This is a genomic window from Paracidovorax cattleyae (assembly GCF_900104515.1).
In the GTDB taxonomy this organism is placed as follows: Bacteria; Pseudomonadota; Gammaproteobacteria; order Burkholderiales; family Burkholderiaceae_C; genus Paracidovorax; species Paracidovorax cattleyae.
The window spans coordinates 169,455-257,627 of the sequence record NZ_FNJL01000003.1; the positions used below are offsets into that span (position 1 = coordinate 169,455).

Sequence of the window (88,173 nt, forward strand, 5' to 3'; positions counted from 1 at the left end):
GCAGCTGACCTTTGTCGATGTGGGGAATCCGGCGTTGTTGAGCCCCAATACCTGGAAGCAACGGTCCGTGCCCAGCGGAAGGTTGAGGTACTCGAATTGCTGGGCACCCGAGGGATGGATCCACAAGTAAAGCCTGCCATTGGCATGGCCATCGCCCAGTATTCCCAATACGTGCTGCTTCCGTATGTTTTGTCGGTTTCTTCCCGGTGATATACCTTCACTCCGTTACCAGCCGCCAGATCCGCAAAGACAGACCACCTCTAGCCGCTCTGGCCGGATGATGAAACCTTGACGTAATGCTTGGTCTGCCCAGCTCCACAATTCACTGCATAGGCATTTCCGGACATGAGCGCCACCAGCATGCCGAGTCCGACGAGATGTCTTTTACCGATCATTTGGTTTCCCTGTATCGATTTTTCGAGAATTGAGGCATGCGCACATGGCGCACTGCCCTGGAAAATATCTCCGCCGAGACATGGAATCGTTCATGAGAAAAATATCACGCACCACACAAAAAATTATCTGGCGCATAAAGACAGCTGGGCCCTGTATCGGCATCAATGCCGGGCACGCCAAAAAAACGGCCCCATGAGGGAGCCGCTGTCTGACTACACCGCGGCGCGAAGCCGCTGCTGCCGGGGCGCGTCAGTCGCGCACGACCAGCACCGGCACGTGGACCACGCCCAGCACGCGCTGGGTGACGCTGCCCAGCACCAGTTTCTCCAGGCCGCGGCGGCCATGGGAGCCCATGACGATCAGGTCGGCACCGGTACTCTCCAGCGCCTGCAGGATGCCGTCGTGCACGGCATGGCCCTCGCCGATCACGGTGTTCACGGCCACGCCGGCTTCTTCCAGGGCCTTGCGCGTGGCGTCGAGCGCGGTGTTGGCCTCGGAGGTGGCCGCATTCATGTACTGCGACTGGCCGTAGGCGAAATCCGCGCCCACGCCGGTGAAGGGATAGGGATCGACCACATAGACGGCGGTGACCTGGGAGCCGAAGGTCTTGGCGAGGCCGGCTGCCTTGGTGACGGCCATCATGGAAGTGGGCGAACCGTCCACGGGAATCAGGATGTGCTTGAACATGAACTTCTCCTTCGTCGATGGTGGTGTGGAACCGATGGAACCAGTGTGCCGCAATGCGGCGGACACGGGTTGATTCGCATCAAGCGGCAGGGGCTGTTGCGGCCTTTTCCCCGCCCTTGTCCCCGGCCTCCTCCTGGAACCCGCCCCGCCGGCAGGTCACCACCAGCGTGTCGCGGAAGCCCGGAGCATCCCCCAGGGGCTGGATCGGCGTGGTCTCGTGGATCATGCGGGCGTCGTCCAGCAGCATGAGCGACCAGGGTTCGCTGAGGGTGAAGCGGTGGCCGCTGGGGCCGGCTGCCTCGAAGATGCGGGTCTCGCCACCCTTCACGCCCTCGCGGCCGACCAGGAACACGGCCACGAGGTCCACGCCGTCGCGGTGCGCGCCCTCGGGCGTGGGCCGGCCGATGCCGTCGGTGGTGTCGATGCGGAACTGGTGGGCCTCCAGGAACCAGCGCTCCGGGGCGTCCGCCAGCGCCTGCTGCGAGAGGCCGGCCAGCGCGGCCAGCAATTGCTGCCAGGCCGGCTGCGCCACGGTCGCATCCTGCATGGGCGCGAACCAGCGCTGCATGCCGCCGTGCAGCGCGTTGTAGTCCAGCGGCTGCCAGTGGGCGCGGTGCGGCACCTGCCGCAGTCCGGATTCGTCCGCCACGAAGCACGAATGCCGCCGCCGGCGGTAGCGCCCGCCGTCCTTCAGGAATTCATCGGGCGGCAGCGAGGGCCAGTCCGCATGCAGCGCCTGCAGCGCCGCGAGCGGCACGCCGATCCAGGCGGCGGTGTCTTCGGGCCGGAGCACGGCATAGCCCGTGCTGCGCAGGTGGCCGGCGACCTGGTCGGGCCGCAGGCAGGGAGGGGGAAACGTGATGTGCGCCATGTGGCGCGAGCTTAACTCCGCCCGGCATGCCGTGCGAGCACACCGCGGGCGCAGCGCCGGAATTTCAGCGCCAGGTTGCGCCACCGCAAGCGCGGCTGCAGTAGCATGCGTGGCGCCGCGCCGGCAGTGGCGCCCGCTCCAGGAGAACACCATGGCCCATGAACGACGCCACTATGTCCGAGTCGCCTTCGAGGCGCCCGCGCGCCTCGCCGTGAGCGGCCACGGCACCTTCGACGTGCAGGTGCTGGACGTGTCGCTGCGCGGCGCGCTGCTGGAGCTGCCCGCGGGCCAGGCCCTGCCGCCCGGCGCGCCCTGCGCGCTCTCCATCCCCCTGATGGCGGGCGAGGAGCAGATCGCGATGTCCGGCGAGCTGGTGCACGTGGAAGGCCACTGCGCGGGCCTGCAGGGCCACACCATGGACCTCGACAGCGCCACCCACCTGCGCCGCGTGATCGAGCTGCAGCTCGGCGACCCGGCACTGCTGGAGCGCGACCTGCAGACGCTGGTGTCGGCGCACCGCGGCCGGGGCGTGCCAGGGCAGCCGGCGACCGGGCACTGAGCCTCCCGCCCTGCCCGGTCCATCCTTCGCCCTCCGCGCGGCGTCAGGCCGCAGGCGCTTCCGCGGCGGCCGGGGCCGCGGCCCGTTCCGCCTCCTGCAGCTGTCGCCACATCACCTTGCCGCTGCCGCTCTTGGGCAGTGCATCGGCGAACTGCACGATGCGCGGCACCTTGTACACGGCCATGTTCTCGCGGCACCAGGCAATGATGTCGGCCTCGGACACCTGCCCACGGTGCGCGGGCCGCAGAACCACCACGGCCTTCACCGTCTCGCCGCGGTAGCTGTCGCGCGCGGCGATCACGCAGGCCTCCTGCACGGCGGGGTGTCGGAACATGAGCGCCTCCACCTCGGCCGGCCAGACCTTGAAGCCGCTCGCGTTGATCATGCGCTTGAGGCGGTCGGTGATGAAGAAATAGCCCTCCTCGTCCACGCGGCCGAGGTCGCCCGAACGGAAGAAGCGCTTGCCGTCGATCTCGATGAAGGCCGCCTCCGTCGCGGCAGGCTGCTTCCAGTACCCGCTGAACACGCCCGGGCCGTGGATCACGATCTCGCCCTGCTCGCCCACGGGCACTTCACGCAGGGTGTCCGGGTCGATCACGCGCGAATCGGTGCTGATGAACGGCACGCCCAGGCACTGCTGCTTGGGGTGGTCCGGCGGGTTGGTGTGCGAGGGCGCGGCCGTCTCGGTCAGGCCATAGCCTTCGCAGAAGCGCAGGCCGAACTGCTCCAGCAGCCGCTGCGCAACGGCCTGCGGCATGGCGGCCCCGCCGCCGCCGATATAGACCAGGCTGGAGAGGTCGTACTCCGAGAAGCGCGGGCTCGCCATCAGGTCGATCACCATCGTCGGGATGTTGGTCCAGTTGGTCACGCGGTAGCGGGAGATGAGGCGGCCGGCGAGGTCCCGGTCCCAGCGCGGCATCATGACCAGCGTGGCGCCGGCATAGATGGACGAATGCATCAGGCTCACCATGCCGGTGATGTGGAACATGGGTACCACGGCCAGCGTCACGCTCTCGGAAGTGGCCGTGCCCCAGAGTGCGCTGGCGACGGCGTTGTGCATGATGCTGCGGTGCGGGTGCATGCACCCCTTGGGCAGGCCGGTGGTGCCGCTGGTGTAGGGCAGCACGGCAAGGTCCTCCGTGCCCGCCTCGCAGGTCGGCGGCTCTGCGGCGCAGGCCACGGCCTCGCTCCAGGCATGCACCGCGCCGCCTTCGAGCGCGGGCAGCGGGCGCACCGGGCAGAGCCAGTCGCGCCAGGCCTCGGGCATGGCCTGGGCCTCGGGCGATGCTGCATCGAAGGCATCGGTGAACTGCGAGACCACGAGGTGCCGCAGGCGGCGGTCCGCCGGCAGCGCATGGCTGGCGGCGGCCAGCTCGGGCGCCAGGTCGGCGGTGGTGATGGCCACGCGCGCGTCCGGATCGGTGATGTAGTGCTTGAGCTCCTCGGCGCGGTTCATCGGGTTCACGGGCACCACGACGGCATTGGCGCGCAGGATGGCGAAATGGGCGGCGACGAGCTGCGGGCAGTTCTGCATGCACAGCAGCACGCGGTCGCCCCGGCGCACGCCCATTGCGTGCAGGTGCGCGGCCAGTCGCTCGGCCGTGCGCGCCAGTTCCCGGTAGCCCAGCGCCGTACCGAAGAACACCATCGCCGGCTTGTCCGGGTAGCGCTGCGCGCTGACGGCGAGGTTGTTCCAGAGGGAGGTGGCGGGTGGCGTGAGGGCGTGGGGCAGGCGCTTGGGCCAGAATGCGTGGTGTGCAGGCATGGGGGGCGGGAGTTTCCGTGGATCGGTACGAACCCGCATCCTGCGGCCGGTGGGCCGCGCACGTATTGGGGATGGCCCCAATCACCCGTCACCCAGGCGACGCCGCGCCGGCCCTGGAATGCCTCCTTCCCGGGGCACGGGCAGCGGCCCGGGATTTTGTAACGGCTTGTCCCTGCAGGGGGCCTTTGGGGGACCGGCGCGCGGCAGCGGCGCCACCATGAACGACAATGGCGGCTACGCCTGCGCGCCGCCCGGGCCTTGCGCTCCCTGTCGAGCTGTCCGGCCGGCGCAGCACTTCCCTTTCCGCACATTCATCGCTTTTTCGTGCCGGCCGCGCGGCGCCCGTCCGCGGCCCATGGACTCCATGAACATTGTCATCCTCGACGACTACCAGGACGCCGTCCGCAAGCTCCATTGCGCCACGCGTCTCGATGCCTACTCCGCCAAGGTCTACACCAACACCGTCAAGGGCCTCGGCCAGCTCTCCGTGCGGCTGCGGGATGCCGACATCATCGTGCTGATCCGCGAGCGCACCCAGATCACGCGCCAGCTCGTGGAGAAGCTGCCGCGGCTGAAGCTCATCGCCCAGACCGGCAAGGTGGGTCCGCACGTGGACGTGGCGGCCTGCACCGAACGCGGCATCGCGGTGGCCGAGGGCGTGGGCTCGCCCGTCGCCCCGGCCGAACTGACCTGGGCGCTGATCATGGCGGCCATGCGGCGCCTGCCGCAGTACATCTCCAACCTCAAGCACGGCGCCTGGCAGCAATCGGGCCTGCGTGCGGCCTCCATGCCGGCCAATTTCGGCATCGGCACGGTGCTGCGCGGCAAGACGCTGGGCATCTGGGGTTACGGGCGCATCGGCCAGATCGTGGCGGGCTACGGCCGCGCCTTCGGCATGAACGTGCGCGTCTGGGGCCGCGAGGCCTCGCGCGCCCAGGCACTGAGCGACGGCCTGCAGGTGGCGACAACGCGCGAGGAGTTCTTCTCGCAGTGCGACGTGGTGTCGCTGCACCTGCGGCTCAACGACGAGACGCGCGGCATCGTGCGCCTGGAAGACCTCTCCGGCATGAAGCCCAATGCGCTGCTGGTGAACACCTCCCGCGCGGAACTGATCGAGCCGGACGCACTGATCGCCGCGCTGAACCGCGGGCGCCCCGGCATGGCCGCAGTGGACGTGTTCGAGAGCGAGCCCATCCTGCAGGGCCATGCGCTGCTGCGCCTGGAAAACTGCATCTGCACCCCCCACATCGGCTACGTGGAACAGGACAGCTACGAGCTGTACTTCGGGGCCGCGTTCGACAACGTGATCAACTACATCCGCGGCACGCCCACGAACATCGTGAACCCGGGTGCGCTGCAGGTGCGGCGCTGACTCGTCGGGGCCCTCCTCCCGCTCACAGTTCCTCATTCGAAGACAGCCATTCGGGCGCATGGGAGCCCAGGGCACGCGCCGGGTAGAACCATGCGAGCGGTGCCCCCTCGATCTCCAGCGGAGGAAGCAGCCGGGCTGCGGGCCCCCAGGAGGTTGGCTCGACGTGCCCGGCGCGATCGTCCGGCGTATCCGCCGCGACCCCGACCAGCTCGCTGATCCGCTCCGGACGCCATTGCAGAACCGCAGCGGTGCGCGCCAGTGACGCGCGCACCTCGGTTCCGGCCCCTTGCGCCATCCTCGCCGTCAATCCGCGCACCGCTGCCGCCGCCATGAGGTAGCCCGTCGCATGGTCGATCGCCTGGACCGGCAGGTTGACCGGTTCATCGCCGTCCATCGCGCGCATGCCTGCCTCGGCGATGCCGGTGCTCATCTGGATGAGGCTGTCGAAACCGCGCCGGCAGCGCCACGCGCCCGACCAGCCATACGCATCGAGCGACACGTCGATCAGCGCGGGATTGAGCGCGCGCCGCCGGGCGGCGTCGAGCCCCAGGCGGGCGAGCGCATCGGCCCTGTAGCCGTGGACAACGATGTCCGCGCTGCGCAACAGCCGCCGGAGCGTGTCGAGATCCGCGGCATCCTTCAGGTTCAGCCGCGCACAGCGTTTGCCCAGGACGACTTCCGGCACCGTGCCCGGCTCTTCCCAGCCGTACGGATCGATGCGCAGCACCTCGGCGCCCAGGCCTGCGAGGAATCGCGTCGCAACGGGCCCCGCGAGAATGCGCGTCAGATCGAGCACGCGGATGCCGCGCAACGGGCGGTCCGGCGACGGCTGCCATTCACGCGCCGCGACACGGCTCTCCATGTGGACGTGCAACAAGGGCTCGGATGCGACAGCCTTGCCTTGCGGGTGCCCGGCCCATTCCTGCCGCGAGTACATGGCAGCGGCACAGCCGCCGTGCGCGACCACGGCGTCTTCGAGCGCACCGGCCTCCCAGCGGCTCACCGCGTGCGCGACCGATTGCGCATCGGCGGCGCAGCGGAGGACGGAGAGCGCTGCATCGCGATGGTGCGGCGCGTTGGTGTGCAACCGGATCCAGCGATCGCGCGCCCGGTAATTGCCGGCGACCGGGTCCCATAGCGGTGGCAGCGTCCATCCCAGCGGGCGCAGCGAGGCGCCGAACCACAACGACGCCATGCGCCGGTCGACCCGGACGGCCGGCAACCTGCCGGTCGAGGCCTGCAGCAATTCGGCGACAGCGGTGCCCGCCGCGCCGATGGCCGCAGTTGCCAGGTCGGTCACGCGAAACGGGGACATCAGGTCTCCCGATCCACTGAAGCCGCACGCACCGAGAGACTGGGAGGAGCCACCCAGCGCCGCCCAGAACTCCTGCAAATGGTCCGATGCCGGACGCTCATCGTCCATGACGGTACTCGGTGACACTTGATCGATGCGCATGTTCGTCTCGAATGGTTCAGGTGCGACAACGATCGGCGAGCTCGCATGGACTGTCAATGTTGATTATCTTCATCAACTGATCGAACGACTCTGCTCCCACAATGGCGAACTATCTCAATTCCACCGAAGCGGCAGCAAGGCTCGGGGTGTCGCGGCAGACGCTCTACGCGTACGTCAGCCGCGGCCTGCTGCATGCCGAGCCCGGCGGCCATCCACGCGAAAGCCGTTATTTCGCGGCCGATATCGACAGGTTCGCGGCACAGCGCGCACGCGGCCGCAAGCCGAAGGAAGTGGCCAAGGCTGCGCTGAACTGGGGCGCGCCCGTGCTCGAATCGGGCATCACGCTGATCGATGGCGGGCGGCTCTTCTATCGCGGTGTGGACGCACTGGAGCTCGCCGTGCATGCGAGCCTCGAGGACGTCGCCGCACTGCTCTGGCAATGCGACAGGCAGGTGGCCTTCGGTCCCCGGGCTGCCGCCGCCCCTGCCGTCTTGCGACCGCTCTTCAGGCACTACCAGGATCAGCGTGCGGAGGAAGCCCTCCTGCCGCTTTTCGCCGTCGCGAGCGAAGATGCGCCCACGGCCTTCTGGCAGAAAGCGGCGGGGCGACAGGTGCAAGGCTGCGGACACCTCGTGCGGATCCTGGGCGCATGCCTGTTGCGCACACGTCCCGGCACGGCACCGATCCACGCGCAATGCGCGCGGGCATGGGGTGTGGATCCTGCGGGAGCGGAACTGATCAGGATGGCCCTCGTGCTGGCCGCGGACCACGAACTCAACGCATCCACCTTCACGGGCCGGTGCGTGGCCTCGACCGACGCGAGCCTGCGGGCCGTCGTGATCGGCGGCCTGGCCTGCCTGTCCGGCGGACGGCATGGCGCGACCACTGCGCGCGTCGAGGCGTTGTGGGATGAACTCGGTACGCGGGATATCGAGCGAAAAATGCAGGACCGGCTTTCGAGGGGCGACGATTTGCCGGGCTTCGGGCATTCGCTGTATCCCGACGGCGATGCGCGCGCGGCGTATCTGTTGGCGCACGTTCTGCCGCGCCATCCCTCATGGGCACGCATGATCGACGCCGGGACGGCGCTGGTGGGCCAGAAGCCGTCCATGGACCTCGCACTGGTGGCATTGCGCAGGCATTTGCGGCTCCCCATGGGTGCCGCATTTGGTCTGTTCGCGCTGGGCCGCTCGACAGGGTGGATTGCACACGGGTTGGAGCAGCGCGGGCAACCCGGCCTGATCAGGCCCCGCGCAGTGTATGTCGGGCCCCCTGTCGAGCTGGCGAAGCATCGATCCCATGGACGGCCCACCCGGCGGCCAGCGCCGCAGCATGCAGTGCCAGGCAACGCCCTGGCTGCCGCTTTCTTCAAAAGCCGATAGCCCGCATCGGCGAAGACATGCCATTCAAGGCCGCGGCTGCGAACGGCCCACCAGCAATCGTCCCCCGGCCCACGCGCACAGCACGGCAGTGCTCCACACCAGAGCCCAGCCCTGCAGGGCCAGCAGATGCGGAATGGCGAGCGGCACCGCGAAGCACACGACGAAGACGCTGGTGTTCGCCATGCCCAGCGCCGTACCGGCATGGGCGGCACCGACACGCACCGCGAGCTCGGTATAGGCCACACCATGCCATGCGGAAACGCAGATGCCGCAGGCTGCCAGCAGTACCATCAGGAACAGTTGGAGAGGCAAGCCACCCGAATGCGCGACCGCGCCCCGGAGGCTGGCCACCGCCAGGCCGGCGAACAACAGCACGCTCAGGCTGCAGCAGGCCCGCAGGTAGGCGGGACGGTTGCGCTTCCGGTCGGTCCAGCGGCCGCTCCAGACGCGCATCACCATGGCGCCGGCCTGGACCAGCGCCAGCGCCACGGAGATGGACGCCAGCTGCGCATGCGCGAAGTCGTGCAGGAACACCGTGCCGAAGGACAGCACTGCGAACTGCGGGGCGCACAGGATCCCGATGCCCGCCGCCGCGCGCCACGCACGCGCGTCCCGCAATGGTCCCGTGCCGTCCGCCGCGGTGGCGGCAGGCCACCGGGAGCAGGTCTGCGTCCGTGGCAGCTCCCGGACCCACGCCCATGCCAGTCCGGCGGCTGCCAGGCTCAGCGCCGAGAGCACGCCATAGACGGCCGCGAAGCCGCCGCGCACCGCCAGCAGCGGCAGCAGCAGCGCCCCGATGGCCCCGCCGAGCGGCACGGCGGTCTGGCGGATGCTCATGGCGAGTCCGCGCTCACCGTCCGCAAACCACAGCATGATGGCCCGCCCGCTGGCGCCATTGACACTCCCGCCCGTCAGGCCGACCAGCATCAATCCGCAGCCCAGCAAGGCGGGTGCGGGCACGTGGCCGGCCGACGGCACCGCCCGGAGCGCCATGGCGGCCAATGCCAGCGCAGTCCCCAGAAGGCCGGCCAACAGCACCGGCCTGTCGCCCCAGCGGTCGGTCAGCATCCCCCAGGGCAACTCGCTGACGGCGATGCCCAGGCCCAGCATGCCGAGCATCAACCCCAGTGTCGCGTTGTCGAGCTGGTAGCTGGTGCGCATCAGCACCGCGGTCATCGGAATGCCGCTGAAGGCGACCGAGAACGCGGCATTGGCGAAGACGCCGGCGGCCAGTACCTTCCAGCGGTGCCGGGGACGGATCGCAAGGGAAGGATCCACGAGGTCGGGCAGGGAGCAGGCGCTTGTCATGACCGGCAGTGTGCGTGCCATGAATTATGGTGAATATCAGAAAATATTTGATCGATCGTCCTGTTTTTTGGGACGATTCACGTTGCACACTGCATGCGCCATGACCCGTGTCCTGTATGACCTCGACGTTTTGCGTACCTTTGCCACGGGGGTGGCGCTCGGCAGTTTCGCCAGCGCGGCGGACCGCCTGGGCCGCTCGACGTCGGCGGTGAGCGCCCAGCTCAAGAAGCTGGAGGCCCAATCGGGTACCCCGTTGCTGCGCAAGTCCGGCCGCGGGCTGGTGCTGACCGATGCCGGCGAAACCCTGCTGGCTTACGCCCACCGGCTCCTGGCGCTGAACGACGAAGCCGTCGCCGCTGTCGGCGGCAGCCAGCTGCGCGGCCTGGTCCGCCTGGGACTGCAGGAAGACTTGGGCGAGACGCTCCTGCCGGCGGTGCTGGGCCGCTTCGCCCGGGCGCATCCGCACGTCCGGATCGAGGTCTGCGTCGCGCGCAGCGCCGAACTGCGCGAGCGGTTCGCGCTGGGCCGGCTCGATCTGGCGCTGCTGTGGGATGCGGGCATCGACCTGTCGTGCGTACGGGCAGAGCCCATCATGCGCCTGCCGCTGCACTGGATCGGACCCGCCGCCCCCGACACGCTGGACGCGCCCTGGTGGCTGGGGCTCTCCGGACCGGACGGGGCGGAGCGGCATCCGCTGCCGCTGGTGCTGCTCGATGCGCCCTGCCCGCTGCGCCAGATCGTGACGGCAGCCCTGGAGCGCGCCGGCATTCCCTGGCGGCATGCCTTCAACAGCGCCAGCCTGGCCGCACTCTGGGCCGCGACCTCGGCCGGCCTGGGCCTGTCGGTGCGCACGGCGTTCGGCCTGCCGGCGCACGTGCGCCTGCTCGATCCGCTCGCCTGCGGCCTGCCTGAACTTCCGCCCATGGACCTGGTGCTCGGCCGCGCCAGCAGCCCGCTGGATACCGCCTCCGAGCGCCTGGCCTCCCTGCTGCGGGAAGCCGTGCGGGAACACCTGGGGCTGACGCTCGGCACGCTGCCGACGAAGGACCCATGAAAAAAGGCCTCCGCACGCGGAGGCCTTGGTACTGGAGCGGGCGTGCCGGATCAGTTCAGGGGCGTCTTCTTGCCGTCCTTGTACGTGTACAGAGTGATGGCGGGATTCTTCAGCTCGCCGTTCGGCTCGAAGGCGATGTTGGCCGTCACGCCCTTGTAGTTGGACTTGGCCAGCTCGGGGATGTACACCTTCGGATCCCACGAATTGGCACGCTTCATGGCATCGACCAGCAGCATGGTGGCGTCGTAGGTGTAGGGGCTGTACACCTGGAACTGGCCAGGGTACTTGGCGTCGTACTTGGCCTTCCAGGCGGTACCGCCGGGCATCTTGGCCAGCGAGGCGCCGCCTTCGGCGCAGATCACGTTCGCCAGGGTCTTGGCACCGGCGGCCAGCTTGGCCACTTCGGCCGTGCAGATGCCGTCGCCGCCGAAGTACTTCACGTTGGCCATGCCCAGCTGTTCCATCTGGCGCAGCATGGGGCCGGCCTGCGGGTCCATGCCGCCGTAGAAGATGGCGTCGGGGTTCTTGGACTTGATGGCCGTCAGGATGGCCATGAAGTCGGTGGCCTTGTCGGTCGTGAACTGCTCGTCCACCACCTTGATGCCCTTGGTGGCGGCGGTCTTCTTGAAGACGTCGGCCACGCCCTGGCCGTAGGCCGTGCGGTCGTCGATGATGGCGACGGTCTTGAGCTTCAGCGTGTCGGAAGCGTAGGCGGCCAGGCCGGCGCCCAGGGCGTTGTCGTTCGCGATGATGCGGAACGTGGTCTTGTAGCCGGGCTTGGTCAGGTTGGGGTTGGTGGCGGCGCCGGTGACATGCGGGATGCCGCAGTCGTTGTACACCTTCGATGCGGGGATTGTGGTGCCGGAGTTCAGGTGGCCCACCACGCCGGCGACCTTGGCGTCGCACAGCTTCTGGGCAGCGGCCGTGCCCTGCTTCGGATCTGCGGCGTCGTCTTCCGCCTGCAATTCGAACTTGATCTTCTTGCCGCCGATCGTGACCCCCTGGGCATTCAGTTCCTCGACGGCCATGCGGGCGCCGTTTTCGTTGTCCTTGCCGTAGTGAGCCTGAGGGCCAGAAACCGGTCCCACGTGGCCGATCTTCACCACCTGTTCTTGTGCAGAGGCGACACCGGCAAACGCCGCGATAGCGGCAACCACGGTCAGTTTCAACTTCAATTGCATATGAATCTCCATAAAGGGTGATCGCTGAGAACCTTTGTTTTTTCCCCCAGCGCCGGAAACATATCGCAATTTATGGGCCAGGGCACCCCCAGATGCGAGGGAAAGTGACCGAAAACCACAGGGGCTTACCCTAGGGGTGCGCCCGCGGGTGGCTGGCGTCAGCGCTGCGCGGGTCCGCCGGGCGACGCCAGTTCATCCGCGACAGCCTCGTACACGGCGTGGCGCACGACGGATTCCACCTCTTCCCGCAGACGCGGCACCATGGAGCGCGTTTGCTCCTGAACCACCGTGGCGATGGCCTCGCGCAGGCGCTGGTCCAGCACCACGTCCACGCGCTGGATGATGCGGTGGATCACCACTTCCTCGATGCCCGAGAAATCGGGGGCCGGCGCGGGCTGTGAAGACGGCAACGAAGGCGAAGGTGCAGCAGGCACCGGCACGGCGGGTGCCGGGCCGGGGGCGCCGGCCAGCGCGGCGGCAGGAAAGTGGCTTGGGGCCGCGGCGGGAACCGGCTCGCCCACTGGAGGCACCGCCGGCCACGGCGCCATGGCAGGCACGGCCCCTCCAGGCGAAGCCGCAGGGACCGGATTCGGGACCGGGGTCTGCGCACCCGGCAGCGGACTGCCCCCGGGCACGGCGGCTTCGGTCACCTGCACCACATCGGTGAGCGTCGGCACGAATCTGGGGGGCTGCTTCGGCGGCACGGGCATGGCTCAGCCCCCCTTCAGCACCAGGTCGTGGCGGACGATGCCGTAGCCCCGCTGCGCGTAGTGGCGCCACCGCTCGCGCGCGCCGGCGCGGTCGGCATCGTCGTGCGCGCTCACCACCTCGACGAGCCGCGCGAAGCGCTCGAACCCCTCGGGCACGGAGGCGCCCAGGTTCAGCAGGACGTCCGGGCGCGCGACGGTCCGCGGGTCGGCCGCCAGCAGCACGGGCGAGGCCTCGCGCAGTTCGGGCTCGTCCTCCTGGCGGCAGTGCGCCAGGAAGTCCTGCGGGCTCAGGGCCCACAGCGCGCGGTCCATCGCGTCGAGCACGGGCACGGGCCCGGTGATGACCAGGAGCGCGTCGTTGCGCAGGGCCTTGCGTGCGAACCGGCACGCATAGGCCAGCTTGTCGGGCGCGTTGAAGTGGAAGGCGATCTCGGTCATGCCGGGATCCACGGACACTGCGGCATCCGGTGCTCAGGCGGCGCGGGCCGCGCGGCGGGCCCGGCCTGCGCCGGAAGCAGGCGCCGCGGCCGCGCCGGAGCGCGCACGCGGCGCCGGGGCCGGCGCGGAGTCGAGCAGGAACTGCACCAGCAGGCCCACGGGACGGCCGGTGGCACCCTTGGCGCCGCCGCTCTTCCACGCGGTGCCCGCGATGTCCAGATGGGCCCAGGGCTTGCCGTCCACGAATTTCTGCAGGAACTTGGCGGCCGTGACGGCCCCGGCCGCGCGCCCGGCCACATTGCCCATGTCGGCGAAGTTGCTCTTCAGGCCTTCGGCGTACTCGTCGTCCAGCGGCATGCGCCAGCACGGGTCCAGCGCCGCCTCGCCCGCGGACTGCAGCCGGGCCGCCAGGGCCTCGTCGTTGGCGAACAGGCCGCTGCGCACCCCGCCGAGCGCCACCACGCAGGCGCCGGTCAGCGTGGCGATGTCCACCATGGCCGAGGGCTTGAAGCGGGCGGCGTAGGCGATGGCGTCGCACAGCACCAGGCGCCCCTCGGCGTCGGTGTTGAGCACCTCGATGGTCTGGCCGCTCAGGCTGGTGACCACGTCGCCGGGCTTGACGGCGCGGCCGTCGGGCATGTTCTCGCAGGCGGGGATGAGGCCGACCACGTTGATGGCGGGCCGCAGTTCGGCCAGCGCGCGGAACACGCCCAGCACGCTGGCGGCGCCACCCATGTCGAACTTCATCTCGTCCATTTCGCCGGCGGGCTTGATGGAGATGCCGCCGGTATCGAAGGTGATGCCCTTGCCGATGAGCGCCACGGGCGCCTCGGAGCGGCCTGCGCCCTGGTAGCGCAATTCGATGAAGCGCAGCGGCTCCTCGGAGCCCTTGGCCACCGCCACGAAGGCGCCCATGCCGAGCTTCTGCACTTCCGCGGGGCCCATCACCTTGACCTGGATGGGGCCATGCTTGGCCAGCGCCTTGGCGGCGCCGGCGAGCAGGGTGGGCGTGGCGTGGTTGCCGGGGCGGTTGGCCCATTCGCGGGCGTATTCGATGCCCAGCGCCAGCGCCGTGCCGCGGGCGAAGCCGGCCTTGGCCGCTGCGGCATCGGCCACGCCGACCACCACGCGGGACAGGGCCCGCGGCTCGGCCTGCGACCTGGTGGCCGTATAGACGTAGCTGGCTTCCGCCACGGCCTGCACGGCCGTGCAGGCCGCCGCGCCGCCGTCGGCCAGGGCCGCGAGGCACACGGCCGCGCGCCTGACCTGGGACGCCTTCCAGTGTGCCGCGGCACCGGCCAGCGCCTGGCGCACTGCGCGCGCGCCGCCGTCGCCGGCGCCCAGCAGCAGCACGCGCCGCGCCGCCACGGCGGGCGCCTGGTAGAGCGCGAGGCTCTTGCCGGGCTTGGTTTCGAAGTCCCCCTGGCGGATCGCCAGCGCCACCAGGGCGGAGAGTGGGTCGCCACCGGGCTTGAAGCCTTCGGGCACCAGCACGGCGAGCAGGTCGCATTTCTCGGCGGCGGCGGAGGCCAGGGACAGGGTCTTCAGATCGAAGTTCATAATCGGCGTTTTCCTTCGAGCCAATGTTATTCGATTCATCCATTCGCAAGGAACTGGCCCGCAGCTTCGGAGCGACGCTGGTGGTGCTGGTCACCGTGGTCATGACCATGATGCTGATCCGCACGCTCGGCCAGGCGTCGCGCGGCAGCGTGAACCCCTCGGACGTGATGCTCGTGATGGGCTTCACCGTGCTCGGCCAGTTGCCCACCATCCTCACCCTCAGCCTGTTCGTGGCCGTGGTCGGCGCCCTGGCGCGCATGTACCGCGAAAGCGAGATGGTCATCTGGTTCTCGAGCGGGCGCGGCATGCTGCACCTGCTGCCGCCGCTGCTGCGCTTCGCCTGGCCGGTGATCCTGGCGATCGCCACGCTGGCACTGCTGATCTGGCCCTGGGCCAACCAGCAGATCCAGGAGCTCAAGGTGCAGTACGAGCAGCGCAGCGACGTGGACCGCATCGCCCCGGGCGAGTTCCAGGAGTCGGCCAACGGCGCCCGCGTGTTCTTCATCGACCGCGAGACGCCTGACAACCAGCAGGCCACCAACGTGTTCATCGCCTCCAGCGAGCACGGCCGCGAGACCGTGACCTCGGCCCGCAGCGCCCGGCTGGAAACGCAGGGCGACCAGCGCATGGCCCTGCTGAGCGACGGGCAGCGCCTGGAAACCACGGTGGACAAGCCGGGGCTGAAGGTGAGCGAGTTTTCCGAATACGGCACGCGGATCGGCTCCGCCGCCAGTTCCTCCTCCGACGACGCCGCGGTCAAGACCCGCAGCACGGCGCAGCTGTTCGCCTCCAGCGATCCGGTGTTCCGCGCCGAGCTCGGGTGGCGCTTCGGCCTGGCGCTCGCCGCGCTCAACTTCGTGGTGCTGGGGCTGGCCGTGGCCAGCGCCAATCCGCGCGCCGCGCGCAGCACCAGCCTGGTGTTCGCGCTCTTCGCCTTCGTGGTTTATTACAACCTCATGACCTTCGGACAGAACTGGGTGGGTGCGGGCCGCCTGAGCCTGGGCGCCTTCATGGTCGCGCTGCACGGCGGGACGCTGGCGCTGGCGATGCTGCTGCTCGTGGCACGCCACAACCGCTGGTCGCCGCGGCTGCCGTCCCTGCGCGCACGGAGGCCCGCATGAAGACGATCCGCGGGCTCATCTACCGCGAGGCCCTGGCCGCCGTGGGCTTCGTCACCCTGGGCTTCCTGGCGCTGTTCTTCTTCTTCGACATGGTGGACGAGCTGCGCTACGTGGGCCGCGTCCAGGCCTACCAGATGTCGCACGCGCTGCTGTACGTGTCGCTCGGCATCCCGAGCCACCTGTACGAGCTGCTGCCGATCACCGTGCTGATCGGCACGATCTTCGTGATGGCGCGCTTCGCGCAGAGCTCCGAGTTCACCATCATGCGCACCAGCGGGCTGGGGCCGTGGCGCGCCCTGCGCACGCTGCTCGTACTGGGACTGGGTTTCGTGATGCTCACCTTCACCGTGGGCGATTACCTCGCGCCCGCGACGGACCGGCTCGCGCAGCTCGTGCGGGCCCGCTACCTGGGCCAGATCACCACCGGCGCGACCGGGGCCTGGCTGAAGGAGCGCCAGGGCGACCGCTCGGTGGCGGTGAACGTGCGCGCTCTGCGGCACGACGGCGGCATGAGCAACGTGCGGATCTTCGAGTTCGACAGCGACGGCCGCCTGGCCTCCACCCTGCAGGCAGCAGCGGGCGAGTTCGGCCCGGACGCCTGGGAGCTGAGCGATGTCAGGCGCAGCGTCTTCCACCGCCGCGGCCAGGCCGAGGCACACGTGGAGCGGCTGCAGGAAGCCCGCTTCCGCTGGACCACCCACATCAGCAGCGACATGGTGGCGGCCTCGCTGCTCAAGCCCGACCGCATGGCGACGATCGACCTGTTCCAGTACATCCGCCACCTGGAATCGAACGGCCAGGCCGCGCAGAAGTACGAGATCGAGTTCTGGCGCAAGGTCTTCTATCCCCTGAGCTGCCTGGTGATGGTGGTGCTGTCGCTGCCCTTCGCCTACCTGCACTTCCGCTCCGGCGGCATCGCCGGCTACGTGTTCGGCGGGGTGATGGCGGGAATCAGCTTCTTCCTGCTCAACAACGTGTTCGGCTATGCGGGCAACCTGCAGAACTGGTCGCCCTGGCTCACCGCGGCGGCGCCGGGCATCATCTATTCGCTGCTGTCGCTCGGGGCGTTCGGCTGGCTGGTGCTGAGGCGATGAACATGGCGAACGACACGTCCCGGGCCGACGGCCCCCGCGGCGTGGTGCTGTTCGCCCACGGCTCGCGCGACCCGCTGTGGCGTGCACCGATCGAGGCCGTGGAGGCCCGCATGCGGCAGCAGGCGCCCGGCCTGGAGGTGCGCTGTGCCTACCTGGAACTCGCCGAGCCCGACCTGCCCTCCGCAGTGCGCGAGCTGGCGGCGCGCGGCGTGGACCGGCTCACGGTGGTGCCGATGTTTCTGGGCACCGGCAAGCATGCGCGCGAGGATCTGCCGCAGCTCGTGCAGGCGCTGCGGGCGGAGCATCCGGACATGGCCATCACCGTGCAGGGCGCCATCGGCGAGGATGCGCGCATGACGGCGCTGATGGCGGAGATCGCCGCGCAGCAGTGACGGTGGCCGACAGGCGTTCCGCGGGCGCGGCGGCAATGCATTTTTTGAGTGCGGGTCACGCCGTTGGCTTAGACGATTGCCGCATAATCAAGGGACTCCTTAGCAGCAATCAGATATGAACCTGCACCAGTTCCGCTTCGTCCAGGAAGCCGCCCGCCGCAACCTCAACCTGACGGAGGCCGCGAAGGCGCTCCACACCTCGCAGCCCGGGGTGTCCAAGGCCATCATCGAACTGGAAGACGAGCTGGGCGTGGACATCTTCGCGCGCCACGGCAAGCGGCTCAAGCGCATCACCGAACCGGGTCAGCACGTGCTCAAGAGCATCGAGCTGATCATGCGCGAGGTGGGCAACCTCAAGCGCATCGGCGAGCAGTTCAGCGCGCAGGACAGCGGCACGCTGAGCATCGCCACCACCCACACGCAGGCGCGCTACGTGCTGCCGGTGCCCGTGGCGAAGCTGCGCGAGGCCTATCCCAAGGTGAACGTGAGCCTGCACCAGGCCACGCCGCACGAGGTGGCGCGCATGGTGATCGACGAGGTGGCGGAGATCGGCATGGCCACCGAATCGCTCGCGGACTATCCCGACCTCGTCACCCTGCCCTGCTACGAGTGGCAGCACGTGCTGGTGATGCCCTCGGGCCATCCACTCGCGCAGCAGGAGCGCATCAGCGTGGACGACATCGCCCACGAGGCCCTCATCACCTACCACCCGTCCTTCACGGGGCGCGGCAAGATCGACCAGGCCTTCGCCGCGCGCAAGCTGCAGCCGCGCATCGTGCTGGAGGCCATCGATTCGGACGTGATCAAGACCTATGTGCGCCTAGGCCTGGGCGTGGGCATCGTGGCCGAGATGGCCATGCGCGACGACCCGCTCGGCGACCTGGTGGTGCGGCCGGTGGGCCACCTGTTCGGCCAGAGCGTGGCGCGCGTGGCATTCAAGCGCGGCGCCTACCTGCGCAACTTCGTCTATAAATTCGCGGAGCTGCTCAGCGACCGGCTGAACCGCGAACTCGTGGCCCGCGCGATGACCGGGCACGTGAACGACTACGAGCTTTGATTCTTCCTCACCCCAAGCACATGACCACCACCGCTGCCGCGCGCACGCCGACCCTTCCGAGCAAGCTGCCCCAGGTGGGCACGACGATCTTTGCCGTGATGTCCGCCCTGGCGGCCGAGCACGGCGCCGTGAACCTGGGCCAGGGCTTCCCCGATTTCGACTGCGATCCGGCCCTGGTCGATGCGGTGGCGGGCGCCATGCGCGCAGGCCACAACCAGTACCCGCCCATGCCGGGCGTGCCGGCGCTGCGCCAGGCCGTGTCGCGCAAGATCGAGGCGCTGCACGGCCGCGCCTATTCGCCGGATACCGAGATCACCGTGACGGCCGGTGCGACGCAGGGCATCCTGACGGCGATCCTGGCGGTGGTGCAGGCGGGCGACGAGGTGATCGTGCTCGATCCCTGCTACGACAGCTACGTGCCCAACGTGGAGCTGGCGGGCGGCACGGCGGTGCGCGTGCCCCTCGCGCCCGGCACCTTCCGGCCGGATTTCGGGCGCATCGCTGCCGCGCTCACGCCGCGCGCGCGCGCGATCATCATCAACACGCCGCACAACCCGTCCGCCACCGTGTGGACGGACGAGGACATGCGGGCGCTGGAGGCGCTGCTGGCGCCCACCGGCGTGGTCGTGGTCAGCGACGAGGTGTACGAGCACATGGTGTTCGACGGCGCGCAGCACCAGAGCGTCGCGCGCTTCCCCGGGCTGGCCGCACGGGCGTTCATCGTGTCGAGCTTCGGCAAGACCTTCCACGTCACGGGCTGGAAGGTGGGCACGGTGGTGGCGCCCGCGCCGCTCATGGCCGAGTTCCGCAAGGTGCACCAGTTCAACGTGTTCACGGTGAACACGCCGATGCAGCACGCGCTGGCGGCGTACCTCGCCGATCCGGCGCCCTACCTGCAGCTGCCGGCCTTCTACCAGGCCAAGCGCGACCTGTTCCGCCAGGGGCTGGAAGGCTCGCGCCTGAAGCTGCTTCCCAGCACGGGCAGCTACTTCCAGTGCGTGGACATCTCGCAGGTGAGCGACCTGGGCGACGTGGAGTTCTGCCAGTGGCTCACGCGCGAGATCGGCGTGGCCGCCATACCGCTGTCGCCGTTCTACGGCGACGGGTTCGACCAGCGCGTGGTGCGTTTTTGCTTCGCCAAGCGCGACGAGACGCTGCGCGAGGCACTGCAGCGGCTGCGCCGGCTCTGAGCGGGGTATCCGCAAGCTCTGCTAGACCACCAGATCGATTTCCCGGTCGGTGAAGCCGAAGCGCCCCAGCATCCTCCGGTGTTCCGGACTACCGAGGTAACGGTCCAGGACGGCATCCACCCGTTGCCGCAAATCGCCGTCATTCCGGGCGAAGGCGAAGGCACCGAACGCCGGCGGCTTTTCCGCCGCGGCGACCACCACCGTTTGCACTCTGGCTGCAGGGTTCTGCAGGGCGAAGGCAGCATGGGCACGGGCAACGCTGGCATACGCGTCGGCCCGGCCATTCGATACCGCCCCGGCGGCTTCGGCATAGCTGTCGTAGAGCTGGATCCGGGCGGCCGGTATGGCGAAGTCTTCGTGGGCCGTCCGGTGCTGGATCTGGTCACGCACCACGGCCAGGCGGCAGTCGGGATCCAGGGCGACGGACCGGTAGCCGTCCAGGGCCAGCGGATTGCCTTGGGCGACCAGCAGGCCATCGGCCAGCGCCCAGATCGGGCGGCTGAAACTCACCTGGCGCTGCCTTTGCTCGGTAACGAATAGTCCGGTGGTCATCCGCCAGCGCCCCGCCGCGAGACCCGGCAGAAGTTCGGCAAAGGTGGTTTCAACGGGTTGGAAGGGCGGTAGTCCGGCAACCTGCAGCACAGTCCGGGCCACTTCCACATCGCAGCCGGTCAGGCTGCCGTCGGCCGCAAGGTCATTGAAGGGCGGTTCGATGATGTAGGCGAAGAGGGTCATCCGTGCTCCTGTTCTACCCGCCCGCCATGCGCACCAGGGCGCGGCACGGCAGGCTGGCCGGGTCCTCGAACGCCTGCACGGCGTCGAAGTGGTCGGCTCCCGGCATCGGATGCAGTTCGGCCGCGTTGCCGGCCGCACGCCATGCGGCATGGAAGCTCCGGGACTGCTGCGCGAAGGCCTCCTGCTCGGCCCCGCCCCAGCAGAGCGTGACGGGCGTGGCGCTGGGCCGCGCATGCAGCACGGGCGAATTGCGGCGCACCATGCCCTCGTCCAGCTGGATTGCGGGCTGCAGGTAGCTGTAGCGCAGCGGCGCGATATCGTAGAGGCCGCTCACCAGCACCGCTCCCGCGAAGGGATCGGCCGGCAGGCCGTAATCCTCTTCCCAGCGCGTGCACAGCAGCATCGCGCCCAGGTGCCCGCCCGCGGAATGCCCGCCGACGACGATGCGCGCCGGGTCACCGCCATGCTCGCCGATGTGGCGGACCACCCACGCTGCCGCGGCGCGCACCTGCCGCACGATCTCGTCGATCGTGACAGTCGGGCACAGCGCGTAATCCACCGCCACGGTGGTGAAGCCCAGCGCATGCGGGCCCTGCGCCACGCAGCTGAAATCGCGCGCGCTGCGGGCCCGCCAGTAGCCGCCGTGGATGAAGAAGAACACCGGCGCGCCGGGCCGGTCGGCCGGGAAGATGTCCAGCGTTTCCGCCAGCGTGGGGCCGTAGGGCACGGCGGGCAGGTAGGGCAGCGCCTGGCGCGTGGCCTCGCTGTGTTCGGCGAAGTGCCGGTTCGAGGCGGCCGCATCATGCGCGCGCTTCAGGGTGTCGTAGGCTTCGTCGATCGCCTGCTGGCTATCGAAACCGTGGGGGAACGCCATCGCCATCGGGGCACCCCGGGGTTCAGTCCGGCACCACGGCCGTGACCTCGATCTCGACCTTGGCGCGGTCCTCGATCAGTGCGGAGACTTCCACCGCCGTCATCGCCGCGTTGAAGCTGCCGATGATCTCGCGGAAGTCCTGGCCGATCTGGCGCAGTGAGGCCACGTAGTCTTTTTTGTCCGTCACATACCAGGTCATGCGCACGATGTGCTCGGGGCGGGCGCCGCCTTCCCGGAGCACCTCGACGATGTTCTGCAGCGCCTGCCGCACCTGGCCGCACAGCGTGTCGGTATGGAAGACACCCTGCGCGTCCCAGCCGATCATGCCGGCCACGAAGACCATGCGGCCACGCGCCGCGACGCCGTTGGAATAGCCCTTGGGACGGGGCCACCCGGGAGGAAGAAGGACTTGCATGCGAATCTCCTGTCCGTTCGGTTCTCGAAAATCGTTATCGTTCTTGCGCGGGGGTCACACGCCCACGTAGCGCTGCCACAACGCCGGGTCGGCCGCGAGCGCGCCCGAGTCGCCCTGCCACACCACGCGGCCACGTTCGATGATGGTGTGGCGGTCTGCTAGCCGGACGAGGCGGCGCACGTATTTGTCGATGACCAGAATGGTCTGGCCCTGCGCTCGCAGGGCGTCCAGGCAGCGCCAGATCTCCTCGCGGATCAGCGGCGCCAGCCCTTCCGTGGCTTCGTCGAGCACGAGCAGGTGCGGGTTGGTCATGAGCGCACGGCCGATGGCCAGCATCTGCTGCTCGCCACCCGAGAGCTGCCCGCCCATGTGCGAGGCCCGCTCGGCCAGGCGCGGGAACAGCGCATGCACGCGCTCGAGCGTCCAGGGATCGGCGGCGGCGTTGCGGCGGGCCGCGAACGCGACGAGGTTCTCGCGCACCGACAGGTTGGGAAAGATCTGCCGGCCCTCGGGCACCACGGCCAGCCCCATGCGGGCGATACGGTCCGGCGCGAGCCGCTCGATGCGCTCGCCGCGAAAGCGCACCGATCCGGCCTTCGCGCGCGTGAGCCCGAGCAGTGCACGCACGGTGGTCGTCTTGCCCATGCCGTTGCGGCCCAGCAGTGTGGCGACCTCGCCGGCGCGGATGTCGAACGCGATGCCGAACAGCACCTGGCTGCTGCCATAGGCGGCCTCCAGCCCCTCGACTTCGAGCAATGCGCTCATGCGGCGCCCTCCTCCAGTTCATCGCCCAGGTAAGCGCGGCGCACCCCGGGATCGTCGCGGATGGCCTGCGGCGTGCCGGTGGCGATCACGCGGCCGGACACCAGCGCGGAAATGCGGTCGGCGAGGCGGAAGACGGCATCCATGTCGTGCTCGACCAGCAGCAGCGTGACCTCGCCGCGCAGCCCCTGCAGCACGCCGACCATGCGCTCGGATTCCTCCGGCCCCATGCCGGCCATGGGCTCGTCGAGCAGCAGCAGCCGGGGGCGCAGCGCCAGCGCCAGCCCGACCTCGAGCTGCCGCTGCTGGCCATGGGAGAGCGCTCCCGCCACCTGGGCGAGCTGCCCGTCCAGGCCCACGCGCCGCGCCACCTCGGCCGCCTCGGCATAGCGCTCGCGCTCGGCGCGGGCCGGCCGCCAGACACCGCCGCTGACGCCGGTGCGAGCCTGCACGGCGAGCGCGAGGTTGTCCAGCACCGGCAGCCGGGGGAACACGCTGGTGATCTGGTAGGAGCGCACCAGCCCGCGGTGCACGCGCACGTGGATGGGCAGGTGGGTGACGTCCTGCCCGTCGAAGTGGATGTGGCCGCTGGTGGGCGCGAGCGTGCCGGAGAGCTGGTGGATGAGCGTGGTCTTGCCGGCGCCGTTGGGGCCGATGAGGGCATGCACCTCGCCCTCGAGCACGGACAGCTCCGCATGGTCGGTGGCGAGCAGGCCGCCGAAACGGCGCACCAATTGCTCGGTCCGCAGCAGCACGCGCGCACTCATGGACGGTCCTTCCGTGGGCGTCCGAGGCTCAGCAGGCCGTTGGGCGCCACCAGCACCACCGCCAGCAGCACGGCGCCCAGGCCGAACTGCCAATGCAGGGTGTGGGCCGCGAGCACCTCCTCGATCAGCAGGAACACCACCGCGCCCGCGAAACCGCCGTAGAGCCGCCCCACGCCGCCCAGGATCACCATCACCATGAGCATGCCCGACTGGCTCCACTGCAGCGCAGCGGGGCTCACAAAGCCCGCCTGGTTGGCCAGCAGCACGCCTGCCAGGCCGGCGATGGCGCCCGCGAGCGTGAAAGCCGCCAGCTTGTGGCGATAGACCGGAAAGCCGAGCGCGGCCATGCGCGTCCCGTTCTCGCGGATGCCCTGCAGCGCATGGCCGAAGCGGGCATTGAGCAGCCGCGCCAGGCCCACGAAGACCAGCACGCACAGGGCCAGCACACAGTAGTAAAAGCGTGCATCGTCGGCCAGGTCGAGCCAGGAGCCAACCTGCGAACGCGACGCGAGCGAGAGGCCGTCCTCGCCGCCATAGGCCTTGAACGACACCATGAGGTAGTACAGCATCTGCGCAAACGCGAGGGTGATCATGATGAAGTACACCCCCTGCGTGCGCAGGCTCACCAAGCCGATCACGAAGGCGAACAGCGCTCCCGCGGCGATGGCCGCGGGCCACGCGATCCAGGCCGAGGCGATGCCCTCCTGCATCAGGATGCCCACCGCATAGGCGCCCACGCCCACGAAGGCCGCATGCCCGAAGCTGACCATGCCGCCAAAGCCGAGGATCAGGTTCAGGCTGGTGGCCGCCAGCGCGAAGATCAGGATGCGGCTCGCCACGCCGATGTAGAAGCCCTCGCCCAGCGCCTGCGCGGCGGTGGGCAGCAGCGCCAGCAGCACGAGCAGAGGCACGCTCCAGCGCGGGTGCAGGCCGTGGTCCAGCAGGCTCGGCGCTGGGTCTTCTGAGGGGTGCATCGTGGGTTCAGCCATGGGAGGGGAAAAGCCCGCGCGGCTTCCAGAACAGCACTGCCGCCATGAGCACGTAGATCAGGATGGAGGCCACGGCCGGACCGGCACCCGCGGCGGCCGCGGGCCCCAGCAGGCGCTCGGCGAGCAGCGGCACGAGCGTGCGGCCGGCCGTGTCCACCAGTCCCACGAGCAGCGCGCCCACCAGGGCACCGCGGATGGAGCCGATGCCGCCGATCACGATGACCACGAAGGCCAGGATCAGGATGCTCTCGCCCATGCCGACCTGCACGGCCAGCAGCGGGCCCAGCATGCCCCCGGCGATGGCACAGAGCGCCGCGCCCAGCGCGAAGATGCCGGTGAACAGCCGGCGCACATTGGTGCCCATGGCCATCGCCATCTCGCGGTTGGAAGCGCCGGCGCGCACCTGCATGCCGACGCGCGTGCGCGTGACCAGCAGGTAGAGCAGCAGCGCCACCGCCAGCCCCACGCCGATGATGAACAGCCGGTAGGCCGGATACTGGAAGCCCGGCAGCAGTTCCACCGGGCCCGCCAGCGCGGGCGGTGGATTGAGCGGCACCGGCTGCGAGCCCCAGACCATGCGCACGGCCTCGTTGGCCATCAGCAGGATCGCGAAGGTGCCCAGCACCTGCGAGAGGTGGTCGCGCCGATAGAGGCGCCGCAGCACGGACACCTCCAGCAGCACGCCGATCGCCGCCGTGGCGAGCGTGCCGCCCGCCAGTCCGATCCAGAACGAGCCCGACGCCGTGGCGATGGCCGCGATCAGGTAGGCGCCCACCATGTAGAGCGAGCCGTGTGCCAGGTTGATCATGTCCATGATGCCGAACACCAGCGTGAGGCCGGCGGCCAGCAGGAACAGCATCAGCCCGAACTGCAGGCCGTTGAGCGATTGCTCGAGAAGCAGGAGCCTCGTCATGCGCGCGACCGGCCCACGGTCTCAGGAAGGCATGCGGCATTCGCCGACGTAGGCGTCGGCATGCGCCTCGAACACGCGGCCGACGGTCTTGTTGGTGATACGGCCCCGCCCGTCCTTCACCACCTCGCGCAGGTAGTAGTCCTGCACGGGGTAGTGGTTGGTATTGAAGCGGAACGGCCCGCGCACCGATTCGAACGGCGCGGCCTCCAGCGCCTTGCGCAGTGCGGCCTTGTCCTCCAGCTTGCCGCCCACGCGGCGCACGGCGCCGTCGATGAGCCGGGCGGCGTCGTAGCCCTGCGCGGCGTAGAGCGTCGGCAGGCGGCCGTATTCCTTCTGGAAGTCGGCCACGAAGCGCTTGTTGGCCGCGTTGTCCATGTCGTGCGCCCACTGCGAGCTGTTGAAGATGCCCACCATGGCATCGCCCACAGCGCGGATCACGTCCTCGTCGGCCGAGAAGCCCGGGGCGAAGAGCTTCATCTCCTTGCCCAGGCCAGCGCCGGTGAACTGCTTGACGAAGTTCACGCCCAGGCCGCCTGGCAGGAACACGAACACCGCGTCGGCGCCCGAGGCGCGGATCTTGGACAGCTCCGCGCCGTAGTCGAGCTGGCTCAGCGGCGTGTAGGCCTCCATCACCACCTCGCCCTTGTAGAAGCGCTTGAAGCCGGCCAGCGCATCCTTGCCCGCCGGGTAGTTGGGCGCGAGCAGCGCCACCTTCTTGAACCCGCGGTCCTGCACGGTCTTGCCGACGGCCTCGTGCATGTTGTCGTTCTGGTAGGAGGCGCTGAAGAAGTACGGGTTGCACTGCGCCCCCACGTACTGCGACGGCCCGGCGTTGGCGCTGATGTAGAACGTGCGCGACTGGAACACCGGCTGCCCGACGGCCAGCATCACGTTGGAGAACACGATGCCGGTCATGAAATCCACGCGCTCGCGCTTGAGCAGCCGGTCGGCCGTCTGCTTGGCCGCGTCGGGGCTCTGCTGGTCGTCCGCCACGGTCACTTCGGCCGGCAGGCCGCCGAGCTTGCCCGCGCCCTGCTTCACCGCGAGCTGAAAGCCGTCGCGGATGTCGATCCCGAGGCCCGATCCGGGGCCGGACAGCGTGGTCAGCAGGCCGACCTTGACCTTGTCCGCGGCCTGGGCGCCACCGGCCAGCAGGGCGATGGAGGCGCCGATGGCTGCGGCAAATGTCGAGGGCCGGTGCACGCGGGGCGGGAAAAATGGCATCGAAGGCTCCTTGGCAGTGAGCGGGAGGCGGTGGATGGAAGGGATGGATGGCGCGGGACGGCAGCCCCGCGTGCCCGCATCATGCCGGGGCATGTAGCTTAAAGCGCTGCAGCTTCCCCGTTTGCGTGCGCGGCAGCCGATCGGTGAATTCCACGGCGCGGGGGTATTTGTACGGAGCGACCGTGCGCTTGACGAAATCCTGCAGCAGCTGCACGGTGGCCTCGTCCGCCGCGGTGCCGGGGCGCAGCACCACGAAGGCCTTGACGATCTGGCCGCGCTGCGCGTCCGGCACGCCGATCACGGCGCATTCCGCCACCGCGGGATGGGCCAGCAGCGCCTCCTCCACCTCGGGCGCCGCGATGTTGTAGCCGGCCGAGACGATCATGTCATCGGTGCGCGCCTGGTAGAAGAAGTAGCCGTCCGCATCCATCAGGTAGGCGTCGCCGGTCAGGTTCCAGCCGTCCCGCACGTAGGCCCGCTGCCGCGCGTCCGCGAGGTAGCGGCAGCCCGTCGGCCCCTGCACCGCCAGCCGGCCGATGGTGCCCGGCGGCACCTCGCGGCCCGCGTCGTCCACCACGCGGGCCCGGTAGCCCGGCACGGGCCTGCCCGTGGCACCCGGCCGCGCGCCCGCCTCGTCATGGGAGATGAAGATGTGCAGCATCTCCGTGGCGCCGATGCCATCGATCAGCTCGATGCCCGTGGCCTGCTTCCACAGCACGCGCGCTGAGGCGGGCAGCGCCTCGCCGGCGGACACGCACTTGCGCAGCGGCGTGCCGCGCAGCAGCGCGCCATCGGCCGCCAGCGCGCGGTAGGAGGTGGGCGCCGTGAACAGCACCGTCGCGCCGAACTGCTGGATGGCCTCCAGCAACTGCGGCGGCCCGGCCTTTTCGAGCAGCACCGTGGAGGCGCCGATGTGCAGCGGAAAGAGCAGCAGCCCGCCCAGCCCGAAGGTGAAGGCCAGCGGCGGGCTGCCGATGAAGACGTCGTCCGCGCGCGGGCGCAGCACATGCGGCGGCCAGCAGTGGCAGATCGCCATCACGTCCCGGTGGTAATGCATCGTCGCCTTGGGCACCCCCGTGGTGCCGGAGGTGAAGCCCAGCAGGCAGCAGTCGTCGGACGCGGTATCGACGTTCGTGAATTCGGCGGAGGCTCCGGCCATCAGCGCCTCCAGCCCCTCCGGCCCGGCATCGTGGAAATGCCGCACCGCGCGCAGCGGCGAGCCGGGCTCCTGCGCGGCCAGCGCCAGCTCCTCGGCCAGCGACGCGTCGCACAGCGCATGCGTCACCTGGGCGATGTCGATGATCGCCTTCAACTCCTTGGCCCGCAGCAGCGGCATGGTGGCCACGGCGATGCCGCCGGCCTTCATCACCGCGAACCAGCAGGCCGCGAGCATGGGGTTGTTGGGCGCGCGCAGCAGCACGCGGTTGCCGGGCTGCAGGCCCATGCGGTGCACCAGCACGTTGGCGATGCGGTGGGCCTTGTCCTGCAGGTCGGCATAGGTCCAGGCGACGCCGCCCAGTGCCCGGATGCACAACCGCCCGCCCCGCCCTTCGCGCACATGCACGTCCAGCAGCGGATCGGCGCAGTTCAGGCGCTCGGGGAACTGCAATTGCGGGAGGTCGAACAGGTACTCGGGCTGCTGCGCGGCCGGCGGAAGGCGGTCGCGCGCGAAGGTATCGGCGTGGGCACTGGCATGCATGGCGTCTTCCTTGTCCTTTCCGGGGTCCGGATCGATGGGCCGTCGTGCGAACAGGGACTGCGTCAGCCGGCGGCGGCCCCGGCAGCCGCTGCGGACTTGAGCAGGTCGCGGCCGATGATGAGCTGCTGCACCTCGGTCGCCCCTTCGTAGATGCGCAGCGCGCGGATCTCGCGGTAGAGCCGCTCCACCGGTTGCCCGCTCACCACGCCCAGCCCGCCGAAGAGTTGCACCGCTCCATCGATCACCTGCTGCGCGTTCTCGGTGGCCGTCATCTTGGCCATGGCGGCCTCGCGCGTGACCACCGCGCCGCGGTCGCGCAGCCAGGCGGCGCGGTAGGTGAGCAGCGCCGCGCTGTCGATAGCCGTGGCCATCTGCGCGAGCTTCGCCTGGGTGAGCTGGAAGTCGGCCAGCACGCTGCCAAACATGCGGCGCGTGGTGGCGCGCGACAGCGCCTCGTCCATCGCCCGGCGTGCGAAGCCCAGCGCCGCCGCGGCCACGGAGGTGCGGAACACGTCCAGCGTGCGCATGGCCACCTTGAAGCCCTCGCCGGGCGCGCCCAGGCGCTGCGCGGCCGGCACCCGGCAGCCATCGAAGCGCAGCCGCGCGAGCGGATGCGGCGCGATCACTTCGATGCGCTCGGCGATCGAAAAGCCCGGCGTATCGGCATCGACGATGAAGGCACTGATGCCGCGTGGCCCGGGCGCCTCGCCGGTGCGCGCGAACACCACGTAGAAGTCGGCGATGCCGCCGTTGGAAATCCAGGTCTTCTCGCCGTCGAGCACGTAGCCGTCGCCTTCGGCGCGGGCCGTGCAGCCCATGGCCGCAACATCGGAGCCAGCCTCGGGCTCGGACAGCGCAAAGGCGGCGATCGCCTCGCCGCGCGCCACGCGCTCCAGGTAGCGCGCACGCTGCTCCGGCATGCCGTGCAGGCTGATCGCACCGCTGCCCAGGCCCTGCATGGCGAACGCGAAATCCGCGAGCCCCGAATGGCGCGCCAGCGTCTCGCGGATCAGGCAGAGCGCGCGCGTATCGATGGCGGCGCCGGATTCGCCCACGGCATGGCGCAGCCAGCCGCCCTCGCCGAGCGCACGAACCAGCGCGCGGCATTCGGCGTCCACGTCGGGGCCGTGCTGAGCATGCAGATGCGCCAGTGCCCAGGCATCCAGGTCGCGCGCCAGTTGCGCGTGCCGCGGCTCGAAGAACGGCCAGTCGAGGTAGGTGGTATCGGCCATCTCAATTCCCCTCGAAGCGCGGTTTCTGCTTGGCGACGAAGGCGTGGTAGGCGCGCGAGAAGTCCTCGGTGAGCATGCAGATCGCCTGCGCCTGCGCCTCGGCCTCGATGGCCTGGTCGATGGTCATGGTCCACTCCTGGTGCAGCATGGTCTTGGTGATGCCGTTGGCGAAGGCCGGGCCCTCGGCCAGTTGCACGGCGAGCGCCTGCGCCTCGGCCACCAGGTCGTCGGGCGTACATACCCGGTTGAAGAAGCCCCAGCGCTCGCCCTCCTCCCCGCCCAGGCTGCGGCCGGTGTAGAGCAACTCGCTGGCCCGGCCCTGGCCGACGATGCGCGGCAACATGGCGCAGGCGCCCATGTCGCAGCCCGCCAGCCCCACGCGGTTGAAGAGGAAGGTCGTCTTGCTGCGTGCGGTGCCCAGGCGCAGGTCGGACGCCATCGCCATGATCGCGCCCGCGCCGGCGCACACGCCGTCCACCGCCGCCACGACGGGCTGCGGGCAGGCGCGCATCGCCTTGACGAGGTCACCCGTCATGCGGGTGAACATCAGCAGTTCCGGCGCCCGCAGGGCGACCAGCGGGCCGATGATCTCGTGCACGTCGCCGCCCGAGCAGAAATTGCCGCCCGCACCGGCCACCACCACCGCGCGCACGTCGTCCGCCAGCCGCAGTTGCTGGAACAGGTCGCGCAGCTCGGCATAGCTGTCGAAGGTCAGCGGGTTCTTGCGCTCGGGCCGGTTCAGCGTGATGGTGGCCACGCCGGCCTGCACGTCCCAGAGGAAGTGCTCGGCCTGGTAGCCGGCGAGCGGCCGGCGGTTGCCGGCCAGCAGCCGGGGGTCGATGCGGGATTCGGTCATGGAAGGGGTTTCCTGCTGCGTTTCGGGACAAGTTTCGGGGTGTCTGCCTCGGGCGTCGGCGCGCCGGCCGCGATCTGGTGCTGCACCAAGTGCACGCGCAACTGGCCGAGGTGCTCGTAGAGCGCATCCTTGCTGGCTGCGGGCAGGCCGTCGAACAGGCCGGAGAGCCAGCGCTCGTGCTCTGCCGCCATGCCCGCGAAATCCGCACGGCCCTTGTCGGTCAGGCGCACGCGCCAGGAGCGGCGGTCTTCCGGGTCTTCGGTGCGCTCGACCAGCCCTTCCTTCACGAGCTGGTCCGTCAGGCCCGTGACGTTGCCGCCCGTGACCATGAGATAGCGCGAGAGCACGTTCATGCGCAGCCCGTCGGGATGCCGGTCCAACTGGGCGAGGTAGTCGAAGCGGGGCAGCGTGGTGTCGAAGCGGGCGCGCAGCCACTGCCGCACCTGCTGCTCGATCTGCGTGCTGCAGGCGAGCAGCCGCAGCCAGATCTTGATATCGAGGTGGTCGCCGGCCTGGGCGCGCGCCTCCAGGCCGATGTGCTCGTCGCCCAATGCCTGCACGAGGCGGAAGCTCTGCTTGCGGGTGACCATGGGGTGCTTCGTTCTTTCCGGCCCGCGGCTCACATGACCTCGCCACCGCTGACCGAGACGGACTGCCCGTTCACCGACCGCGCGGCATCGGTGCACAGCCAGGCCACCGCATCGGCCACCTCTTCGGGTGCCACCAGCCGGCCCTGCGGATTGGCGCGCACGAAGCCTTCGCGCGCGGCCTCGGCGCTGCGGCCGGTCTTGGCCACGATGCGGTCGATGCTCTCGCGCACGATGTCGGTATCGGTGTAGCCGGGGCACACGGCGTTCACGGTGACGCCCTTCGCGGCCAGTTCCAGCGCCAGCGCCCGCGTGAGGCCGATGACGCCGTGCTTGGCCGCACAGTAGGCCGCCACGTAGGCATAGCCCACCTGCCCCGCCGTGCTTGCCACGTTGACGACGCGGCCCCAGCCGGCCTCCAGCATGTCGGGCAGCGCGGCCTGGGTGCAGACCATGGTGCCGGTCAGGTTCACGTCCAGCATGCGCTGCCACAACCCCGCGTCGGTCTTGAGGAACGGCGCGCTCTCGGCCTGCCCGGCGTTGTTGACCAGCACCTGTACCGGACCGAACCGCTCCCGGGCGGACGCCAGCGCCTGCGCCACCTGCCGCGCATCGGCCACGTCGGCCGCCACGCCGTGCAGGTGCGCCGCATCGGTGGCGGCGAAAGCCTGCGCGGCCCCGGCATCGCGGCCGAGCACCGTCACGTGCAGACCATCGGCCACGAACCGCCGGGCGATGGCGGCCCCGACGCCGCGCGTGCCGCCCGTCACCAGGGCATGCCTTATGGATTGTTCCATCATCACCCCTTCCCGCCCGCGGCCGCCGCCATCGACTTCTCGCGCTCGAAGTGCGCCTCCAGCTGCTGCTTGCCGGAGCGGTACTGCCGCGGCCATTCCACGGCGGTGTAGCCGATGCGCGCGGCTTCGGTGAGGGTCCAGGCCGGGTTGGCCAGGTGCGGCCGCGCGACCGCGCACAGGTCGGCCCGGCCCGCGGCCAGGATGCTGTTGGCGTGGTCCGCCTCGCTGATCGCGCCGACGGCGATGGTGGCGATGCCCGCCTCCTGCCGGATGCGGTCGGCGAACGGCGTCTGGAACATGCGGCCATACACCGGCTTCTCGCGCTTGCTCACCTGGCCCGACGAGCAATCGATCATGTCCGCGCCCACCGCCTTGAACGCCCGGGCGATCTCTACCGCATCCTGCGGCGTGGTGCCGCCCTCCACCCAGTCGTGGGCCGAGATGCGCACCGACAGCGGCTTGTCCTGCGGCCACTCTGCGCGCACGGCGGTGAAGACCTCCAGCGGGTAGCGCAGGAGGTTCTCCAGCGGGCCGCCATATTCGTCATCGCGCTGGTTGGTGAGCGGCGAAAGAAAGCCCGACAGCAGGTAGCCGTGGGCGCAGTGCAACTCCAGCCAGTCCGCGCCCGCGGCATCTGCGGCGCGAGCGGCCTGGGCGAACTGCTCGCGCACGGCATCCATGTCGGCGCGGGTCATCTGCCGCGCGCGCTGGCTCACGCCTTCGAGGTACTGCTGCGGCGATGCGGACACAACGGGCCAGTTGCCTTCGGGCAGCGGCTGGTCGATGCCCTCCCAGGCCCGGCGTGTGGAGGCCTTGGCGCCCGCATGGCCGATCTGGATGCCGAACTTCGCGTCGCTGTTCGCATGGATCCAGTCGGCGATGCGGCGAAAGGCCGCCGTGTGTTCGGGCCGGTACAGGCCCGGGCAGCCCGGGGTGATGCGGCCCTCGGCGCTCACGCAGGCCATCTCGGCGAAGACGAGCCCGGCACCGCCCATGGCGCGCGCGCCCAGGTGCACCAGGTGGTAGTCGCCCACCAGGCCGTCCTCCGCCGAATACTGCGCCATGGGCGAGACCACGATGCGGTTCTTGAGCGCCACCCCGCGCACGGTGAGCGGCGTGAACATGGGCGGCGGAGGCCGGCTGCCGGCCGGCACGTCGATGCCCGCGCGGTGCGCGAACCAGCGCTCGTAGCCCTCCAGCCAGCCCGCATCGCGCAGGCGCAGGTTCTCGTGGCTGATGCGCTGGCTGCGCGTGAGCATGGAGTACATGAACTGCTCGGGTTCCAGCTGGTCGCAGTAGCGGTCGCCACACACCTCGAACCATTCCATCGCGTTCCAGGCAGCGTTCTGGATGCGCAGCGTCTCCACCCGGCGCGCCTCCTGGTAGGCCGCGAGCACGGCAGGGATGTCGTCGCGGCCGCCGCCCAGGCGGCCGAACTGCCGCGCGAGTTCGATCGCATCCTCGATGGCGAGCTTGGTGCCCGAGCCGATCGCGAAATGCGCCGTGTGCACCGCGTCTCCCATCAGCACCACATGGCTGCCGCGGGGGTTGCGCAGCCACCATTGCGCGCAGACCACGCGCTGGAAGTTCAGCCAGGCCGAGCCGCGCAGGTGGCGCGCATTGCTCATCAGGGGCGCACCGCCCAGCGTGTCGGCGAACACGCGCTCGCAGAAGGCGATGGACTCGTCCTGGCCGGCCTCATCCAGCCCGTGGGCCTTCCACACCGCCTCGGGGCACTCCACGATGAAGGTGGTCGTGCGGTCGTCGAACTTGTAGATGTGCGCCTGGAACCAGCCGTGCTCCGTGCGCTGGAAGTCGAACGTGAAGGCATCGAACAGCTTGTGCGTGCCCAGCCAGATGTAGCGGTTGGGCCGCGTGACGATGTCGGGCTGGAACACGTTGGCGTAGCGGCCGCGGATGCGGGAGTTCACCCCGTCGCAGGCCACCACGAGGTCGGCATTGGGATACTCCTCGTCGGAGGCGGCCTCGGTCTCGAACACCAGCTTGACGCCCAGGCGCTCGCAGCGCGCCTGCAGGATGTTGAGCAGCTTCTTGCGCCCGATGCCCACGAAGCCGTGCCCCCCCGAGCGGATCGTGCGGCCCTTGAAGCGCAGCTCGATGTCGTCCCAGTGGTTGAAGGCCTCCTGGATCTCGTCGGCCGTCTCGCGGTCCCAGGCGCGCATGTGGTCCATGGTGGCGTCGGAAAACACCACGCCCCAGCCGAAGGTGTCGTAGGGCTTGTTGCGCTCCACCACGGTGACGTCGTGGGCGGGGTCCTGCTGCTTCATGAGCAGCGCGAAATACAGGCCCGCCGGGCCGCCACCGATGCAAACGATCTTCATGCGCAGGTCTCCAGGGCCGTCCGGGCCTGCAGCAACTTTAGGAACAGATGATTTAGATGTCAACTAATTATGCAGCCATCCCTCCTGGGGAAAACGCGCAGGCCCAGGTCCATGGCCCAGCCCGCGCGCCACCCGCCCTACCGGGGCCGGCCCGCTTCCAGGTCCGGCTCCGCAGCGCCGAAACGGGCCTGTGCCCAGGCCACCAGGCCGGAGGACGACTGCTGCAGGCCCTGGTGGATCGCGCGCGCCACGTAGGCTCCGCCCCGAGCGGCATAGGGAGCGCCCAGCTCGATCGTGCCGGACATCAGCCCCATGATGAGGACCGAGGATGCCCGCTTGCCCGAGAGCATGCCGGCATCCGCCCGGTCCGCCGGGAGCCCCGGGGGCGATCCGGCGCGGTCGATGGATGCATTGGCCGCGAACAGCTCGGAAATGAAGCATCCCACCGTGGCCACCACCGCCACCGGAACGGGAGAAGCCGCGAGCGATTTCACGCCCTCCAGCGCCGCGGAGCCGACGCCCTGCAGCGACTCCTTCCACGGACGCCGGGTCTGGTCGATGACCTCGCCCAGATCCTCGCGCAGCAGCATGCGCGTGTCGTAGGGCACCGCCTGCGAGAGCCTCTGCACGCCGCGCGCTCCGGCGGCCAGCATGCCGCCGAAGCCGTCGAGCAGCGACGCATCGATGCGGTCCGCCCACAGGCGATCCACACTGTGGTCGCCCCGGCCCTCGGCCGCGGCCTGCACGAAAGGCGCCACCACCCGGGGCAGGTTCTTCGCGACGCTGAAACCCGCGGACAGGCCGGCATTGCGGATCTGCTCGGCATGCGGGTCCGGCCTCAGCACGGCGGGCAGGCGCTCCAGCCCGGAAGGGCCGTTGTAGATGCGCGGCGCGATCACCGCATTGCCGACCGCGCTCACCAGCACATCCAGCGCGCCCACGCCCAAGCCGACCACGAACCCCAGCCGCGGCGGGCTCCGCAGCAGGTCCGTGGGCAGCAGCGACACCAGCTTCTCGTTGGCGGCCGTGATCCCGGCCATGTACCCCGCCCCGTTGCTGAACCCGAGCCCCGCGAAGCCGAGCACGGCGTCATGGCGCCAGGCGGTGGAGAGAAAGCGCTGCAGCTTCTCCGGCGTGTCGATGCCCTTGTCCAGCAGGACCCGGGTATTGCGCCGCAGCCGCTGCACGACCTGCGCGTCGCTCGCCCGGGCAGGTTCCAGCTGGGCGTGGACGAGTCCTTCCGCGGCGCGCAGCACGGGCAGGGCCTGCGCCGGCAGCGCGACGGCATCGCTGCCGGCGGCGCGCGCCGGCAGCGCCACCCGCGGCAGGCTGCCGGCGGCAGCCTGCGATGGCGGGAAGGAGTTGACGCGCCGCAGGCGGCGGGTGGGCCCGGCCTCCGGGGCCGGCAGGGAGCCCCGGGGGGCCTCCGGCCCGGGCCCGGCCGCACCGCCGGCCCGATCGAGCGCGGCGGCGGAGGCTGCGGCAGAAGAAGATGAAGGAGGTGCAATGCGCAGGGATGGGGTCTGCATGGTGGGCGAATGAGGGAATGGAGTGCGAAGAACGGCCTCCCGCGCTGTCACGGGATACCTCGGATCGCCCCAATCTACGAACCCCTTCGGGCACTGCGGGCCGCGCCCGCGAAGCAGCGTGGACCGGCGCGAATACCGCCCCACCCGGTTCACCCACGGCAGCGCTGGTCATGCCCCCGGGGGCAACCGGACAGATGTCCCATAATGGTCGCGTCGTACCGAGGCTGGCATCGCCCGGGCATTAACAGGAGTGTGCATGTCGGTCGGGCGCAGAAACAACGTGAAGCTCCAGGGCCAGGGCGCCGGCTGCCTCGTGTTCGCGCACGGCTTCGGCTGCGACCAGAACATGTGGCGCCTGCTGGCGCCGCGCTATGCCTCGCGCTGCCGCACCATCACCTTCGACATGGTGGGCAGCGGCCTGTCCGACCTCGGCGCCTACGATCCCGGCAAATACGCCTCGCTCCACGGCTACGCGGAGGACGTGCTGGAGATCATCGACGAATTCGCGCACGGCCCGGTCGTCTTCGTGGGGCACTCGGTCGGCGCCATGATCGGCCTGCTGGCCGGCATCCACCGCCCCGGAAGGATCGCCGGCCACGTCATGGTCGGCCCGTCCCCCTGCTACATCGACGACGGCGACTACGTGGGCGGTTTCTCCCGCGGGGACATCGACTCCCTGCTCGACACCCTCGACTCCAACTACCTGGGCTGGGCCAGCCAGATGGCCCCCGCCATCATGGGCGCGCCCGACCAACCCGAACTGCGCGAAGAACTCACGGCCAGCTTCTGCCGTACCGATCCGGACATCGCCCGGCAATTCGCGCGCGTCACCTTCCTCTCCGACAACCGGGCCGACCTGCACCGGCTGAAGGAGCCGGCGCTGGTCATCCAGTCCAGCGAGGACATCATCGCACCCCGCCCGGTGGGCGACTACGTGCTCCGCCACCTGCCCCGTGGCACGCTGCGGGTGATCGAGAACGTCGGCCACTGCCCGCACCTCAGCGCACCCGGTGCCTGCAGCGTCGTGATGGACGAATTCCTCGGCTCGATCGGATGGTAGACGCGGAAGACCTCTTCGACCGCATGCCCTGCGGGCTGCTGGTGACCAGCACCTCGGGCCTGATCCTCAAGGTCAACAGGACCCTCTGCGAATGGATGGGCATACCGTCGCACGAACTCGTCAAGCAGAGAAAACTGCAGGAGCTTTTCACCGTCGGCGGCCGCATCTTCCACCAGACCCACTGGCAGCCCATGCTGGAAATGCAGGGGGCCATTTCGGAGGTCAAGCTCGACATCCGCCGCGGCGATGGCAGCACCTTTCCCGCCCTGCTCAACGTCGTCCGCCGCACCACGGGCGAGGATCCCTTCGACGAGGTCGCCGTGATGGTGGCCGAGGAACGCCACAGGTACGAGCACGAACTGCTGGCGGCCCGCAAGCGCGCGGACGAGATGGTGGCCAAGGAGCGGCAGGCCCAGCAGGCCCTGCAGGCGTCCCGTTCGCGCCTTCGGCAGGCCATGCAGTCCGGTGCCATCCACGTCTGGGATCTGGACCCCGCCACCGGCCGGCGGCGCTTCGGCGCCGACGTGGGCGTCCTGCTCGGGCTGAACCCGGACCGGCCCGTGGACGAGGAAGACTTCGTCGCACACGTGGTGCCCGAGGACCGCGCCGCGGAGCGGGCCGCCCTGGAACGCGCACTGCGCACCGGCGAGCCCTACCAGTTCAAGCACCGCATCAACGATGCCAAGGGACACCGCCGCGTGCTAGTCTCCTCCGGCCAGGGATTCCGGGGCGATGACGGCATGCTGACGGAATTCGTGGGCATCTTCAGCGACATCACCGAAGCCGAGCAAGGCCGCGCGCTCGCTGAAGACCGCGCCGTGTTCGCCGAACAGATGATCGGCATCGTCAGCCACGACCTGCGCAACCCGCTCACCACCATCCTCCTGGCCGCCGACCTGCTCACCCGCCAGGCGGCTTCGCCCACGCCCACCCCGCCGGAGACGGCCGCGCGCATGCTCGGCAACATCACCCGCGCCGGGCAGCGCGCCAAGCGCCTCATCTCCGACCTGCTCGATTTCACGGTCGTGCGTCTCGGCGCGGGCCTGAGCGTCTCCCGCCGCCCCGTGGACCTCCACCAGCTCGCGGCCCGGATCATCGAGGAACTCTCGGTGGCTTTCCCCGGCCGCACGATCGAGCATGCCGCCACGGGCGGCGGAGAAATCAGCGCCGACCCGGACCGCATCGCCCAGCTCCTGGGCAACCTCGTGGGCAACGCCATGGCCTACGGCACGCCGGGCAGCACGGTCACCGTCACCACCGCGGTGGAAGGGGGCACCGCCCGCCTAGGCGTGCACAACCACGGCGACCCCATCCCCCGGCATACGCTGGGCCGCCTCTTTCAGCCCATGGTGCGCGGCGTCACCGCGGAAGACAGCTCCGCACGCAGCGTCGGGCTCGGCCTGTTCATCGTGCGTGCGATCGCGCAGGCGCATGGCGGGCAGGTGGTGGTGCAGTCCAGCCACGAGCGCGGCACCGAATTCGCGTTCTCGTTCCCGGCACGGGCCACGGACCCCTAGCCAGCCGGCCGTGCGCCATGGCGCTCTTCCAGGGTTCACGCCAATCTGCTGCACCACGCCCACATCGTGCAGATCAGCGGCGAAACCTACCGATTGAAGGACAACCGCAAGGCCGGACAGACGGCCAGGAGGGTGGCGGCGGGGCATGACCAGCACAAGCCAAAGCAGAAAAGCCCACTTCAAGCAGCTCGTGTGGCTGGAGATTCAGAGCGAAAAGCTCTTTGGTATCGAAGCTCCGCAAGGTCAATCAGAGCCCCCCGGTAGCGCAGAGTCAGCGGCGGACGAAGCAGCAGGAGTCTCAGCCTTTGCTGTTGCCGAAGCAGCAGGTCCCTTGAAGCGGATGTAGTTTCCCTGTCCGTTCGCCTCGGCCCAGTCCTTAATCTGGGTGCTAAGCCAAGTCAGGTAGTCGCCGACGCTCAGTGCGCCGTCAGGAAACGGCTCGTGCTGGTCTGAGCCTCGCAAGTCCGTCATCAGGGTCTGAACGCGCAGCGCCATTGCATCATCTTTGGCCACCGTGAGGTAGGTATTCAGTGGTTTGTCCTTGGACTCCTCCTGACCGCCGAGGAAGCGCTCGAAGTCAGGCACGCTGATCCTGTGCCGGACATTCAGGCCAGCCTCTCTGGCCTTGAGCACGGCCTCACGGATCTTGCCGTTCTCGGTCCACATGCCGTTACGGTGACCGTTCAATTTGTACGGCGGGTCGACATCGTGAACGATTCCGAAGTCGATTTTGAAGTGCGTCATAACCTTAATAAGCGGCACTAGGATGGCCTTTCCCCTGGCGCGGATGACCGTCACCTCGTCCATGAGTCCGTGCCCACGCTCTATGATGGACGACATGAAGGCGGCATGCTCCGTGTCACCCTCGACAAGCACAGGATAGGAGCCGAAGAACACTTCGGAGAAGCTCGGATCAATGTGCTGGAGCGCCTGCAAACGCTGCTTGTCGTCTTCTTGGAACTCAAATTCGATCTCGTCCGAGCGGTAGGTCTTAGGCGCCATCGGCGCGTCGTCGTCTTCGCTCTCGCGTTCGAGGCGAACGATGGTCGTGTGATCCTCGAACGGATTGACGAAGTGCGGCGAATGGGTGGTCATGATGACTTGCCAGTCAGGAAGCTTCGCCAGTTCGTACAGATGGCGCTGCGCGGCCCGTGCGGCCATCGGATGCAGTGCATTCTCCGGCTCATCGATCAGCAACAGGTAACCCGGAAATGCTGGGTCGTCCTCGCTGTCTGGAATGCTGCCATCTTCGTCGTGAGCCTTTAAGCGAGATGTCAGTTCCGCGACGAGTTTGTCGTAGTGCTGCAAATCAGCTTCCTTGGATTTCCCCGCCCCCTTGTCTGACTCCTTCTTGAGCTTCCCCTTGGCCACTTCCAGGTCCTTCTCCAGCCGCCTTCTGTAATCCTGCCGAACCTCGGTGTAACGTGAAAACTCGTTGTGAACCTGGAGCATGGACCAGAAGAGTGCGCGCCGTGCGCCTGTTCCCTGCTGGTGTAGCGACGTCTGCGTCTTTCCATCTTGAACTTTGAGACTTGAGCCCGACTTGAGGAGTTCGGCGAGCTTGGGCACGATCGGACTGGCTGCGACGTTCAGCTTTACGTCCAACCGCGGGAACACTCGCTTGAACCCTTTTGCAACGCGGCCCGAGATTCCGTTGAAGTGCTCTTCGTGTAGGCCGCTGAGTGATTTAACTCGCGTCGTGACGCCTGCAAGGGCCATGGAAAGAGCAGATGCCGGATCTATCCGCTCCTTTTCGAGCCCGGCCAACAGTGGACCAAGCGCTAGGGTAAGAAGCATCTCCTCGGTTTTCGCCGCGTCATCCAGTGAACCGATGCGAAGCGGACGAGGGAGCCTGGAGTTGAACACCGGATCCGCGCCTCCCGCCTTGCCGTCCTCAGCCCAGGCGCCATTGCCATCAGCACCTCCAGACGGATCCCAGGTGGTGCGGATTTTCTGAAACTTGCCGGGTGCCCATTGCCAACGGCTCTTGACGATGAGCAACCCATCCTTAGCCTCCTTCCAACGAGAGTCGACATTGCCAATGCCGTCGGGGATGTGAACCTCCAAAGGCACTTCGGAGGGTTTGTCCGACGGCGCACGTAAGCAGCGGTCCTTGTTCTCGTCAAATTGGACTGAGCCCTTGGCCAGTTCGTAGGCACGCAGGATGGTGGACTTGCCTGCATTATTCTTACCGACCAAGCATACGACGTTGTCCAAAGCAATCGCCACACCGTCTTCACCGATGCATCCGATATTGCGCACTGTGATGCGAACTAACTTGGATCGATTTACCCCCTTCATTTCATCCCCTATTATGTTACTGATGCACAAGCCTAGCAGCAGTGACGGACAAAGACGATAACCACCAGACTACTACCGAGCGTTTTTCCGCCAATTCAGCGGCAATCGCTAGGCCGTGTTTTCGAGAGCTGTTGCTCCGGCTAAAAATTATGGGCGCCTCAGATTAGCCTAAACCCGCTAAGCAATCTACATTGCACAATATGAGCAGAAAATATATGCACTGGCAGCCTCAATTGCATGAGAACAATCGTGCTGTGGATATCTATTGCGGACTAAAGTCCACAGATGTCCTCATTCTCGGCACAGGCACATAAGGCCCCGCATCCGCCTCCACCAGCCGATCCCTCGGCTCGAAAACGCAGTCGAAAAAAGCCCCGGCTTCCACCCAGCTCCTCTTTTCATTCCACATCGTCAGGAACGTCCGGCTCACATCCACCGCGCTGGGACTGATCTGCATGCTGTGCAGGCTCAGCGCATCGGGCGTGTCCGCCTCGTCGTGCAACGCGCTCGACTGCTTCGCATAGCTGCGGAACCGCTCGATCCGGCCAGGCTTGTCGAAACCGGTGTTGCCGCACTGGGCGCCGGTCTCCTGTCCGCGTTCCGCATGGGCCTGCGAAAAGCTGTCCTGCACCATGTGCAGCAAGGCGCCCATGGCGACCTTGTCCAGGTCCTTGCGCACCTCGACGATGCCGGTGGCGAACAGGTTCATGGCCGTGATGTCGCCCGGGAAGTAGCTGGCCAGTTCGGGATGACCGAGATCCCGGATGAAGACGCCTGTCGGCGTCGTCCCGGAAGCCACGCCCCACAGGAACTCGGCCCACATCTTCATGCGGTCCACCGTTTCGCCGGCGGTCTCTCCGTCGTAGGCACCCATCGCATGCATGAACTGCAGGTCTCCGTAGTGGGAGCGGTACAGCAGATAGTCGCCCGGCCCGAAGGCCGGCGCCCTGGTCTGGGACTTGGTCCTGGCCTGCACCCCGGCATCCTGGAACAGGCCCCACCAGCACAGGGGCTGCGATGTGGACCGCAGCGTGACGCGGACATCGCAGCCCTTGAGGCGGGGCGGCGACTTGGCATTCAGCAGGAACGGCGGGTCGTCCGGCCAGCGGACCCCATATAGGAGGATGCGGTGCTCCCGGACCGCATCGATGGTCACGCAATCGTATTCCGATCCCCTGTCGGCACGGCACCCGATGGCCGCCAGGGTGATGGACTCGTGCACCGGAGATTTCATGATGGGGATGGCCGTCCCCACGAACCAATGCCCGACGTAGTCCAGCACCGGGTTACTTCCCAGCGACGAGATCTTGCGGTCCACGTCGCTCACTTTGGGCAGCACCTGGAATGCCGCCGCGCTGGAAGCTGCGAAAAGCGCGGACAGAGCCACGGCCATGGCGCCGTGGCGGCAGCGCGCCCATGCCTTGAACTGGTTCATCGGGACCCCTCCCATTGGTTTTCTTATGACGGGCTGAGTAGCCCTTTGTGAAAACTATTGCCGTATTCGCGGCGATTTGCAACCCCGTTTTTACGCGTACGGTGAAAAAAACCTGGTTGGGCGGCGATCCAGCAGGTGACGAACCTTGGCTGCACGCACGGGGCCGCAGACCGCAGTGGTGCGCCGCCCCATCCCTGCGGGGGGCGACGTAGGTCAGCGCGGCAGTTGCGCTTGGTAACCATACCGCAACCCCACTTTTGTGGCACCCGCAGATGTTTGCCTCCAGAATCCGGCCCGAAGAAAAACAGCAGAGGGAAGGGACATATGAACGGCATCGTCCATGTCGATACAGAGCGCCTGTGCGCGGATTTGGAAGACAAGCTGCCACCGAAGGTGCGGCGGTTCCGGCTGGATGACATTCCAGGCGTGATGCGCTCGCGCCTGGGGTGGCCGGTGGCGGCGGCATTGATGGAGCGGTGGTTCAGGGGCCCGGCGTTCGAGATGCCAGACACCATCAAAAGTAGACAGCGCCAACTAGTCAATTTGAATTCCGCGCAATTGGACGAAGACACCGTCACCATGCAGTGGGCATTGGGCTTTGCCCGGGTGCAGGCTGCGATGGCGCTGTTGCAGGCGCAATGGAATAGCCCTGCCGGAATCGCGCAGTTACAAGAGCGGATCAAACAGCAGTCGATGCGGCAGGCCGAGCCTTGGCGGTTTGGAAACCTGAACCAGCCAGCCAAAGCCTTGGACGAAAACTACCAAGTGAATTTCTTGAATGTTGGCCGACTTGGCGATCCCATGGATGACTTCTACGGCGCCATGGGCGAGGCGACGCTCAAGATCGCGGTGTCGGGCGTGGTGACGCCCAAGGAGGCTGGAAAGGCCATCATCTCAGTCGATGAGTTGGCCTTCTACCTGCGCGATTCCTATGATTTCAACGATGATTCCTTCCTGTCGCAGCCGCTGGGCTTCTGGGGACCCGGTGGTGTGAAGCGGACACCCAGGTCCACCTTGGCTATCCCTCTCTCGGAACAATGGATGCATGCCAAAGCGCCCGAAGCGGACCGCCAGAGCTATCTGGTGCAGAACCAGCATTTCAGGCAATGGCGCGCTCTGTACGGGCGAGGTGGGGATTTCATGATCGTCTCCGACGTGCACCGCGTGCGCCTTCCCTTTCCGATCAAGCTGGAGTGGTAATGAAGCTTTCCGCCCTCAAGAAAGTGCCCTGCATCGTCTGGTGCCTCGGCCTGAATGCGTTGTTCCTGGCGGGTTGGGCTCTGGCGACGCCGACATTCGTCGATGCGGAAAACAGCCCTCATCGGGTGTACCGCCTGGAGTTCCACAAAGCCTCTTTCCTGCAGCGCATCACCCATCCGCGCTTCAAAATGCCTTATGTGGTCCGGCTGTATCGCATCGAGCCCAAGACCTTGCTGGGCCAGAGTGAAGTGGTCGATCTCTGGCTGAACGGCGAAATCCACTGGTACTTGGACCCGCCGGTTGACATGAACCGCGTACGTGTCGGTCGCGATGTGCTCTTCGAAAGCATCCCGCCGGAATGCACGAAAGAGGCGCAGATACCGAGTTGCCCCAATACCAAGCCTTGAAGATTGCTCCCCATATGCGCCACCTGCGCTGTCCCCTCACGATCCCACTGGGCTGGCAATGAAGCTGCCCGATCTCAAGAACGTGCCCTGCATCGTCTGGTGTCTCGCGTTGAATGCTTGCGTGGTACTGGGCTGGTATGTGACCAAGCCGACGCTCTTCAACAGCTACAACAGCCCCCATTATGTTTATCGACTGGAGCTCTACCACGCCTCTCTGTGGCAGCGCATCACGCATTACGACCAGAAGGCACCTTTCATCGTCCGGCTGCATCGGGTCGATCCCAAGGAGCTGCTGGGAGAAAGCCAGGTGGTCGATCTTTGGAGCGGGATCGATATCGATTGGCAACTCGATCCGCCCGTACAAGCCAACAAGGTCTATGTGGGCAGGGATGTCATCTTCAAAAACATCCCGTCGGAATGCACGGAAGCGGCACAGATACCAGGTTGCCCCAGGCCCTGAAGATCGCTCCCGACGGCACTACATCGCACGCACCGGCAATGAAACTTTCCAATCTCAAGAACGTGCCCTGCATCGTCTGGTGCCTCGGCCTGAACGCGTTGTTACTAGCGGGATGGGCTCTGGCAACGCCGACCTTCGCAGATGCCGAAAACAGCCCGCACCGGGTGTATCGCCTGGAGTTCCACAAAGCCTCTTTCCTGCAGCGCATCACGCACCCGAGCTTCAAGATGCCCTATGTGGTGCGGTTGTATCGCATCGAGCCCAAGACCTTGCTGGGCCAGAGTGAAGTGGTCGATCTCTGGCTGAACGGCGAAATCCAGTGGTACTTGGATCCGCCCGTAGAACTGAACCGAGTACACGTAGGCCAGGATGTCACCTTCGAGAACATTCCACCGGAATGCACGAAAGAGGCGCAGATACCAGGCTGCCCTGATACCAAGCCCTGAATATTGCGCCCAGGTATGCACCACGTGAGCTATCCACTCCTGATCCCAGTGCAGTGGCGATGAAACTGTCCAACCTCAAGAAAGTGCCCTGCATCGTCTGGTGCCTGGCGTTGAATGCCTGCGTGGTACTGGGCTGGCATGCGACCACGCCAACGCTTTTCATGGCCTACAACAGTCCCCATTCCGTCTATCGACTGGAAGTTCACCGTGCATCGCCATGGCAGCGCATCGTGCATCAAGACCAGTAGGCCCCGGCCATCGTCCGCCTGTACCGGGTTGATTCCAAGGAACTGCTGGGTGAAAGCAAGGGGGTCGATTGAAGTCGGCCAGCAAGTCCGCCATCTGCTCGAGACCGCGCTCGAGCTCCTGGAACGACACTCCGCCGGCGCCAAGCCGTATATGCTGCGGACAAGCATAGGCCGAGCCCGACATGACGAACGTGTTGTACGGTGGCGCAAGAAGCTTCGCAGCGAAGGCGTCTGCCGACATCGGCAGATCGAGGTACGCCAGCCCGAGCAGCCCCGCAGCGGGCCGATGCCAACGGAGCTCGGGTCGGCCCTGCACGAATCGGTCGAGCAACTCGATACGTTGCATGCCAGTGGCGCGGGAACGTTCGACCGCTGGGGCGAACCGCTCGGGCCGCAGGGCGATATCCGCGATGTGTTCCCCCATCACGTTCATGATCTCGCTCGTGTTCTCCCTCAGGGCCATGGCTTTCGAGATGAGTAGCCGGTCCCGCGTCACCATCCACCCAGTGCGCAGGCCCTGCAGGCCCAGCAGCTTCGAGACGCTGCCCGTGCTCACGCCCCGCTCATACAAGGTGGCCATGCGCGGCGTTTCCATTCCCGTCCACTCGAGGCCGCGATAGACCTCGTCGGACACGATGTACGCCCCCACGTGATCGGCTGCCGCGATGATCCGGTCGAGGGTCTCGCCGCTTTCCACACGGCCCGTGGGATTGTTCGGGTTGCAAAGGAAGATGACCTTGGTCCGGGGTGTCACCAGTTCTTCGAGCCGCTCGATGTCAAGCGCCCAACCTGCGGCCTCCGATCGTGGAAGGGGCTTCACCACTGCGCCGATCTGCGCAGCGAGAACGAGCGGCTGCTGCCATCCCGGAACGTCGATGACGAGTTCATCCCCCGGGCCCAGCAATTGGGTGAGAGCAAGATAGTTGGCCTCCTGCGCTCCTGCCGTGATCAGAACGTCGTCCACGCCGCAGGCGGACCGATAGCCATAGCGGTCGAGGACCTTCTCGCGCAGGCACGGCAGCCCCTGGTAGTCCTGGGCAGACCAGTCGAGCGGCAGGGAGGGATCGAGGTCGGGCAGGAAATCCTGCAGGGATGGAGAGGGAGACAGGGAGAACGTGACGCACGCTTGCGGCTTGGCGCGGTGCGCCGTGAGCCATTGCTCCCAGAAACTGTTGGATGGTACGGGCATGCCGGTGTTGACTTTCGTTTTTTCTTTTATGCCATGACGGTCGGGCAGACGCCCAGACCGAGGGATGCGTCGATGACGGCGCCGCGCAGGATACGGGCCTCGTCCCGACAGAGGTAGAAGCAGAGTTCAGCGATCTCGCGCGGCTCGATGAGCCGGCGTCCCGGAAGGGAAGCCTCCAGTGCCTTGCGTTGCTCGGGCGAAAGCCCCTGCAGGGTACTGGCCTGGAACATGGGCGTGTCGGTCGCCCCAGGACACACGGTGAAGACGTCGATTCCTGTGCAGGCGAGCGTGGCGGCGAATTGCCGGCCCAGGAACGCCACGGCGGCCTTGCTCATGCCGTCCGCCGCCCGGAAGCGGGGGAAATGGGTGATGCCCCCATCCACCGAACTCATGAACAGTATCTTTCCCCATCCCCGGGCCTGCATGCCCGCCAGGAGATCGTCGGTCAACCACAGCGGCCCCAGCGCATTGACCCGAAAAAACGCTTCATCCTGCCCTTTGTATGTCGCGGCGGCGCGCTCCACCGTCTTCGTTCCGACGCCGGCGTTGTGGATCACGATGTCCACGGGGCCGTCGAGCGACAGCATGAACTGCTCATGGCTGCGGGGATCTCCGACGTCCAGCGCAAGCGCCTGCACCATGCGGTCGCTGAACTGTTCCTTGAGCTCCTGCGCGCGCCGATGGCTGTCCTCTCCGGGCCGGTAGGTGAACGTCACATGGTCGGAGGCAGCGGAAAAGGTTCGGATCAGTTCGATACCGATCCCCCCGCAGCCCCCCGTGATGAGGACGCGTCGAGAGTCTTCTCGGCTTGGTGTCATGGTTTTTTGCTCCCTGTGTTGGCGGTGCCCGTCGCCTCCGCGATCGGCGATGGCGAGGCCATGGTGCTTCGCAGCGCAGCAACCAATTGATTGAAATCGTCGGTGGTGTTGTAGATCTGTGCCGAGGCACGGAGCACCCGGCCGCGGTCTGCCGGCCAGGCCGTCACGGCGACGTCCACGCCATGCAGATCGCAGAGCTGCCGCTGCAGCGAGGCGGCCGCATCGGACCCCGCCGCCTCCAGGGCATCCGGGAGCTGGTAGGCCACCATGCTGCCGAGCATGGCATCGGGCGCCAGACGCTTGATCGGCAGGCCCGCCATGGCAAGGTGTGATGCTCCCTTCAGGGCAAGGCGACGGTTCCGGTCCATGAGGGCAGGCATGCCTCCACGCATCAAGCCGTCCAGAAAGCGGATGGCATCGGGAATGCAGAGCAGCGCCGTGGGATCGTTGGTGCCGAGCCAGTCGAATTCCCAATGGAGGCGCGGCCGGCTGGCATCGGCCATGCCGTAGCCGCGGCTAATCACGGGTGGGTGCAGGTCGGCCTGGCGGTCCCTACGCACATGGAGAAAGCCCGCGCCCCGGGGACTGCACAGCCATTTGTGGCAGTTCCCCGCGTAGTACGCTGCGCCGATGGCCTGGACATCGAGCGGCAGCATGCCGGGCGTGTGGGCGCCATCGACGAGCGTATCGATGCCTCGGACGGCCAGCCGCTCGACCAGTGCCTCGATCGGGAACACGATTCCGGTCGGGCTGGTGACATGGTCCAGCACGGCAAGCCGCGTGAGTGGAGTAGCCCGGCCGACCACCGCGTCCACGACGGCATCCGGGCCCGACACCGGCACTTCGACGGACGCGACGACGATGCGTGCGCCCGTCTTGCGCGCCACGAAGTCAAGCAGATTCATGCACGAGAGGTACGCATGATCGGTGGTGAGAATCTCGTCGCCCGGAGCGAGCGGTATGGACAGCAGTACCGCGCTCAGCGCCGTCGTGACGTTGGGCAGCAGCACCAAGTCCGCCGGATCGGCCGATACAAACTGCGCCAGCGCCTGCCGCGCCGCATCGAGCAGGCCCTGGAATTCACGAAGGATGAATGCCGATGGCAGGCGCTCCATGCGCTCCCGGAGTTCGGACTGGCGCTCCAGCACCTCGCGAGGGCAGGCGCCGAGCATTCCATGATTGAGACAGACCACATCGGGATCGAGCAAGAAGCGCTCGCGATGGCCATCCTCACGGACAGGGAGATCCTTCCGTGGCAAAGGCTTGCTGTCGACCATCACGAAACACCTCCCCAACTCGTCGCTTGCGCAGGCGCGCCCGGACGCCGGGCGACCAGCGCCAGCAGATCGTTCCTGGAGGGGCCGGCCTGCGGACCGGACGGCCGCTGTGCCAGCGCACGGCGTGCTCGATCGAGCACGTCGGCGCGGGTAAAAACCGCATCGGGCGCGTCCAGCATTCCGGACCGTCTGGCCAGCGCGTGCCAAACCACGTCGTCGTGCGCTGCAGCGGCCGTGAGCTGCTGCAGCGTGGGGCCATCGCCCGGCCGGGAGTGGCCGGCAACGCCAGCCCACTGGGCGTTACGCACACGGTCCTGCGCGACGCTGTCCTCGAACCATGGGCGCAGCACGGCTTCGCCGATGGCGTCTGCGCCCATGGCAAGGCGGTACAGATCGCCCGTACCCTGAGCGCACACCATGTCCGCCACGGCGAAGGCGTGGCGAGCCGCCAGCGACATTCCACGGGTGTAAGTCGGATTGGTGGCACACACCGCATCCCCGGCACCGATCACGCCCAGTGCCACGGGCCTGCCGTCCACGACGTAGCGACGGTAATGGTTCTCGCATCCGGGCCATCGCAGGACTGGAGACAGCGGCACGCATACGCCCGGCTCGAGCCAGGGCGACATGCCCGGGTGCAGCCCCGCGGCGGCCGTGAAGGCCGCTTCGTCGAGCAGCGCATGCTGCAGCGCATCGCCCTGGGGAACCATCAGCGTGACCGACAGATAGCCATTGTCTGCAGGACAGGCGATGCATCCGCTGGCCGCTCCATAGCCCCCTGCGGAAAAACCTGCATTGAGACGGATGCCCGGACGGCGTGCCAAGCGGTACCAGCGCGTCAAATAGGCAAGCCCGCAGCTCTCGGCCGCTCCTTGCGGCCCCGGGGACCCGAGGCCTTCCAGCCATGTCCCGAAATGGGAGGCACGGCCGAGGGCATCGATGGTCAGGTCGGCCCGGACATCGCCATGCGCAGTCCGAACGCCTTCCACCACGGGTATCCCGTTCGGTGCGCCGATCAGCCCGGTCACTGCGCCGGATGGCCGAACCTGAATGCGCCGCTCGGAAAGTGCCACATCCCGCAGGATGCTCTCAAAGAGGGAGCGACGCACCGCAAGGCCGAACAGCTCGGCATCGTCGTGCCGGGGCGTGGCGCCGTCCTGCAGGAGCCGACCGCCGAAAGGCATCTCGATGGCGCCTGCGGCCAGGAGCGACTCCCAGAGATCCGGGACATGCTCCCGCAGCACCCTGCGACCGAGGGCCGCGCAGGCGTGGGTATGGCGTGCCTGGGGCGTACCCTTGCGCCATTCCTCCCCGAACGGCGTGTCCCCGGCCGGCGAATCGTGGTGCGAAACCTCGAGGGCTCCAGCGTCACGGTCCAGGATGACGACGTCCGCCCCCCTGCGCGCGAAAGCCAGGGCGCTCAAGAGTCCGGCAACGCCCGCGCCCACCACCGCCACCCGCGTGCCTTCCAGCGGCGATCCGCTAACCGCCTCGGCGTGCGCAGGCCCCCTCATGGCGACATCTCCTCCGCGGAGACGCCGTGGTCGGCGAATGCCTCGAGGTCCGGCAGGCCCGACGGGCGCAGCAGCAGGGACCGGACCGTCCACAGGTCGGAAAACACGCGATAGCGCAACGCAGTCTGGTCCAGATAGTCCACCCCCGAGGAGCCTCCCGTACCGGGACGCCTGCCGATCATCCGCTCGACCATCCGCGCGTGGCGCTGCCGCCAGACGAGCATGGCCTGCTCCACTTCGATGGTGCTTTCGAGCAGCTGCCATGCCCACATGCAGTGCGGCAACTGCTCCCGGTAGCTCTCGATGAAGACCATGGCTGCCCGTGCGGAGCGCCGCTCCCGCCGGGTGAGCGCACTGGCCAGCGGGTCATCCTCCGCCAGCAGGAAAGCCTCTGTCTGGGCGCATTCCGACGCGAACTTGCTCTTCAGCCGCTCCTCCAGGGCCGGAGCCCTGTCGATCGCTGCCTGCAATCTGCGCCGGCTCTCGTTGCGCCACTTCTCCATATAGGCGTGGAGAAACCGGTCCGCCGCGCCAGGCCCGGCCGCACCGTCAAACGGCATACCCGCCAGCCACCCTTGCAAACAATGCCTGACGCTGAGGATGATCTTGAACCAGAGTTCGTGAACCTGATGAACGACAATAAAAAAATATCTCGTCATTGGCCAGACCTTCATCCCTTTCGTCAAGGCCACCCTGCAATGCGAGCAATTCCTCAACCTTGATGTAATCCCAATAATTGACTTGCACCATGGATTCTCCAATACAAGCAGCCGTTGATTGATCCAGCAAGAAGTCGGTTATCGCGCCTCAACGCGGGCAGGTGTATTTGCTTCCTGGAGCTCTTTCTTCATTTCGATCCACTTGGCTAGATTGGCTGGTGCCGCTTCCTCCCACTGCTGCCAGGCCGCCGTCTGGGGCACCTCCGGCTTGACGAGCAGTTCCATGCGGTGGCCGCTGGGATCGTTGAAGTACCACGAACGCGCCAGTTCCCCATGGACCACCGGCCCCTCAACCTGCACGCCGAGAGCGCGGAGCCGTGCGCTGATCTCTTCCGCCCGGGCTTCGTCGCGCACCTCGAGCGCCAGGTGTTGCGCCCAGTCCCGCTCCACGGGGACCACGGGATCCGAGCTTCCGAGCACCTCGAAAAAGCAGATATAGCTGCCATCCTCCATCTCGAAGAAAACATTGTTGTTTCTTGCCTTGAGACCTGTGGATGGCACGTGATCGATGAGCGAGGCGGCGAATTTCATTCCGAGCCCCCGGGTATAGAAATCGACCGTCTCCCCCGCGTCCCTGCAGCGGTATGCGGCATGGTGAAGTTTTTTCAGCATGGTTTTTTCCGAATTGTGTAGATCAGACACATCAAAAATCACTCGCATGCGCTCATAATGATTAAAATCCAGCGGTCTCAAACCTGAAGTGCAGCACCTCGATTGAGATGGATTTCCCGTCTCAGTAAATGGTGGCGTCCTGCTGCTGCGCAATGGCTTGCATGCACTGCTGAAACGCTTGATAGAAAGATCGCCATCCCAGGGTCTCGCGAGGGCGGTTGTTCATGAGGTCGGCAATCGAATCGAACGCAGCCTGATCGTGGATGCCCAAGTCGGCCCCCTTGGGCAGGAACTGGCGCAGCAGCGCGTTGGTGTTCTCGCAGCTGCCGCGCTGCCATGGGCTGTGTGGATCGCAGAAGTACACGCGCACGCCCGTGGCCTGCGCGAGTTCGCGATGGCGGGCCATCTCCTTGCCCTGATCGTAGGTGAGCGCCTGGCGCAGGGGCCGGGCCATCTGGTTGAGCTTGGCCGTGAAGGCCGCCAGGGCCGATCCTGCGGTGGCATCGGGCATGCGGCACAGCAGCACCAGACGCGTGCTGCGCTCGACCAGTACGGCGCCCTTGATGAGGTCGCCCTCCCAGTGCCCGGGCATGAGCCGGTCGTCGGCCTGGGGGGTACATGAATGCTGACCATGTCGGGGATCTGTCCGCGCCGGTCCTGGCCGGCGGAGCGGGGGCGGCGCCCGCTGCGGCCCTGGCGCAGCAAGGCGAGCAACTGCTTCTTCAGCTCCCCGCGGGGATAGGCGTAGATGGCGTTGTAGATCGTTTCGTGGGACACGCTCTGGCGTGGGTCATCGGGATGCATGCGCTGCAGTGTGCGGGCGATCTGCTGGGGAGACCAGCGCCAGAGCAGAAGATCGCAGACCGTGCGCCAGAGGCGGCCGTGCGGATGCACCTTGGGGGCAGAACGCACTGCGTCGCGGCGGGCCTGGCAGGCTGCCTGGGCGGACCGCAAGGCATCGCCATCGCGAGGGGTGCTGTTGCGTTCCAAGTCCCGGCACACGGTGCTGGGGCTGCGCCCGAGCAGACGAGCGATGGATCGCCTGCCCCATCCTTGCTGGACCAGCGAGGCCAGTGTGAGGCGTTCTTCGGGCTGCAAGTGCGTGTATCGCGAAGTCATCTGTGCAAGTTCCCTGAGGTTCGGATGTTGCACTTCAGGTTTGAGACCGCCTCACCAAGGCATGCGCATTACGGCCCGAATTATCCACTTCAGCCAGAGTTCGACAGGAGAAAAGATAGTTATGCATCGCTGCATAAATAATGCGGTGCGGCAATGCAGCCTTTTGCGGGATTGGCGCACGCATGGTCTGGCAACGCGGGCATCGGGCCCGATCGGCGGCCCATGACCCCTCAGGTTGCGCCACCTGTGCCCGCAGAGGGCTTGGTCCGGGGCGCTGCGCGCCGCCCGAACCAGCGACGGCGGCCTGCATGCCGCGCTCGGCGAGATTCCGACACGGCGGCAGAGGTGCGGTTACAGGCGACGTCTCGGGCGCCTTGGCACCTTCAGCGCCGAAGACCGATTTCCAGGAAGGACTGCTTCCAGGTCGGCCTGGTTCGTGTTCATGGGTTCGAGAAGACGGAATGAACGTCTTGTCGCTCCTGGCGGCGAACCAGGCCGTAGCCTTTGCCAGGATGTCGCGCTCCATCTGCACTTGCCGCAACTGTCGGCGCAGCCTTGCCAGTTCCTCGCGTTCGCTGCCTGTGAGCGCGCCCGCCGCCGCCTGGCCCCGCGACGCTTGACCGCCAGCGGCACCGACCCAGTTGGCGATGGTTTGCGCGGTCACCCGAACTCGCGCGCCAGCTCTGCTGGCGTCCTGCCCGATCGCACCAGCTCCACCATCTGCTCTCGGAACTCCGCCGGATACGGCGGCCTTGTCCTGCCCATTTCAAACTCCTTGCTCTACAGCGCAAGGTGTCCATCAAACCGGGGCAACTTCAGTGGTCGATCTCTGGCTGAGCGGCGATATCGAATGGCAACTCGATCCGCCGGTACAAGCCAAAAAGGTCTATGTGGGCAGGGATGTCATCTTCAAAGACATTCCACCGGAATGCACAGGGGCCGCCCAGACTCCCGGTTGCCCCAACACCAAGCCCTGACCCTCACAACAGCACGATGTCGTATCGTTCTGCTTGTAAAATTTCTATCCTATAAATCAATAACTTAGCTGCACTTCTTTTTTCGTGAATTGCCTACCCACCCAGCTAGTCACCCATCCTCGATGAGACGCTATGGACCTGCAAGGTGCACGTCAGCAACTAGCTGCATCTCGATTCTCGTCCAAGTTTTGGTGGCGTCTAGCTGTGATGTCTCAATAGGTTGTTCATCCAGGCCCGAGCTGGGAAGCTGTGGTTACCAGGCCCCAGCAACTCAGGACAGGACACCGGATGAACAGCCATAAGCATGCGCGATTGACCCGCGCAGGTCGAGCCCTCTTGGTCGATAGAGTGCTCGAACAGAACTGGACCATGAAGCAGGCAAGCCTTGCCGCAGGCGTTAGCCTGCGCACCGGCTACAAGTGGCTGGCCCGCTTCCGAGCCGAAGGCCCTACGGGCTTGCTTGACCGCACGTCCCGCCCGCACCGCAGTCCCCTGGCCTGCGCACCCGAGCAACTCCAGCACTTCGAGCAGCAGCGCCGCTTGCGCCTGCCCCTGTGGCGTATCGCCCGCCAGGCAGGGCGCAGCCTGGCGACCGTGGCGCGGTACATGGGGCGTCTCGGCCTGAGCCGGCTTGTCTCGCTGGAGCCACCGCAACCGGTACTGCGCTATGAGCGCGCCAGCCCGGGTGAGCTGCTGCACATCGACACCAAGCGGCTCGGCCGCATTCAGGGCGTGGGCCACCGCATCACCGGCGACCGCACAAAGAACCGCAATCGCGGCATCGGCTGGGACGCGGTGCACCTGGCCATCGACGACCACTCCCGCGTGTCCTTCGGCAAGGTCTTGCACGACGAGACCGCTCTGAGCTGCGTGCAGTTCCTGCGGGATGCCGTGGACTACTACGCCAGCATTGGCGTGCACATCGAACGCGTCATGACCGACAACGGCGCTGGCTACAAAAACGCCTTCCGTGCAGCCTGTCAGGAGCTCGGCATCCGCCACATCCGCACGCGACCCTATACGCCCAAGACCAGCGGCAAGGCCGAGCGCTTCGTACAGACCAGCCTGCGAGAGTGGGCCTATGCCAGACCGTACGAAAGCTCAGCCCAACGCACAGCGGCTTTGCAGCCCTTCATTGACGCCTACAACTGGTGCCGACCACACTCCGCCCTCGTCGGCCATCACCTCACCGCACCCATGCGTTCTTTGCTGGGACATACCCGCCTCACTCCACCAATCCGGGCCCGAAGACCTGGTTGGTCACCGCCGCGGGCGTTGTCGTCGCCCCGCTGCGATCCTTCGTGAGCGTGGACGTCGCCCCGGACAGCGAGAAAACCCCGTGCTGGGCAAGCAGTCCGTCGTACGCAAGCACGCGCATCCGCCTGGAGCAGGCCGATGAGCGCTGGTGGGCCACCGCGTTCACCGAGAGCGAGCTCAAGGGCGTGCAGGACGCGACGCAATCGATCCCGGAAGTCGAGTGCATCGAAATCGGCTCGAGCTCGGCGTGGCGGGGGATCTGGATGGTCGAGGCGCCAGGCAAGCAACCCAGTATCCAGCCAGCGCGCTTCCCCGTCCCACGCGGCACCTTGGTCATGACATCGGGCAGCGCGGCCCTCCTCTGGCTCGCAGGCAACGCACCGTCGGCTGTCGGTGGCAGGGACTACTTCCAGGGCGGCAAGAGCATTCCCAAGCCGATCGTTCTCCGCCGTCACATGGGACGGGGCCCCTTCGAGCTCTTGGCGTCCGAAGCCATGGCGCTCGCCAAGATGGACTGGAACAACGATGCGCTGTACGACCCGTTGCCAGTGACGATCATGTACTCGCAACGGCTTTCGCGCACCATTTCGAACGTGCCCAGCCTGCCCGCGCACAGCTACCCGTATCGGCTGTTCATTTAGGTAACTACAATCTTGCGCAAGGCGCCCGCCGTACTTGCACGCGAGTAGAACCAGGCTCCAATCATTCATCGTCATGAATTTTCCCTTCCGGGCCTCGTCGTCGGGGACTTAAACGCGTGCGTCCGCCCCGACTCGGCGAGGCACACCGAAAGGAAGACGCATGACCTTGAAAGCACTGGCGCATTCCGCGCACCAATCCCTGCAAGAAACAGCGGGCCACAACGCCCGCCACAGCCACGTCTACGAACTGCTGGCCGCAGCGTTCGGCTACAGGAGTTGGGCCTCGCTGCGCGCAGACGCACTACTGGCAGACCAGGATGTCGGTCAGGGCCCCGAAGCCACCGCAGTCCCGCAGATCGCCGGACGTGCGCTGCAATTGCAGTACGGACAAACCGAGGCGCTGGCCATGGCGGACGCCTTGGGCCAGTTCATCGCCGACTGGCGGCTTGGCCTGGTTCGCTGGGCCGCTCTGGCACCGCTGCTGCCCATGTCCCCGAGTTCCGCGGACCGTGGCGGTGATGCAGGGGACGAAGAGCACGACGAGGGCTCGGATGACTGGGACGATGCACCCCGCCCCTCGTCCCGTGGCGCGGTGCACCCGCCGCGCGAGCACTACCTGGCCTCCGGCCTGCTGCTGGACAGTCTGGAGCACGCTGCGACGACGGACCCGCGCGCGCACCTGATGCTGGCGGCTCTGCACCGCTGCAGCAAACCCAACCCCTATCTCTACGAAGAATCGCTCATGGGCCGACAGCTCAGCGCCAGCGAGCGCGGGTGGGTGGAGGACTACCTGAGGCTCGCGCCCCGGCACCAGCGCTACGAAATGCACCTCAAGGCCGCCGCCGAGGCCGGCGTGCGGGCGGCCGCGCTGGAATACGGAACGGTGTTCGAGCGGCCCGAGTTTATCGCTTTGGCGGAGCGCCTGGACGGCGAGGTCGACCCCGAGCAGATGGCGCGCGTGGCCACGAGCCTCGAACTGCGTGCCCGTTGGCTGCGCTAGGCTGCCGAGGCGGGTTCTCGCAGGGCGTTGGAAGACCTGGCCGATCTGGGTGACCCTTGGGCGGAAGACCGAATGGCCCCCAGCGCTAGCATGCACTGGCTGCAAGCGACGGCAGAACGCGCCCTTGGCGAGGGCGATCCGGTGCGGGCCTGGGTCTGGCAGTACGTCGCGCTGGCACGCGGCGACGATCTGACCCACTCCACGCTGGCCGCCCGCCACGATGGCGGCTCGAACGACGGCGAGTTCTACGACAGCGACTTCGGCGGACCACTGTACGTGGACGGGAACGAAGGCTTGGTGCTTCCCGAGCTGGATAGCCTCCAGCATAAAGTGGCGAAGGCGACGGCCCGAGACATCCTGCGTCACTGATCGGACTGCAAACGGGCGTAATGGCTCCCCGCATGGCACTGGGCAACCGCCCTCCTCGTGCATAGCGTTGCCCGTTGCCGCGCCCGCTGATCGGCGAAGCCCCTTCCCGCGGGTGGGAGGCGGCAACGCGGATCGCCGCATTGATCAAATAGGCACGACCTTGAACCTGCGCATGACGGATTGCGCTTCGCGCGACGTCGCGGGATCGATGCTTCTGGGGTTCGCCACGGCCAGTCCGCGCGGAGCCACGGCACGATCGAACAGGGCGATGCAGAACTGGCCCGAGTTGAAGCGTGAGCGGTACCGAATCCCATCGACTGCCGGGTTCTTGTGCGCATGCAACAGTTGCGACCAGCGCCTGGTGCGCAGGTAGGAGTCGCCCATGATGTTCGACGCGCAATCGCCCAAGTCGATGAGGGGCTCATCGGCGAAATGCGCCAGCACCAGCGAACCCGTGGCCGTGACCTCGCACGCCCAGCGGTGGGTCATGCTGGTGAGCGGGATCTGGATGTCCGTGCCTGCGGTGCGGACCATGTTGGTCCGCACGATGGTCTCCATCCAGCAGGTCGGCAGGTCGTAGGCGAGATAGAGCACGCCGAACTGCTTGGCCGCCGCCAGCCGGGGCGGGCAGTCGTAGCGGTTCTTGCGGCCGATGCTCGCTGCGAGCGGGTTCTGTCCGGACCAGTAGACCCGGTGCAGCGTCGTGCGCGTGAGCCGTTCGGTGGCCAGATCGAAGCCGGGGTCGAGCACGGGTCGGGGCTGGCTCATGCCGCCCGGCCTTCCCGGGCCTCGGCCTTCAGTTCGTCTTCGACGACTGCGAGCAGGGAGGCGCCAGCGCCCAGCTCCAGTTCGGACACCAGTTCGTCCCGGGCGGCCCGCAGGGACGGCGTCAGGGTGGCACTGGACAGCAGGCACTCGAAGGGCCGCAGTCCGTTGAGATTCCCGTTGGGCGTCGACAGGAAATGGTAGAGCTGCCATTCGTCCATGCCCGGAACGCTCGCATACAGCGAGGCCGCGGCCGCACCGGCCACGCCGGGGTCCAGCGCCCAGGCGGGGATGCGGTGCTCGCCGTCGCCCGGCACCTTCAGCGCAAAAAGCTTCTGCTCCCGAATGCGCTTGCGCACTGCCGGCTCGCCGATGCCCAGCAGTTCGCTGGCCTGCGTGGTCGACTTGAACGGGCCGGACTTCAGCATGGCCACCTTGCTCCTGAGACCGCGCTCGAGCAGTTCCTGCCAGCCCTCCTCCACGGAGGTGGCGGACACCGATACCTTGTCGGCCAGGGTCTCGCCGACTTCGCGGATCAGCTCGTCCTCGGTCAGACCTCCCGCATGGCGCCCCTGGATCTCCTTGAAGGACGCCAGGGTTTTTTCGAGCAACGAACGAAGCAGGGACTCCCTGGCCCCTTCCTTGTGGGAAACGGCGTCGAGGTCGATCGCCAGGCCCTCGTCCGCCAGGGCACGGGCCGCATCGACCGCGCGCTCTCGCTTGCCGTGCAGGAGCACCACGTAGCGCACGGGAGCACCGCCGGCGGCCTGCAGTTCGTAGTACAGCAGCTCGTGCCCTTGGGTCGTCGCCCCGGAGCCGGACTTGGCGGTGCGTCCGGCGTTCGCCGCCCTCAGGGGTGCCACGTGCAGAATGCTGCCGCTGTGGGCATCCACGATGAGTGGCAGGAAGCCGGATTGCGGCGGTGCCGATGCCTGCGCGCTGCGCGGCCGCTTTGCCGGAGTGGATGTGCCTGCCATTCGATGTTCTTCCTTGAAGGTCGGGCGTCGAAGGCACCCGGTTCCGGTAGTTTCCCAGGTTACGTCAGTTACGTCAAACCACCCCTTCCGCTGCCCGGGCATCGGGCCGCCAGGATTCCGTTGGCGCGCGGGATCAGCCGCATTCGGCGAGCGCCGCGATGTCGCCGTCGGCCGTGTCGCTCTCCAGGGACTCGAACAGATCGGCCTGCCGCTCGAATGCGACCGTGAGCCGCTGGCGCAGCTCCGCGAGATCCTGCTCCCCGTGCAGCCGGTGGCGCTGGCACCACTGCGAGCGCCGCAGGATGCTGTCGATCAGGTGCGATTGCCCTTTGCCGGTCTGCAGCAGGCCATAGCGCAGGTAGGTGCGGTAACCCGCTGTCCAGTCGTCCTTGAATTCGTGGCGCCCATCGAGCATGCGGTCGGCCTCGAAGTCCAAGAACATCCCGCCGCATCCTCGTCCACCTCCGCCGTCGCCTCGACGTCGATCCAGTCGCAATGCGTGCTCTTTCACGCCTGGTGTGCCGAATTCGTTGCTCTGGCTGCCCACAGCAAACACCAGCGTGTCGTAACCGAACTTGCGGGCCGGGGTCACCTGCTCGCCGTCCAAGTCGACATAGGGTGCGACTGAGACCTCTCGCGCCTCCCGGTCCAGACCAATCATCTCGCCCATGCGGAATTTGAACCCATGGCTGCGAGCGTGTGCCAGGAAGCCGACCTCATGCCGACCGATGTCCATCGTGCCCGCCGCAATCTCGTGGAGCTTGGGCTTCCAAACGTGCGTACGAACCTTGTCGATGAGTGTGACGGAAAAGTCCCTGTGCTTCCCCATCTGCGTGGCCAGTTCCAGCCCAGCGGCACCGCCGCCGACGATAACCAGTCGGTGTGGCGTCGCAGCGTCTCGGGGCCCGGAATGACGAAGACTCAGACATACATGTGCTTCGCTTAGCTCAGTTGTAGCCAAGAACCGCGACGTGGTGAAGCGAGGCTTCTCGGTCATCTGCCGGCGTTTGCACCGCGCCGTAAACCGGAGAACACGTCGAGCCGTGAGTGCCCTTGGTGCCTTGGCCGGCAGTATTTGGCACCTTAGGCTGCGTGAGGAGTCGGCGTTGGACCTCAGCGCGCAGGGCTGGAGAGAAATGCGTGGTCATGGAAGTTCAACTACGGAGCTTTCGCTCCAGGTAGCTCGCAAGCAAGGTTAGGGGATAACAAATGAGGAAGAACAGGAGCAGGACGCCCATATAGATGGGTACCGCGTACGGTTCAGGGCTGACGTAGGCTAGGCGTTCAATCATCTGGCGAGCGGCTCCTAGCAGGTCGGCGACGCCGACGACCGATGTCAGCGCGCTGGCCTGAATGAGCACCGTCAGTTGCCCGATGTAGGGAGGCAAGAACCGTCGAATAGCCTGCGGCATCACCGCGAAGACGAGCGCCTGCAGCTTGCCAAGGCCCAATGCACGCGCTGCCTCTGTCTGACGTGCGGAGATGGACTTGAGCGCGCCCCGCGCGGTCTCAGCGATGTTGGCCCCACCCCAAACTGCCAGGCCGAGAACGGAAGCCGTGATGGGACCGGTAGTAACCCCGATATGCGGCAGCGCGAAGAACACGAATAGCAGCGTGATGAGCGACGGCACGCCTCGGAAGATGTCGATGTACAGGCGCACGCCAAGCTGCACCCAGCGTGAGGTGCTGGCCGACAGTCCGCCGATGAACAGACCGATGGCCGTGGCCAGCAGCGTCGTCAGCAAGGAGACCCACAGCGTGACAGAGAGCCCGTTGAGCATGTGCAGGGCAACGGGGACGACCCAGTCCTGGTTCATTTTGTGGCTCCCAGGCCAGGAACAGCCACGGCGCGCTCGAGACGGCGCGACACCACAGCGATGATGTTGGAGACCACCAGGTAGGCGAGTGCCGCGATGCCGAAGACCTCGAAGACCTTGAACGTGTCGGCCACCATCCGGTTGGCCACATAGGTCAGCTCCTGGTATCCCACGGCGATCATGAAGGACGAGGAGCGGAACTGCGTGATGGCCATCGTCGTCGCAGCCGGGATGGACGCCCGCGCGCCCAGCGGCAGCGTGACGTCCAGGAAGGCCCGGGGCGCGGACATGCCCAGGGCACGGGCGGCGATGACTTCGTTCGGATTGACCGCGCCGTAGCCCGCGCGGAAGATCTCGGTGTGGTAGGCCGCCCCCCACAAGCCGAGGGCCAGCCACGACGTGTCGAACGGCGACAGCTTGATGCCGAGGTCCGGCAGCGCGAAGTACAGCATCACGACCTGGACCAGCAAGGGCGTGCACCGGAACAGGTTGGCGTAGCAGGCGATGAGCGGGCTCAGCACCGGGATGCGCGCATGCCGGGCGGCACCCAGCAGCATCCCCAGCACCACGCCCATGGCGATGCCGATGACGCTCACCAGGAGCGTTCTGCCCAGCCCGCCCAGCAGGAGCCAGAGCTCGTTGACGAAGGTGTTTGACATCGGGGTTCTTCCGTGGGCTTGGAGCGCGCCTCGCGGCCGCTCCAGGCATGGGCAGCTCTTACTTCAGGCAGTCCAGCGCGCCGCTCTTGCTGTAGTCCATCTTGTTGTTCGGACCTGGGACGAGCTGGCGGTACTTCGCCACGAAGGTGGGGGCCTTCACCTCCTGCGCGAAGGCGTTGTAGAAGGCATCCTCCGAACGCATCTGCTCCAGCACGGCGTTGATCCAGTCGAGCATCGGCTTGTTGCCCTTCTTCACGCCCACGCCCTGCACCGCGGAGGCCGCCAGGGTGCCGACGACCTTGTAGTTCTTCTGCATCTGGGTGAAGTTGAAGCCGTACACGTCGATGTACGCGAACGCATCTCCGCGGCCCTGGGTCAGCATCGTCGCGCCTTCTGCCGCCGTCTGCACGGTGTTCAGCTGGGCCTGGGGGTAGCACTTCTGCAGCCAGGTCTGGTAGGTGCTGCCCGTCGGGGTGATGACGGTCTTGCCGGCCAGGTCGCTGTAGTCGGCCACCTTGGAGTCCTTGGGAACGATGAGCTGCAGGTTGCTGACCCAGATCGGGTTGGAGTAGTCCAGCTGTTCTGCGCGTGCTGGGGTGTAGGCCAGCGAGGCCAGCAGCAGGTCGATCTTGCCGGCCTGCAGGAACGGAATGCGGTTGCTGTCGTTCACGCACTGGGTGCGCAGGCCCTCGGCGGTACCGAACGCGAACTCGGCGATGCGCTTGACCAGCGTGTACTCGTAGCCGGCGGGCTTGCCATCGAAGCCCACATAGCCCGCCGGCGGGTAGGTGCAGTTGATGCCCACGGTCAGGTAGCCGGCGGACTTGAGTTCCGCCGGAAGCGGGACATCGACCTTGGCGGCCGCGGCCAGGGCAGACAGTGACGCGAGCCCGAGGGCGGCGACGAACGAAGCGGATGCAATGCGGTTCATGGTGAAGGCCTTTGCGGGGGGGAGAAACGGGGTGGACGCGAAGCCTCAGTGCTTCTTCATGCGCGAGAGAAACTGCCGGGTCCGCTCGTGCTGCGGGTTGTCGAGCACTTCGGAGGGCGGGCCTTGCTCGACGATGTTTCCGCCGGCCATCAGCACCACGCGGTCGCCCACGTCGCGCGCGAAGCCCATCTCATGCGTGACCACAAGCATGGTCATGCCGGACTTCGCGAGGTCCTTCATCACGGCGAGCACTTCGCCCACCAGCTCCGGGTCCAGCGCGGACGTGGCTTCGTCGAACAGGATCACGTGCGGCTGCATCATCAGCGCGCGCGCGATGGCCACGCGTTGCTGCTGGCCGCCGGAGAGCTGGTCGGGGTAGTGGCTGGCCTTGTCCGACAGGCCGACCTTGCGCAGGTACTCCCTGGCCCGCTCCTCGGCCTGGGCGACAGGCTCCTTCAGCACCCGTCGCGGCGCGAGCGTGAGGTTGCGCATGACGGTCAGGTGCGGGAACAGGTAGTAGTGCTGGAACACCATGCCGACGCGCTGGCGGATCTGGTTCTCGTTGAGCTTGCCACCCAGGAGGTCATCGCCCTCCAGCAGAATTTGGCCGGAGTCGATGCGTTGCAGCAGATTCGCGCAGCGCAGCAACGAGCTCTTGCCCCCGCCGCTCGGTCCGACGATGACGACGACCTCGCCACGCCTGACGGCGAGGTCGACGCCCTTCAGGACGACGTTGCTGCCATAGGCAAGGTGGATGTCGCGAAGTTCGAGGATGGGCCTTTCAGCCGTCCTGGGTTTACTGCTGCGGTTCATGGTGACGTCTTCAAAGAGCTTCATGCGACACCTCAGCCACTGTGGCTGTTGGCTTGGAACCGCTTCACGAAGGCCTGGAAGCGCTCGGTCTTGGGGTTGGCGAAGACATCTGCAGGAGGACCGTCTTCGATGATGGCGCCCTGGTAGAAGAACAGCAGGCGGTCGGCGACGTCGCGCGCGAACTGCATCTCGTGGGTCACGATGATCATGGTCATGCCCTCGTTGCTGAGGTCGCGCAAGGTCTTGAGAACCTCTTCGACCAGCTCCGGATCGAGCGCCGAGGTGACCTCGTCGAACAGCATGACCTTGGGACGCATGGCCAGCGCGCGTGCGATGGCTACGCGCTGCTGCTGGCCACCGGACAGCTGCGACGGGAAGTGGTTCGCGCGCTCCGCCAGCCCCACCTTCTTCAGCAGCGTCAGCGCGTGGGCACGGGCGTCGGCCTTCGATTCCCTGTTCACGAGGACCGGCCCCATCATCACGTTCTCGAGCGCGGTCTTGTGCGGGAACAGGTTGTAGTTCTGGAACACCATGCCGGCCTTGGTCCGCAGATGAGCGATGGAACCTTCGGTCTGGCGGCGCCGTCCGGAGCCGGCAGCCGCACCGTCGTATCCGACCGCATCGCCGTCCACCAGGATCTGGCCGGACTGGAACTCCTCAAGGAAGTTGATGCAGCGCAACAGCGTGGACTTGCCGGAGCCGCTGGGCCCGACGAGGACGACGACTTCGCCTTCCTTCACGTCGAAGGAGATGTCACGCAGGACCTGGTTGGCGCCGAAGCTCTTGGACACACCCTTGACTTGGATCATGGTGCGGCGCGGCGAGGTGGAATGGGCAAGGTTCATCGTCGGCCTTCAGGACGTTTGGAAGCGGCGCTGCAGGTAGCTGGCGCCGAGCGAAATGGGGTAGCAGATGCAGAAATAGATGAGCATCACGGCGAAGAAGATCTCGAAGGCCGCGAGCGTCCGCTCCACGACCTCGCGTGACGCATAAGTCAGCTCCCAGACGCCGACGATGGACGCGTAGGACGTGCTCTTCACCGCGATGGAGGCGGTCGTGACCAGCGGCGGCAGCGCCAGGCGCATGCCCAGCGGCAGTTGGACCTGCAGCAGGATCTGGTGCTTGCGCAGGCCGATGGCCATGCCCGCCTCGACGGTGGTCTTGGGTACTGCAGCAATCGAGCCTCGTACGATGTCCGCGACGAAGGCCGCGAAGTAGATGACCAGCGCGATGGTGGCCGCCACATAGTTGGGTGCGTCGATGCCCAGGCGCGGTAGGCCGAAGAACGCAATGAAGATCAGGACCAGCACCGGAACGCCGCGCACGATGTAGACGTACACGGCCAGCACCGCGCGGACCACCGGACCGCCGAGCGCGGCGAACACGCCGAGCAGCGTGCCCAGCAGGAAGCTGAACACCACGGTGGCGGCAGCGATCTCCAGGGTCACGACCGTGGCCCTGAGCAGATAGTTGAGGTTGAGGAATGCGACGTCCATGGCGGTTCAGCGACGCTTGCCTGCGGGCACCTCGAGCCAACGGAACAGGCCGCTGGCAAGGGTCGTCAGGACGAGATAGAAGATGGCGACGACGATGAACACCTCGTACGAGGCGGCCGTCCGTTCCATGATGAGCTTGCCGGTCAGGGTGAGGTCGACCACGCCGATGCCGGCGACCAGCGATGTGTCTTTGATGAGCACCACCACCTGGTTGCCGATGGCAGGCACAACCTTCAGTACGGCTTGCGGCAACACGACGCGGAAGAACACGCCCACGGGCTTGAAACCGATGGCGCGCCCCGCGTCCCATTGCGTCCTGGGCACGGCGCCCACGCCACCCCGGAACACTTCTGCCAGATAGGCCGTGTGCTGTACAGCGATGGCAATCGCACCGCAGTACAGGCCGTCGAGCCGGGAACCCAGCAGCGGTGCCCCGTAGTAGACAACCAGGATGAGCAGGAACGTGGGTACGTTCCTCAGGAACTCGATGACAGCGTACGCAGGCATCCAGACCAGTGCCTTGCTGGAGATGCGTGCAAGGACCAGGAGCATGCCCAGCACCAACGCGGCAGGCAGGCACATCGCAACGAGTGCCAGCGTGACCAGGAAGCCGTCCACGAACTCGGGCAGCCATCCTGCAACCGTGTTGAGCCAGTTCATTCCAATGTCCTCCGTGTCGCCGCTGCGATTACTTCGGGTTCACGTAGTACTTGGCGTTCAGCGCGTCTTTGCCGAACCACTTCTTGTAGCTGGCGGCATAGTCGTTGAACATCGAGCCGGAGCGCATCTCGTTGACGTAGGTGTCCAGCGCCAGCCACCACTTGAAATCGCCTTGCTTCATGTAGATGGCGTTGTTCGTGACGGCCGACATACGCTCGTCCAGGATACGAACGTCCTTATTCTGCGAGGCGTACCACAGAGCCACCGGCTCATCGAGCTGGGCGGCATCCACGCGGCCGCCCTTGACGGCAGTGAACTGCGCGCCGATGGAGTCCAGCGTCGTGGTCTTCGCCTTGCCGAAGAACTGCTTCGCACGGTCAGCTTGAATTGGCGTCGACAGGATGGCCGTGTTGACCTTGTCGTTGTTCAAGTCCGCGAAGGTCTTGAACTTCGAGTCCGACTTCACGATGACCACGATGGACGAGTCGATGTAGCCGCGGGTGAACGCGACCCGCGCGACCCGGTCGGGCAGGATGGTGGCCACGTGGATGCCGAAGTCGACCTTGCCGCTGTTGACGTTCTCCCAGCGCGCGGCCGAGCTCTGCTTCACGAACTCGATGTGCTTGGGGTCGTCGCTGCCGAACAGGCCCTTGGCGATGAGCTTGGCGACGTCGATGTCGAACCCGGAGAGCTCGCCCTTTTCGTTCACGAAGCCGAACGGTGGGGATTCGCTGCTGACGCCGACGATGACCTTGCCGCGGGCAAGCACTTCATCCAGCTTGGACTTTTCCTGCGCCATGGCGGCGTGCGACATGAACATGTTCGCGAGAAGCATGCTGGCGGCGGCAAGTAGTTTGCGCATGAGGAACCTCTTTTCGGTTGGGGATGGGGACTGGGAAATCGGGTGGGGTGCGTGCCTGTGCCTACTTCAGCGCAGGACGCACCACGGTGCGGAGCAGCTCGGCGAAGGCCACGTGGGTCTCCAGCGGCAGGCCGTCGACGTTGGCGTCAACGACGTTCTGCACGGAGTTGATGAGGCCGATATCGACACCACGGTTGAGCAGCTGGCGCTCCATCTCGGGGGTGTGGACCAAGCGGGCGTCGCCGCGGCGCGCCGCCATCGCGGCAACGATGGCGTTGCAACCCCAATTGCTGCAAGCTGCCGTCACGAGCGCGTCCGCGGTTGTGACCGCGGCGATGGTTTCGCCGAACTTCACGTGCTTCGCCACCGCATCGGTCACGGCACCCATCCCGATTTCGTTGCCGCCATCTCCGACGGCGACCGTGGGGATGCCTCGCTCCTGCGCCTCTTCGAAGAGCAGGTCGATGCGCGAGCGTCCCATGCCGTAGTCGATGGCACGCATGCTGTAGTACACGCCGTCCCGCGCACGGCCGACGCGCTCGGTCGAAAAGAACAGCGCAGGCTCGTAGCGGTCCAGCAGCTGGCTCGCCTCGGCCTTGGCCTCACCGTCCGATGTCGTGAACGGAAGCATCGAGGCAACGGCAAGGCTGCCGTCCTTCGCCGCAATTTGCGCCAGTTCGAAGGGCAGAACCGTGAGCCCCGCACTCGTCAGGATTTCCCGCATGCCCGGCAGCAGCGTCTCTTCGGCGATGAGAACGCAGTGCACCCGCTTGGCGATGGCGAGCGCGCGGATGACCACGGCCGCGCCCGCCGGGCCGTCGTTCTCGCCGATGTAGGGAGATATCCACGCGCGAGAGACCGAGCCCGTCGTGACGAACACCGTTGCGCCGTCCGGGACCGCCAGCAGCGCCTCGGCAGCGGCGCCAACCAGCGAGCAGCCCTGGCGGGCAAAAGCCGCTTCGAAGAGGTACTCGACGCCGCGACCACCCACATCCATGCTGACCAGCTTGTCGAGCCGCGCGTCGATGGCGGCGATGAGCTTGGGGTCCATGGTCATTTCGTGTCTCCCAGGACGAGCTTGGACAGTTCTTCCGGCAGGTGAACGATGCGCGCAACCGCGTCGAAGGACGCGACCATCGCCTCCACGACCTTGTCCATCCCGCCCAGGCGTTCGATGGCTCCGTGGGTCGGCTTGAGCCGGACGGAAACCCGTGCCCCCGGCTGACCATGGGTGTTGACGGTGAGGATGCCGTGGTCGCGCAGCAGCACGGCGCCCAGCGCGGAAGTAATCTCCGCTGACGTCACTCCAGCGCCTTCGGTGCTGCGGCCGGCGCGGCGAAAGACCTCCTTCATGGCCAGGTCCTCGTGAATCATCGGGCCGAGGTCGCTGACCCCCACAAGGTCCGCGCCCATGCGCTCGCGCAGCGCCCGGCCCAGCGCCTGGCCGCTTTCAGCTTCGTCGAGCAGGTCCTTCGGAGAGAAGCGCTGAATCGAGCGCAGTGCACTGGCGGCGATGGGCGCCCGCGCTTCCATGCCGAACTCGGACGCCTTCGCAGACACACGAGTCACCAGCGCGGGGCGACCGACCACCAGGCCGGACCGCGGGCCAGACAGGCCTGCTTTGTCGCAGTTGGTGATGGCCAGGTCGCCGCCGAGCTGCAAGCTCTTTACGCCGCCGCGCAAGACGGGTCGCATGCGGGCACCGTAGGCTTCATCCAGAAGGACCGTCGCACCCTGACGCTTGGCCAGGGCCGCCACGTCCATGGCAATGTGGTCTTCCAGGAACTCCAGGCTGCTGGTCACGGTGGTCACGACCACCAGCCCGGGCTTCACGTCTTCGACGTGCTTGGCCCAGTCCTTGTCGCCCTGGACCTCGAACAGGGTTACCCCCGCGATGGCGCATCCACGGACGACGGAGGCGTGCGAGCGGCCGGATGGCGGCACCACGGAGACGATGTCCTTGCCGCCTGCCAAGGCCGCAATCGTGGCGATGATGCCGGCGCTGGTACGGTTCACGACAGCAACGCTGTCATCGGGCAGTCCGCCCATGTGTTCCACCGCGACGCGGCGCAGCTCTTCGGCGAACAGGCCCGGGCCGACCCATTCTTCGCAGTGCGTGTTCAGGTCCTCGACCTTCAGCGGGAACTCGCGCTGGTTTCCAGTGAAGACACCGATGGACTCAGGGCCGAGGCGCCGGACCCGCTCAGCAGCGATGGTCTGGCCATTGCGCAGGCGGCGTGCCTCGTCGACGCTCGACTTGATGATTTGACCGCGCGCGAAGCCGACCACAGGGTCGAGCTCGTTGCCGAACGCGTCGGTTGATTTCTTTTCTTGCATGAGACTTCCTTGTCACGCAGCCTTGGCCGTCCGAATGGAGATGGACGCCACGGTCTTGAGGAGGGTGACGAATGCCAGGTGGCCGACGAAGTCGATGCCGTCCACCACCATCGTCTGCTTGGATGTCGCACCGTCGCGGGCACCAGCGGCCACGGTGACGGCGATGAGCTCGTGCTCGGTGTCTTTGTCGTGCAGCAGCTCCGCATCGTCCAGGAGGACGGCAAGAGCTGCCGCCACAGCGCAGGCTCCCCAGTTGGAAACCGCTGCACTCACCGTGACGTCGGTTGCCACCACGGTAACCACACCGGAGGCGTGGCCGGCCAAGGAGCGGCCGAGCAACGGAAGCACATCGCGGATGGCCTCGCGGACGGCGCCGAAGCCCACTTCGTTGCCGCCGTCGCCGATGCCGACGGTGAGAATCCCAGCCTCGGCTGCGTGGTAAGCGAGCAGATAGACATAGCCCACGGTCAACGGGTCCCGGCAGTCGCCTCGGACGCCGTGGAACTGCCCTTCCACGTTGGGACCGTCGCGCTCGACGAAGACCACAGCGCTGGGCTGGTACGTCTCGACCAGCTCACGCGAGCGCGTCTGCCCCGCGTTCAGCCCGATGGGAAAGGACTCGACGGTTACCGGCTCGAACCTGAAGCCGACCCGCTGTGAGGCCCACGTGGCGAGCTTGGCGTTGATGAGCTCGATGGCCGCTGCAACGGGCGGGAGGTGGGCGTCTTCGGTAATGAAGACCACCTTTGCCTTCAGCCCCTTCACCAGTGCCACGGCCAGCGCCGCTGCGCCGACCGGGCCGTCCGTCTCGCCAACAGGCAGGTTGGGCGCGACGCCCGCACCCGTGGCGATGAACACGGTGCTACCTGGCGCGACCTTCTCTTTCAGCGCGGCCGCGGCCGCCATGGAGAGAGGCCCGCCATGGTGGGAGCGACACACCTCGTACATCGGTACGACGATGCCGGGCGGCAGTCCGCCGCTCAGCGGCCGAATCTCCAGGGTCATCAGGCGGTCGATTCGGTTGCCCGACTCGACCTGTTCCGATGTCAGCGCCCTGGTCCAGGCCGCTGCCGATGTCATAGAGGTGGTCACGGTTGCTCCGCGTCAGATGCCGTAGGTCACGCTCTTGCGGCTGGTGTAGCTCTCGAGGGCACCCTCGATGGAGTACTCCGCACCGATGCCGCTCTGCTTGGCGCCGCCGTACGACATGCCGGGAATCTGGCCGCCCGCACGGTTGACCTGAATCCAGCCCGCGTCCAGCGCCTCGGTGGCGCGCATGGCCGCGTTGATGTCGTTCGTGAACACGTAGGCGGCCAGGCCGTAGTGCGTGTCGTTGGCCATGGCCAGGACCTGGGCCTCGTCCTTCCATGGAATCGCGACCAGCACCGGGCCAAAGACCTCTTCCTTGGCGATGCGCCAGGTGTTGTCCACGCCGCTGAAGATGACCGGGGTCGGGAAGTAGCCCTTGGCATCGGCGGTCGCGGGCGGCAGCTTGCCCGTCTCGACCTTGGCCCCGGCGTCGATGGCTTCCTTGATGAAGCAGCAGACCGCGGTGTAGCGCTCGGCGTTGATGACGGCGCCGATGTCGCTGGTCTCATCAAGCGCGTCGCCGACCTTCAGTGCGTTGACCTTGTCCACCAGACGCGGCATGACCTTGGCCCAGACCGACTCGTGGATGAACAGGCGCGAGCCTGCGGTGCACGACTGGCCTTGGCGGGCGAAGCGCATTGCCGCGATGATGTTGTTGACCGTGGTGTCGAGCTGCGTGTCGCCGGCGACGTCCGGGTAGACGATGCAGGGGCTCTTGCCGCCCAGTTCCAGCGTCAGATGGCCGATGCGGTCGGCGACGGCATGCGCGACCTTCTGGCCGACTTCGTGAGAGCCAGTGAACGACACCTTGGCCACGTCGGCGTGCTGGCTCAGCGGGGCGCCGGCGGCCAGGCCTTCACCGGTCACGACGTTGAAGACGCCAGGCGGGAAGATGTCGGCGGCCAGTTCGGCGATGCGGATGACGGCCAGCGGGGCGTCTTCGGCGGGCTTGAGCACCAAGGTGTTGCCCGTGCCCAGAGACATGCCAATCTTCACGGCGGCCAGGACCAGTGGCGAGTTCCACGGAATGATGGCGCCGACCACGCCGAAGGGCTCACGGGTGGTGTAGCTGAACAGGCCGGGACCCAGCGGCAGGGTCTCACCCTTCTGCTCGGCGATGACGCCGCCGTAGTAGCGCAGCACTTCCGCCGTGCTGGCGACCTCGGGGCGGCTCTGCGTGCGCAATGCGTTGCCGGTCTCGGCCGCGAGCAGCTTGGAGATTTCTTCGGCATGCGCCGTGATGCGGTTGCCGAACTCGATGAGCATGGCGCCGCGCTCACGCGCTGCGCGGCGACGCCACTTGGGAAATGCCGCCTTGGCCGCTGCGACCGCGGCGTTCACGTCGCGTGCATCTGCCGCGCCGACATTGGCGATGGTGTCCAGGCGGCAAGGGTTGATGACGGCCAGGGTCGCGCCGCCAATCGGCTTGGACCATTCGCCGTTGATGAAGTTGCCGGACAGGCCGGCGGTGGGCAGCTTGACGTCGCCGTAGGATTGGGTGGAATTGCTCACGTGTAGCTCGCTGAAGATGGAATGAACAGGCTCAGGCGGCTGCTTGCAGGCGCACGCCCAGCAGCTCTTCGTAGAGTTCGCAGATGCTGGTGGAGTCCTTGCCACCCAGGCCTTTGGCGCGCGCGGCGTTGTAGGTCTGCTTGACCAGCTGGCCCAGCGGCATCGGGTAGCTGGAGAACTCGTCCAGGCACAGACCGATGTCCTTGTGCATCAGGTCGATGGCGAAGAGGGCGGGACGCTCTTGCGTGAAGAGGGTCTTGTGGAACCAGTCGAGCATCTTGCTGCCCGCCATGCCGGCGGACAGGACGTCGCACAGCACTTCCAGATTGCCGCCAGCCTTGACGCTTGCCGCGAGGACTTCACCCAGAGCCACCGTGTTGATGGCCACGATGAGGTTGTGGCTCAGCTTGGTCAGCTGGCCAGAACCGATGGGGCCGCAATGGACGATGCGGCCGGCCAGGTGCTCGAGCACCGGCTTGACCTGCTCGAGGACGGCAGCTTCGCCGCCGACCATCAGCACGAGCTTGCCGTTGGTGGCGCCTGCCACACCGCCGCTGACGGGGGAGTCGAGGAAAGCCACGCCTTTGTCGGCGGCCGCCTTGGCCAGCTCCTTCGTGGTTTCCGGGTCGACTGTGCTGAAGTCAATCAGCACCGCGCCCTTGCCGGCCGAGCTCAGCACGCCATCCGGGCCGCTCACGGCGGCGCGCAGGATGCCCGGCGTCGGCAGGCTGAACATGACGGCGTCGGCACCTTCTGCTGCCGCCTTGGGGCTCTTCGCCGCTGCGGCCCCCTTCACGACCAACTCCTTGACTGCGGCCTCATTGGGGTCGAAGACGGAGACCTTGTGGCCTGCCGCGACCAGGCGCGCGGCCATCTGCGCGCCCATCTTGCCCACACCGATAAATGCAACGTTCTTCATAACTGTCTAGCGCTCCTGTTTGGATGGGCCGGACTTTATGGAGAGCAGTCGCGCAGGATAAGACCACTGCTGCTTACGTGGAGCGTTAGAATTTCTTTCGTTTCATGTCGCCATGAAACGGTGCAGGCTGCATGGCTCGGTAATTGCATGCAATCTCCCTTCGCTCATTTATCAGAGGGAAAACCCTGAGTTGCACCGCAACATGCATAAACGCCCGACCATGGGTCGCGTAAGGTTTTCTATCTCCTCATGCTGAACCTTTCTCGGCTCCATCTGCTCAGTGAACTCGCGGTGCTCGGCACCATCGCCAAGGTCGCGGAGGCCGTGAACCTCACGCGCCCGGCCGTTTCCCAGCAGTTGGCCATCCTTGAGCAAGAGACCGGGACCGTACTCTTCGAGCGGTCCGGAAGGGGCGTGCGCTTGACGATTGCCGGGGAGAACTTGGTCGCCAGGTCGGCCAAGGTCTTCGACCTGGTCAACGAAATCGAGTCCGACCTGGCTTCCGCGAAAGGGGCGGTTGCGGGTGAGGTGCGCATCTCGGCTTTCGGCTCGGTTGCCACGACCTTCATCCCCAAAGTGTTCCGCGAGCTTCTGCGAGAGCATCCGCAACTCGACCTGCGCTTCGAGGAGCTGGAACCCGGCGAAAGCCTGAAGGCTGCGGCCGCCAAGCAGGTCGACCTCGCGCTTGTCGACGACTCCATCAGCGCAGAGGCGCTGTCGAGCATGCTGTACTTCAGGCCGGTCTATGAGGACCACTTCGCCGTGGTCTTGCCCGCCGACCATCGGCTGGCCAACCAGCCCTCCGTCACCATTTCGGAGCTTTCAGCCGAGAACTGGGCCATCAACCGCAATGCGCAGACCTACAAGGCACAAATCGTCACGGCCTGCCATGAGGCTGGGTTCGCACCGCGGGTGGTCGCCAGCTGCCGGAACATGGCTGCGACCTTGGAGATGGTCCGAACCGGATACGTCATCACCGTGCTTCCGGCGCTGGCCTTGCGTGGTGCCGCAGTCGACCCCGCCTTCTCGGTCGTTCCCATCACGCCGCTCATGGTCCGGCGCATCTTTGTCGCGATGGTGCAGGGCACGTACCGGCGACCTGCCATTGCCGCGGTGCTGCGCGCGCTCGACGGCGTGGTTTCTAGGTTCGCTGAGGACCCTGACACACTGGTAGCGCCTGCCACTGCTCCGCGCAAAGCCGCCTAGCAGCCGGCCGCACCGCCTCGGTGCTGTTCAGACAAGCTTTGCACGCTTTGGGGGCGCTGGCGGCTGGCTGGCGATGGATTCGCGAAGCAAGCTGATGACAGCTTTGACGTTGGGGCGGCTTGACGTGCCCTTCGGTGTCGCCATGAGGATGTTCCGTGTCACGGGCGGGTCCAGTGGCGCGATGTGCAGCCCTGGAATGCGGCCGACTCCGCGACACCAAAAGACAGCTCACCTACCGAAAACCCCTGCCCCGACAACCACTTACGCGTGGCATATGGGACACGATGGGAAGCCCTGAAACCTCAAAGTAAAACGATGTCGTACTGCTCCTGCCCCAACCCACTCTCCGCCTGCAGCGATATCGGCTTGCCGATGAAATCCGACAACCCCGCCAGGTGCTGGCTTTCCTCGTCCAGGAACAGCTCCACCACCTTGGCGGAGGCGACCACCCGGAACTCGCGCGGGTTGAACTGGCGGGCCTCGCGCAGGATCTCGCGCAGGATGTCGTAGCACACGCTGCGGGCCGTCTTCACGCTGCCCTTGCCCTGGCAGTGGGCGCAGGGCTCGCAGAGCATGTGGGCCAGGGATTCACGGGTGCGCTTGCGCGTCATCTCGACGAGGCCGAGCTGGGAGAAACCGCCCGTCATGGTCTTGACGCGGTCGCGCGCGAGCTGCTTGCGGAATTCGGCGAGCACGGCGTGCTGGTGGTCTTCCCGCGCCATGTCGATGAAGTCCGCGATGATGATGCCGCCCAGGTTGCGCAGCCGCAGCTGGCGGGCGATGGCCTGGGCGGCTTCCAGGTTGGTCTTGAAGATGGTGTCGTCGAAGTTGCGCGCGCCCACGTAGCCGCCGGTGTTCACGTCGATGGTGGTGAGCGCCTCGGTCTGGTCCACGATGAGGTAGCCGCCGGATTTCAGGTCCACGCGCCGGCCCAGGGCGCGGGCGATCTCTTCATCGATGCCGTAGAGGTCGAAGATGGGCCGCTCGCCCTTGTACAGCTGCAGCTTGGGCACGGCGGCCGGAGTGAACTCGCGGCCGAAGGCCTGCAGCAGGGCGAACTGCTCGCGCGAGTCGATGCGGATGCTGGCGGTTTCCTCGCCCACGAGGTCGCGCAGCACGCGCTGCAGCAGGTTCAGGTCCTGGTGCAGCAGCGAGGCCGGCGGCTGGCGCAGGGCGGCCTCCTTGATGCGCGCCCAGGTCTTGCGCAGGTAGGCGATGTCCTCGGCCAGTTCCGCGTCGGACGAATCCTCGCCGTTGGTGCGCAGGATGAAGCCGCCTCCGCCACCCGTGGCCTTGTCGCCCACCAGGGCCTGCAGGCGGGCGCGCAGCGGGTCGCGCTCGGCGGACGGGATCTTCTGCGACACGCCCACGTGGTCGTCCTGCGGCAGGAAGACCAGCAGCCGCCCGGCGATGCTGACCTGGGTGGAGAGCCGCGCGCCCTTGGTGCCGATCGGGTCCTTGATGACCTGCACCATGAGCGCCTGCCCTTCGAACACCTGCTTCTCGATGGGCAACGGCGGTTCACCCTTGCGCGCGAACATCGGCGCCTCGCCGCCCTCCTGCCGGTGCCACACGTCGGCCACGTGCAGGAAGGCCGCGCGCTCCAGCCCGATGTCGATGAAGGCCGACTGCATGCCCGGCAGCACGCGCGAGACCTTGCCCAGGTAAACGTTGCCCACCAGCCCCTGCTCCAGCGTGCGCTCCACGTGCAGCTCCTGCACTGCGCCGTGCTCGACGACGGCGACGCGGGTTTCCTGGGGGGACCAATTGATGAGGATGTCTTGTTGCATGGCGGGCGGCGCGGGGTCGAGGGCGGGCGGGACGGGAGGAGGTGCTCGGGAACCGATGATGCCTCAACGGCCTCCCTGTGCGCCGGGAAAGGGTTCGCCCCCTGCCCCGCTTCTGCCCCGGCCGGCCTGCCCTCAGCCGGGCAGGCCGGCCTGGCGCAGCAGCTGCGCCGTCTCGAACAGCGGCAGGCCCATGATGCCGGTGTAGCTGCCGGCGATGCGCTCCACGTAGCGGGCCGCAGGGCCCTGGATGCCGTAGGCGCCGGCCTTGCCCAGCGGATCGCCGCTGGCGGCATAGGCCGCGATCTGCTCCGAGGTCATCGGCGCGAAGCGCACCCGCGACACCGACAGCGCCGCGTGGCGCGCGCCGCCCGGTACCTGCACGGCCACGGCGGTGAGCACGCGGTGGGTGCTGCCGGACAGGCGGGCGAGCATCTGCCGCGCATGCGCCTCGTCGTCGGGCTTGCCGAGGATGTCGTGGCCCAGGGCCACGGTGGTGTCGGAGCACAGGATGGGAGCAGGCTCCAGGCCGCGCCGCGCGTGCCGCGCCACGGCCGCATCCAGCTTGAGGCCGGTCACGCGCTGCACGTAGCGCGCGGGCGCCTCGCCGGGCCGGGGCGCCTCGATGGCCTCGGCGTCCTCCACGACGGCATCGCCATCGGCGTTGGGCAGCAGCAGCACGTGCCGCACGCCGATCTGGTCGAGCAGCTGGCGGCGCCGCGGGCTCTGGGAGGCCAGGTACACGAAGGGCAGCGCACAGTCCTGCGTGGCGGAGATGGTGGAGGTGGAGGTGGAGGTGGCGGAGGAAGGGGAAGGGGGGTTCGGTTTCACGGCGGCAGGATAGCGGATGCCGGGGCCGCTTCGCGCGCCGGTGCATGGCATCGGATGGCCGCGCGGGCGCGGTGCCGGCCGGCGCGAAGATGCCGGGCATGTCCGACGGTCTTCCCAGCTTCCATACCCAGCGCCTGCGCCTGCGCCCCATCGTCCTGGAGGACGCCCCTGCCCTGCTCGCGATGAGCGATGCCCGCGCGCCGGGCACCTGGATCGGCTATGCGCCGCTGGCCGACATGGAGGCCGCCGAGGTGTTCGCCGCGTGGATGGTGATGATCGGCCGCAAGCCGGTGCCCGACATCTGCTGGGCGATCGAGCGGCGCGATGCGCCGGGCCTGATCGGTCTCTGCCAGCTCAAGGGCTGGGACCCGGTGGAGCGGACTGCGCTGGTCGGCTACGAGATCGCCCGCACCCACCAGCGGCACGGTTTCATGCGCGAAGCGCTGGAGGCGTTGCTGCGCGGCTGCTTCCAGGGTTTCGGACTGCGGCATCTGGATGCGCACGTGCATGCGGACAATGCCGCTTCGCTGGCGCTGCTGCGGCATGCGGGCTTCGTGCTGCAGAGCGAACTGCCCGGCGGCGAAACCTGCGGCGGAACAACGCATGCGATGCAGGTCTGGCGCCGCTGCGCGGAGGCTATTCCCGGTGGTAGGGATGGCCGGCGTTCACGGACCACGCGCGGTAGAGCTGCTCGATCAGCAGCACCCGCACCATCGCATGCGGCAGCGTGAGGTCCGACAGGCGGATGCGCTCGTGCGCGGCCTGGCGGAAGGCCGGGTCGAGCCCGTCGGGGCCGCCGATGACCAGCGCCACGTCGTCGCCGCCCAGCTGCCAGTCCTTGAGGCGGGCGGCCAGGGCCTTGGTGGTGAGCGAGGTGCCGCGCTCGTCGAGCGCCACCACGCGCGTGCCGCGCGGTATCGCGGCCTCGATGCGCTCGCGCTCGGCGGCGTAGAGGGTTTCCAGCGTCTTGGAGCCGCGCGGCTCGGTCTTGACGGCCTTGAGCTCCACCTTCAGCTCGGGCGGGAACCGCTTGGCATAGTCGTCGTAGGCGGTCTGCGCCCAGTCGGGCACGCGCTGGCCCACGGCCACCATGAGGAGTTTCATCGGTCAGTGCTCCGCGGATGCTGCGTCGGTGCCCGGCTCACGCACCAGGCCTTCGGCGGCACACCCGCCTGACGGTTCACTCAGCCGGCCTTCTTGCGGGCCGGAGCTTTCCTGGCAGCGGCTGCGCGCGGTGCGGCGGGACGGGCCGAAGGCGCCTTCTTCGCAGCGGCGGACTTGGCTGCGGGCTTGCGGGCCACCGGCTTCACCACCACCGTCTTCACCTTCGGTGCGGCTGACTTGGCTGCGGGCGACTTGCCGGCAGCGGTCTTGGTAGCCGCCTTCGCGGGAGCCTTGGCCGGGGTTTTGGCCGCAGCGGCCTTCACCGGCGCGGCCTTGCCGGCGGATTTTTTCGCGGGAACGGGTGCGGCCGCCGCAGCGGCGGCAGCCTTGCTGCGGCCCGGCTTGCGTGCCGGCAACTCCGCTTCGGCCGCCGCAGCCTTCCTGCGCGGCGCGGCCTTCTTCTTCACGGGTGCGGCATCGCCGGATTCGGCGGCCTTCACGGGCTTGGCGGCGCCGAGCTTCAGGCGCACCGGCATCTCGCCCCAGACCTCTTCCAGGCGGTAGTACTGGCGGATGGCCGGCTGCATGATGTGGGCCACGGCGGCGCCGCAGTCCACGATGATCCATTCGCCGTTGTCCTCGCCCTCGGTGCGCGGCTTGGGGAAGCCCGCCTCGCGCACGGCGTCGCGCACGCTGGCGGCCAGGGCCTTGGTCTGCCGGTTGGACGTGCCCGACGCCACGATGACCCGCTCGAAGAGCGGCGACAGCTTCTCGGTGTTGAACACCTGGATGTCTTGCGCCTTGACGTCCTCCAGGCCATCGACGATGGCGCGCTGGAGCTTGGAAACGTCTTTCTTGGCGGCGGATTCCGAACGGGTGGAAGTGGTCATCAGGGACGGGAGATGTTGGGGGTGAGAGGCAATATAGCGCGCAACCGGCGCAGGAGCCAATGGAGCGCTGCGGGCACGGAATGCGCCACCGCAGCGGGGTTGGTGAGTGTTTCCTGCCGGTTGCCCTGGCGAGGCGGACGCAGGCAGCTATTGAAATTATAGCTTTGTGCCCTCCGCGGGGGCATGCGGCGCAGGCTCACAGCCAGTCGCGGCGCACCACGAAGCGCCGCGTCAGCTCGGCTTCGGGCGTTCCCGGGGCGTCCTGCCGCTGGTAGGCCCAGCCCGCCAGGGGCGGCATGGAGAGCAGGATCGACTCGGTGCGTCCGCCGGACTGCAGCCCGAAATGCGTGCCGCGGTCCCAGACGAGGTTGAACTCGACGTAGCGGCCGCGCCGGTAGCACTGGAAGGAGCGCTCGCGGTCGCCGAAGTAGATGCCCTGGCGCCGCTGCACGATCGGCAGGTAGGCGCCCAGGAAGGCATCGCCCACCGACTGCATCATCGCGAGGCTGCGGTCGAAGCCCAGTTCGGAGAAGTCGTCGAAGAAGATGCCGCCGATGCCGCGCTGCTCGTCGCGGTGCTTCAGGTAGAAGTACTCGTCGCACCAGCGCTTGAAGCGCAGGTACAGCCCCTCGCCGAACGGATAGAGCGCGTCGCGGCAGCTGCGGTGGAAGTGCACCGCATCCTCTTCGAAGCCGTAGCAGGGCGTGAGATCCATGCCGCCGCCGAACCAGCACACGGGCGGCTGCCCGTCGCGCGCGGCGGCGATCATGCGCACGTTCATGTGCACCGTGGGCACATAGGGGTTGAGCGGGTGGAAGACCAGCGACACGCCCATGGCCTCGAACGGCGCACCGGCCAGCTCGGGCCGGTGCTGCGTGGCCGAGGGCGGCAGCGCGGCGCCGCGCACGTGCGAGAAGCCGCAGCCCGCGCGCTCGAAGACGCGCCCGCCCTCGAGGATGCGCGTGATGCCGTCGCCCTGCAGCGGCTCGCCGGGGGCCTTGGCCCAGGCATCCGAGAGGAAACGCGCCCCGCCCGCCCCCTCGACGCTTTCGATCGCGTTGGTGATGCGCGACTGCAGGTCCACCAGGTAGGCGCGCACGCGCTCTGCCGCGTCCGGCGGCGGCGCGGCAACGCCCGGGGCACGCCCCGTTCCGGATTCCGTCGCCATCAGCTCTTCACCGCCCGGTGGCCGATGTCGCGGCGGTACTGCGCGCCGTCGAAGTGGATGCCGCGCGCCACGTCATAGACGCGCTGCTGCGCCAGCTTCACGCTATCGGCCAGCGCCGTCACGCAGAGCACGCGGCCACCGGTGGTGCGCACCACGCCGTCCTGCAGCTCGGTGCCGGCATGGAACACCATGGCGTCGTCGGCATCCACCGGCAGGCCGGTGATGGCGTCGCCCTTGCGGGGGTTCTCCGGATAGCCGTGGGCGGCCATGACGACGCCCAGTGCCGGCCGGCGGTCCCACTGCAGCTCGACCTGGTCGAGCCTGCCGTCCACCGCCGCGCCCAGCACGTCCACCAGGTCGCTCTTGAGGCGCATGAGGATGGGCTGGGTCTCGGGGTCGCCCATGCGGCAGTTGAACTCCAGGGTCTTGGGGTGGCCCCTGGCGTCGATCATCAGGCCGGCGTACAGGAAGCCGGTGTAGGGAATGCCGTCCTTTTCCATGCCGCGGATGGTGGGCAGGATGATCTCGCGCATGGCGCGCGCATGCACGTCGGCCGTGACCACGGGCGCGGGCGAATAGGCGCCCATGCCACCCGTGTTCGGGCCCTGGTCGCCGTCCTTCAGGCGCTTGTGGTCCTGGCTGGTGGCCAGCGCGGCGACGTTCTTGCCGTCGCACAGCACAATGAAGCTCGCCTCCTCGCCTTCGAGGAACTGCTCGATCACGACGCGCGGCTCGGCCTTCCCGTTCTCGCCCTCGTTGTGGCTCACGCCGTACTTGTTGTCCACCAGCATGAAGTCCACCGCGTCATGGGCTTCCTGCGCGGTCATGGCCACGACCACGCCCTTGCCCGCGGCCAGGCCGTCGGCCTTGACCACGATGGGCGCGCCCAGTCGGTCGATGAAGGCATGCGCCTGGGCCGGATCGGTGAAGGTGTCGTAGTCGGCCGTGGGAATGCCGTGGCGGCGCATGAAGGCCTTGGAGAAGGCCTTGGAGCTCTCCAGCTGCGCGGCGGCCCTGGTGGGGCCGAAGATGCGCAGGCCGTGCGCGCGGAACTCGTCCACCACGCCGGCGGCCAGCGGCGCCTCGGGGCCGACCACGGTGAGGGTGATTTTCTGCTCCTGCGCCCAGGCGCGCAGCGCGCGCACGTCGGTCAGGGGAATGTTTTCGAGCTTGGAATTGAGGGCCGTGCCGCCGTTGCCGGGGGCCACATAGACCTTCGTGACCTTGGGAGACTGCGAGAGCTTCCAGGCCATTGCGTGTTCACGGCCGCCGCCTCCGATGACAAGAACTTTCATAGGGTGTCCGCTGCCGCGCGTGCCTCAGATCGCGGCGTTGTGATAGACCTCCTGCACGTCGTCGAGATCCTCGATCACGTCCAGGAGCTTCTGCATGCGCTCGGCGTCCTCGCCGGCCAGCTCGATGGTGACGTCGGGGCGCATGGTCACGTCGGCGGCATCGGGCGTCAGGCCCGCGGCCTCCAGGGCGTTCTTCACGGCCTCGAAATCGCCGGGCGCGGTGAGCACCTCGATGGCGCCGTCCTCGTCCGTCACGACGTCCTCGGCGCCGGCCTCCAGGGCCACTTCCATGACCTTGTCCTCGCTCGTGCCGGGGGCGAAGATGAGCTGGCCCACGTGCTTGAACTGGAAGGCCACCGAGCCTTCCGTGCCCATGTTGCCGCCGTACTTGCTGAACGCATGGCGCACCTCGGCCACGGTGCGCACGCGGTTGTCGGTCATGGTGTCCACGATGATGGCCGCGCCGCCGATGCCATAGCCCTCGTAGCGGATCTCTTCGTAGGTCAGGCCTTCGGCGTTGCCCGTGGCCTTGTCGATGTTGTACTTGATGCGGTCGGCCGGCATGTTGGCGGCCTTGGCCTTGTCGATGGCCAGCCGCAGGCGCGGATTGGCCGAGACGTCGCCCCCGCCGGCGCGGGCGGCCACGGTAATCTCGCGAATGATCCGGGTCCAGATCTTGCCGCGCTTCTCATCCTGCCGCCCCTTGCGGTGCTGGATATTGGCCCATTTGCTGTGTCCTGCCACAGGAAGTCCTTGCTGTTGTGTCTATCGATTAATCTAGGGAACCTCTGCACGAATCACCGCGCCGCGTGCATCTGCGGATCGGGCGGTCTGCGGCGTTGCAAATCCTCGCAATAGCCGGGCTATTGCTCCGGTGTGCGCCTTGCAGCCCATCCCGATCCACAGCGCACGCCTTCCGCTCGATTCGTCCAGAGGTTCCCGAGCGATCGCCGCGATTTTACTTTTGACTCCCACCAGCCATGGCCGAACCGATCCTGATTGCGAAGCACGACACCGCCGAATGCCACCTGCTGCCCGCGCTGGCCAACCGCCACGGGCTCATCACGGGCGCCACCGGCACCGGCAAGACGGTCACCCTGCAGACCCTGGCCGAGGGGTTTTCCCGCATCGGCGTGCCGGTGTTCATGGCCGACGTGAAGGGCGACCTCACCGGCATCAGCCAGCCCGGCCATATCGGCGAGAAGATGGCCGCCACCCTGGCCGAGCGCGGCCTGCAGCCGCCCGAGCCGCTCGCCTGCCCCACCACGCTCTGGGACGTGTTCGGCGAGCAGGGCCACCCCGTGCGCGCCACCATCTCCGACATGGGGCCGTTGCTGCTCGGCCGCATGCTGGGCCTGAACGAGACGCAGCTGGGCGTGCTCAACATCGTCTTCAAGATCGCGGACGACAACGGCCTGCTGCTGCTCGACCTGAAGGACCTGCGCGCCATGCTCGCCCACGCGGGCGAGAACGCCAAGGAATACACCACCGACTACGGCAACATCAGTGCCGCCAGCGTGGGTGCCATCCAGCGCGGGCTGCTGCAGATCGAGGCGCAGGGCGGCGACAGGTTCTTCGGCGAGCCGATGCTCGACATCAACGACCTGATGCAGACCGTTGATGGACGGGGTGTGGTGAACATCCTCGCGGCCGACAAGCTGATGCAGTCCCCGCGGCTATACGCCACCTTCCTGCTCTGGATGCTGTCCGAACTCTTCGAGCAGTTGCCCGAGATCGGCGACCCGGACCAGCCGAAGCTGGTGTTCTTCTTCGACGAGGCCCACCTGCTCTTCAACGAGGCGCCCAAGGTGCTGGTCGAGCGCATCGAGCTGGTGGTGCGGCTGGTGCGATCCAAGGGCGTGGGCGTGTATTTCGTGACCCAGAACCCGCTGGACATTCCCGACAGCGTGCTGGCCCAGCTGGGCAACCGCGTGCAGCATGCGCTGCGCGCCTTCACGCCGCGCGACCAGAAGGCCGTGAAGGCCACGGCCACCACCATGCGGCCGCAGCCCGGGCTGGACATCGAGGCCGCCATCACGGAACTGGCCGTGGGCGAGGCACTGGTGAGCCTGCTAGACGCCAAGGGCCGCCCCGGGCCCACCGAGCGTGTCTTCGTGCTCCCGCCCGGCAGCCAGATCGGTCCGATCACCCCGCAGCAGCGCCAGGCGCTGATGGCCCGTTCGCTGGTGGCGGGCGTCTATGAAAAGATGGTGGACCGTGAATCGGCCTACGAGAAGCTGCGCGGGCGCACCGGCGATGCCGTGCAGGCGCCGGCCGGCGGCAAGACCGGCACGGACGGCACCGGGGCCCCGTCCGGGGACGGCGGCCTGCTGGGGGGCCTGAACGACGTGCTGTTCGGCTCCACGGGCCCCCGCGGCGGCAAGAAGGACGGGCTGGTGCAGACCATGGCCCGCTCGGCCGTGCGCACCATGGGTACCTCGCTGGGCAAGGAGATACTGCGGGGCGTGCTGGGCAGCGTCTTCGGCGGCAGGCGCCGCTGACGGGCCGGCGCCACACCCCGCCACGGCGCCGCCCAGAAATATGGGAAATATGGAAAATATGGATACGCCAGCCACGACTGCGTGATAGAAAGAACGGGCCGCAGCCATCCCTGTCCATCCTTTCCGGAGCCAGACCATGAAAGTCTCCACCCGCCTCCTCGTCTTTTCCCTGGTGGCCATGGTCCTGCTGGCGACACTGGGCGCGATCTCGCTCTTCAAGCTGCGCAACTACGGCCTGGAAGAGCGCCGCGCGCAAATCTTCAACATGCTCCGCGTCTCCAGGACGCTGGTCGGCTACTACCAGGGCCTGGAGAAGAGCGGCACCCTGACCCGGGAACAGGCCCAGGACGCCGCGAAGAAGGCCCTGACCTTCCTCAACGACCAGCAGCGGAGCTACTACTGGGTCCGGACGCCGGAAGGCCTGAACCTTGCGCACTTCAATCCGAAGGTGGTCGGCACGCAATCCTCCGGCAAGGCCATGGACGGAAGTTCCGATACGGACGCCTACCTGAAGGCCATGCGCGAAGGCGTGGACGGCATGGGTATCGCCAGCATCCGCGCACAGCTGCCTTCCGGCGAGATGGCGCCCAAGCTCAACGGCGTCTATGCCTTCGAGCCCTGGGGCTGGTGGATCGGCACGGGCTTCTTCACGCAGGACATCGAGGCCGCCTTCTGGCGGCAGGCGCGCGTGATGATGGGCATCCTGGCCGGGGCCATCCTGCTGCTTGGCGGGCTGGCCTGGTACTTCGGCCGGTCCATCGTGCGCACGCTGGGCGGCGAGCCGGCCGAGGCGGCCCGGATCGCCGGGCGCATCTCGCAGGGCCATGTCGATGGCACGGTGCTGCTGCGGCCCGGCGACCAGGACAGCCTCATGCACAGCATCGGCCAGATGCAGGGCAACCTTGCGCGCATGGTGGCCGAGATCCGCTCCAGCGCCGATGTGATCTCGGGCGGCGCCGACGAGATCTCGCAGGGCAACGTGGACCTGTCCTCCCGCACCGAGGCGCAGGCCGCCTCGCTGGAGGAAACGGCCGCGAGCATGGAAGAGCTTTCCCGCACCATCGAGCTGAACGCCGCCCACGCGGCCCAGGCCGACCGCACTGCCAGCGAAGCCGCGACCCTCATGGAGAAAAGCCGCTCCGTGTTCTCGCGCATGGCCGACAACATGGGCGTGGTGAGCGGCAGCTCGCGCAAGATCGGCGACATCACGAGCGTGATCGACGGCATCGCCTTCCAGACGAACATCCTGGCGCTGAACGCCGCGGTGGAGGCGGCGCGCGCGGGCGAACAGGGCCGCGGCTTCGCGGTCGTCGCCTCGGAAGTGCGCACGCTGGCACAGCGCAGCGCCACGGCGGCGCGCGAGATCAAGGCGCTGATCGAGGACTCGGCCCACCAGGTGCACACCGGCACGGAACTGGTGGACGAGGCGGGCAGCACGCTGGACCAGGTCATGGCTGCCGTCAACCGGGTCGCGCAGATGATGACGGAGATTTCGAGGGCGACGGCCGAGCAGAGCACGGGCGTGGGCCAGATCTCGGAAGCGATCACCCAGATGGACTCGGTGACGCAGAGCAATGCCGCAGCCGTGGAGGAAGTGGCCGCCGTGGCCCTGAAGCTGAAGCAGCAGACCGAGAATCTTCGCCGTACCATCTCCGTCTTCAAGACCGGCGGCGAGCCGCAGGCCACGCATGCGGCCCTGCAGCTCGGCGGGCCCCTGGCGGCCTCCCGCTGAACCCACGACACTTCCACACCGCCCACAGCATGATCGACCTGCACTACTGGACCACTCCCAACGGCCACAAGATCACCATGTTCCTGGAGGAGGCCGGCCTGCCCTACCGGCTGCTGCCCGTGAACATCGGCCGCGGCGAGCAGTTCCGGCCGGAATTCCTGCGCATCGCGCCCAACAACCGCATCCCCGCCATCGTGGACCACGACCCGGCCGGCGGCGGCGAGCCGGTTTCCGTCTTCGAATCCGGCGCCATCCTGCTCTACCTGGCCGACAAGACCGGCAAGTTCATCCCCCAGGACCTGCGCGGGCGCACCGAGGCGCTGCAATGGCTGTTCTGGCAAATGGGCGGCCTGGGCCCCATGGCCGGGCAGAACCACCATTTCACGCAGTACGCGCCGGAGCCGGTGCCCTACGCCATCGACCGCTACGTGAAGGAAACCGGCCGCCTCTACGGCGTGCTGGACAAGCACCTGTCCGACGGGCGCGAGTACATCGCCGGCACCTATTCGATCGCCGACATGGCGAGCTACCCCTGGATCGTGCCGCACGAACGGCAGCGCCAGGACCTGAAGGACTTCCCCCACCTGGCGCAGTGGTTCGCGCGCATCCAGGCCCGGCCCGCCACCGCGCGCGCCTATGAACTCGCGAAGAGCATCAACACCGCGCCGACGGTGGACGAGGACGCGAAGAAGGTGCTGTTCGGGCAGGACGCGGGCACGGTGCGCCGCTGATCGGCCCCCGACGGTGCGCCCGGGGGGCCGTCGCGCACGTGACGGCAGGCGGCCGGGCATCCGGCCTAGAGTGCGCCGCATGACCGACACCGCCGCCCTCACCTGCTTCCGCCTGACCGTCACGGACCACGTCGCGCACCTGGTGCTCGACCGCCCGGAGGCGCTCAACACCATGCACCCCACCTTCTGGCGCGAGCTGGACACCGTGCTCGCGCGGATCCACCGCTCGGGCGACGCGCGGGCGCTGGTCATCAGCAGCACCGGCAGGCATTTCTCGGCGGGCATGTCGCTGGAGACTTTCGGCGGCGCCGTCGCCATGGACGACCAGAGCCCCGAAGGCCGCGCTGCCATCTTCGACCTGCTGACCGACATGCAGGCCACCTTCACCCGCATCGAATCGCTGCGCATCCCGGTCATCGCGGCGATCCACGGCGGCTGCATCGGCGGCGCGGTGGACATGGTGACCGCCGCCTGCATCCGCTACGCCACCGAGGACGCGTTCTTCTGCATCCAGGAGATCAACATCGGCATGGTGGCCGACGTGGGCACGCTGCAGCGCCTGCCCAAGCTGATTCCGCTGGGCATCGTCAAGGAACTGGCCTACACCGGCCGGCGCCTGCCCGCGGCCCGCGCCCTGGCCTGCGGGCTGGTGAACGAAGTGTTCGCCACGCAGGAGGCCATGCTGGAAGCGGCCCTGGCCTGCGCGCGGGAGATCGCCGCCAAGCCGCCCGTCGCGATCTGGGGCACCAAGCAGGCCGTGCACTATGCGCGCGACCATTCCGTGGACGACAGCCTGCGCCAGATGGGCTGGCTGCAGGGCACGGTGTGGAGCAACCGCCACGTGGGCGAGTCCGTGGGTGCGATGCGCGAGCGGCGCGCGGGCGACTTCCCCGACCTGGCACCGGTGCAGCGCTTCAGCGAACTGGGCTGACCGGGCCGGCGGGCTCCTGCCCGGTCTATGATGCGGCAACCCTTTTCCGGACACCGCACACGCTTCGCGAGGACGCTCCATGGAAACGCATCCCCCGGTCCCACCCACCTACGACGACGTCGCCGCCGCGGCCCGGCGGCTCGCGGGCATCGCCCACCGCACGCCCGTGCTGCGCTCGAGCACCGCCGACGAGGCCCTGGGCGCCCAGCTCTTCTTCAAGTGCGAGAACCTCCAGCGCATGGGGGCCTTCAAGTTCCGCGGCGCCTACAACGCCCTGGTGCAACTGGACGCCGCCCAGCGCGAGCGCGGCGTGCTGGCCTTCTCCTCCGGCAACCATGCCCAGGCGATCGCCCTCTCGGCCCGCCTGCTCGACATGCCCGCCGTGATCGTCATGCCCGAGGACGCGCCCGCCTCCAAGATGGCCGCCACGCGCGAATACGGCGCCCAGGTGGTCACCTACGACCGCTTCCGCGAAGACCGCGAGGCCATCAGCCGGCGCCTGGCCGACGAGCGCGGCATGGTGCTCGTGCCGCCCTTCGACCATCCCCACGTCATCGCCGGCCAGGGCACGGCTGCCGTGGAGCTGCTGGAGGACGTGCCCGGGCTGGACTACCTCTTCGTCTGCCTGGGCGGCGGCGGCCTGCTGTCGGGCTGCCTGCTCGCGGCCGAACAACTGGCGCCGGGCTGCAAGGTGGTCGGCGTGGAGCCCGAGGCCGGCAACGACGTGCAGCAATCGCTGCGCGCCGGGCACATCGTGCGCATCGAGACGCCCCGCACCATCGCCGACGGCGCGCAGACCCAGGCGCCGGGCGAGATCACCTTCCCGATCATCCAGCGGCTGGTGCACGAGGTCGTCACCGTGGCCGACGCCCAGCTTGCCCAGGCGCTCCGGTTCTTCGCCGAGCGCATGAAGATGGTGGTCGAGCCCACCGGGGCGCTCGCGCTGGCCGGCGCGCACCACGGCGGCATCGACCTGCGGGGCGCGCGCGTGGGCATCGTGGTGAGCGGCGGCAACGTCGATCTGCCGCGGTATGCGCGGTTTCTGGCAGACTGAAGGGTTGTCCCTTTTTTTACCTTCCCTTTCCCACGCCGCCCCATGAGCACCGAGCACCCCTCCGGCAACGTCCACGTCATCACGCACCCGCTGGTGCAGCACAAGCTGACCCTCATGCGCCGCAAGGACGCCAGCACCAACAGCTTCCGCCGCCTGCTGGGCGAGCTGAGCACCCTGATGGCCTACGAGATCACGCGCGACATGCCGCTGTCGGACATCGAGGTCGAAACCCCGCTCGAGACCATGACCGGCAAGGTCATCGACGGCAAGAAGCTGGTGCTCGTCTCCATTCTGCGCGCGGGCAACGGCTTCCTGGACGGCATGCTGACCGTGGTACCGGGCGCCCGCGTCGGCCACATCGGCCTCTACCGCGATCCGCAGACGCTACAGCCCGTGGAGTACTACTTCAAGATGCCCTCCGAGATGGAGGAGCGCGACATCATCGTGGTGGACCCGATGCTCGCCACCGGCAACTCCGCCGCTGCCGCCGTCGCCAAGCTCAAGGAACTCAAGCCCCGCTCGGTCAAGTTCATGTGCCTGCTGGCCGCGCCCGAAGGCGTCGCCACGCTGCAGAAGGCGCACCCGGACGTGCCGATCTTCACCGCCGCCATCGACCGCGAACTGAACGACCACGGCTACATCCTGCCGGGGCTGGGGGACGCGGGGGACCGGATTTTCGGCACGAAATGATGAAGATGGCCTGAGCCGCCCGCGATGGGCCAGCGCCCCCGGCATGCCGTGGGTCGCTGCGGTCCGCGGACCGGGCTCGCTCGCGCCCGCCGGGGCGGGCCGCGAGAGGGCACTGGCCGCCGACGATCAGGTCCAGTTGGTCGCGATCACGTTCGACAGGCTGCTGCGGTAGTCGGGTGGCAACGTCGTCTGTCCGGCGGCTGGAGGCGCGAAGCCTGCCATGGCCGACACCAGTGCATCCACCTGGCTGTCCAGCAGCACCTTTCCGTCGGACGTCTGGATCTTCTCCAGATGATTGGCGCTGCCCGCGTACCAGTTCGCGATCGTGGCCCGGTCTTCCGTACCGATGACGCTCACCTCCAGGTCGTTGCCTTCCCGGCGGAACCAGAGCTGATCGGTCGCGACTCCCGGTCCCACGGAGAGCACATCGACATTGCCGGATGTGGAGTCTTCATCGACGATCCGGTCAGCCTGCGAGCCGCGACTGAACAGGTAGGTGTCGTTACCCGAGCCGCCCACCAGCAGGTCCTGCCCTGCTCCGCCTTCCAGGGTGTCGTCACCAGCGCCCCCGTAAAGGGTGTCGTTGCCCGTTCCTCCCAGCAAAGTGTCGGCGGCTTGGGTGCCGTACAAGGTGTCGTCTCCTGGAGTTCCAGTCAGAGCCCTATTGGAAAGCTCGGCTACATCCCAGACCGTGCCGTCATCGAAGCGCACCTGCTGGATCGGATTGAAGAGGTTGGCGGGCGAGTCCTCATAGAAGAACGCCGATACCGTCACCTTGTCCGTCGTGCCGTCGATCGACAGCACCAGGTCATTGCCCGAGCGCCGTACCGTTACCCCATCCTTGGACACGCCGGCCTTGAACTGCAGCACGTTGCGCTTGCCCGCCGCCGTGTCGTGGTAGTGGTCGATGCGGTCCTGGCCGTCGCCGCGCCCGAAGATGAACGTGTTGTTGCCGAAGCCGCCATGCAGGTAGTCGTTGCCCGCACCGCCTTCGAGCACGTCATCGCCCTCGTCGCCGCGCAGTTGGTCGTCGCCCTCACCGCCCTTGAGCACATCGTTGCCCTGACCGCCGTACAACTGGTCGTTGCCCGCGCCTCCCGAGAGCGTGTCGTTGCCGTTCTGGCCGTAGATCTGGTCATCGCCTGCCAGGCCATCGATCACGTCGTCACCAACGAACCCCTGCAGCGAGTCGCCTTCAGTCGTCCCGATCAGCACCTTCCTGGCCAGTTCGCTCACATCCCAGACCGTGCCGTCGTCGAAACGCACTTCCTGCAACGGGCTGAATGCATTTCCCGGCTCGTCCTGGTAGAAAAACGCCGATACCGTCACCTTGTCCGTCGTGCCATCGATCGACAGCACCAGGTCGTTGCCCGAGCGCCGTACCGTCACATCGCTGTTTGCCACGCCGGCCTTGAACTGCAGCACGTTGCGCTTGCCCACCGCCGTGTCGTGGTAGTGGTCGATACGGTCCTGGCCGTCGCCTCGCCCGAAGATGAACGTGTTGTTGCCGAAGCCGCCATGCAGGTAGTCGTTGCC

At 67.4% G+C, this 88,173-nt stretch carries 83 protein-coding genes and 6 pseudogenes; 30 read left to right on the top strand and 59 right to left on the bottom strand.

Translation table 11 applies throughout. The annotated features are described in order from the left end of the window. Positions 1 to 645: 645 nt before the first annotated feature. Both BLR05_RS03515 and BLR05_RS03520 read right to left on the bottom strand, forming a co-directional pair. A complete protein-coding gene (locus BLR05_RS03515) occupies positions 646 to 1,083 on the bottom strand; it encodes a universal stress protein (RefSeq protein WP_092832369.1) in 438 nt (145 codons plus the stop codon). A gap of 79 nt (positions 1,084 to 1,162) precedes the next feature. Further along, positions 1,163 to 1,954 carry a 2OG-Fe dioxygenase family protein gene (locus BLR05_RS03520; RefSeq protein ID WP_092832371.1) on the bottom strand — a complete coding sequence of 264 codons (792 nt, stop codon included), beginning with the start codon at positions 1,952 to 1,954 and terminating at the stop codon, positions 1,163 to 1,165. 151 nt (positions 1,955 to 2,105) lie between these two features. Here BLR05_RS03520 and BLR05_RS03525 point away from each other — a divergent pair, with 151 nt between their 5' ends. After that, positions 2,106 to 2,513 carry a PilZ domain-containing protein gene (locus BLR05_RS03525; protein ID WP_092832485.1) on the top strand — a complete coding sequence of 136 codons (408 nt, stop codon included), beginning with the start codon at positions 2,106 to 2,108 and terminating at the stop codon, positions 2,511 to 2,513. 43 nt (positions 2,514 to 2,556) lie between these two features. Here BLR05_RS03525 and BLR05_RS03530 read toward each other — a convergent pair whose 3' ends face one another. Next, positions 2,557 to 4,278 carry a long-chain fatty acid--CoA ligase gene (locus BLR05_RS03530; protein ID WP_092832373.1) on the bottom strand — a complete coding sequence of 574 codons (1,722 nt, stop codon included), beginning with the start codon at positions 4,276 to 4,278 and terminating at the stop codon, positions 2,557 to 2,559. Positions 4,279 to 4,642: 364 nt separating this feature from the next. On the opposite strand from BLR05_RS03530, the gene BLR05_RS03535 reads away from it, so the two are divergent. Further along, positions 4,643 to 5,650: a D-2-hydroxyacid dehydrogenase family protein gene (locus tag BLR05_RS03535; protein WP_092832487.1), complete on the top strand. Its 1,008-nt coding sequence runs from the start codon at positions 4,643 to 4,645 to the stop codon at positions 5,648 to 5,650. 22 nt (positions 5,651 to 5,672) lie between these two features. On the opposite strand, the gene BLR05_RS03540 is transcribed toward BLR05_RS03535, so the two are convergent. Then, entirely contained in the window at positions 5,673 to 7,106 is a 1,434-nt protein-coding gene (locus tag BLR05_RS03540; protein WP_092832375.1) for a CoA transferase, read from the bottom strand. A gap of 101 nt (positions 7,107 to 7,207) precedes the next feature. Between BLR05_RS03540 and BLR05_RS03545 the strand changes: the two genes are divergently transcribed. Next, the gene (locus BLR05_RS03545; protein ID WP_092832377.1) at positions 7,208 to 8,488 is read left to right on the top strand and encodes a citrate synthase family protein; all 1,281 of its coding nucleotides are present in this window, start codon (positions 7,208 to 7,210) and stop codon (positions 8,486 to 8,488) included. 24 nt (positions 8,489 to 8,512) lie between these two features. Here the strand turns inward: BLR05_RS03545 and BLR05_RS03550 are convergent, their stop codons facing one another. After that, positions 8,513 to 9,796: an MFS transporter gene (locus BLR05_RS03550; RefSeq protein ID WP_092832489.1), complete on the bottom strand. Its 1,284-nt coding sequence runs from the start codon at positions 9,794 to 9,796 to the stop codon at positions 8,513 to 8,515. A 100-nt stretch (positions 9,797 to 9,896) separates the two neighbouring features. On the opposite strand from BLR05_RS03550, the gene BLR05_RS03555 reads away from it, so the two are divergent. Then, positions 9,897 to 10,850 (top strand): LysR substrate-binding domain-containing protein, encoded by a 954-nt coding sequence (locus BLR05_RS03555; protein WP_092832379.1) that lies wholly within the window; start codon positions 9,897 to 9,899, stop codon positions 10,848 to 10,850. Between the two features lie 50 nt (positions 10,851 to 10,900). On the opposite strand, the gene BLR05_RS03560 is transcribed toward BLR05_RS03555, so the two are convergent. The 4 genes from BLR05_RS03560 to BLR05_RS03575 all read right to left on the bottom strand — a co-directional run bounded on the left by BLR05_RS03560 (position 10,901) and on the right by BLR05_RS03575 (position 14,739). Then, positions 10,901 to 12,031, bottom strand: coding sequence for a branched-chain amino acid ABC transporter substrate-binding protein (locus BLR05_RS03560; RefSeq protein WP_092832381.1), 1,131 nt, complete (start codon positions 12,029 to 12,031; stop codon positions 10,901 to 10,903). Positions 12,032 to 12,189: 158 nt separating this feature from the next. Continuing rightward, positions 12,190 to 12,741: a hypothetical protein gene (locus BLR05_RS03565; protein WP_092832382.1), complete on the bottom strand. Its 552-nt coding sequence runs from the start codon at positions 12,739 to 12,741 to the stop codon at positions 12,190 to 12,192. A gap of 3 nt (positions 12,742 to 12,744) precedes the next feature. Next, positions 12,745 to 13,179: a DNA polymerase III subunit chi gene (locus BLR05_RS03570; RefSeq protein WP_092832384.1), complete on the bottom strand. Its 435-nt coding sequence runs from the start codon at positions 13,177 to 13,179 to the stop codon at positions 12,745 to 12,747. Between the two features lie 33 nt (positions 13,180 to 13,212). After that, a complete protein-coding gene (locus tag BLR05_RS03575; RefSeq protein ID WP_092832386.1) occupies positions 13,213 to 14,739 on the bottom strand; it encodes a leucyl aminopeptidase in 1,527 nt (508 codons plus the stop codon). Between the two features lie 23 nt (positions 14,740 to 14,762). Here BLR05_RS03575 and lptF point away from each other — a divergent pair, with 23 nt between their 5' ends. The 5 genes from lptF (at position 14,763) to BLR05_RS03600 (ending at position 19,593) form a co-directional block, all read left to right on the top strand. Further along, positions 14,763 to 15,860, top strand: coding sequence for an LPS export ABC transporter permease LptF (gene lptF, locus BLR05_RS03580; RefSeq protein ID WP_092832387.1), 1,098 nt, complete (start codon positions 14,763 to 14,765; stop codon positions 15,858 to 15,860). Beyond that, positions 15,857 to 16,954: an LPS export ABC transporter permease LptG gene (gene lptG / locus BLR05_RS03585; protein ID WP_092832388.1), complete on the top strand. Its 1,098-nt coding sequence runs from the start codon at positions 15,857 to 15,859 to the stop codon at positions 16,952 to 16,954. Before lptF ends, lptG begins: the two co-directional genes overlap by 4 nt. A gap of 2 nt (positions 16,955 to 16,956) precedes the next feature. After that, positions 16,957 to 17,346 carry a sirohydrochlorin chelatase gene (locus BLR05_RS03590; RefSeq protein WP_092832490.1) on the top strand — a complete coding sequence of 130 codons (390 nt, stop codon included), beginning with the start codon at positions 16,957 to 16,959 and terminating at the stop codon, positions 17,344 to 17,346. 115 nt (positions 17,347 to 17,461) lie between these two features. Further along, entirely contained in the window at positions 17,462 to 18,403 is a 942-nt protein-coding gene (locus BLR05_RS03595) for a CysB family HTH-type transcriptional regulator (protein ID WP_011796239.1), read from the top strand. 20 nt (positions 18,404 to 18,423) lie between these two features. Further along, the gene (locus tag BLR05_RS03600; protein WP_092832389.1) at positions 18,424 to 19,593 is read left to right on the top strand and encodes a pyridoxal phosphate-dependent aminotransferase; all 1,170 of its coding nucleotides are present in this window, start codon (positions 18,424 to 18,426) and stop codon (positions 19,591 to 19,593) included. 21 nt (positions 19,594 to 19,614) lie between these two features. On the opposite strand, the gene BLR05_RS03605 is transcribed toward BLR05_RS03600, so the two are convergent. The 15 genes from BLR05_RS03605 to BLR05_RS03675 all read right to left on the bottom strand — a co-directional run bounded on the left by BLR05_RS03605 (position 19,615) and on the right by BLR05_RS03675 (position 35,314). Further along, positions 19,615 to 20,328 carry a transporter substrate-binding domain-containing protein gene (locus BLR05_RS03605; RefSeq protein WP_092832391.1) on the bottom strand — a complete coding sequence of 238 codons (714 nt, stop codon included), beginning with the start codon at positions 20,326 to 20,328 and terminating at the stop codon, positions 19,615 to 19,617. Positions 20,329 to 20,341: 13 nt separating this feature from the next. Further along, positions 20,342 to 21,208 carry an alpha/beta hydrolase gene (locus BLR05_RS03610; RefSeq protein ID WP_092832392.1) on the bottom strand — a complete coding sequence of 289 codons (867 nt, stop codon included), beginning with the start codon at positions 21,206 to 21,208 and terminating at the stop codon, positions 20,342 to 20,344. A 16-nt stretch (positions 21,209 to 21,224) separates the two neighbouring features. After that, a complete protein-coding gene (locus BLR05_RS03615) occupies positions 21,225 to 21,617 on the bottom strand; it encodes a RidA family protein (RefSeq protein WP_092832394.1) in 393 nt (130 codons plus the stop codon). Between the two features lie 54 nt (positions 21,618 to 21,671). Then, positions 21,672 to 22,382, bottom strand: coding sequence for an ABC transporter ATP-binding protein (locus tag BLR05_RS03620; RefSeq protein ID WP_092832395.1), 711 nt, complete (start codon positions 22,380 to 22,382; stop codon positions 21,672 to 21,674). Further along, a complete protein-coding gene (locus tag BLR05_RS03625) occupies positions 22,379 to 23,146 on the bottom strand; it encodes an ABC transporter ATP-binding protein (protein ID WP_092832396.1) in 768 nt (255 codons plus the stop codon). The genes BLR05_RS03620 and BLR05_RS03625 overlap by 4 nt, the downstream gene beginning before the upstream one ends. Continuing rightward, the gene (locus BLR05_RS03630) at positions 23,143 to 24,120 is read right to left on the bottom strand and encodes a branched-chain amino acid ABC transporter permease (protein ID WP_167361186.1); all 978 of its coding nucleotides are present in this window, start codon (positions 24,118 to 24,120) and stop codon (positions 23,143 to 23,145) included. The genes BLR05_RS03625 and BLR05_RS03630 overlap by 4 nt, the downstream gene beginning before the upstream one ends. A 7-nt stretch (positions 24,121 to 24,127) precedes the next feature. Further along, positions 24,128 to 25,048: a branched-chain amino acid ABC transporter permease gene (locus tag BLR05_RS03635; protein ID WP_092832399.1), complete on the bottom strand. Its 921-nt coding sequence runs from the start codon at positions 25,046 to 25,048 to the stop codon at positions 24,128 to 24,130. Between the two features lie 21 nt (positions 25,049 to 25,069). Then, a complete protein-coding gene (locus tag BLR05_RS03640; protein ID WP_092832400.1) occupies positions 25,070 to 26,272 on the bottom strand; it encodes an ABC transporter substrate-binding protein in 1,203 nt (400 codons plus the stop codon). 79 nt (positions 26,273 to 26,351) lie between these two features. Continuing rightward, positions 26,352 to 27,971, bottom strand: a complete 1,620-nt coding sequence (locus BLR05_RS03645) for an AMP-binding protein (RefSeq protein WP_092832401.1) — start codon at positions 27,969 to 27,971, stop codon at positions 26,352 to 26,354. A 62-nt stretch (positions 27,972 to 28,033) separates the two neighbouring features. Further along, positions 28,034 to 29,203, bottom strand: a complete 1,170-nt coding sequence (locus tag BLR05_RS03650) for an acyl-CoA dehydrogenase family protein (protein ID WP_092832402.1) — start codon at positions 29,201 to 29,203, stop codon at positions 28,034 to 28,036. Between the two features lies 1 nt (position 29,204). Next, complete coding sequence (locus BLR05_RS03655; RefSeq protein ID WP_092832403.1) at positions 29,205 to 30,059, bottom strand: enoyl-CoA hydratase family protein; 855 nt, start codon at positions 30,057 to 30,059, stop codon at positions 29,205 to 29,207. Beyond that, on the bottom strand, positions 30,056 to 30,649 hold the full coding sequence (locus BLR05_RS03660) for a MarR family winged helix-turn-helix transcriptional regulator (protein ID WP_092832404.1): 594 nt from the start codon (positions 30,647 to 30,649) through the stop codon (positions 30,056 to 30,058). Before BLR05_RS03660 ends, BLR05_RS03655 begins: the two co-directional genes overlap by 4 nt. Positions 30,650 to 30,678: 29 nt before the next feature. Continuing rightward, on the bottom strand, positions 30,679 to 31,443 hold the full coding sequence (locus BLR05_RS03665) for an SDR family NAD(P)-dependent oxidoreductase (protein WP_192883930.1): 765 nt from the start codon (positions 31,441 to 31,443) through the stop codon (positions 30,679 to 30,681). A gap of 2 nt (positions 31,444 to 31,445) precedes the next feature. Further along, entirely contained in the window at positions 31,446 to 33,785 is a 2,340-nt protein-coding gene (locus BLR05_RS03670; protein ID WP_092832408.1) for a bifunctional salicylyl-CoA 5-hydroxylase/oxidoreductase, read from the bottom strand. Positions 33,786 to 33,922: 137 nt separating this feature from the next. Beyond that, positions 33,923 to 35,314 carry a hypothetical protein gene (locus BLR05_RS03675; RefSeq protein WP_092832410.1) on the bottom strand — a complete coding sequence of 464 codons (1,392 nt, stop codon included), beginning with the start codon at positions 35,312 to 35,314 and terminating at the stop codon, positions 33,923 to 33,925. A gap of 256 nt (positions 35,315 to 35,570) precedes the next feature. On the opposite strand from BLR05_RS03675, the gene BLR05_RS03680 reads away from it, so the two are divergent. The 3 genes and pseudogenes from BLR05_RS03680 to BLR05_RS25680 form a co-directional block, all read left to right on the top strand. Then, entirely contained in the window at positions 35,571 to 36,374 is an 804-nt protein-coding gene (locus tag BLR05_RS03680; RefSeq protein ID WP_092832412.1) for an alpha/beta fold hydrolase, read from the top strand. Beyond that, positions 36,368 to 37,891 (top strand): sensor histidine kinase, encoded by a 1,524-nt coding sequence (locus tag BLR05_RS03685; protein ID WP_092832414.1) that lies wholly within the window; start codon positions 36,368 to 36,370, stop codon positions 37,889 to 37,891. The genes BLR05_RS03680 and BLR05_RS03685 overlap by 7 nt, the downstream gene beginning before the upstream one ends. Positions 37,892 to 37,936: 45 nt before the next feature. Beyond that, positions 37,937 to 38,020, top strand: a pseudogene (locus tag BLR05_RS25680) (AAA family ATPase); the annotation flags it as partial. A gap of 114 nt (positions 38,021 to 38,134) precedes the next feature. Here BLR05_RS25680 and BLR05_RS03695 read toward each other — a convergent pair. Both BLR05_RS03695 and BLR05_RS03700 read right to left on the bottom strand, forming a co-directional pair. Beyond that, positions 38,135 to 40,192: an ATP-dependent nuclease gene (locus tag BLR05_RS03695; RefSeq protein ID WP_092832418.1), complete on the bottom strand. Its 2,058-nt coding sequence runs from the start codon at positions 40,190 to 40,192 to the stop codon at positions 38,135 to 38,137. Between the two features lie 262 nt (positions 40,193 to 40,454). Continuing rightward, complete coding sequence (locus tag BLR05_RS03700) at positions 40,455 to 41,627, bottom strand: hypothetical protein (protein WP_092832420.1); 1,173 nt, start codon at positions 41,625 to 41,627, stop codon at positions 40,455 to 40,457. Positions 41,628 to 41,951: 324 nt separating this feature from the next. On the opposite strand from BLR05_RS03700, the gene BLR05_RS03705 reads away from it, so the two are divergent. The 5 genes and pseudogenes from BLR05_RS03705 to BLR05_RS26980 form a co-directional block, all read left to right on the top strand. Continuing rightward, a complete protein-coding gene (locus BLR05_RS03705; RefSeq protein ID WP_092832421.1) occupies positions 41,952 to 42,827 on the top strand; it encodes a DUF6402 family protein in 876 nt (291 codons plus the stop codon). After that, positions 42,827 to 43,234 carry a hypothetical protein gene (locus tag BLR05_RS03710; protein ID WP_092832423.1) on the top strand — a complete coding sequence of 136 codons (408 nt, stop codon included), beginning with the start codon at positions 42,827 to 42,829 and terminating at the stop codon, positions 43,232 to 43,234. The genes BLR05_RS03705 and BLR05_RS03710 overlap by 1 nt, the downstream gene beginning before the upstream one ends. Positions 43,235 to 43,292: 58 nt before the next feature. Beyond that, on the top strand, positions 43,293 to 43,694 hold the full coding sequence (locus BLR05_RS03715; protein WP_092832425.1) for a hypothetical protein: 402 nt from the start codon (positions 43,293 to 43,295) through the stop codon (positions 43,692 to 43,694). Positions 43,695 to 43,732: 38 nt separating this feature from the next. Then, positions 43,733 to 44,140, top strand: a complete 408-nt coding sequence (locus BLR05_RS03720) for a hypothetical protein (protein WP_092832426.1) — start codon at positions 43,733 to 43,735, stop codon at positions 44,138 to 44,140. Positions 44,141 to 44,199: 59 nt separating this feature from the next. After that, positions 44,200 to 44,457, top strand: a pseudogene (locus BLR05_RS26980) (hypothetical protein); the annotation flags it as partial. 40 nt (positions 44,458 to 44,497) lie between these two features. Here the strand turns inward: BLR05_RS26980 and BLR05_RS03725 are convergent. From BLR05_RS03725 to BLR05_RS03760, 9 genes and pseudogenes are all read right to left on the bottom strand, one after another. Further along, positions 44,498 to 45,577, bottom strand: a pseudogene (locus tag BLR05_RS03725) (aminotransferase class I/II-fold pyridoxal phosphate-dependent enzyme); the annotation flags it as partial. Positions 45,578 to 45,603: 26 nt separating this feature from the next. Next, positions 45,604 to 46,395 carry an SDR family oxidoreductase gene (locus BLR05_RS03730; RefSeq protein ID WP_092832430.1) on the bottom strand — a complete coding sequence of 264 codons (792 nt, stop codon included), beginning with the start codon at positions 46,393 to 46,395 and terminating at the stop codon, positions 45,604 to 45,606. After that, positions 46,392 to 47,672 carry an aminotransferase class V-fold PLP-dependent enzyme gene (locus BLR05_RS03735; RefSeq protein ID WP_092832432.1) on the bottom strand — a complete coding sequence of 427 codons (1,281 nt, stop codon included), beginning with the start codon at positions 47,670 to 47,672 and terminating at the stop codon, positions 46,392 to 46,394. The genes BLR05_RS03730 and BLR05_RS03735 overlap by 4 nt, the downstream gene beginning before the upstream one ends. Then, complete coding sequence (locus BLR05_RS03740; protein WP_244160034.1) at positions 47,672 to 49,186, bottom strand: NAD(P)/FAD-dependent oxidoreductase; 1,515 nt, start codon at positions 49,184 to 49,186, stop codon at positions 47,672 to 47,674. The genes BLR05_RS03735 and BLR05_RS03740 overlap by 1 nt, the downstream gene beginning before the upstream one ends. Further along, complete coding sequence (locus BLR05_RS03745; protein WP_244160035.1) at positions 49,183 to 49,746, bottom strand: tryptophan 2,3-dioxygenase family protein; 564 nt, start codon at positions 49,744 to 49,746, stop codon at positions 49,183 to 49,185. The genes BLR05_RS03740 and BLR05_RS03745 overlap by 4 nt, the downstream gene beginning before the upstream one ends. Further along, positions 49,736 to 49,936 carry a hypothetical protein gene (locus BLR05_RS26985; protein WP_244160036.1) on the bottom strand — a complete coding sequence of 67 codons (201 nt, stop codon included), beginning with the start codon at positions 49,934 to 49,936 and terminating at the stop codon, positions 49,736 to 49,738. The genes BLR05_RS03745 and BLR05_RS26985 overlap by 11 nt, the downstream gene beginning before the upstream one ends. 47 nt (positions 49,937 to 49,983) lie before the next feature. After that, complete coding sequence (locus tag BLR05_RS03750) at positions 49,984 to 50,517, bottom strand: VOC family protein (protein WP_092832433.1); 534 nt, start codon at positions 50,515 to 50,517, stop codon at positions 49,984 to 49,986. Between the two features lie 121 nt (positions 50,518 to 50,638). Next, positions 50,639 to 51,636 (bottom strand): annotated as a pseudogene (locus tag BLR05_RS03755) (IS30 family transposase). Positions 51,637 to 52,059: 423 nt separating this feature from the next. Then, positions 52,060 to 52,401: pseudogene (locus tag BLR05_RS03760) on the bottom strand (transposase); the annotation flags it as partial. Positions 52,402 to 52,454: 53 nt separating this feature from the next. Between BLR05_RS03760 and BLR05_RS25685 the strand changes: the two are divergent. From BLR05_RS25685 to BLR05_RS26990, 5 genes and pseudogenes are all read left to right on the top strand, one after another. Then, entirely contained in the window at positions 52,455 to 52,613 is a 159-nt protein-coding gene (locus tag BLR05_RS25685; protein ID WP_167361179.1) for a hypothetical protein, read from the top strand. A 288-nt stretch (positions 52,614 to 52,901) separates the two neighbouring features. Then, positions 52,902 to 53,795, top strand: a pseudogene (locus BLR05_RS03765) (IS481 family transposase); the annotation flags it as partial. Between the two features lie 74 nt (positions 53,796 to 53,869). Next, positions 53,870 to 54,511, top strand: coding sequence for an argonaute/piwi family protein (locus BLR05_RS03770; RefSeq protein WP_196289350.1), 642 nt, complete (start codon positions 53,870 to 53,872; stop codon positions 54,509 to 54,511). A 160-nt stretch (positions 54,512 to 54,671) separates the two neighbouring features. After that, entirely contained in the window at positions 54,672 to 55,511 is an 840-nt protein-coding gene (locus BLR05_RS03775; RefSeq protein WP_244160037.1) for a hypothetical protein, read from the top strand. A 90-nt stretch (positions 55,512 to 55,601) separates the two neighbouring features. Continuing rightward, positions 55,602 to 55,880 (top strand): hypothetical protein, encoded by a 279-nt coding sequence (locus BLR05_RS26990; RefSeq protein ID WP_244160038.1) that lies wholly within the window; start codon positions 55,602 to 55,604, stop codon positions 55,878 to 55,880. Between the two features lie 144 nt (positions 55,881 to 56,024). Here the strand turns inward: BLR05_RS26990 and BLR05_RS03780 are convergent, their stop codons facing one another. From BLR05_RS03780 to BLR05_RS03850, 16 genes are all read right to left on the bottom strand, one after another. Further along, entirely contained in the window at positions 56,025 to 56,648 is a 624-nt protein-coding gene (locus BLR05_RS03780; protein ID WP_167361187.1) for an RES family NAD+ phosphorylase, read from the bottom strand. Continuing rightward, the gene (locus BLR05_RS26460) at positions 56,645 to 57,622 is read right to left on the bottom strand and encodes a hypothetical protein (protein WP_167361188.1); all 978 of its coding nucleotides are present in this window, start codon (positions 57,620 to 57,622) and stop codon (positions 56,645 to 56,647) included. The genes BLR05_RS03780 and BLR05_RS26460 overlap by 4 nt, the downstream gene beginning before the upstream one ends. A 133-nt stretch (positions 57,623 to 57,755) precedes the next feature. After that, positions 57,756 to 58,619 (bottom strand): NAD(P)/FAD-dependent oxidoreductase, encoded by an 864-nt coding sequence (locus tag BLR05_RS03785; RefSeq protein WP_092832436.1) that lies wholly within the window; start codon positions 58,617 to 58,619, stop codon positions 57,756 to 57,758. A 157-nt stretch (positions 58,620 to 58,776) separates the two neighbouring features. Then, complete coding sequence (locus BLR05_RS03790) at positions 58,777 to 59,439, bottom strand: amino acid ABC transporter permease (RefSeq protein ID WP_092832437.1); 663 nt, start codon at positions 59,437 to 59,439, stop codon at positions 58,777 to 58,779. After that, entirely contained in the window at positions 59,436 to 60,098 is a 663-nt protein-coding gene (locus BLR05_RS03795; protein WP_092832438.1) for an amino acid ABC transporter permease, read from the bottom strand. The genes BLR05_RS03790 and BLR05_RS03795 overlap by 4 nt, the downstream gene beginning before the upstream one ends. Positions 60,099 to 60,156: 58 nt before the next feature. Beyond that, positions 60,157 to 61,029: a transporter substrate-binding domain-containing protein gene (locus tag BLR05_RS03800; protein ID WP_092832439.1), complete on the bottom strand. Its 873-nt coding sequence runs from the start codon at positions 61,027 to 61,029 to the stop codon at positions 60,157 to 60,159. Between the two features lie 45 nt (positions 61,030 to 61,074). Beyond that, positions 61,075 to 61,866 (bottom strand): amino acid ABC transporter ATP-binding protein, encoded by a 792-nt coding sequence (locus tag BLR05_RS03805; protein ID WP_279615999.1) that lies wholly within the window; start codon positions 61,864 to 61,866, stop codon positions 61,075 to 61,077. Positions 61,867 to 61,874: 8 nt separating this feature from the next. Beyond that, on the bottom strand, positions 61,875 to 62,651 hold the full coding sequence (locus BLR05_RS03810) for an amino acid ABC transporter ATP-binding protein (RefSeq protein ID WP_092832495.1): 777 nt from the start codon (positions 62,649 to 62,651) through the stop codon (positions 61,875 to 61,877). Between the two features lie 45 nt (positions 62,652 to 62,696). After that, a complete protein-coding gene (locus BLR05_RS03815; protein ID WP_092832440.1) occupies positions 62,697 to 63,338 on the bottom strand; it encodes an amino acid ABC transporter permease in 642 nt (213 codons plus the stop codon). A 6-nt stretch (positions 63,339 to 63,344) separates the two neighbouring features. Beyond that, positions 63,345 to 63,998 carry an amino acid ABC transporter permease gene (locus BLR05_RS03820; protein ID WP_092832442.1) on the bottom strand — a complete coding sequence of 218 codons (654 nt, stop codon included), beginning with the start codon at positions 63,996 to 63,998 and terminating at the stop codon, positions 63,345 to 63,347. A 28-nt stretch (positions 63,999 to 64,026) separates the two neighbouring features. Next, the gene (locus BLR05_RS03825; RefSeq protein ID WP_092832443.1) at positions 64,027 to 64,860 is read right to left on the bottom strand and encodes a transporter substrate-binding domain-containing protein; all 834 of its coding nucleotides are present in this window, start codon (positions 64,858 to 64,860) and stop codon (positions 64,027 to 64,029) included. A 61-nt stretch (positions 64,861 to 64,921) separates the two neighbouring features. Beyond that, positions 64,922 to 65,917: a glutamate cyclase domain-containing protein gene (locus tag BLR05_RS03830; RefSeq protein ID WP_244160039.1), complete on the bottom strand. Its 996-nt coding sequence runs from the start codon at positions 65,915 to 65,917 to the stop codon at positions 64,922 to 64,924. Continuing rightward, positions 65,914 to 67,197 (bottom strand): PLP-dependent aminotransferase family protein, encoded by a 1,284-nt coding sequence (locus BLR05_RS03835; RefSeq protein ID WP_092832445.1) that lies wholly within the window; start codon positions 67,195 to 67,197, stop codon positions 65,914 to 65,916. Before BLR05_RS03835 ends, BLR05_RS03830 begins: the two co-directional genes overlap by 4 nt. Before the next feature lie 12 nt (positions 67,198 to 67,209). Continuing rightward, positions 67,210 to 68,289: a glutamate cyclase domain-containing protein gene (locus BLR05_RS03840; RefSeq protein ID WP_143015856.1), complete on the bottom strand. Its 1,080-nt coding sequence runs from the start codon at positions 68,287 to 68,289 to the stop codon at positions 67,210 to 67,212. Positions 68,290 to 68,301: 12 nt separating this feature from the next. Continuing rightward, positions 68,302 to 69,798, bottom strand: coding sequence for an aldehyde dehydrogenase family protein (locus BLR05_RS03845; RefSeq protein WP_092832448.1), 1,497 nt, complete (start codon positions 69,796 to 69,798; stop codon positions 68,302 to 68,304). 31 nt (positions 69,799 to 69,829) lie between these two features. After that, on the bottom strand, positions 69,830 to 70,717 hold the full coding sequence (locus tag BLR05_RS03850; protein WP_092832449.1) for an NAD(P)-dependent oxidoreductase: 888 nt from the start codon (positions 70,715 to 70,717) through the stop codon (positions 69,830 to 69,832). 249 nt (positions 70,718 to 70,966) lie between these two features. Here BLR05_RS03850 and BLR05_RS03855 point away from each other — a divergent pair, with 249 nt between their 5' ends. Further along, a complete protein-coding gene (locus tag BLR05_RS03855; protein ID WP_092832450.1) occupies positions 70,967 to 71,923 on the top strand; it encodes a LysR family transcriptional regulator in 957 nt (318 codons plus the stop codon). Positions 71,924 to 72,225: 302 nt separating this feature from the next. Here BLR05_RS03855 and rng read toward each other — a convergent pair whose 3' ends face one another. Further along, the gene (gene rng, locus BLR05_RS03860) at positions 72,226 to 73,713 is read right to left on the bottom strand and encodes a ribonuclease G (RefSeq protein ID WP_092832452.1); all 1,488 of its coding nucleotides are present in this window, start codon (positions 73,711 to 73,713) and stop codon (positions 72,226 to 72,228) included. A gap of 132 nt (positions 73,714 to 73,845) precedes the next feature. Continuing rightward, the gene (locus tag BLR05_RS03865) at positions 73,846 to 74,592 is read right to left on the bottom strand and encodes a Maf family protein (RefSeq protein WP_092832453.1); all 747 of its coding nucleotides are present in this window, start codon (positions 74,590 to 74,592) and stop codon (positions 73,846 to 73,848) included. Positions 74,593 to 74,639: 47 nt separating this feature from the next. Between BLR05_RS03865 and BLR05_RS03870 the strand changes: the two genes are divergently transcribed. Next, positions 74,640 to 75,272, top strand: coding sequence for a GNAT family N-acetyltransferase (locus BLR05_RS03870; RefSeq protein ID WP_230681230.1), 633 nt, complete (start codon positions 74,640 to 74,642; stop codon positions 75,270 to 75,272). On the opposite strand, the gene rlmH is transcribed toward BLR05_RS03870, so the two are convergent. The 5 genes from rlmH to BLR05_RS03895 all read right to left on the bottom strand — a co-directional run bounded on the left by rlmH (position 75,178) and on the right by BLR05_RS03895 (position 79,742). Then, positions 75,178 to 75,645, bottom strand: a complete 468-nt coding sequence (rlmH, locus tag BLR05_RS03875; RefSeq protein WP_092832455.1) for a 23S rRNA (pseudouridine(1915)-N(3))-methyltransferase RlmH — start codon at positions 75,643 to 75,645, stop codon at positions 75,178 to 75,180. The genes BLR05_RS03870 and rlmH overlap by 95 nt on opposite strands. A gap of 80 nt (positions 75,646 to 75,725) precedes the next feature. Next, positions 75,726 to 76,535 carry a ribosome silencing factor gene (rsfS, locus tag BLR05_RS03880; protein WP_092832456.1) on the bottom strand — a complete coding sequence of 270 codons (810 nt, stop codon included), beginning with the start codon at positions 76,533 to 76,535 and terminating at the stop codon, positions 75,726 to 75,728. Positions 76,536 to 76,731: 196 nt separating this feature from the next. After that, the gene (hemF, locus tag BLR05_RS03885) at positions 76,732 to 77,703 is read right to left on the bottom strand and encodes an oxygen-dependent coproporphyrinogen oxidase (RefSeq protein WP_167361189.1); all 972 of its coding nucleotides are present in this window, start codon (positions 77,701 to 77,703) and stop codon (positions 76,732 to 76,734) included. Further along, the gene (gene purD / locus BLR05_RS03890) at positions 77,703 to 78,998 is read right to left on the bottom strand and encodes a phosphoribosylamine--glycine ligase (RefSeq protein WP_092832458.1); all 1,296 of its coding nucleotides are present in this window, start codon (positions 78,996 to 78,998) and stop codon (positions 77,703 to 77,705) included. The genes hemF and purD overlap by 1 nt, the downstream gene beginning before the upstream one ends. Before the next feature lie 24 nt (positions 78,999 to 79,022). After that, positions 79,023 to 79,742, bottom strand: a complete 720-nt coding sequence (locus tag BLR05_RS03895; protein ID WP_092832459.1) for a YebC/PmpR family DNA-binding transcriptional regulator — start codon at positions 79,740 to 79,742, stop codon at positions 79,023 to 79,025. 236 nt (positions 79,743 to 79,978) lie between these two features. Here BLR05_RS03895 and BLR05_RS03900 point away from each other — a divergent pair, with 236 nt between their 5' ends. The 6 genes from BLR05_RS03900 to upp all read left to right on the top strand — a co-directional run bounded on the left by BLR05_RS03900 (position 79,979) and on the right by upp (position 86,637). Then, a complete protein-coding gene (locus tag BLR05_RS03900) occupies positions 79,979 to 81,499 on the top strand; it encodes a helicase HerA-like domain-containing protein (RefSeq protein ID WP_092832460.1) in 1,521 nt (506 codons plus the stop codon). A gap of 136 nt (positions 81,500 to 81,635) precedes the next feature. After that, a complete protein-coding gene (locus BLR05_RS03905; RefSeq protein ID WP_092832461.1) occupies positions 81,636 to 83,231 on the top strand; it encodes a methyl-accepting chemotaxis protein in 1,596 nt (531 codons plus the stop codon). Between the two features lie 29 nt (positions 83,232 to 83,260). Then, complete coding sequence (locus tag BLR05_RS03910; RefSeq protein WP_092832462.1) at positions 83,261 to 83,962, top strand: glutathione S-transferase N-terminal domain-containing protein; 702 nt, start codon at positions 83,261 to 83,263, stop codon at positions 83,960 to 83,962. Between the two features lie 79 nt (positions 83,963 to 84,041). Next, positions 84,042 to 84,893 carry an enoyl-CoA hydratase-related protein gene (locus BLR05_RS03915; protein ID WP_092832464.1) on the top strand — a complete coding sequence of 284 codons (852 nt, stop codon included), beginning with the start codon at positions 84,042 to 84,044 and terminating at the stop codon, positions 84,891 to 84,893. A gap of 79 nt (positions 84,894 to 84,972) precedes the next feature. Beyond that, the gene (locus BLR05_RS03920) at positions 84,973 to 85,947 is read left to right on the top strand and encodes a threo-3-hydroxy-L-aspartate ammonia-lyase (protein WP_092832466.1); all 975 of its coding nucleotides are present in this window, start codon (positions 84,973 to 84,975) and stop codon (positions 85,945 to 85,947) included. Between the two features lie 42 nt (positions 85,948 to 85,989). Continuing rightward, positions 85,990 to 86,637, top strand: a complete 648-nt coding sequence (gene upp / locus BLR05_RS03925; RefSeq protein WP_092832467.1) for a uracil phosphoribosyltransferase — start codon at positions 85,990 to 85,992, stop codon at positions 86,635 to 86,637. Between the two features lie 126 nt (positions 86,638 to 86,763). Here the strand turns inward: upp and BLR05_RS03930 are convergent. Next, a partial coding sequence (locus tag BLR05_RS03930; RefSeq protein ID WP_279616000.1) for a calcium-binding protein occupies positions 86,764 to 88,173 on the bottom strand: 1,410 nt, incomplete at its 5' end.

Excerpts from the sequence above, each read along its gene's own strand:
- BLR05_RS03815 (WP_092832440.1), bottom strand. The coding sequence starts at position 63,338 with ATGGACGTCGCATTCCTCAACCTCAACTATCTGCTCAGGGCCACGGTC.
- BLR05_RS03915 (WP_092832464.1), top strand. The coding sequence starts at position 84,042 with ATGACCGACACCGCCGCCCTCACCTGCTTCCGCCTGACCGTCACGGAC.
- BLR05_RS03745 (WP_244160035.1), bottom strand. The coding sequence starts at position 49,746 with ATGCCGTTTGACGGTGCGGCCGGGCCTGGCGCGGCGGACCGGTTTCTC.
- rng (WP_092832452.1), bottom strand. The coding sequence starts at position 73,713 with ATGCAACAAGACATCCTCATCAATTGGTCCCCCCAGGAAACCCGCGTC.
- upp (WP_092832467.1), top strand. The coding sequence starts at position 85,990 with ATGAGCACCGAGCACCCCTCCGGCAACGTCCACGTCATCACGCACCCG.
- rlmH (WP_092832455.1), bottom strand. The coding sequence starts at position 75,645 with ATGAAACTCCTCATGGTGGCCGTGGGCCAGCGCGTGCCCGACTGGGCG.
- BLR05_RS03870 (WP_230681230.1), top strand. The coding sequence starts at position 74,640 with ATGTCCGACGGTCTTCCCAGCTTCCATACCCAGCGCCTGCGCCTGCGC.
- BLR05_RS03515 (WP_092832369.1), bottom strand. The coding sequence starts at position 1,083 with ATGTTCAAGCACATCCTGATTCCCGTGGACGGTTCGCCCACTTCCATG.
- BLR05_RS03530 (WP_092832373.1), bottom strand. The coding sequence starts at position 4,278 with ATGCCTGCACACCACGCATTCTGGCCCAAGCGCCTGCCCCACGCCCTC.
- BLR05_RS03910 (WP_092832462.1), top strand. The coding sequence starts at position 83,261 with ATGATCGACCTGCACTACTGGACCACTCCCAACGGCCACAAGATCACC.
- BLR05_RS03630 (WP_167361186.1), bottom strand. The coding sequence starts at position 24,120 with ATGCACCCCTCAGAAGACCCAGCGCCGAGCCTGCTGGACCACGGCCTG.
- BLR05_RS03720 (WP_092832426.1), top strand. The coding sequence starts at position 43,733 with ATGAAACTTTCCAATCTCAAGAACGTGCCCTGCATCGTCTGGTGCCTC.
- BLR05_RS03570 (WP_092832384.1), bottom strand. The coding sequence starts at position 13,179 with ATGACCGAGATCGCCTTCCACTTCAACGCGCCCGACAAGCTGGCCTAT.
- BLR05_RS03645 (WP_092832401.1), bottom strand. The coding sequence starts at position 27,971 with ATGCATGCCAGTGCCCACGCCGATACCTTCGCGCGCGACCGCCTTCCG.
- BLR05_RS03650 (WP_092832402.1), bottom strand. The coding sequence starts at position 29,203 with ATGGCCGATACCACCTACCTCGACTGGCCGTTCTTCGAGCCGCGGCAC.
- BLR05_RS03830 (WP_244160039.1), bottom strand. The coding sequence starts at position 65,917 with ATGACCATGGACCCCAAGCTCATCGCCGCCATCGACGCGCGGCTCGAC.
- BLR05_RS03660 (WP_092832404.1), bottom strand. The coding sequence starts at position 30,649 with ATGGTCACCCGCAAGCAGAGCTTCCGCCTCGTGCAGGCATTGGGCGAC.
- BLR05_RS03610 (WP_092832392.1), bottom strand. The coding sequence starts at position 21,208 with ATGGCGATGGCGTTCCCCCACGGTTTCGATAGCCAGCAGGCGATCGAC.
- BLR05_RS03625 (WP_092832396.1), bottom strand. The coding sequence starts at position 23,146 with ATGAGTGCGCGCGTGCTGCTGCGGACCGAGCAATTGGTGCGCCGTTTC.
- BLR05_RS03600 (WP_092832389.1), top strand. The coding sequence starts at position 18,424 with ATGACCACCACCGCTGCCGCGCGCACGCCGACCCTTCCGAGCAAGCTG.
- BLR05_RS03615 (WP_092832394.1), bottom strand. The coding sequence starts at position 21,617 with ATGCAAGTCCTTCTTCCTCCCGGGTGGCCCCGTCCCAAGGGCTATTCC.
- BLR05_RS26990 (WP_244160038.1), top strand. The coding sequence starts at position 55,602 with ATGCACTGGCTGCAAGCGACGGCAGAACGCGCCCTTGGCGAGGGCGAT.
- BLR05_RS03710 (WP_092832423.1), top strand. The coding sequence starts at position 42,827 with ATGAAGCTTTCCGCCCTCAAGAAAGTGCCCTGCATCGTCTGGTGCCTC.
- BLR05_RS03545 (WP_092832377.1), top strand. The coding sequence starts at position 7,208 with ATGGCGAACTATCTCAATTCCACCGAAGCGGCAGCAAGGCTCGGGGTG.
- BLR05_RS03695 (WP_092832418.1), bottom strand. The coding sequence starts at position 40,192 with ATGAAGGGGGTAAATCGATCCAAGTTAGTTCGCATCACAGTGCGCAAT.
- lptF (WP_092832387.1), top strand. The coding sequence starts at position 14,763 with ATGTTATTCGATTCATCCATTCGCAAGGAACTGGCCCGCAGCTTCGGA.
- BLR05_RS03920 (WP_092832466.1), top strand. The coding sequence starts at position 84,973 with ATGGAAACGCATCCCCCGGTCCCACCCACCTACGACGACGTCGCCGCC.
- BLR05_RS03735 (WP_092832432.1), bottom strand. The coding sequence starts at position 47,672 with ATGGTCGACAGCAAGCCTTTGCCACGGAAGGATCTCCCTGTCCGTGAG.
- BLR05_RS03790 (WP_092832437.1), bottom strand. The coding sequence starts at position 59,439 with ATGAACCAGGACTGGGTCGTCCCCGTTGCCCTGCACATGCTCAACGGG.
- BLR05_RS03825 (WP_092832443.1), bottom strand. The coding sequence starts at position 64,860 with ATGCGCAAACTACTTGCCGCCGCCAGCATGCTTCTCGCGAACATGTTC.
- BLR05_RS03590 (WP_092832490.1), top strand. The coding sequence starts at position 16,957 with ATGGCGAACGACACGTCCCGGGCCGACGGCCCCCGCGGCGTGGTGCTG.
- purD (WP_092832458.1), bottom strand. The coding sequence starts at position 78,998 with ATGAAAGTTCTTGTCATCGGAGGCGGCGGCCGTGAACACGCAATGGCC.
- BLR05_RS03675 (WP_092832410.1), bottom strand. The coding sequence starts at position 35,314 with ATGCAGACCCCATCCCTGCGCATTGCACCTCCTTCATCTTCTTCTGCC.
- BLR05_RS03550 (WP_092832489.1), bottom strand. The coding sequence starts at position 9,796 with ATGACAAGCGCCTGCTCCCTGCCCGACCTCGTGGATCCTTCCCTTGCG.
- BLR05_RS03635 (WP_092832399.1), bottom strand. The coding sequence starts at position 25,048 with ATGACGAGGCTCCTGCTTCTCGAGCAATCGCTCAACGGCCTGCAGTTC.
- BLR05_RS26460 (WP_167361188.1), bottom strand. The coding sequence starts at position 57,622 with ATGGCAGGCACATCCACTCCGGCAAAGCGGCCGCGCAGCGCGCAGGCA.
- BLR05_RS03565 (WP_092832382.1), bottom strand. The coding sequence starts at position 12,741 with ATGCCCGTGCCGCCGAAGCAGCCCCCCAGATTCGTGCCGACGCTCACC.
- BLR05_RS03865 (WP_092832453.1), bottom strand. The coding sequence starts at position 74,592 with ATGCCATGCACCGGCGCGCGAAGCGGCCCCGGCATCCGCTATCCTGCC.
- BLR05_RS03540 (WP_092832375.1), bottom strand. The coding sequence starts at position 7,106 with ATGCGCATCGATCAAGTGTCACCGAGTACCGTCATGGACGATGAGCGT.
- BLR05_RS03700 (WP_092832420.1), bottom strand. The coding sequence starts at position 41,627 with ATGAACCAGTTCAAGGCATGGGCGCGCTGCCGCCACGGCGCCATGGCC.
- BLR05_RS26985 (WP_244160036.1), bottom strand. The coding sequence starts at position 49,936 with ATGGTGCAAGTCAATTATTGGGATTACATCAAGGTTGAGGAATTGCTC.
- BLR05_RS03780 (WP_167361187.1), bottom strand. The coding sequence starts at position 56,648 with ATGAGCCAGCCCCGACCCGTGCTCGACCCCGGCTTCGATCTGGCCACC.
- BLR05_RS03905 (WP_092832461.1), top strand. The coding sequence starts at position 81,636 with ATGAAAGTCTCCACCCGCCTCCTCGTCTTTTCCCTGGTGGCCATGGTC.
- BLR05_RS03810 (WP_092832495.1), bottom strand. The coding sequence starts at position 62,651 with ATGATCCAAGTCAAGGGTGTGTCCAAGAGCTTCGGCGCCAACCAGGTC.
- BLR05_RS03775 (WP_244160037.1), top strand. The coding sequence starts at position 54,672 with ATGACCTTGAAAGCACTGGCGCATTCCGCGCACCAATCCCTGCAAGAA.
- BLR05_RS03605 (WP_092832391.1), bottom strand. The coding sequence starts at position 20,328 with ATGACCCTCTTCGCCTACATCATCGAACCGCCCTTCAATGACCTTGCG.
- BLR05_RS03535 (WP_092832487.1), top strand. The coding sequence starts at position 4,643 with ATGAACATTGTCATCCTCGACGACTACCAGGACGCCGTCCGCAAGCTC.
- BLR05_RS03595 (WP_011796239.1), top strand. The coding sequence starts at position 17,462 with ATGAACCTGCACCAGTTCCGCTTCGTCCAGGAAGCCGCCCGCCGCAAC.
- BLR05_RS03820 (WP_092832442.1), bottom strand. The coding sequence starts at position 63,998 with ATGAACTGGCTCAACACGGTTGCAGGATGGCTGCCCGAGTTCGTGGAC.
- BLR05_RS03525 (WP_092832485.1), top strand. The coding sequence starts at position 2,106 with ATGGCCCATGAACGACGCCACTATGTCCGAGTCGCCTTCGAGGCGCCC.
- lptG (WP_092832388.1), top strand. The coding sequence starts at position 15,857 with ATGAAGACGATCCGCGGGCTCATCTACCGCGAGGCCCTGGCCGCCGTG.
- BLR05_RS03730 (WP_092832430.1), bottom strand. The coding sequence starts at position 46,395 with ATGACACCAAGCCGAGAAGACTCTCGACGCGTCCTCATCACGGGGGGC.
- BLR05_RS03835 (WP_092832445.1), bottom strand. The coding sequence starts at position 67,197 with ATGCAAGAAAAGAAATCAACCGACGCGTTCGGCAACGAGCTCGACCCT.
- BLR05_RS03680 (WP_092832412.1), top strand. The coding sequence starts at position 35,571 with ATGTCGGTCGGGCGCAGAAACAACGTGAAGCTCCAGGGCCAGGGCGCC.
- BLR05_RS03620 (WP_092832395.1), bottom strand. The coding sequence starts at position 22,382 with ATGAGCGCATTGCTCGAAGTCGAGGGGCTGGAGGCCGCCTATGGCAGC.
- hemF (WP_167361189.1), bottom strand. The coding sequence starts at position 77,703 with ATGGCGACGGAATCCGGAACGGGGCGTGCCCCGGGCGTTGCCGCGCCG.
- BLR05_RS03685 (WP_092832414.1), top strand. The coding sequence starts at position 36,368 with ATGGTAGACGCGGAAGACCTCTTCGACCGCATGCCCTGCGGGCTGCTG.
- BLR05_RS03805 (WP_279615999.1), bottom strand. The coding sequence starts at position 61,866 with ATGAAGCTCTTTGAAGACGTCACCATGAACCGCAGCAGTAAACCCAGG.
- BLR05_RS03795 (WP_092832438.1), bottom strand. The coding sequence starts at position 60,098 with ATGTCAAACACCTTCGTCAACGAGCTCTGGCTCCTGCTGGGCGGGCTG.
- BLR05_RS03655 (WP_092832403.1), bottom strand. The coding sequence starts at position 30,059 with ATGACCGAATCCCGCATCGACCCCCGGCTGCTGGCCGGCAACCGCCGG.
- BLR05_RS03575 (WP_092832386.1), bottom strand. The coding sequence starts at position 14,739 with ATGAACTTCGATCTGAAGACCCTGTCCCTGGCCTCCGCCGCCGCCGAG.
- BLR05_RS03855 (WP_092832450.1), top strand. The coding sequence starts at position 70,967 with ATGCTGAACCTTTCTCGGCTCCATCTGCTCAGTGAACTCGCGGTGCTC.
- BLR05_RS03900 (WP_092832460.1), top strand. The coding sequence starts at position 79,979 with ATGGCCGAACCGATCCTGATTGCGAAGCACGACACCGCCGAATGCCAC.
- BLR05_RS03705 (WP_092832421.1), top strand. The coding sequence starts at position 41,952 with ATGAACGGCATCGTCCATGTCGATACAGAGCGCCTGTGCGCGGATTTG.
- BLR05_RS03665 (WP_192883930.1), bottom strand. The coding sequence starts at position 31,443 with ATGGAACAATCCATAAGGCATGCCCTGGTGACGGGCGGCACGCGCGGC.
- BLR05_RS03560 (WP_092832381.1), bottom strand. The coding sequence starts at position 12,031 with ATGCAATTGAAGTTGAAACTGACCGTGGTTGCCGCTATCGCGGCGTTT.
- rsfS (WP_092832456.1), bottom strand. The coding sequence starts at position 76,535 with ATGACCACTTCCACCCGTTCGGAATCCGCCGCCAAGAAAGACGTTTCC.
- BLR05_RS03555 (WP_092832379.1), top strand. The coding sequence starts at position 9,897 with ATGACCCGTGTCCTGTATGACCTCGACGTTTTGCGTACCTTTGCCACG.
- BLR05_RS03520 (WP_092832371.1), bottom strand. The coding sequence starts at position 1,954 with ATGGCGCACATCACGTTTCCCCCTCCCTGCCTGCGGCCCGACCAGGTC.
- BLR05_RS03670 (WP_092832408.1), bottom strand. The coding sequence starts at position 33,785 with ATGAAGATCGTTTGCATCGGTGGCGGCCCGGCGGGCCTGTATTTCGCG.
- BLR05_RS03800 (WP_092832439.1), bottom strand. The coding sequence starts at position 61,029 with ATGAACCGCATTGCATCCGCTTCGTTCGTCGCCGCCCTCGGGCTCGCG.
- BLR05_RS03850 (WP_092832449.1), bottom strand. The coding sequence starts at position 70,717 with ATGAAGAACGTTGCATTTATCGGTGTGGGCAAGATGGGCGCGCAGATG.
- BLR05_RS03640 (WP_092832400.1), bottom strand. The coding sequence starts at position 26,272 with ATGCCATTTTTCCCGCCCCGCGTGCACCGGCCCTCGACATTTGCCGCA.
- BLR05_RS03715 (WP_092832425.1), top strand. The coding sequence starts at position 43,293 with ATGAAGCTGCCCGATCTCAAGAACGTGCCCTGCATCGTCTGGTGTCTC.
- BLR05_RS03785 (WP_092832436.1), bottom strand. The coding sequence starts at position 58,619 with ATGACCGAGAAGCCTCGCTTCACCACGTCGCGGTTCTTGGCTACAACT.
- BLR05_RS03740 (WP_244160034.1), bottom strand. The coding sequence starts at position 49,186 with ATGAGGGGGCCTGCGCACGCCGAGGCGGTTAGCGGATCGCCGCTGGAA.
- BLR05_RS03750 (WP_092832433.1), bottom strand. The coding sequence starts at position 50,517 with ATGCTGAAAAAACTTCACCATGCCGCATACCGCTGCAGGGACGCGGGG.